We start from the raw sequence: 115,343 nt of genomic DNA on the forward strand, positions 1-115,343 counted from the left end.
TTTTCAGGCTGGGTTCAAAAAAGAGATAACCCAGAAAAATCTGGGTCATTGACGGCTAGCAAGCTATTTGTGGTTGATGAGGCTCTAAAGGGGGTAAACCATGAGCGGCACGTGCTCTATCGCAGGCCTCATTGTAAATACCATCCTGCCAAGATTGTTCGAACTCACGACACGGTGTGGGTCTTTGTGCATAAATCGAACAAGAGACACATTCACCTATCGTGCCTTCTAAGGCCTTACAGCGAGTATTTTGTTTTTGATTAGTCCCCTGCATACAACTCATAAAGGGGGTGACCTGCTCGGTTAAATGTTGGGGCACAATACCGCCTCCGCTCTCTGCTTCAGCCCAATAAAAAGAGACACGAAAATAGGCACAACACGCACCACAGCTGACACAAGGGTTATCTGAAGGATCAGTTTTTAGGATATGGACATTATTAGTCATATTAAAAAACCATAAATAATTGTTGATAAATCCCCATAGGAAATGGGGTGACGCAACACAAGCAGGAAGCTCAAGAAAACGTTGCTCAGGTTTTATTATCTTACGAAATTCCAGTTTATTGCAATGTTAATTAGCACAAAAAACTGGTTTTTTTGATATTCTCCAAGGTAAATAAAATCAGCATGTTTATAACAACGATAAAAAAAACCTGCCGAAGCAGGTTTCTAATATAGGTGACAGTTTAATTATTAAACATGTTTTAAATCTGCATCATCATTTTGATTGAATATTGCTTTATCTGTTTCACCCATCAACTGGCTGGTCACTGTACCTGCTGTCATTGAACCACTGACATTCAATGCAGTACGGCCCATATCAATTAACGGTTCAACTGAAATTAACAGGGCAACTAATGTGACAGGTAAACCCATCGCAGGCAGTACAATTAACGCTGCGAAAGTTGCACCGCCACCGACACCAGCAACACCCGCTGAACTGATAGTAACGATACCAACGAGTGTCGCTATCCATAGTGGGTCGAATGGATTAATACCCATTGTTGGCGCGACCATCACGGCTAACATTGCAGGATAGATACCCGCACAACCATTTTGACCAATTGTTGCACCAAAGGATGCAGAGAAACTAGCAATCGATTCAGGGATACCAAAACGACGTGTTTGTGTTTCAATATTCAGTGGAATACTTGCAGCACTTGAACGGCTAGTGAATGCAAAGGTTAAAACTGGGCCTGCTTTCTTAAAGAACTTAATCGGGTTCAAGCCTGTTGTCGCAACTAAAATGCCATGTACAACAAACATAATGCCTAATGCAACATAGGACGCAATAACAAAAGTTCCTAGGTTGATGATGTCATGTAAGTTTGAACTTGCTACGACTTTAATCATCAGCGCCATTACACCATACGGCGTTAAACGCATGACTAAGCGAACTAATTTCATTGCCCAAGCTTGCATAACATCAATCGCTGCTAAGGCTTTTTCACCACGTTCTTTATCGTCTTTAAACAATTGTAGTGCGGCAACACCCAGGAAGGCGGCAAAAATAACGACACTAATAATTGATGTTGGGTTTGCACCCGTTAAATCCGCAAATGGGTTTTTTGGAATAAACGATAAAATTAGTTGAGGTACGGTTAAGTCGGAAACTTTCCCAATATAGTTGCTTTCTATTGCAGATAAACGTGCTGTTTCGGATTGACCTTGAACTAAGCCTTCCGCAGTTAAGCCGAATAGATTGGCAATTAAAATACCCACTAACGCTGCAATAGCGGTGGTAAATAACAAGGTGCCAATTGTTAAAAAGCTTATTTTACCTAGCGAAGATGCTTTATGTAGCCTTGCCACCGCACTTAGTATTGAAGCAAATACCAATGGCATAATCACCATTTGTAATAGCTGCACATAACCATTTCCGACAATATTAAACCACAGAATGGAGTCTTTTACCGTTTGGTGGCCACTACCATACACGAGGTGCAGTACTACTCCATAGGCAACACCGAAAACCAGGCCAACTAACACTTTTTTAGATAGGCTCCAGCCTTTAGCCCCTAGTTTTGCTAACAGTATTAGTAGTGCTACGAAGCCGAGCACATTAATAATTAGAGGAATATTCATTCCGAACTCCAAATCATATTTTTATAAGGTATGTTACTTGCCCTTTAGTCCTTATTGGTTATAAGGATTTAGTTGCTTCAAACAACTGGTTATATGTTATCAGCTGATAAAACACATTTCTTATATCAAAAAGTAATAAGATAGTATTATTCATACTTACATTATATTACAAAACTATAATTTATGTGGGGAGATATGTATCTATTTGATTATGAATATATTTTATAATCACATCAATATGACTATAAAAATCGAATTGATAACCAGCAGGTAACAAGCAGGCACAAACAGTCAAAACAATGGCGACAAAGCGTTCTCCACGTTGGCTATTTTTACCGCGGATCATGGGAAAACAAAAACGCTGGGGGAGTGGCCATAGTAACGGTACTCCCGAAGGCGTGAGCATATCGGCGACGAGATGACTGATATAACCCAATAAAAAGGCTTGGATAATATCAGCTGGGATTGCCCATTCAGAAGGTAGCCATTGATAACAAGAAATCATCAAGAGAAACCATGCAACTAGGCTATGAGTAAACCCCCGGTGCCCACACAGTTTGGATATGGGTAATGAAAAAATCCGCAGTAGTCGACCAGGAATTGAAGAAGGGTGGTCAATATCGGGCAATAATGCGCCTAATAAGGCCCCTGGAACCATGTGCAGCCAATCACCATGAGCAATCTCTGGGGTGATTTGAAGTTTATGAGCCATTATCAAAGAGGCGACGGAAAAAAGCAGATGCCCTTCAGCTGTCATGGTGGATAAAATACCATCTGTTTATCTATACAGTTGATTGGCAGTATAAAGTGTTTGAAAAGAATATGATAGTAGTAGAAAGGTAAAAAAACTCTTATTTATTAGCAGATAAGGGAAGAGTTTTATAATCTGACACAATTCCCCTACCTAAGTTAGATAGGGGAGAACACTTATTAGGCACACAAAGTATTTTTAACGTAAATGTTCAGCTTTTAAGTCATTCAATGAGGCTAATTTGATATCCGCTAAACCAAAGCGCGGGTCATTAAAATGCTTGCTATCAGGTACCACAATTGAACGCATTCTGGCGGCTTTTGCAGAAATCATACCGTTAAATGAATCTTCTAATGAAACGCAATTGACTGGTTTAGTCGATAACTCAGCTGCTGCTTTAAGATAAACTTCAGGATGAGGTTTACTCAAAGGTAAGTCAGACGCAGAAATAACCGCAGAGAAATAGTCACGAATATCCAGAAGGTTTAATACTTTTTCCAACATATACAAAGGAGAGGCGGAAGCCAGTGCAATTTTTAAATCCATTGAACGGCAAAGTTCCATGGCATGCTGCACGCCAGGTAGAATAGGGCGAGTTTCTTCAACTAAGCCAACAACACGGTCAATGATACGTTGTGTGGCTTCTTCTTGGCTACATCCTTGCCAAGGGGAGGCGTGGTACCAAAGCTCCACCACATGGTCAATACGTAAACCTAAAGTATCAGGCAGGGTATCTGCAATTGAAACGTCGACACCCAATTGTGAAAAAATCTCAAGTTCAGCCTGTGCCCAAAACGGTTCCGAGTCGATCAGTAAACCATCCATATCAAAAATGACCGATTGGATGGGAAGATTATGGTACATGTCAAAACTCCATTCATGTCGTATCTATTAACGAAGGAGCAATGATATCAGTAAACTGACCTCAAGCGTATTACTTGAGTTAGTATTAAAACAATATTGAAGGATATTCGGACTGCATGAAGTAGAAATATCATGATAATGAATAACCACACTATTTTGATTAGTCTGAAAGTCTAAACATTGTTATCAATTATGAATTGAAATTTGGAGGCAATGAATATTTTCAGCTATGATTAGCCTTGAGAAATCATTGTAAAAACTTATCAAAAATAATAACGCTGAGGAAAAGCAGTAATGAATTACCATAATGCCAATTATGTCGCAGTCGGCAAACGTATTCTGGGTTGGGTTGTTTTTCTGTTAGCATTAATTTCGACATTGGTGTCTTTAATTAAATTGGCTGGCATGAAGGGGCTCGCAGGTGAAGGGGTCAATGCGGTCGCTAATGATTTTATTAAATTAATGGCGGAAATGACTCGTCAAACTACACCATTCCTAAATTTCTTTTGGAATAATTCACCAGTACCTCAAGTCGCTAATGGGTTTTCCGGCAGTAATATCAGTTTTATCATCATCTTTATTTTTATTTTTGTTGGGCTGGCGCTTAGTGCATCAGGTTTGCGCATGTACCGACAAATTAAGTTTATTCGTGAAAGTTTAGAAGATCACGTGATCATAGAAAAAGCAAAAGGCGTAGATATCTCGAAAGAAGAGCTTGAAGCTAAGGTGACTATTCCACGCCATACGATATTCACTCAATTTTTTCTTCTTTATTTTTGGCCAATTGTATTGGGGGTAGGGTTGTATTTTCTTCTGCGTTTCCTTAATTGGTAATTTTCGAATTTTCGTCATACTTCGAGCTGTAGCTGTGTTGGCTTCTTTCGGCTACTTGGGTCACATACTTGTGTATGCTCCCCAAGCTATCCTCAATCGCCGCCTTGCCACAGTTCGAATTATTTAGAAAATTAAATTTTTGTCGTACTCCGAGCTGTAGCTGTGTTGGCTTTTTTCGGCTACTTGGGTCACATATTTGTGTATGCTCCCAGAGATATCTTCATTTGCCGCCTACTCATAACGCAAATTATTTAGAAAATTAAATTTTCGTCGTACTTCGAGCTGTAGCTGTGTTAGCTTCTTTCGCTATTTGGGTCACATACTTGTGTATGCTCCCCAAGCTATCCTCAATCGCCGCTTTGCCACAGTTCGAATTGTTTAGAAAATTAATTATTTGTCGTGCTAAATGCTAAAAAACAGGAGCTTATTTTTCGTTGAGTAGATTATCAATAATCGAGCGTGCTTGGTGGTAGCTTTGTTCGTTACCAAAGATATGGGCTTGGTTGAGTAGGTAATAGAGCTGATATATTGGCTGTCTATCTAAAAAGCCATTGGGAAGCGGCCAAACGCTTTGGTAGCCATCAATAATTTGGATCGGAAGATCTCGATATAATGGCAGCATCGCAATATCACATTCCCTATCGCCCCAATAACATGCAGGGTCATATAGCACCCCTTCAAGATTTTGAGTAATAGCACAGTTAGCTGGCCATAAATCACCATGTAATAAAGAGGGTTGCGGTTGATGCCCAGCAAGTTTGTCCTTAACAATATCGACAATTTGCTGAATATCAGCAAATACCATTCCTTTTTCAGAGGCGAGTTGTAATTGTAAGCCAATACGCTTTTCTGCAAAGAATGAATTCCAGCGCTTTTCCCAACCATTAGGCTGCACAATTGTGCTTAGCATGGTATCAAAATCAAACCCGTAACTAGGCTGTTCTTCCCATTGATGTAAACGCGCTAATTGTTGGCCAAAATGCCATGCATTGGTGTTATCGAAAGGTTTGAGAGGGAAATATTCGAGCAGAAGAAAACTGTGGTGCTTATTGCTGCCAACACCATAAACCTTAGGAACGGTTATCGTTTGGCTTTTAGCGAGCATTTCAAGTTGTTCAGCCTCTTGTTTAAATAAAGGCAAAAACTCACGCCGATTTTGTTTAATGAACACGGTGTGTTCGCCATAGTCAATTCTTAATGTATGGTGAATATCACCACCAGACAGAATGACTTTGTTACGTAGCTCCGCCTCTCCTAAGTGTTCACTTAATAAACGACACATTGCTTGCCACATGACTCACCTCGCTCTGCTTTGGTCTTCATTAATACAATACTATAGCGACAGTTTAGGAATTAACAGTGATAATTGTTTAAAAAGAAGAGGCTATCACGAAATTATAGAACAATTATCAGGTGAATAAACATTAATCTAGCCTATATTCAGCCAAATGAGAATGTTCAGATAATTTAGTCGGAGTGCAAGATCTTGACGCCATCTGTGAGCAATTTCAGGTAAACTGCAAAAAATACTTTCATACTTAAGGGGTGCTATGAACATGGATTTTCAAAAACCGCGTTGGTTAAGAGACTTACTGCGATTTATTCCACTGAAAAGCCAGTTTGTCCTATTTGGTAATGTTCGTGACTTACAAGCCAGCGAAATTGCGCCGACGGTAGTGACACCGCTGCCATTTAACCAAGCACTCTTTAATAACTTATTTCAGGCTGGATATGCCTATGTGATCACCTACACACCACTTATTGGCTTCCAATGCGTGGCAAACTCCAAAGAAAACCCACAAGCGACTGCCACATTGATGCAAAACTTAGGTTTGCATATGGCTGATGATAAAGCCGCTGGTGGTATTGATATGCTAAATCATTTGCTGGAAAAATTTATTAACTACAAGCAGCAGCCAATTGCATTATGTATTGATTTCGCCTCTTGCTTGATTTCCCATCGCGATAATCTAACTCCGGCTGAGCACAGCTTATTTACTCGCGCTCTGGTGGTTTCTCATCAAGCCAAAGCGCGACCAACCGGGGAAAATAACCAGCCGTTCTACAATTCTATTTTTTGGATTGTGGAGAAAGAGACCGACCTGCCAGATTGGTTTTTAGTTAATAACCCACGAATAAGAGCCATTCCCGTGGCGAAGCCTGACAACCAAGTTCGTCGGGTCCTTACGCCAATGTTGCTTGCTTCCTTGGCGGATATTAATGGTATAGAACAGGCTGATAAAGATAGCTTATTTAATGATTTCATTGATGAAACAGAAGGTCTCTTATTATTAGACTTAACGGCAATAGTACAGCTTGCACGGATTGAAAATGTCCCTGTGACACGTATTAGTGATGCGGTACGGCGTTATAAAGTCGGCATAACGGAAGACCCATGGAAAAAAATTGATAAGCAGAAAATACATAACGCACCAGAGATTATTTCTCGCCGAGTTAAAGGCCAACAACACGCTGTCACCCATTTATTGGATATTATTAAACGTGCAATGACGGGAGTGGGGGGGCATAAAGGTGGTCGGCCTCGAGGCGTTTTGTTTCTAGCGGGGCCAACGGGGGTTGGGAAAACAGAGCTGGCGAAAACGGTCACTCAATTGCTATTTGGTGATGAAAGTGCCTACATCCGCTTTGATATGTCTGAATTTAGCGCTGAACATGCAGACCAACGCTTAATTGGTGCTCCTCCTGGCTATGTCGCTTATGACTCTGGTGGTGAATTGACAAATGCCATTCGTGAGAAGCCATTTAGCGTGGTACTGTTTGATGAGATAGAAAAAGCGCATCCGCATTTAATGGATAAGTTTCTACAAATTATTGATGATGGCGTATTGACCTCCGGCCGTGGAGATCGCGTCTATTTCTCGGAATCTTTAATTATTTTCACGTCAAATCTCGGTATTTATCGCTTGGATGCGAATGGTGAGCGAGTGGCGAATGTGCAACCCAGTGAGCCTTTTGAAACGGTGACACGCAATGTGAAAAGTGAGATCGAACGTCACTTTAAATTAGTACTAAATAGGCCTGAGTTACTCAATCGAATTGGGGAAAATATTATTGTTTTTGATTTTATTCGCCCCGATGTGGCACAGCAAATATTCGAACAAATGGTGGACAATATTCTTTCTGGTTTGGAAAAACAATCGCTGACGATTACCATTTCCTCACAAGCCAAAGAGACGTTAAAACAACATTGCTTAGCCGATTTATCTAATGGTGGTCGAGGTATACGTAACCAATTAGAAAGCTATTTAATTAACCCGTTATCTCGTGCTGTTTTCGACCAAGATTTGCAACCTAATTCAGCTTATCAAATTGTTGAAATTGCCACAGGCGAAACCACGCAAATCACGTTAGCTGTGATGAGTAATTGATGTGGTGAATATTAGTGTTTCACGGATCCATTTCCCAATTACGGCCTTAGGCCCCGGAAAACGTATTGGTATCTGGTTCCAAGGTTGTTCATTACGTTGTAAAGGCTGTCTTTCTCCTGATACATGGCAAGTGAAAGACAATAACATCACGGTAGAACAATTGTTGGAACAGATCACTGAGTGGCTACCGTTGGCAGATGGCATCACGATTTCTGGGGGAGAGCCATTTGAGCAACCTGAAGCCTTATTCGCATTAGTTAGTGGGATTAAACAGCTAACAGACGCGGATATTTTAGTCTATAGCGGTTATCAATGGGATGACATAGAAAAGCGTGTTTTACAAATGGCTCCCTGTATTGATGCCTTGATCAGTGAGCCATTCAAAGTGGATCTTCTGCAAACCCAAATGCTCAAGGGTAGTGATAATCAACAATTACATATGTTGACACCATTAGGAAAAGCACGATTTATGGCATACCAGCGTTCGACGACACCAGAAGATAAAGTACTGGATTTAGCGTTTGACGAAACCGGGCGGCTATTTTTGGCGGGTGTCCCTGAACGTAACGATATGTTGCGCCTACGTACCTTGATTGAGCAGCAAGACCAGTCTTTGCAACAACTAAAAAAATAATTAATTGGATGAATGGATGACCATGATACGTTTTTGCCCACATTGCCAAACAGAGAGACCATTAACTGAAATTTTTTGTGCGGGGCAAATTAAAACACCACAAGGAGATAATCAGTTTTGTGGTTGGGATTTAACCCTTGAAGCCATTCATGAATCTGGCTGGCGTCCTATTGATGAGCCCAATACATCGATTGAGCGTCCACAACTCAATATTGCTGAAAATAATCAAATTATTGAACAAAGAGTTTGTGTGAATGGGCATACCATGGATGAGGGGGATTTTATTTGCCTCGAATGTGGGGAAGATGCTGCGGTTGAGCCAAGCAATGCTGAGGAACAATCTCAACAACTGATAGGCAATTGGCGGCTTGAGCGACGTATAAATCAAAATGATAGTCTACGGGAGCGTTACTTAGTCACACATATTGAAAGTGAAAAAAGTGGCGTACTTACCTTATATCAAAAAGGTGAAGAACCTGATCCAACTATTTACCAAGTACTTCAATTGCTCCCAACAGACCACGTACCTGAATTTTATGAAACAGGCCGCTGGGAAAACCGTGCTTGGCATGTGACTGAATTACTGGAAGGTGGCTCACTCAGCCAATTTATTCAGCAAGGGGATTTTTGGCAACTTCATGAAATTCCGAAATTAGTTGAGGAAATGGGGAAAGCGATAGCGGCATTTACCGAACATGGTTTGCGCCATCGCAACCTATGTCCCGCTAATTTATTGATCCGCAGCCGTGAGCCTTTAGATATCGTTGTTATTGAATATGGCTCTGCGAGTTTGTCTGAGTTTGACCTTGATATCGTGACCCCTTTGGATATTTCCCGTTATAGCGCACCAGAAACTTTAGCAGGCGGTGTAAGCGCTGCATCAGACTGGTGGAGTCTCGGGGTTATTCTATTAGAACAGCTAACCCGAGGACAGTGTTTCGCTCAAGTTCATGATAATGCGTTCTTAATTCAAGTCATGACCAATGGCATTGATTTACCTGATGATTTAGACCCTAACTTACAATTATTATTACGTGGATTACTGTGTCGGGATCGTTTTTTACGTTGGCAATGGCCACAGGTGTCAGCATGGCTAGAAGGGAAAGCCGTCCAAGCCCCACAAACCGCGATAGCAGGCTCGCCAGCTCAATACCATCAAGTCCAGTTTACAGGTCAGCAATTTTCTCAGCCAGATACTTTTGCCATGGCTGCTGGTGAACAAGCTCATTGGGATGATGCTGTGCAATTTTTGTTACGCGGGGAGTTAACATCATGGCTCGCAAAATTTGATAATAGCCAGGAGCAGTTAAAGCAACTTCAGGGCTTTTTAGATAGTGAAAAATCGCTAGATGGATCCGTGCAAAGTGAAATTAATCAAGATATTAAGCTAACTTTAGCCTTAAAAATCCTCAACCCGAATATGCCATTTATTTATCGTGGCGAAATCATCACACCAGCGTGGTTATTAGAACAACCTATTCTTGCTTATACCCTCATTAGTGAACCATTAACTCAACATATTCAGAATATTGACCCACAACATTGGTTAGTGCAGCTCTACCACCGCCAGTGTTTAGTACGCCAACGCGCTGAACAATTGAATATATTACTCAATGAAGAAAGCTTGAAACTGTATTTGTTGATCACGTCAATAAGCCAGCTCGCTGCGCGTTGGGAATTGCTGCATAGCCAGTTTCCTGACTCTCATAACGAAAGCCTACAAGCCTTATTAGATAGACAAAATCGACAAGAAATTGATTATATTTTATTGCTAAGTGCCGATATTGGGCAATTTGTTTCACTGACCGCATTAGTCGAGCAATCTTTTGAATTAGCAAAACAAAATGATATCCACAGTTTTGATAGCGAAATAGCCAAAAACCAGCTTTTGTTACCAAGAGGGGAGCTATACCAGCTCATTAACCTCCGAGTCAGTGATTTTAAACGAATTGGGCTTCCTGAACTCGATAGTTGGGTGGATAACTTTTTATTAACGCGTCGCTTGCCATTAGAAAAAATACTCGTTTTGCTCGCTATTCCATTCGAACATTGGCAAGTCCCCGAGTCACAAAAATATGTTCTTGAAGTTCTAAGGTTTTTTACACAAAAGCTCACGTCAGTGACACAACGTGGAAACCTAGTGCGCATGCGTTTAACGCAAAATACTGGGCGAGTCGATTTAATGGAATGTGATAGCCCGGTTCGCCGTGCGAATATGCTACTCGAACACTTATTGAACCGTAAAAAAAGTGCGGTTAGCATTGATAGTGATTTATTATTGCAGCATCGGGGCGTCAATAGCCGATTACGGATCCTACAATCAGATACGCAGTTATATCAACGGGATACGGGTATTGATGGCATGTATCTTGGTTTCCCATTCTTATTATTGCACACACAGCCGAACCAAATTAAACCGCGAATAGCGCCTTTATTTTTATGGCCGGTTTCGTTGCGTACTTCTTTAGCTCAAAATAGCCCCATTCAGCTTAGTTTTGATCAGGAGCGGGGGGCAATACGCTTAAATCCAGCACTCGCAAGCTTTGCGGGTATACCTTCAGTGACTGAATGGCAAACAGTATTAGATAATTTATTATCTAAAGCGGGTTTAACCATTGAAGATATGATGGAAACACTTGCGCCTTTATTACCGATACAAGGTACGGAACTGACGCCACTTCCGTCGATCACGACCTCAATTGCAGAGAACAGTGCACAAATCTGTTGTTCAGCGGTACTCTTCCATACCTCGTTTATTGGCCAGGCGATGAGTAGCGATCTACAGCAAATTGCTGGGCTACCTATTTCCCAAACAGCCTTAGCGACAATGCTAAAAGTCTCACCGCTCAATAGCACGAGCGAAACGCAGCCAGATAATTTACTTAACCAGTATGCGTTGTCATTGGCCGATCCATCACAAGAACAAGTTGTTCAAGCTGCACAAGCGAACACGGGGCTGCTGATTGAAGGGCCGCCAGGGACAGGGAAAAGTCAAACCATCGTGAGTTTGATTGCGGATGCAATAGGATGTCAGCAAACCGTTTTAGTGGTATGTCAAAAACCTGCGGCATTAGAGGTGGTCTATAAGCGTTTGATTGCTAATGGATTAGGAGATAGAGCGCTATATATCAGCCAAGGCCAAAGAGGCCGTGACACTATTTTGGCAGTGAGGGAGCAAATTGAGCAACTTTGGGAACAAGAAAAAAGCCAGCTCAGTGAGCGTGATTGGTCAGGAGAAAGAATTCATCTTGTTAATCGCGTTCAGCTATTTGAACGAAAATTAGACAACTACTTTCACTCGATGAATAATATCGACGAAAAGTTTCAAGTTTCTTATAAACAAGTATTAACCCAGTTGATTGAACTTGAAAAGCTTCCTCATTTTGATATTGATGAACAGGAAATTAAGCCATTATTAGCGCAACTTGATAGCCATACGATTGAGCAACTAACGGATGACTTGAAGTTACATGCATATACTTGGTGGCAATTGGATTATGAAAATAATGCACTAAACGCCTTAGCACAGTTTACGGTAGAAGAGCCTCAATATTTATTGTTTAATCAATCTATTACAAGGTTGATTGATACTGAAAAACAGCGTGATGAAGCTTACCAAACACAATATCAGCAAATCACGTTGACTCAATTATCGACTCATGAGCAATGGCTAATACAGCATGAAGTACAATTTAACCAATTAACGGCTGAACAATGGCAGGAATTCTCCCGTTGGTTACCACTATTTCGCGGTGAAACGGGAAATTCCATTATTCAGCAACTTGAGCTGTTGTATCAGCGATTATTATCGATTAATGCAGAAAATATCGACCCGTTATTATTCCCTGTGTTTAGGGGGCTTGATAATCAGCATCTTGCCCAATTATCGCGAGCATTGATGGAAACAATGCAAGGGTCATGGTTACGTTTCTTGAACCCGTATTACTACCGTCGGCAAAACCAATTGCAGTCATTTATGGCAACGAGTGGCTTAGCGTCGACGACTGAAAAACAGACGTTAGTGCTTGACACCATTGGTGTTGAGCAACAATGGCGCTTACTTGAAAAAGAATTACAACCATTATATCAACAGCTTGGTCTTGAACTTCAGCCAAACCACCAGTGGCGTAGCACATTGCAACCGCTGGTCATGCAATTAAAACGAGTGGCAGATATGGCTGAGCTTCTCGCTCAGTATCCTGAACCTGTGCATTTTATAGACGCGATTATTCAGCAACAAAGAACGGGGTTTACTCATCAATGCTGTGAAATCAGGGCGGCAATAGCCAAATTACGCGCAAGAACGGAAAGCTTGAACCAACTGAGTGAGCTAGACAGTGTATTTTCACCAGAAACAGTTGAACGGTTTAAAGTGGCCGTGGCAAACGGCGAGTCATATACGGCTGAACTGGTGAAAATAGAGCAACAAAAAGAAAATTTATTGCGTTACCAATCATTTAGGTCGGATACGCAACACTTTTCACAACAGCATTGGGGGCTCCTTGTGCTATTAAAACCGGCAATCAAGCAGCTTATTGCCACTGACGGTTTCACAACGCAATGGCGAGAACAATTAGTCCAAACTGTTAACTATTACTTCTGTCTGTTCACTAAAGCGCAGTTAGTGGCAACATTGCCTGCATTAAGTACCAACCACGACCAGCTGATGTCGGATCTAGCCGAACTAGAGAATGCCCAAAGACAATTACAACAATTCAATAAATTGGCATTGACGGCGAATATAGATATCAAAATGTTAGGAAACCGCCGTGAATGGGAAGAAATTACTCGTTTAGCAGGGCCAAGAGCTCGACGTTTGAGGGAGTTTATACAAGAAGGTAGAGATATTGGGTTAATGCAACTACGGCCGGTTTGGTTAATGACACCCGATGTTGCGAGCCAAGTACTTCCACTTGAAAGCGCTATGTTTGACAGCGTAATCTACGACGAAGCCTCACAGATGCCAATTGAATTTGCATTATCGACCTTATTTAGAGCCAAGCAGGCTATTGTGAGTGGCGATGAAAAGCAAATGCCGCCATCAAAATTTTTCACAGGTAAGCTAATTGAAGACGACATTGATGACGAAGACGATGACCAACAAGAATTGGCGGGAGAGCAATGGGATTATCGGCAAATCAGTGATTGTCCTGATTTATTGCATTTAGCGCGAACTGTATTACCTATTCATACATTGGATATTCATTACCGTTCTGCCTATCGAGAACTAATCAATTTCTCCAATTTTGCTTTTTATGAAAATAGGCTCAACATCCCAGCACAATTTTCTGCCAAAATGGTCAGTGAAATTAAGCCATTACAGCTTATTCCAGTTAATGGTACCTATGTTAACCAAAGCAATGAAGCTGAAGCTAACGCCATCGTGGAACATTTGGCTTCAATGTGGCAACGGCCTTTCGAGCAGCGGCCTTCTGTGGGGGTCGTCACGTTTAACCAAAAACAAGCAACATTAATTAACCAAATAATTCAATTACGTGCAGCACAGGATGAAGGCTTTCTTCAGGCGTATACGCAGGAAAACCAACGCACTCATGATGACGAAGATATGTCATTTTTTGTGAAAAATGTGGAAAATGTACAAGGTGATGAAAGGGATGTGATTTTATTTTCTACCACATTTGGTCGTAATGCGCAGGGGACATTCAGGCGTAACTTCGGGGTACTAGGGCAAACTGGTGGAGAACGGCGTTTAAATGTCGCGATCACTCGTGCTCGCCAGCAAGTTGTGATTATGACATCGATGCCAATAGATGAAATTTCTGATTTATTAGCCACTTACCGCAAACCGGAAATCCCACGAGATTATTTACAAGGCTATCTGGCTTATGCATTAAATGCATGCAACCCATTGATGAAAAAAGAAAATGAAAAACTACTCCACCGCATGTGCCATACACAGTCTGCGGTTGGTAGCGAAGCACTCCCACAAAATGCGTTTGTCGATTCGGTCATGGGCTTTATTCGGCAAAGTGGCTGGCAGGTGACCACCTCAAGCCAAAATGGGGTATTCCATTTTGATGGTATTGTTGAGGAGCAAACCAGCGGCCGTTTGCTCATCGGCATTGAATGCGACATGCCATCACACCCACTATTGAAAACAGCCCGTTCTAGGGAACTGTGGCGTAGCACTGTTCTGACGCGTGTGGTACCCGCACGCTATCGAGTGTCTATTATCGAATGGTATCAAAATCGCGATTTGGCACAGCAACAACTGCATGATGCCATTTCACAGGCTTTATTAACTTCATCACTCTCTCAAATAGAGAGCCAAAATCCGCAAGAAGGTGCGTTATGAGTTCATCGGTTCATCGTATAACTGTTAGAGAAATGAATGAAATTCAGTGCCGGCGTCAGCTTGCGGTAGCTAAACGTCGATTTAAACAGTGGCAAGTATTGGCAAATAGTAGCCAATATCATCCGCCGCGTATTGCACAAATCACGCAAGCTTATCAGCAGCTAATGGAAAATTCTGCTCAGCTTGCCACATTGTCATCACGCAATTTAAGCTTGTTGAATAACCAATTAGTTGAGTTTACAGGGACACTGAATAACGAAGTACAGGAAGTTCGTGAGCAACAACTTGAAAAACAAGCGCTATTAGCCCGGACAAAAAAACACAGAGAACATAATTTGGCTGAGTTAATCACATTGGTTCGTGAAAAACTGCCAAATGAAGCCGAACTACTTGCACAATTAGTTTCGGCAAGTGAACAGGATGAAAGCCAATCTAATAAACTGATTTTTAAAGCATTAGCTACATTGAGCCAGCAATCAATGGTGCTAGCGCCAACAGCAGCTGCATTATTGGAACAGCTAAAAGCACAATCTGAAGGTGTAAAACAATTTTGGCAATCAGGCTTACCTCAAACACCGTTTGCCAAACAATGTGAACAGATCCTATTGATGATTGAAAAGCTGAAATTGATGACCTCAATTGATGATGCTCAACGTGCTGAGCAACAACTGGTTGAGCTTCGGGAGCTTAAAGAAGGCACACAGCGCCATTTACGTGCCGACTCATTGATCATGACATTGGCGGAGCAATTAAAGTTAAGCCAGCAACGCGTCGAGCTTATCGATAAAATTGAACAGCTTTGTGATGAATTGGCTATTTTTGCGAGTGACGAAAATGAAGCCATGATTTCGAGTGCGTTAGCGAGTATACCATCAAGCTCGATAGAAGCGTTAACCACATGGGTCGATAAGCTAGGCAGCGCAGTGAGTGTAGCCGAGCAACAAGTTGTTGCTGCTGCACAAAGGAAAACGGTCTTAGATGGGTTAGGGAAACTCGGTTATCAAGTTCAAGATACGGATGTTAAAGCATGGCTGGATGATGGCAAAGTGGTTGTCACACATTCTGCCACGCCGGGATATGGGCTTGAATTAGGCGGGAAACAAGCGCGTTTTCAAGCGCGTACAGTGGCTTTTTCTACAGGGCGAGATAATTCACGAGACCAGGATGTTGATGCAATTTGGTGCAATCAGCACCAACAATTACAAGATATTATTGCCCAAACAGATGCGGAACTTGTTGTTGAGCAGGCACTACCAGCAGGAAGTGGCGAAATGAAAGTGTATGAAACTCAATCTGAAGAGCAACGTCGCAATATAGCTGTAAACCACCCCAAAACACGCAGTAAGTAAATATGGCTAAAAAAGCTTTAGTCACATATTAGAAAATTATTTAAAATAAAAAAGCTGAATTCGTTAGGCGCGAATTCAGCTTTTTTGTTATGTCTGCCATTTATTATGCGGTATGCATACTTTGTGGGTTTGTTTGACTTCTTTTACGTGCCAGTACTAGCTTGCTATAGAGCAGGGCTATTACGAAATAAACCGCTTGAGTAACGACTATGGTTGGCCCGGTTGTCGCATTGATGTGAAAACTCAGGATAGTCCCAATAACACTCGATGTTACCGAAGCGATGATGGCGACGACGAGCATTTTTCCGAAGCTCCGACATAGAACAAATGCAATAATCCCCGGTGAGATCAGCATGGCAATAACTAAAATGATCCCAACCGCTTGCAGTGAAGCGACAATGGTTAATGCAAGTAAAGACAGTAAACCATAATGGATCAGCTTGACGGGTAGGCCAATCACACGGGCTTGGTTTGGGTCAAAACAATACAGCATAAAATCTTTACGTTTCAGTAAGATAATCGCAATGGTTACCCCTGCAAATAACAGGATTTGCTTAAACTCGCTATCCGTGATCCCTAAAATATCACCAAATAAAATATGCGTAAGGTGCTGTTCTGTATCTATTTTAGCAAACATCACCAAGCCAATAGCAAACATTCCTGAGAAGACGATACCCATTACGGTATCTTCTTTTATCCGACTATTTTCTTTTAAATACCCCGTTGCGACAGCGCAGAATAAGCCAGAGGCAAACGCACCAATAGCCAAGGGAATACCTAATAAAGAGGCAATGATAATCCCGGGTAACACTGCGTGGGAAATAGCATCCCCCATGAGTGACCACCCTTTTAATACTAAAAAGCACGATAAAATGGCACACACAGTCCCACTCACAATTGCGGTGATCAATGCTTTTTGCATAAAAGGAAATGCAAACGGAGCCATCAATAAGTCAATGAAATCACTCATGAGATGCTCCTTGTTGGTGTGATTGATGCAACCGAGCGACTTCCTTTTTTGCTTTACGCTTTGAGGCAAAAATACCGTGTTTAGGCGCAAAGAAAAATGCTAGCAGGAAAATAATGGTTTGTAGGGTGACAATTAACCCACCTGTAGCACCATTAAGGAAATAACTGATGTAAGCGCCAACAGCACTGGTTACGGTGCCAATCGTGACGGAGATAATAAGTAAGCGTTTAAATTGGTCAGTTAATAAATAGGCGGTTGCACCTGGCGTGACGACCATTGCGATAACAAGAATAGCGCCAACTGTTTGCAAGGCAGCAACGGTACAAGCACTTAATAATGTGAAGAAAATTATTTTTAGGCGTAATGGATTCAAGCCAATTGACCGTGCGTGACTTTCATCGAAAAAAACGGCTAATAAATCTTTCCATAAACACAACAGAATAATAAATGAAACGCCGATAATAATTTCTACTTGTAATACGTCAGAATCCGCAATACCTAAAATATTACCAAAAATAATACTTTGTACATTCACAGATGTTGGGTTCAATGAAACGATCAACAAACCTGCCGCAAAAAAAGTAGAAAATATAAAGCCAATAACAGCATCTTCACGCAAACGAGTTAGATGTTTTATTAATGTCATGGCAAGTGCTGCAAGGATCCCGGTAAAAAAGGCGCCTGCCGCATAGGGTAAACCTAAAGCATAAGCACCAGCCACCCCAGGGACAACGGAGTGGGAGAGCGCATCTCCCATTAATGACCAGCCTTTTAGCATCAAATACGCTGATAAAAATGCACAGACAGCACCAACAATGGCGCTGACCCAAATGGCTTTTATCATGAAATCGTATTCAAAGGGCTGTAATAACATCTCAATCATTCGGAACCCTTAGCTTGGTTTTTTCGAACGGGAGCATCATGGTCATGACCATAGAATACAGCCGCTCTTTCATCATCGGTAATGACGGTGACAGAGCGTGGGTCATCGTCGTCATGAAGCTCTTGACCTGACAGGTTAATATGACGCAATACACCACCAAACGCGTTTTGTAGATTACGCTGTGTAAACGTGGTTTCGGTTGGGCCACTGGCTAACACCGTGCGATTGATTAAGATAACATGGTCGCAAAACTCAGGCACACTACCCAAGTTATGAGTTGAAACGAGGATCAGATGGCCTTCGTCACGCAAACTACGCAGTAGGTCTATAATGGCATTTTCAGTTTTAACATCAACCCCAGTAAAGGGTTCATCAAGGAGTAAAACTTTACCTTCTTGTGCGAGCGCTCGAGCTAAAAAAACCCGTTTTTTCTGGCCACCTGAAAGCTCGCCTATTTGGCGATGTTCAAGCCCTGCAAGGTCAACCCGTTCTAATGCCATTTTGACCGCATCTTTATCGGCTTGTTTAGGGATGCGAAAAAAACCCATTTTGCCATAACGCCCCATCATCACAACATCAGAAACGAGAACGGGGAAGTTCCAGTCAACTTCTTCCGTTTGTGGGACGTATGCAATCACGTTTTCTTTCAGTGCCGTTTTTATTGGCTGATCATTTAATGTCACACTACCTGAAGATGGGGTGACAAGCCCCATAATGGTTTTAAATAGCGTTGATTTGCCACTGCCATTTACGCCAACTAAGGCACAAATAGAGCCACCAGAGATAGTAAAGCTTGCGTCGTAGATAGCGGTGTGACCATTATTATATGTTACAGTCGCATCATCGACGATAAGATTCGGGTGTTCGAATTGACTTGAATGATTCATATTACTGTGAAAATCCTTTCGCTATCGTGTCTACAGTCGTATTTAAAAGATCTATATAGGTTGGTACTGGGCCATCGGCAGTTGATAATGAGTCAACATATAATACGCCGCCGTATTTTGCCCCGGTTTCTTTACTGACTTGGCGAGCAGGCTTATCAGAAATTGTACTTTCACTGAATACCACAGGGATGTTGTATTTGCGGACAGTATCAATCACTTTTTTCACTTGTTGAGGAGAGCCTTGCTCTTCTGCATTGATTGGCCATAAATAGACTTCTTTAAAGCCGTAATCTTTCGTTAAATAGCTAAATGCGCCTTCACTTGAGACTAACCAACGTTCATTTTCTGGAATACGGTTTAAGCGTTCACGTAAAGGGGTATCAAGCTCTGCAATTTGCTGCGCATATTTTTTCGCATTGGCATTATATGTTTCTGCATTTTCAGGATCATATTTAACTAGAGCTTGGCGAATATTTTCAATATAAATTTTAGCATTAGCAGGAGACATCCAGGCATGTGGGTTCGGGTTGTCTTTATACTCACCTTCACGGATTGGCATTGGCTCAATACCTTCAGTGACTACGACAGCAGGGACATTCTTAAAGTTTTCAAAGAAACGTTGGAACCAAACTTCCAAATTCATCCCATTCCATAAGATTAAATCTGCGTCATAGGCTTTCATAATATCTTTAGGCGTCGGTTGATAACCGTGGATTTCTGCTCCAGGCTTCGTTATAGACTCGACAATTGCCGCATCTCCAGCTACATTTTGAGCGATATCTTGGATAATGGTAAAAGTGGTAACGACTTTAAATTTTTTAGCAAAAGCCGGCTGACTAAAAAAGATGACTGCTATCAAAGCAAACATACTGGTTAGTAAAGGTGCAGATAATCGAGATACGTTCTTCTTCATAAAAGTTGACCCTGACATTATTGGTTTAGCGTTTTTTAACATACAGTTGTTAAGGTTTATAACAATTATATTTTATATCTCAACTGATAATGATTATCAATATCAATTGAGAAAAATAAACATAAAAAATGTGGAATAGCATTATTCGTCATTATGGGCTTCTAAGTCCCATGGTTATTTGTATGACTAAAACACGTCCTGAAGTAAAAGTTAAGTAAAAATTATTTTATTTTTCTTAGGATTAGTTATTCTGCCATCGGCTTCCATCGTAGAGGATTCGACAGTGAAAAAAATAATTGGCGGCACTTTTGCGCTACTGCTACTTGCAGGTTGTTCAAGCGAGCCAGATAGGCCTGTAACAAAACAGCGGATGCTAGAGCCTACAGGGCCTGTAACAGCACAAAATACGACATTCCCAAGAACGCCTTTTGATGAGTTTATTCGTGAGTCTGCGGCTCGTTACAGTGTTGATGAAGCTTTAATTAGGGCCATTATTGAGGTCGAATCCAACTTTAGGCCTGAAGTTGTCAGTAAATCAAATGCAATAGGTTTGATGCAGATAAAAGCGTCGACAGCGGGACGTGACGCATATCGTTATCAGGGAAAGTCGGGGGAGCCGAGTTCTCGTGACTTAAAAGATCCACAAAAAAATATTGATATTGGAACAACTTATATTCGTATTTTAAAGGAGCAACATCTTGCTGGAATTAGCCACCCTCAGACATTATATTATGCAACGGTTGTCGCTTATGTGAACGGGGCGGGGGCATTATTAAGAACATTTGATAATGATAAAGGCCGGGCGATTGCAATGATTAACAGCTTATCGCCGGAAGAATTTTATCAACACGTGCAAACAAAGCATCCTGCACCGCAAGCCCCACGCTATTTGTGGAAAGTTAAAAATGCTTACAATGCATTAGCGATGTCTTATTGATATTCCTTCATTAAATATGGGAGCTGCGCGACAATTTCAACAATGCCGTTGATAACAAATTGCACTCCCATACAGATTAATAAGAACCCCATCACCCGAGCGATTGCATCAATACCGCTATTACCTAACCACCTCATAATCGAAGTTGCGCCTTTTAAACCAATCCAAACGATAAAGCTTGCAATAAAAAAGGTGATAACGGGGGCGACTTTTAAAACCCATGGAGCGAAACTAACATTACCTTGTAATGATGCAGTGGAGCTGATGATCATGGCGATAGTACCTGGGCCAGCAGTACTCGGCATCGCAAGGGGAACAAAAGCAATACTAGGGGATTCTTGGCGTTTTTTGGGAACATTCGGGTCATCAAGGGCATTGGTAGTCGGGTCTTCTCCAACATCACTGCTAGGAAACAGCATGCCAAAGCCAATAAATGCCACAATTAACCCACCTGCAATTCTAAGACCTGGTATTGATATTCCAAATGTATTCATAACTAACTGGCCTGCATAAAAAGCGATAGTCATAATTGCGAACACATAAATAGAAGCCAATAATGATTGATGGTCACGCTGCTCTTTTGTCATATTAGCAGAAATACTTAACATGACCGCAATAGCAGTTAAAGGGTTGGCAAGAGGAAGTAGTAGCACAAGACCAATACCAACGGCTTGAAATAGTTCAAAAAAATTTGTCATGGAAGTTTGATTCAAGCTCCTGATTAATGTAAATAAAACACCTTATCTCAAATGATAGCAAAATTTCTTATAGATCTGTAGGTTAGCATTTATAGCTAGAGGGATACTTTATGAAAGGGGACGATTACAGTACTGATGGGTAAGAATTAATATCAACTATCATTTATTAGCTTGAAGATAATTGGAGTTGTTCACATTAACTGTGGATAACAATGGCCTTCATCTGTGAATAACTTACTTTATTTATTAAATAACAATGGGATATTGAGTTGTGGTAAAAGTATTCAATTTTTACAGGCAAAAAAAAACCTTTTTATAGGGGGATAAAAAGGTTAAGGGCATTTCGTAACAGGTTGTCTTTAAGTTGATATGGAATGTAGTATATCTGCTGCAATGTTATTTACTGATAATTTATGTAAATTCATTAAAAGAATTCAATGTAATAGGCAACCAAAGAGTAAAAAAATATGTTAAACGGAATCAACCACTTAACGTTAGCTGTAACTGATTTGGATAAAAGTATTGGTTTTTATCAATCACTACTTGGTATGAAGTTACATGCGAGTTGGAAAAAGGGCGCCTATATATCCTGTGGCGATTTATGGTTATGTCTATCATTAGATACAACTCGCCAATTCTCGTCCCCAGAAAAAACGGATTACACACACTATGCCTTTAACGTTGATGCGAAAGACTTTCTTATCGTTGTTGATCGGCTAATGCAAGCGAATGTCATTGTCTGGAAAGAAAATAAAAGTGAAGGAGATTCTTTTTATTTTCTTGATCCAGATGGCCACAAATTAGAATTACATGTAGGCGGTTTATTACAACGCTTAAAGAGCTGCCAAGAAAAACCGTATGAAGAAATGAAATTTTATTAAAAAAGTCATGGATTTCTTTACAAAGGATTTTTAATTTTAAAAATAGCTTTACGCAGAGTTGTATATCCTATTTTCAGTTAATTTTGAGTAATAGGAAAAAGAATGAAAAAACTTATAGCGACATTAGCCGGGGCGTCTATGCTATTAGTTTTGGCAGCCGCCATGTTACTAATCGTTTTTCCTCAGCAGTGGAAGCAAAGTATTTATCCGAATATATCCCAAGCCTTACCAACATCGCTCAGTGCTATTTTACCGCAGGGTTTAGCCAGTAATGATATTTGTAATAGCTTAGAGGATAACCTGCAAAGTTTTACTGATTATCTTAAAGTGAATCAGGACATTGTTGATGTAAAGGGAATGAATAGCTTAGATGAACAACTTGCCAATATTCAAACCAGAATTGATTCTATGCCCAGTGATGTGCGAAATTTAGTTTGCCAGCAAGAATATAGTAAACTAGAAGGTTTAAAGAGTGTGTTTTCCTTAAGTCCCAATAACTAATTATTTTTGTCGTTAATATCACTCCTCTATATGTTCCTCCACTCAAATTTATATATTCATTTATGGTATGTTAATAGCATCATTTTGGCTTGTAGGTAACATGATGAATATATTTAAATTACCATTATTGAATTGGTTAGTCGCTAATGGGGTCGCTGTATATTTTCTTTCCAAGCAAGGTCTTTTAGACTGGACGTTTTCTGGTTGGATGGGGATCTTAGGTATCTTAGTGGCACTTGAAAGTGTCAGTTGGGTCGCGACAAGCCTTTATTATTTTTATAAACATAAAACATCACCAAATCCTACTGTAAAGGCAACGCATTTAGTGACTAACGGGCCTTACCGATTTTCACGTAATCCAATGTATTTAGCTTTCACATCAATGAGCTTGGCTTTAGCTTTCTTCTCGCACTCTTCTTATTTTTTGATAGCGGGTTTGGTCTTTTGGTTAATTACCGACTTGTACACTATTCCGCAAGAAGAGCGATTTTTAGCGGAAAAATTCAATGAAGAGTGGGAGCGTTATCGCAAGCAGACACGACGTTGGCTATAATGACTAAAGAATTAGTCGTATCCAGTGGATCGCATTGGTATCGGCTTTCTTTCGCAAAAAAAGAGAAACTATTTCCTGCATTAGATAGCCTATTCGCCATTTAATCGGGAAGGTGTTGATTTTTCAGATGAAGAATAACAATTAGCGGCATTACGCTATCGCCATAAAATAGGTCTGTGTTATCATTAGTAGTTGAGTTACTCACGATGTAACGAAATAGGGCGCTTAAGCTGCCCATATTTGTGTACATATCTTGCATAGTGAAGTGAGAAATCGTTAGTAACGTATTGATTTATAACTTTGGAATAATCAAGCAAGTGATCTTTCGTGTGGGTCACCACTGCTGATAAGGATTTTTTAATGCCTGTTATTACTCTTCCTGATGGAAGTCAGCGTCAGTTTGACCATCCCGTTTCAGTGATGGATGTTGCTCGTGACATCGGAGCGGGTTTAGCTAAAGCCTGTATCGCGGGTCGAATTAATGGTGAACGTGTTGATGCATGTGAAATAATTGAACATGATGCAAACGTGTCCATTATTACGAGCAAGGATGAAGACGGACTCGAAATTATTCGTCACTCTTGTGCTCACCTGTTAGGCCATGCCATCAAGCAATTATGGCCAAATACGAAAATGGCGATTGGTCCTACTATCGACAATGGTTTTTACTATGATGTCGATTTAGACCACATGCTGACGCAGGAAGACTTGGAAAAGCTTGAAAAGCGTATGCTTGAGCTTGCCAAAACAGATTATGAGGTGGTGAAAAAACGTGTTTCTTGGAGCGAAGCTCGTGAAACTTTCGTTGCCCGTGGCGAAGACTATAAAGTTGAAATTTTAGATCAAAATATTAGTCAAGATGACCGCCCAGGTTTATATCATCACGAAGAATATGTTGACATGTGTCGCGGTCCGCACGTACCAAACATGCGTTTTTGCCACCATTTTAAATTACAGAAAGTGGCTGGCGCATACTGGCGTGGTAACAGCGATAACAAAATGCTGCAACGTATTTACGGCACCGCATGGGCTGATAAAAAACAATTAGCAGCCTATTTATTACGTTTAGAAGAAGCAGCTAAGCGTGACCACCGTAAAATTGGTAAACAATTAGATTTATACCATATGCAAGAAGAAGCGCCGGGTATGGCTTTCTGGCATAATGACGGTTGGACAATTTTCCGTGAACTGGAAACCTTTGTACGCACTAAACTGAAGGCCTATAATTATCAGGAAGTGAAAGGGCCATTTATGATGGACCGCGTATTATGGGAAAAAACAGGTCACTGGGATAACTATAAAGATGCCATGTTCACGACTTCATCTGAAAACCGTGAATATTGTGTCAAACCAATGAACTGCCCGGGTCACGTACAGATTTTCAACCAAGGTTTGAAATCATATCGTGACTTACCATTGCGCATGGCAGAATTTGGTAGCTGTCACCGTAATGAGCCATCAGGTGCGTTGCACGGCTTAATGCGTGTGCGTGGCTTTACTCAGGATGATGCACATATCTTCTGTACTGAAGAGCAAATCTTAAGTGAAGTAACCAGCTGTATTGAAATGATTTATGATGTTTATGCAACTTTCGGTTTCGAAAAAATTGTTGTAAAACTATCAACTCGCCCTGAAAAACGTATCGGCACTGACGATATGTGGGACAGAGCGGAAGAAGATTTGGCTAATGCCCTGAAATCAAAAGGTATTGAATTTGAATACCAACCAGGTGAAGGTGCATTTTATGGTCCGAAAATCGAGTTTACGCTGTATGACTGCCTTGACCGTGCATGGCAATGTGGTACTGTCCAGTTAGACTTCTTCTTGCCGGGCCGTTTAACAGCTTCCTATGTAGGTGAAAATAACGAACGTATCGTTCCTGTGATGATCCACCGTGCAGTGTTAGGTTCACTAGAACGCTTCATTGGTATCTTAACAGAAGAGTATGCGGGCTTTTTCCCAACATGGTTAGCACCACAGCAAGTGGTCGTAATGAACATTACTGATAGTCAAGCAGACTATGTTCAAGAATTAGTTAGCAAGCTGCAAAGTGTTGGCATTCGTGCGAAAGCGGACTTACGTAACGAGAAAATCGGCTTTAAGATCCGTGAACACACGCTGCGTCGCGTCCCTTACATGTTAGTATGTGGTGATAAAGAAGTTGAATCAGGTAAAGTTGCTGTACGTACCCGTCGTGGTAAAGACTTAGGTAGCCTTGATGTCAACGAATTCATGACAAAACTGCTTGAAGAGATCCGCAGTCGTCAACTCAATCAGATGGAGGAATAAGGTATTAAAGGCGGAAAAAAACTCCCAACAGCGCGTCCAAATCGTATTAACGATGAAATTCGCGCAACAGAAATCCGTGTCACTGGTTTAGACGGTGAACAACTTGGCGTAATGAGTGTGCGTGAAGGCCTCTTTAAAGCAGAAGAAGCTGGTGTCGATTTAGTCGAAATCAGCCCAAATGCCGAGCCGCCAGTTTGTCGTATCATGGACTACGGTAAATATCTTTATGAGAAGAGTAAGTCTCAAAAAGAACAAAAGAAAAAACAAAAAGTTGTTCAAGTGAAGGAAATTAAATTTCGTCCAGGAACAGACGAAGGCGACTACCAAGTTAAACTACGTAGTTTAATTCGCTTTTTGGAAGATGGTGACAAAGCTAAAGTAACACTGCGTTTTCGTGGTCGCGAAATGGCTCACCAACAGATTGGCTTAGAAGTGCTTAACCGCATCAAAACCGATCTGGATGAACTGGCATCAGTTGAATCATTCCCATCAAGGATTGAAGGACGCCAGATGATCATGGTATTGGCACCAAAGAAAAAATAATTAAGCCAGTATGGTTATAGCGAAGTATTGCTAGAGTCTAGCAGCGCTCATTTGGGCGCTGCTTCTCTGTTTTATTCGTGATGAAAAATTTTATTATTGATGAAAGTAATGCCATACCAGCTAAGGTAATCGGTATATTTAACGTCTTGTTATTTTCTTCATTAATGAATCAAAGTAATTGTGTCAAAGCGATAATTGGCCTCAAAAGCCAAGTTTTCAAACAGTTCAGAATGATTTATTGCAAGAATTACTTGAGTAATCCAGCAAGAAGCATTAAAATCCGCGGTCGAATCACTTTGTCAGCGCATAGCGCATTAGGGCAAACTAAGAATATCGTACATGCGTCAAGTAGTAACTATTGAGTGACGGGTGTATTTGCTTGAGAGAAGCAAATCTCTTTATCCAATTGGAGGAATGAAGTATTAAAGGCGGAAAAAGAATCCCAACAACACGTCCAAATCGTATCAATGATGAAATTCGTGTTCCAGAGGTCCGTTTAACAGGTTTAGACGGTGAACAGTTAGGCATCATGAGCGCACGCGAAGCGCTTGAAAAAGCTGAAGAAGCAGGCGTAGACCTCGTTGAAATCAGCCCAAATGCTGAACCGCCAGTTTGTCGTATCATGGATTACGGCAAATTCCTTTATGAGAAGAGCAAATCTCAAAAAGAGCAAAAAAAGAAACAAAAAGTTGTTCAGGTGAAGGAAATTAAATTCCGCCCTGGTACAGATGAAGGTGATTATCAGGTCAAACTACGCAACCTGACTCGCTTTCTAGAAGATGGTGATAAAGCTAAAGTTACGCTGCGTTTTCGCGGTCGTGAAATGGCTCACCAGCAGATCGGTCTGGAAATGCTTAACCGCATCAAAGCTGATCTGGAAGAGCTGGCATCCGTGGAATCTTTCCCTTCAAGAATTGAAGGACGTCAGATGATCATGGTGCTGGCACCGAAGAAGAAATAATTAGGCCTGCAAGTAATATTCGTTTATAGCAATATAGATGTTATTCGCCTAATTAATTCGTAGTTAATCACAATGCGAAGTTGGAAATAAAAGAAATGCCAAAGATTAAAACTGTACGTGGCGCAGCAAAGCGCTTTAAAAAAACTGCAGGCGGTGGCTTTAAGCGTAAGCATGCAAACCTTCGTCATATCCTGACTAAAAAGTCAACTAAGCGTAAACGCCATTTACGTCCGAAAGGAATGGTATCTAAGGGCGACCTGGGTCTGGTAGTAGCCTGCCTGCCTTACGCATAAGTAAACAATTTAGTTAATTAAGATAAAAGACGATAGGAGATAGCTATGGCTCGCGCAAAACGTGGTGTAATCGCACGTGCACGTCACAAAAAAATTCTGAAGCAGGCGAAAGGTTACTATGGTGCACGTTCACGTGTTTACCGCGTAGCGTTTCAGGCGGTAATTAAAGCTGGTCAATACGCTTACCGTGACCGCCGTCAACGTAAACGTCAGTTCCGTCAACTGTGGATCGCACGTATCAACGCTGCGGCTCGTCAGAACGGTCTGTCTTACAGCCGTTTCATCAATGGCTTGAAAAAAGCTTCAATTGAAATCGACCGTAAGATCTTAGCAGACATCGCAGTTTTCGATAAAGCAGCATTCACTGCTTTAGTAGAAAAAGCGAAAGGCGCTTTAGCTTAATTGTTTGCTTGAAAAGAGGAGGGTAACTTCCTCTTTTCATTTATAGTTATTTGTGTTAATACTTTAGATACAGTCAGTTATTGAGAGTTAGTTCATGCATTCTGTTATTTTTCGTTTCTTTTTTTACTTTAGCACCTGAATATCGGGGGCTTTTGCGCGTAAATAGAAAGAAGAAATGAAAGATTACGCTAAAGCCTCCTTAGGGAGGCTTTTTTGTTTCTAGTTTTAGATTAAGTAAAGTAAAATCAGTTAAGTATTCATTCATTACCAAATGGAATGTGAAGCTTAATATATATAGTGAATAACTAGCAAAAAGACCAATTGGTCATAAAGGGGAAACAATGCCACATCTCGCTGAGTTGGTTGCACAGGCAAAAGCAGCCATTGAACAGGCCCAAGATGTTGCTACGTTGGAATCAGTGCGTGTTGAATATTTAGGCAAGAGCGGCCATTTCACACTACAGATGAAAACGTTGCGTGAACTGCCTGCTGAGGAACGTCCAGCAGCAGGGGCTGTGATAAATGAAGCTAAAGTACAGGTTCAAGATGCTCTGAACGCCCGTAAGGACGCGATGCAAGCTGAAATCCTTAATGCACGTCTGGTATCAGAAAAAATTGACGTGTCATTACCAGGGCGTCGAATGGAAAATGGTGGGTTACACCCAGTGACCCGCACAATTCAGCGAATTGAAGAATTTTTTGGCGAATTAGGTTTCTCTGTTGAAACAGGCCCAGAAATCGAAGATGACTACCATAACTTTGATGCGCTAAATATCCCTGCTCACCACCCTGCGCGTGCAGACCACGATACTTTTTGGTTTGATGCAAAACGCTTATTGCGTACGCAAACATCAGGTGTACAAATCCGTACAATGAATGGTCAACAACCACCGATTCGTATCATTGCCCCGGGTCGTGTATATCGTAATGATTACGACCAAACGCATACACCTATGTTCCATCAAACAGAAGGCCTGATTGTTGATAAAGATATCAGCTTTACCAATCTAAAAGGCACATTGCATGATTTCTTGAATAACTTCTTTGAAGAGGAAGTTCAAGTACGTTTTCGACCATCATATTTCCCATTCACCGAACCTTCAGCGGAAGTTGATGTTATGGGTAAAAATGGTAAATGGTTAGAAGTATTAGGCTGCGGAATGGTTCATCCAAATGTATTGCGTAATGTAGGTATTGACCCTGAAGTCTACTCTGGATTTGCCTTTGGTATGGGGATGGAGCGCTTAACAATGCTACGTTACGGTGTTTCTGACCTACGTGCATTCTTCGAAAATGATCTTCGTTTCCTCAAACAGTTTAAATAAGGCGGGTCTATCTCATGAAATTCAGTGAACTATGGTTACGCGAATGGGTAAACCCGGCGATCAGTAGTGAAGCATTATCTGACCAAATCACGATGGCGGGTTTGGAAGTTGATGGTGTAGATGCAGTTGCTGGCCAATTTCACGGCGTTGTTGTTGGTGAAGTGGTTGAGTGTGGTCAACACCCAAATGCAGACAAACTGCGCGTTACAAAAGTTAACGTAGGCGGTGAACGTTTATTAGATATCGTCTGTGGTGCACCAAACTGCCGTCAAGGCCTAAAAGTTGCTGTTGCAACGGTTGGTGCGGTATTACCGGGTGATTTTAAAATTAAAGCGGCAAAACTACGTGGCGAGCCTTCTGAAGGTATGCTGTGTTCTTATTCTGAGCTGGGTATTTCTGATGACCACAGCGGAATTATTGAATTGCCTCTAGATGCCACTATCGGTACCGATATTCGTGAATATCTAAAACTTGATGATAATGCGATTGAAATCAGCATTACACCTAACCGTGCAGATTGCTTAAGTATTCTTGGGGTTGCACGTGATGTCGCTGTTATTAATAAATTAGCGTTGAATGAGCCTGCTATTAATACAGTATCCGTGACCACAAAAGACACTTTCCCAATTCGAGTAGAAGCACCTAATGCGTGCCCACGTTTCTTAGGCCGTGTGATCAAAAATATTGATGTGTCAGCGCCAACGCCATTGTGGATGAAAGAAAAGTTGCGCCGTGGTGGCGTCCGTTCTATTGACGCGGTTGTGGATATTACCAACTACGTCTTATTAGAATTGGGTCAGCCTCAACACGCTTATGATCTAGACCGTTTAGATGGTGCTATTGTTGCTCGCATGGCAAAAGAAGGGGAGAAACTGGTTCTCCTTGATGGCAGTGAAGCAACGCTAAAATCAGACACATTAGTGATTGCTGATGAATCAAAAGCACTGGGGATTGCAGGTATTTTTGGCGGTGAACACTCAGGTGTTAATACGGAAACCAAAAATATTTTATTAGAGTGTGCATTCTTCGACCCATTATCGATCACAGGTCGTGCACGTAATTACGGTTTGCACACTGATGCATCTCACCGTTTTGAGCGTGGTGTTGACCCTCAATTACAGTTTAAAGCGATTGAACGTGCTACTGCGCTAATTGTTGAGATTTGTGGTGGTGAAGTCGGTGAAATTATTGATGTAACCAGTGAACAGCATTTACCAAAAGCCGCAAATATTAAACTGACGCGCAATAAATTAGACCGTTTGATTGGTCACTTTATTGAAGATGAGTTAGTTACTGATATTTTGACGCGTTTAGGGTGCAAAGTCACTGTTTCTGCTAATACATGGGATGTTGTCGCCCCAAGTTGGCGCTTCGATATGCAAATCGAAGAAGACTTAGTGGAAGAAGTCGCTCGTGTTTATGGTTATAACAGCATCCCTGATGTGCCATTACGTGCTGATTTGACCATGACTAATCACAAAGAAGCTAACCTACCTTTAAAACGTATTAAAGCAATGTTAGTTGACCGTGGTTATCAAGAAGCAATCACTTATAGTTTTGTTGACCCTAAAGTTCAAGCTTTACTGCATCCACAACAAGATGCGTTGCTTTTACCTAACCCGATTTCTGTTGATATGTCAGCGATGCGTTTATCGTTACTGACTGGTTTATTAGGAACCGTTGTCTATAATCAGAATCGTCAACAAAATAGAATTCGTTTATTTGAGACAGGTCTGCGCTTTATTCCTGATAATCAAGCAGAATATGGGATCCGTCAGGAACCAATGCTTGCAGGGGTGATTACAGGCAATAGATTTGAAGAACATTGGTCATTAGATAAACAAGTTGTTGACTTCTTTGACTTAAAAGGTGATCTTGAAGCTGTTTTTGAATTGACTGGGAAACTAAATCAAATTACATTTAAATCTGAGGCACATCCTGCATTGCATCCAGGTCAAAGTGCTGGGATTTATCTGGAAAATGAACATATTGGCTTTATTGGTGTGGTTCACCCAGAATTAGAACGCAAACTCGATTTAAATGGTCGTACGGTGGTGTTTGAGGTTCGTAGTGATGCGATAGCACAACGTGTTATTCCTGAAGCTAAGGCGATTTCGCGCTATCCATCGAACCGCCGTGACATCGCTGTTGTCGTGCCAGAAGATGTGGCTGCTGCTGAAGTTTTAGCAGAGTGTAAAAAAGTTGGCATAAATCATATAGTTGGCATAAACTTATTTGATGTGTACTGTGGTGAAGGAATAGCAGATGGCTATAAGAGCCTTGCTATCAGTCTTGTCTTCCAGGATACCCAGCGTACTATGGAAGAAGAAGAGATCACTGCTACCGTTGATCTGTGTATTGCTGCGTTAAAACAGCGATTCCAAGCCTCCTTGAGGGACTAAACCTATGGCGCTTACTAAAGCTGAAATGTCAGAAAATTTGTTTGAAAAACTGGGTGTTAGCAAACGTGATGCTAAAGACCTTGTCGAAACTTTCTTTGAAGAGGTTCGCCTTTCCTTAGAAAATGGTGAGCAAGTAAAATTATCTGGATTCGGTAACTTTGATTTACGTGATAAAAATCAACGTCCCGGACGTAACCCAAAAACTGGGGAAGATATTCCAATTACTGCACGCCGTGTTGTTACTTTCCGCCCAGGCCAAAAATTAAAAAGCCGTGTAGAAAAAGCAACGCCGAAAGAGTAATTATATCGTTTGATATGAAAAAAGACCGCCTAGGCGGTCATTGCCAGCCCCAGAACATCGGGGCTAGCAATATTTTTCAATAGCTTACGAATTTTGTGATACGTTAATTCGCATCATTACACCCCATATCGGTGGATGGAATGTGGATGCCTCCCCTTAAAGGGTTGCATGAAATGGCCTCATTTAAATAGTCAGGGGCAAAGTGTGCGTATGTCATTGTTTGCTGAATACTCGCATGACCCATGATTTTTTGAAGAGTAAGAATATTGCCACCGTTCATCATAAAGTGCGCTGCAAAAGAATGCCGTAAAACATGCACTGCCTGACCATGCGGCAAATCTGGTTTAACTTCTTTCAGTATTGATCTGTACGTGACGTAATCAACATCGAAAAGTAATCCAGAATCTTTTACTTTTACAGTTCTCATTACATCATCAGAAATGGGAACAGTTCTATGTCTACCATTTTTTGTTTTCATAAATGTAACTCGCCCATGTAATAAGTTTTCAGCCTTTAAACTAATGGCTTCTCCCCATCTTGCCCCCGTACTTAGACATAAAATAGTTATGCGTAAGTAATCATCGGTCATGACATTAAGTAATTTTTCAATATCACTTTTTGTCAAATAGGCCATTTCTGGTTTTTCTTCTTTCAACTTACCAAGAGACTTAATCGGGTTACTTTTAGAGCACTCGCCAATTTCGGCCAATGAAGTAAAAATGCTCATTAGCAAATTAAACTCTCTATTGATAGTTGATGCCTTCACGCCACTTTGTAATCTATCAGAGCAGTACCTAGCTAATAACTTAGGTGTAATCTGGTATACAGCAGGATTACCCATATCCTTAGTTATTCTTGTTAAAATAGCCTTGTATTTTTTTGAATACTTTAGGTTGCGACCAATAAAATTCCACCAAATATCACATATATCATTTAATGATCTGTAGTCTCTTGCTTCGCTGTTCCACTCTTCACTATTAGCCGTAAGCATGACGCTTCTTTCATAAGCTATTGCATCGGCTTTCTTTTTAAATATCCGCTGAACTCTCTTTCCTGATCTGCCCTGCGGTCTGATATCCACTTTGTAACGTCCACCTTCAAGCGCCTTAATAGTCATTGTTGCGCCCTCCGGTTAAACGAGGTAATTCTAGATTTTCATTACAAATATAATGTTGGTATATTTCCAACCAATTTTTGTACGTATAAACAACTAAATTATTAGAGTATGCCCACTGTGCGCGATAGCCGGTGATATTTGACCAGCCTCGGGGATAATTTTTCCAGTTGCCAACCAAACACTATATTTTTCTAACTTCGGGTGCTTCAAGAAATTTTCCACAGAAAGCCAGTTGATATTTTGCGGTACCGCCATTTTAATCTTTTCTACATGTAGCATTTCGTTAAGCTTCTCATTTAAGGTCATGCTTGTTTTTCCTCGTCTGTTTCATAATTTTTAGGGTCATAAAGTGCAGGTGCTATTTGTCCTACTTCTGGGGCAATTTTTCCTGTGACAAACCAAAGTGCATATTTTTCAAATTTTGGATTGCTAATAATTGAGGTAATTACATCAGCATTAGGCACTGTTTTCCCGTTTTCATAACGCCATAAAGCATCCCTACTTAAACCGAGCATTTGCGCGGTTTCGGGTAAACTTGTAAGCCGTTCACTTTCTCTCATGAGTTTTAATTTCTCAGAAACACTTAGACGCATGTTGCAATTCTCCTACATATGTATTAATGTTGTCTTGTTAAATGCCATAAGGGGTATTTTGTTAATGAAATACCCCAATAGGAGAGATTATCACATGAATGAGAAATTGTTAGAACTGTTGTTCAAAATCCCAGACCCGATCACCGCTGATGAATTTTGTCGCCGAACTGGCAAGTCAGAAAGCAGTGTTAGAAAGTTAATGGATCGCCGTCGTTTACCTATCCGTACAGAGCGCCAAATTCACGGAGAGGGTTTCAGTGATATGCGTTTAATGATTATGTATAACGAGTATTTAGAAATGTGTTGGGAAGTCGCTCGTAAGCTTCCTGCAGCAGAGCGAATGGGCTGGAAAGATAGCTGGTTTAAGCGAGCTAAAAAGCTTATGGAAGATTTAGATGTCGTTCCAGACAATTTAAAATCTGTAGAGAACGCTTTAAAGGGCTAGGTGAAAACATGAGAGCCTGCATAGAGCAAATATCAACCCATAGCTTTAAATATCGTAACTTTCTAATAGTTAAGCTACCGGCTAAAACGATGAATCCCGTAACCCGCTATCATGTCCAACGAAATGATGATTCTTACGGGTTATTTGATTCTATGACTCAAGCAACTAAATATATTGATTGTTTATATGGTGAAAAAAATGACCCAATTACATTTGCAACAGCATAAACATAAATTAACCGGTTCATCCGTTAATAAATTTAAAAGCAATAAAAAACGTCAATTATCTTTGATGGACAAAATATTATTAGTCGGTGGTATTTTATTTTTCTTGTACTTGTTCTCAGTTGCTATTAGATAAAAACAATGAGTAATTCAGCGGCTGTATTAGTGAAAACTAAACAGTTAATCCAGTTACTAGGTAACGTAAAGCAAGATGCAAGGCCGGCCGATATCATCGCGCATCAAGCAAATATCAAGCTTTATCAGAACCAAGGGGTAACCTTTGAAAGCCGAGTCAATGGACTAAATCAAGCCGCAAAGTTAAGAACATCAGTATTCCATTCTGATAAGGAAAATCCAGATAATAGAGAGCTAGCCGGATTTATTGAGTATTTGAGGTTAAGTGATGTACGGATGCTAAATATGATTTTTTATTTAGCAGAAATAAAAAACAATCAACATCATTTAGGTTTCGATGAATTTAATAAAGAGGAACAACAAGCAATTATTTCAGCAATAAATCAAATTAAAGCACTCGCGGCGCTATTACCTAAACATATCGCCATGCCTATTTAAGGTAAATAAACAAATTAATGACGTTAGCGCGTCAGGGATTCCTACATTCTAAATCTGAGGGTTGGATAATGAAAAATAAAGAGATAAAGCCAATTTTGATAGGTGTTGATACTGCAACCGGTAAGCGCGATTACTCCGTTGTCGCTATCAGTATTACAGCAATTCGCGAAGATGAACGCAAAACCATGTATGACAAATTTTCATCTCGCCTTGATGCCCTTGCATGCAAGTTAATTAACGAAAAGTTAAATGATGAGCAAATTCACCAGTTATTAGTTGGTGAGTCTGAGCATTACTCAAATCTAGCTGCGGAGCTGGATCATGTCTAAAGAAATTGACCGTGCTAGCGAGAACGAAATGCTTATGCGTGAACAGCAAATAAAAACCATTACTAATCGCCTAGTCAGTGTTTCAGCTTTCGAATGTGAAGATTGTGGCAAGCCGATTCCAGAAGAACGCCGCATCGCATCACAGGGCTGCATCCGCTGTATTGACTGCCAAACTATTTTTGAGCTTAAAAGTAAACATTATCGGAGCGTGTGACGATGAAAAGAAAACATGAGCTCAAGCTAGCCCCTCATTACTTTCAGCTCGTTCAAGATGGTTTGAAAACAGCAGAGTTTCGCCGTGCCGATAGGGATTTTCAGGTTGGTGATGAACTGTTTTTACGTGAATTCAATTCAATCAATAAGCCTTATGCCAGTTACACCGGTAATGCTATCTCATGCCTTATCACTGATATCACAAAAGTCAACGAGGTTTACCCAGAGCTAAGGGCATTACCTCCATTTGTAATGATTTCATTTTCAGTTATTCGAATTGAGGATAATTATCGTGGCTAAATCAAATAAAACCATCCTCAAATGGGCAGGTTCTAAAGTTCGAATTATGGACCAATTACGCCCACACTTACCAAAAGCAAAACGGTTAGTTGAGCCGTTTGCTGGTTCATGTGCTGTGATGATGAATACAGACTATGAGCAGTATTTAATTGCTGATGCTAACCCTGATTTAATTAACTTATATGAAACTCTTACTATCTTACCTGAGAGTATGTTAATAGAGGCTTTACCACTTTTTAGAAGGAATAATAGCGCTGATTATTATCTTGCTAGATCAGAGTTTAATGATAGTAAACAAGCATTATCACGGCTAAGACAAGCAAGTTTATTTCTATACTTAAACAGGCATTGCTTCAACGGGTTGTGCCGTTATAACCAACAAGGCAAGTTCAACGTCCCCTTTGGGCAATACAAAGCACCGTACTTTCCTAAAAATGAAATTGATAGTTTTTGTGATAAGGCTTACCTCGCCAAAACTAAAATTTTAAATCTTGAATGGCAAGATACCCTTTCATTAGTTGATTTCAGTGATGGTGTTTATTGTGATCCACCCTATATGGGGGGCCGCGATAGCTTCACTCAATATCACACCGCCGGCTTTTCTGATGCAGACCACGAAGCATTAGCAATTACTCTAAAAGATATTAATGATATCCAAGGTAATCCGATCACCGTTTCTAACTCACCAGAAGCAAAAGAGCTTTATGCTGACCTAGGCTTTACTATCCATGAAATCGAAGCCCCACGCAGCATCGCAGGAAAAGGAAAGCGTACACCAGCTAAAGAAATTATTGCTGTTTTAGCGGGGGTTAATTAATGATTTTCGACCCTAAAGACGGTGTATATATTAGCGGGACAGCCTTTGCTATTCAGCGCCATGTTGACGAAGATTCAAAAGCGGTTCAATGGCGACTATTGCAAATCAATAAAATGGCTCGTTGCTATGAGTTGGTTTGTTGCCATTCTGATCCGTGGATGCTGGCGATTGAATTAACCTCTTATCATGTTAATCGTGTTAGAGGTAAAGGCATCAAGACACTTGATGTTTATCGTGAAACCGTAGATATCATTTCACGCCGTTGTGAAACGGCAATTAACGCATTGCGGCCTGAAACACTGGGTGGTGCGTTAAATGTCTAAGATATTAGATTTTACCGTTCAGCCGATAACTTATACCGCGGATATGGTTTTTCCGTATCCGTGGAATAAGCCAACAGAAAACAACTATTACAAAGCTGATATTGATGCGCTTGAAAAATCCCTTACACATGAACAACAAATTCATGCGCAAGCGATTTTAGGTGAGATTGAATCATTACCGCGCATTTTGTGTTATCGTATTCAAAAGCATTATGAATACATCATTAAAGAGTCAGGCCACTATAAAGCTTATGAATTTTTACGCTCTGATTTTTATAAGCGGATATTTCCACGTATCACCGCGGTTAATTCACGATATGAATTAAAAACGAAAGCACTATTGACACTTTCAACTCGCTTTACACCTGAAATCAGTCAATTTAACCGGTTGTTTGACCTTTATGACAAACCAATCAAAAAGCTTGCTGAACACATTTCTAGTGGCTTTTTCACATTGTATGAAACCTATTGTGAGCAGTTAACAAAGCAAAACGACGGTGACCGCGAAATCATCTATGAAGATTCAGCACAAACTCAAATTTACGGGGCATTGGCAGAATTATCTCTAAATTTGCATGTCACACCGCTTTATCACCAAAGTTATCTCAAAGTTTTAAAAAACCGAAAGCGCCGCAGAGGGAAGCAAAACCTAACCACGCACCAAGTGATCGCAGCTATTTCTCGCCTTGTAAATGCAGATTACTGGCACCGAAAGCTAAAAGCCCATAGAACACAATGGATTGAGGCAATCATGATTGCCAATATGGATGTGTGCATTAATCGCCACCCATACGCCAGCAAACAAGCTATCCGCGCGGTTCAAGCACAGCGTTTATCCAACATGCAATATTTACAGGGTATGGATATTCAAGATGTTGAAACCGGTGAGCGTTTTGATCTGTTCGATAAAGTGATGGCCAGTGTGTCAAACCCTGAAATTCGCCGCATGGAATTAATGGCGCAAATGGCAGGGATTGAGCGCGTGGCAAAAGAACGCGGTGATATCGGGATGTTTATCACTTTGACGTGCCCGTCAAAGTACCACCCGACGAAGCAACGTAAAGAGAAAAATAAAGAAACCGGAAAAGATGATTATTACGCCGTACTAAACCATAAATGGAAAGATGAAGCCTACACACCAAAAGACGGACAGCGATATTTAGTCAAAGTGTGGTCACGCATTCGTTCTGCTTTTAATGATAACAATATCAATATTTATGGTGTTCGTGTTGTCGAGCCGCATCATGACGGCACCCCACACTGGCATATGCTGCTTTTTGTTGATAAGGCCAGCCGAGCAAAAGCCATTGATATTATGCGTAAACGTGCCCTGAAAGAGGATGGTAACGAAGCGGGCGCACAAAAATACCGATTTGAATGTAAGCATATGAACCGCGGCGGTGCCGTGGGTTACATAGCTAAATATATCGCTAAAAATATCGATGGGTATGCCCTTGATGGTGAAGTAGACCACGAAACGGGTAAAGATTTAAAAAGTATGGCGGCAGCCGTGACCGCGTGGGCTTCAACGTGGCGCATCCCACAGTTTCAATTCTATAAGCTTCCCTCTAAAGGCGCGTACCGTGAATGCCGCCGCTTACCTCGTGGTATTTCCATTGCTGACAAACTTGGTGATGTTGCCGAACGTGTCCGAGCTGCCGCCGATGAGGGTGATTTTTTTAATTACGTCATGTCACAAGGTGGCCCATGTATCCGCAGAAGTGAAGAGACAATACGTGTTGCCCGTGAAATCGGTGACGTCAATGTTTACGGCGAGGAAGTTCAAATGGTTGTGGGTGTTTACCATCAACTCAAAGCAGATACCCCTGTACTTAAAACCCGTGAAAGAAAATACCAAATCGTCAAGAAAAGCGCCGTTGACGTTGATTTTAATCTTTTAAAGAGCGACAGCGGAGCGACTCGGAGTCCTGTCAATAACTGTAGATCGCGGATCATATCCAATCTATCAGATGTGCAATTTTACGAGCCTGAGCACGGCTCAGGTGAAGTATGTAACATTAAGGAATATGGGTTTGCGTTTATAGAAACGGATGCTCAGAACGCGGTAGGGAGTGAAATATCGCAAGGTAAACAACAAAGACAGGTTTCAAACATTGAATTAAGTGAGGGTGATAAGGAAATACAGTCAAAAATTATCGCTTTTGCGAATGAAGTTGGTTTTGAATTTAACATTCCACACGTTGAAATCATGTTTACAAGAGGAATGGGGATAAGTGACAGTATTTATCACATGAAATTTGATGGAAAATGCTTGAGATTAGAGCTGACAGAAAATGGTAAAGAACAACAGAAACAAAAATTACTGGAAAGAAAAGATGCTATTAAAAATCAATATTATCAACGATGTATTAATGTTTTAGAAAGAGTTGCGGTGAGAAAAAAATAACAATGTAAATCAATTGATTTACATTGTTATAAGGCTATACCAGTATGATTTAAATGCGTAGTCAAAGAATTTATGTTCTATCAAATAGAGGATGAATAACAAATGTCCGTTTCATATCGGTTATATCTAAATTTGGTTTATCATATGATGAATATATGAACAATGATTGAGTTCTTTTTATCCCAATTACTCCAACAATAAACCAAACATTTACTAGCTCATCGAAATTCATGACTATTTTCGAATGCAGTTCATCGTCAGTTGAAGCAACTTTGTCAAGTATATAGGTTAAGATAAGATTTTTCTTAGATTCATCAATTAAATCAGTAGAGAACTCAGAAATAGGTAAAAGAGATAATGAATCGACATAGATTGATATATTTTTATAGATACTAACCCATTCAGAAACTAACGCTCTTTTTCTTGAAGAAAAGTATTTTTCTTCTGCTATCAAAACAATATCCTTATCAATGCTGACATTGCCATCGCATTCTTTGAGGCAATAGTTAACAAAGCTGATAGCATCTCGAGGACGTAACATAGTTCTATCTAATATATAATCGTCAGCGGATACTCCATCTATATCAAAATCAAAAATATCTTTCATCGAAATATTTTTAGCACTCTGATACTTGTTTTTAACTAAATGATTAATACGCTTATCAATAATTTCTCGTATTTCTGTTTTATTCCATGAAATTGCATATATTAGTGATTGGTCTTTTTCATCTTGTCTTAAGGTTTTATTGTAAATACCCATGAGAATATCTGTTCTTATCGAGATTAATATTTTTACAGATTTAATATTAAGTAACTCTCTAAATGCTTCAAGTAAAGCATTTATAAAATCATATCGTATGTCACTTGAGCTTAACCATGAACGATCTAGGTCATCAATACTTATTATGATTCTAAATTGACCAGCCTCTGAAAATTCTTCATTTAAAATCTTAATTAGTTCTTTTTGCTTCCTAATTAACTCTCTACTAACATAACTAGATGTTTCTGACTGTATTTTTTGAGTATCTTCCCGGCCAAGCTTACCGGCAATGTCTATTCCGCTCATAGCTATTTTACTTGAAAGCTCTTGTTGCATTTTATTACTGATCTCAACTAAAGCTTTATCATTAAAAAAAGTATCTTTAAATTGATCGATATATTCATTAGCCAGCTCAGGACTATAAGGTTTTTTCTTACCACCTATAAGCTCTTTAATATAGTTAAAAAAACTTTGGTAGCTTGACCTGTGTAGCGCAGGTATCACCTTGATAAGTAGAGCATGTAACCATAATGATTTGTAAAATACTCTTAAATCAATTCCTCTATCGCTGAGTGAAGAAATAAACACATTATTTTTTACATGTTCAAATATAGTGTTTTCTGCTTCAATTTTATCGTAAATTTTTATACTTCCTTCATCAAGTATTTTTCTTAGAAGTGCTGATTTACCACTTCCAGTTCTTCCAACGATAATTCTTTTAGTAAAATCAGGATTTTTTTCAGATGAATCAAAGTTCATTATTCCTTTAAAAATATTGGTTTCGTAGAAACAAGAATCTAAATATGAGTCAGATTCTGCTTCTAACTTACCAATCTCATCATTATTTCTAAATATATGCATATTCATGTTCATTAATCCACTTTTTTACCGACATATCATAAGTATTTTTCAGAATCATTTATAGCTATACTTGCATATCTATGATTTAACTAGATGATACTAAACTATTAAAATCATACTTACTAGTAAGTTCAGTTTTCTGCAATTTCCCGCCCAAATTCGCAAGACCAAAAAAGGATCGTTACCTGTGTGAAGCCCCACCACTGGCGCTGTTCAGACGATCTCTTGCGGGTGCATGAAAACCAACCTATTTAGTGGGCAGGCGTGGCGGGGCTACGATTGCGCGGCGAGGTGTTTATTGTTAAATATCCGTCCGCAAAATTTCCGAGCCGTCACGGCGTTAAATTCAATTTTCTATAAGTAGATAGTAATTATTTTTGCGTGCGTTGAGGTGGCGCGTGGTGCTGTTTAAATCGGTATTTGATGAGGATAATTTATTGCGGATTCGTCTTGGCGAACTAATACAAGTTAGGGCAGTCGAGTAAAACGAAGCCAATTTTTGGCACCGGATTAGTATTTTGCGACATTACTCACCTCTTTTATTGTTTTAAACAATGGGCGAAATTTCACCTGAAGAATTGCGGGAGTTGTATAAATTTTTGTCGATAAAAATAATTTTAATTAAACGATTTATGTCTTTCGATTTTTGCAGATATCAAGCCAAAACCCTGAGCACCTTTAGTCTTTATAGACAAAAAATTTAACTTATGTTAACGTTTAAAAGCACTGAAAAGAATTAATTACGACAACTTACCATTTAGAAAATGAAAAAAAACAAAAACAAAAACAAAAACAAACCTAGAAATAGAAACCACTATAACTACGATAAGACTATTTTTAGTACTGATAGCCTAAATGACAATAGTATTAGCAACAATAGCCGTCCTTATATCCATTTCGAAACAATTACTTATCCATTACCTGATGAATTAAAACTTCCTATAGAATCAATCATTGGACATGGTAATCAAACACCTACCTATTTTATATGGTTATTTTGTACTTTGATATGTGCATTTACTTCTCTTGTTCTATGGAATGTTATCTCTGGAAAGTTTCTTTTTGTCACTATTGAGATCATACTATTAGTTTCATTTTTTACTCTACTAAAACGATTTAATAAAACTGTTGGTTATTTATCTGTCGATAATGACGGATTTCGCTTTTCTTGTGCCACATATCCAAAAATGAACATTGAAATATCCTGGGAAAATATTTGTTCTGGGTATGTTGTTCATATCGAAACAGGCGGTAGATATAGGCCAGACTATCTTGTTTTTCAATATAAAAACGCCTTAAATGAAAGTGAAGAGTATAAATTACCCATCGAGAACTGGCTTAACTATTCTCCATTCTCTCCTGTAGAAAAAAGAAAATTAATGCTCAAAGCAATTCTTAAAGGACTTGCGAGAATTCCTGATATAAAAATCAATCAATGTGTATTTACTAAACTCGATATAGATCCAAAAACATTTGAATTTGCACCATCAAAGAGAAGGTCAGAAAATACATATAACACTATTTTAACAATCATCGTTTTAGGAATTTTATTTATGCTATGGCCATTTTGGGCCACAATTTTACCTCCTTCATGGGCTTTAGTTTTGTTAATAATTTCAACTATTGTTATCGCCATTGGGTTAGTTCTATTCTTTACTTGGCTTTATCCAGAATTTGGAGGCAACATCAGCTATACCGATGATATTAATAAATAACCATCTTAACTGTAGCAATTTCATCATTTGGGCATCCAAATCACCTACCTACAGGCAAAAAATACCGCCTCAGTGGGCGGTATCATTGAATTTACGCGTGATATTATTCGTCGTCTAAGTCCAGAGAATATTTTTCAAACTTTATAATTTCCCCACCAAACCAATCATTCAATTGCATCATCTTACTTTGTAACGGCATCAACTCATTACGCACAAACACCTTTGCCGCTTTCTCAACATCACCAAAGCCGCCCACATTTTCAGGAATGATACCCATGATTTGTGGGGGTACGCGGTGTGCCGCTAACATATCGTCGCGGCTCACATTCTTAATATTGAGAAATTCATCTTTTGCGGCGGCTTCGGAAAGTGGGATGGTTTGAATGCCGTCTTTCTTTCCCCCTGGTGCGTACAAAAATAAATTGCGAAAGTTCCCGGGTCCTTTACTGCTTTTGAGGGCTTCACGAATTTTATCAACATCATCGGTTTTTTGTGCTGCATCACTGATATACAAGATATAACCGGCATGCGAACCATTGAGATAATATTTACGGCGAAATAGTGTTGCCGACTCATTGAGCAGTACGGAGGGGATCGCCGCAAGATATTCAGGCAAGCCGTATAACTCTTGATTAATATCCGGCTCAATCAAATGAAACACTTTGCCCGTTTGAAATTCATACGGTTTAATATCGTAGCCATATTGCACAAACCAATAAGTTTCTAAGTCAACACCACGGCGGGTAAACTTAGCCGGCGAATGTTTAAAATTCAGTGATTGTCCTAACCGGTTATTTCGTTCTTCAAGATACCCATTACCAAACAGTAAAAAATCTAATGCCCAGCTATCAAACGTCTGACGACTTAAATATTTATTGGGTATAAATGTGCTGGTGAGAATATTACGTTTTACATAAATTGCGCTGCTATGGTGTGGGGCTGCACGGAACGTGCGTGCAAGGCCGTTAAAACTAATTGGCGGCTCATAGTAATTATCAATTTGCACACATTCCAAATAATCAAAAATTTCACGCTTATCGAGTACGGGGATTGGATCACCGAAAGTGAATGCTTCCATTGATGCGCTGTCGGTTTTTTGCGCCAGTGTTTGTGATTGGCGTTTTTTATTTTTACGGCTCATTAAAAGACCTCGACGATATTATGTTGATTGTGATTTTCACCGGTGATCGGTTCGTTATAAAGGGCGTGCATGGTTGCCCACGCTAAGTCAGCATGGCTGGCCTCTTCGCTGCGGTCTGCTTCATAGGTTGGTCGGTTGCCGCTGGCAGTGGTCGCACGGCGAATGGCCATAAAAGATTGAGTGATATCATTACTACCCGCGTCATATTCCAGTCGGTCATGACTAATCACGTCATAAGCTTTAAGCACTAACGCATTCTTTAACGCAGGGTTATAGACAAATTCTTTTGCAGCAGGGAAAAATTCTTGCACATTTTTCAGAACGCCATGGCCAATACCCGTAGAGTCAATCCCGATGTATTGCACGTTGTAGCGTTCGGTGAGTTCTTTTATCGCGTCCGATTGCGCGCGAAAGTCCATGCCGCGCCATTGGTGATGTTCAAGTATGCGAAACTTACCGCCTTTATGTAGCGGTGGCGCGATAACCACACAGCCTGCGCTGTCGCCATTTTGTGTGCCTTTCGCGGGGTCGTAACCAATCCAAACAGGATGGAAAGCATAGGGGCGTATCATTAACGGTTGAACGTCGTCCCATATTTCCCAACTGTCCACCATGCATTTTTGCATTAACTGCAAGTTGAAAATGGACGCGATATCGTCGACAAACTCACACATAAGTAAGTTTTCGAATTCATCAGGGCTATATTCTAAATAGAGTTGATCAATATCGAATAAATTACACCCGCCCCGCATGGCATCTTCAATCGTGACAATTTGCCGCCACTGGCCATCACCACACATCATGCCATTCACTAATGCTTGATGGCTGATATCGACCTCAACGTGATCGGCTTTACGACGACCACGATTAAAGAGCTTTCCAGACCAGAACGGATACGCGCTGTGTGTTAATGCGGATGGGGTCGAAAAGTAGGTTTGACGCCATTTTTTGTGCATGGCCATACCGGAGGCGACTTTGCGTAATTCTTGGAATTTGGGTATCCAGAAATACTCATCAAGATACAAATTACCGTGGTAACTCTGCGCGGTACGGGCATTGGTGCCAAGAAAATACAGTGTTGCGCCATTAGGCAAAACTATCGGATCACCTTTTAAGTCAACATCAACCTCTCGCGCCATATCAATAATGTAGCCTTTGAATACGTGCGCTTGGGCTTTACTCGCTGATAAAAATATTTGGTTTCGACCGGTAATGAGTGCATCCATAAAGGCTTCACGAGCGAAAAAGTAAGTTGCCCCGATTTGGCGTGATTTTAAGATGTTGCGAATTCGGTGCTTATGGCCGGCGCCGTACCATGCTTTCTGGTACTCAAACATATTTTCACGAAAGATTTCTTCCAGCTTTTCAATCTGCTCTTCGCTAAATAAATTCTTCTCAGGGGCGCGGCGTTCACCTTTATTGCGATTGGCCAGTTTCGGGTTCAAATCAACCTCATTGCCGCCGTTTTGGTACTTGTGAATTTTGGCATGCCGCTCTACTTGGCGATAAAGTAAGTCGATTTCTTTAAAGTCTTTCCCCTCTTTATTTTCTTTACTCAATAGCGTACAAAGTCGCATCTCCAGCGTCATTTCCACGCGCTCAACGGGGGTGATCTCATCCCATTTGTCGCGACGTTTCCAACTGTGGATAGTGGCAGTTTTTTCTTTGAGGATTTCAGCAATACGCGCAATTCGGTACCCGTTAAAATACAGGTGCATCGCGCGTTTTCTTGGGTCAAAATCGTGTAATGTTTTCATGTCGCCAGATTACTGGCTCACACGCCCAATCGCCCCGAGCTGTCGTTGTGCCATTTCCCACACAATGGCAAAGCATTGTTTCTTAGCCCCCATCCCTGAAAACATAGGCTCATCAATTTTTTATCTACGCATTAAATTTAATTGCCGGAGCCTGAGCAATGACAAAAAAATCTAAACCGGTGCGCCTTTGTGTTGAGGGAGCCACAACCGATGGGCGTAAAGTGCAGCGCCAATGGTTGACGGAAATCGCCAAAAATTACGATAAAAATGTTTATGGTGCCCGCATCAATATGGAGCATTGGAATTATTCTTTTATGCCGCGCTTCGGTGATGTTGAGTCGGTCTATACCGAGGAAATCAGCGAGGGAGCATTAGCAGGAAAGCTAGCACTATATGGCGTGTTAACACCAACACCTGAGTTGGTCGAAATGAATAAAAAACGCCAGAAAGTTTATACGTCTGTTGAAATCAATCCAAATTTCTCTGATATGAACGGTGCTTATTTGGTGGGCTTAGCTGTCACGGATAACCCTGCCAGCCTTGGCACGAGCATGTTGGAATTTAGCGCGGGTGCAGATAAAACCGCGACTTTCTCAGAACGCAAGCAAGATAAAGATAACGTCTTTACGGCGGCGGAAGAAACGGTGATTGAATTTACCGAAGAAGAAAACAAACCAGAAAAACCCAGCTTGAAAGATCGCATCATGGCGAAATTCAGTCGCGAACGTCAGCGCAATGATGTTGAACTCAATGACATTCACCAAGCGGTAGAGCTTTGCGCGGAAGAGCAAACCGAAACCGCACAAAAGCTGACTCGGCTTGAAACACAAGTTAAAGCGTTATCGGGTATCAAGCAAGAAAATGAAACCCTGCGCAGTGAGCTGGACCAACTCAAAAAAGATTTGAGCCAGCAAGATAATCAGCAACACCGCCCCACGTCTTTTGGCGGCAATACAACCAACACTGAAAACCTGACTGATTGCTAAACGGGAAAAACAATGAGAAAAGAAACAAAAGTTAAATTTAACGGTTACATGACCCGTCTAGGTGAAATTTACGGTGTTCAGCCACACGAATTCACAGATTCAAAAGTGGAAATTGAGCCTTCGGCAGCCCAAAAACTGGAAAGCAAAATTCAGTTAAGCGCCGTCTTTCTGACCAAAATTAATATTGTGCCTGTCAAAGACCAAGTGGGCGAAAAAATCGGCCTCGGCATTGGCTCAACGGTTGCCGGCACGACGGACACCACCAAACAAGACCGCGAACCGACTGACCCAACTCAATTGGCCAAACAAGGCTATCACTGCCGCCAAACGAATTTCGATACCGCTATTCGTTATGAAAAACTGGACATGTGGGCGATGTTTGAAGATTTCCAGCGCCGTATCCGCGATGCCATTATTCAGCGTCAAGCCCTTGATCGTATCATGATTGGCTTTAACGGTACGAGCCGCGCGGCAACTTCAAACCGTACAGTCAACAAAATGCTACAGGACGTCAACATCGGTTGGTTACATAAAATTCGCCTTGAAGCCCCTGAACATGTTTTAGGTTCTTCAACCGATAAAGACACCAACCAAATCACCCCTGAGCCTATCAAAGTGGGTAAAGGTGAAGAGTATGAAAACCTTGATGCACTGGTTATGCAAGCCGTTGACCACGCGATTTCAGAAGTGTACGCCGACGATACCGATTTAGTGGTTATCTGTGGCCGCTCACTTTTAGCCGATAAATATTTCCCAATCGTCAATCGTGATCAAGCCAATACCGAGGCGTTAGCTGCGGATGTGATTATCAGCCAAAAACGCCTCGGTGGATTGCCAGCGGTACGTGTTCCCTATTTCCCGAAAAATGGAATGCTTATCACACGGTTAGATAATTTATCTATTTACTGGCAAATCGAATCACGCCGCCGTCAAGTGGTGGACAATGCCAAACGTGACCGTATCGAAAACTACGAATCAGTAAATGAAGATTACATTGTTGAAGATTACGACTGTGTGGCGTTGATTGAAAACATTGAGCTGACGTCTGGAAAACCGGCGGAGCCTACTGAGCCGGACGAAGCAAAAGACGCGCCAACCGGAGAATAAGCTGTGAATCCGTGGGAACGCAAACGCATGCAGGTTGAAGCCAAGAACGTCAGCGCCTATGGCGTTCTTGCTGACCCCTCGGCAGCAACACAAGTCAAATTGATGTTGCGCCAACATATGCGGGATCTAGGTAAAACTCAATCATTTGAACGCAAAGCCGCGTACAAACGTAAAGCCTTACCGCTATACGAAACGTGGATCACGGAAACATTAAAAGGCAACTCAGGCGTTCAAGATGATGTGCTGATGTATCTCATGTTGTGGAGTTTTGACGCGGGTTTGTACGCGCAAGGGCTTGATATTGCGGAGTATGCATTAAAACACAAGCTCGCCATGCCGTCAGGCCAATCCCGCACAACCGGTTGTGCTATTGCCGAAGAAATGGGAGATAGAGCCAAAGAAGCCTATACCGCAAAAAATCCCATTCCATTGGATATCTTGCAGCGCACCATGACATTAATTGAGCATGAAGATATGCCCGACAAAGTCCGCGCCGAGCTACATAAATGGCTCGGTTACAGCTTGCGCGATAATGATTTTCCGCAACCGGCTTTATGTGAATTAATGCGTGCCCTTGAGCTCAATGAGCGCAGTGGGGTTAAGCAGGATATTAAGAATATTGAAAAGTTTTTGTCAGCAAAAAACAGGGCTGATGAATAAAGAACGTGCCAACGCGCAAGGCGGCGCGAGATAAGAAATTTATTTTTCGGACTCTCGCCCACCGCCTACCTATTTTTAAGGTGACCTTATGGATTTCGTTTCACCCGAACCCGCTAACGAAAAAGATGAAACAATCACCAGTGGTGATTTTTGGCCTGCGATTAATACCCGCGCATTTCGGGAATCAATGCGAGTTGACGGTACGGTCACCCAAAGTCGATTAATTGAAGCCTTAAAAAACGCCATCATCGAAACCAACCGTGAATTATCCCGCTTTCAACAGCAAGAAATCCACTTGGGCTATACAACATTAGGCGCGGTTCCGGCCAGCAAAATTACGTATGGGGAAATTGACGTATCGGAATTAGTGATCCTTTATCGCCGTGCCGTATTCAGCGCGGCAAAAGCAAACTTAATCGAACGTTACCGCGATATTGATACAACCCCAAACGGCAGCAAAAAAGCCGATGCCTTAGAGACGAATATTGATGATTTACAGCGTGATGCTATCTGGGCAATTCAGCGTATCAAGGGTACGACACACAATATTGTTGAATTGATATGAAAACCAGAACGATAAAAGGTGACACCGTAGACGGGATATGTTGGCGATTTTACGGCAGAACGACAGGCATGACCGAGGCTGTTTTGTTAGCGAATCCCAATCTAGCCGAACATGGCGCGGTGCTACCTGCAGGGCTATTGATTGAGTTACCTGAAATTACCGAAGAGCCGGTACAGCCACTTATACAGCTATGGGATTGATACATGTTTGATAAAGATCCGAACAGTTTCGGTATCGCACAGTGGTTATTAATGCTCTTCATTTCAATGTGGGGAGGTGTTGTGAGATACATCATTGACGTTAAAACGAATAATGTCCCGTGGAGCTGGTTTGCGGCTTTTATGCAAATGGTTGTTTCCGGCTTTGTCGGGTTGTTAGGCGGATTGCTCTGTATTGAGGGCAATCAAAGTATTTATATCACCCTATTCACCACCGGTGTATTTGGTGCGATGGGAAGTATCGGACTTTCCTATTTATGGTCACGCTTTACTGGAGGAAAACATGTCTAACGTACCACGCGGCATACGCAACAATAATCCGGGCAATATTGATTATAACCCGAGAAACCCATGGCGAGGGGAGCTGGCCTTTGACCCTAGCATTGAGCCCCGTCATAGCCGTTTTGAGAAACCTGAATACGGTATTCGCGCATTATTCAAGCTTTTGCGAACCTATTCAACCTATGCAGGAAAACAAGGGGTTGGTTGCGGCAAAATTGATACGGTGGAAGAAATTATTGAACGTTGGGCGCCTGCAAAAGACCGTAATAATACAGAGGGTTATATTAATCGTGTCTGTAAAGAAACGGGATTTGGCCGTCGTGATTGCCTTGATGTCTATGACAAAGAAACGGCATTCAAAATCGCTAAAGCGATTGTCCATGTTGAAAATGGTCAGCAGCCATACAGTGATGAGCTGTTTGAAAAAGCGTGGGCGATGTTGTGATGTTTGAACCCAATAATGCGAGACGAAAAGCTTATGTTTAATATGAAAAAGTGGGTAATCGCTTTCGCATTATTCCTTGTCGCCGGTGTCATATTCGCCGGCTGGCAAGGTCTCAAAAAAATAGATCGACTCAATGAACGAGTCGGCATACTCACGGCAGAAAACCAACAACTTTCGTTAGACGTTGATAAAAAATCCGCGCTGATCTCTGAGCAATCATTAAGTTTTCACCGTGCAAATCAAATCGCGGGTGATGCCTATCGTCGCGGTATTATTCAACGCGCCGCCGCCGAGGAAAGAAAAATTGAATATAAAACCATTCTTAAAAACGAGCCAACGTGTGATTTACCTGTGCCTAAGTATCTTGCTGATCGGGTGCTCGACAACGCCTACCGTATCCGTGCAAACGCAATGCGTTCCCATTCCGAAAACACTAACTCAGCAAGTACCACCGCCTCTACCGGACGGGTTCTAACTTATTGCGATTTGGCTTTGATGGTTGACCCTTTACTCGCAGCCTTAGAAACTGCCAATATTCAACTGAGTGCGATTGAGTTATTTGATGAGGAACGGAACCGTGAAAAAGCTCACTAACTTACGGGAATATTTAGATAGCAAAATTCCATTTCTCAAAGATAACCCCGAAAATTTATACTTGTTCGTTGAAAACGGGCGGATTATTTCCACGTTAGAAGAAACGCCCAGTTTTGAATATGAATACACCGCTAATATTATTATTGAGCGCTATAGTGGTGACCAAAATGTCTTAATTGCGGTAGTCAATGATTGGCTAAGAAAAAATCAATCCGATATTTCAGCGAACCCCGCAAAGCGGCAACAAGATTTTAGATTTGAGGCGGTGATTTTAGATAACAAAACCGCCCACATCAGTATTGATTTAAATCTCACCGAGCGTGTATTAGCGATTGATAAAGACGGTAAATATGTGATTGAGGCTACCCCTGAGCCGGCTAACCCGTTTAATGCATGGCCAACGACACGATGAATGATGATACTTTGCGTCAACTTGACAGTGAATTAACGCATTTATTAAATCGTATGTCGCAAGGCCAGCGCCGGCAGCTCGCCAAAGAAATCACTCGCGATTTACGCCGTTCTCAAATTAAGCGCATTTCACAACAAAAAAATCCGGATGGCAGCCCATACACCAAACGCAAAGCGAATTTCATCACGGTACAACGTGAAATCCAATTTATGTGGCACGGTCAAAAACGTACCTTACGGAACTGGCGAGGTAATAGCAAAACAATCACTGGCCAAGATGCGAATAAAAAAGCGCAGCGCTCATTTCGTAAATCAGATATTCAGCGCTATATCAGTATCAAGAAAGATAAAATCAGTACAGAGCGCAAAACCAAGCAAACCCGCATGTTTAAAAAACTGGCCACCGCACGTTTTTTACGCGCCTATAATAGCGATAAAGAAGCTGTCATTTATTTTTTACCTTCCGCAGCAAATATTGCCGGTGTACACCAGTTTGGTTTAACGGAGCGTATTGGCAATACAAAAATCACCTATCCCTCTCGCCAGTTATTAGGGCTCACACCGCAAGAAATCAGGCATATTGAAAGTCAGATTATTGATTTCCTCTCACGATAATGTGTATCACAGACTGCACAAAAGGCAGTAGCTGCAATCAATACACTATCAATGGCACGCTTAAGAAAATCATTTTTTTGAGGTTGCCATGCGCAAATACATTCCGCTAATTCCTACTCTATTTATCATTATTTACTCACTGGTTATCTTTTTTGATACGGGCGTAGGTAACTATATTTCTGTGGTGGTCATCAATACGTACATTTCACTTCACGGCTTTAAATTATTTTTTACTCTCACGCCTTTTTTATCCAATAAAGATTATGAATATACCTTTGAGGGCTTCGAAAAGCTTCTCATACCGCTTGATGAATGGATTTATCGAACGGTGATTTTATTGACAGCGATCGGTGTGATTATCCTATTCATAACAAGTCAGTGGGTTGTCGTGCCATTCTTTGTATTTTGGTGTTTTTGGCAGGGGTTGGCTCGCGGTGTGATTTTGTCAGCAGTCAAGGCAGCGAGTCAATAAACCATGTCTGCCGAAATTCGCCGCCTTATCAATAATCTTATCCGCGTGGGTGTTGTGATTGCCGTTGATGCCCAAAAAGGCTGTCGCGTACAAATTGGAAACCTAGAAACCGACTGGCTAAATTGGATCACCTTACGTGCTGGTAGTACTCGCACCATGAATGCACCTAGCGTGGGTGAGCAAGTCCTTATCCTTGCTTTAGGCGGCGAACTTACCACGGCATTTGTGCTAACCGGTATCTTTTCCAATGAACACTCAGAACCAACCGACTCCCTCACAGCGGACCATCGTACTTATTCAGATGGGGCAATCATTGAATATGAACCTGCCACTGGTGCATTAATTGCCACAGGTATTAAAACGGCCACAATTGACGCCAGCGAACAAATTAATGCCACAACAAATGTGGTTATCGTCAATGCAAGTAAACAAATTAATCTCACCACACCAACAGTGATTTGTTCGGAAAATCTGACTTGCGCCACGCTCAATGTGACTGAGGGCGGCGAAATGACCGGAGATATTGTTCATAAAAATGGGACGTTTTCATCAAATGGGGTTGTTCTGGATGATCACGATCATGGTGGTGTTGAGCGCGGCGGAAGTCGCACGGATGGTCCTCAATGAGATATTGCGGTATGAGTCGAGAAAATGGAAAGTGCCTTTCCGATATTGAACATATACGCCAATCCGTGCGTGATATCTTGATCACGCCTATTGGCTCACGCATCGCACGGCGAAATTATGGTTCGCTATTATCAGAACTTATCGACCAGCCACAAAATCCCGCGCTGAAATTGCAGTTAATGTCAGCGTGCTACACCGCATTGTTAAAATGGGAGCCCCGCATTTTATTAACTCGCATTAGCCTAAATAGCACCGAGGCTGCACAGATGATTGTGGATATTGAAGCCACAAACCAAGACACCAATCAGTCACTTAATTTTTCGGTCAATGTGAGGTAGCGATGGCAGCCAGTATTGATTTAAGTTTATTACCCGCACCGGATGTGGTTGAAACGTTAGATTATGAGGTGCTATTTGCCGAGCGTAAAGCCGCACTAATTGGTGCGATGCCAGCAGAACAACGGGAAGCCATCGCCCGTACATTGGAATTAGAATCTGAGCCGCTCACTAAATTATTACAAGAAAATTGCTACCGTGAATTAATTTTACGTCAGCGCGTCAATGAAGCGGCTCGCGCAAGCATGGTGGCCTTTGCCACTGGTGCCGACCTTGACCAACTCGCGGCCAATAACAACGTGAAACGCTTGATACTTTCGGAGGGTGATGAAAGCGCTATTCCACCCATTGCGCCGGTGTATGAGTCGGATTCTAATTTGCGTATGCGTATACCGGCCGCTTTCGAAGCGTTAAGCGTAGCAGGCCCAATTGGTAGCTATGAATATCACGCTCGCAGCGCTGATGGTCGGGTTTCTGACGCTTCTGTGATTAGCCCATTACCAGCTCACGTCACGGTTACGGTTTTATCCCGCGAGGGGAACGGCAGCGCACCGGCTGATTTAATCGAAAAAGTTGATATGGCGTTAAACGATGAGGACGTTAGGCCGGTAGCTGATCGTGTGACAGTGCAATCGGCAACCATCGTTAACTATGAAATCGACGCGGTGATTTACTGTTATCCCTCGCCTGAATATGAGCCGATTATGGCCGCAGCTGAGGAACAAGTGAAACGCTATGCCACACAGCAACACAGACTAGGCCGTGACATTGTCCTCAGTGCCATTTATGCCGCGCTACATGTGCAAGGCGTGCAACGTGTCGAACTGAAAAAGCCGGTTGCAGATATCAAACTGGATAAAACACAGGCTAGCTTCTGCACACAAATTAATGTGGTACTAGGGGGCTCAGATGAATAATCGTTTATTGCCTGTCGGTTCATCAGCGTTAGAGCTCGCGGCGGCTGAATCACTGGCGCAGATTGAACGTGTGCCTATTCCTATTCGCGTTCTATGGAACCCTGATTTATGCCCTGTGTATTTACTGCCGTATTTGGCGTGGGCGTTCAGTGTTGACCGGTGGGATAAAAACTGGACGGAAAAAGCCAAACGGGATGCGGTGAAAGCCGCCATGTTTATTCATAAACACAAGGGCACCATTGGTGCATTGCGCCGTGTGGTTGAGCCGTTGGGTTATTTAATCCGTGTGATTGAGTGGTGGAAAACCAACGAAACCGCCGGCACGTTTCGCCTTGATATTGGCGTACTTGAAACGGGTATCACCGAGGAAATGTATCAAGAGTTAGAAGCATTGATTTTTGATGCAAAACCGGCGAGCCGTCATTTAGTCGGTCTAACGATTCAACTTGAAACTCGCGGTGAATTTTATTGCGGGGCATCTAGCTACATCGGTGACTCATTGACAGTTTACGCTTATACCCCGCCTTTAATTTCTGTTTCTGGTCTTGATGTTCAAGGTGCGGCTATTCACTTAATTGATGAAATGAGGATTAATCCACAATGAAATACTTTGCCTTACTCACAAAATTAGGTGAGAACTTATTAGCCCAAGCGACAGCGCTAGGCACAAAACTTGAATTAACACACATGGCGGTTGGCGATGGTGGCGGGAGTTTGCCAACGCCGGATACCAATCAAACTAAATTAATTGCTGAAAAACGCAGAGCCGCCATTAACACACTGTTTATTGATGATAAAAATAAAAATCAAATCATTGCTGAACAAATTATTCCTGAACAGGATGGCGGTTGGTGGATACGTGAGATTGGCTTATTTGATAAAGCCGGTAATTTAATTGCGGTAGCAAACTGCCCCGAAACGTACAAGCCACAATTAGCGGAGGGGTCAGGCCGCACGCAGTCTATTCGTATAGTGTTAATTGTTAGCCACACTGAATCAGTAACGTTAAAAATTGACCCGTCAGTTGTTCTGGCAACTCGTGAATATGTGAATACTGAAATCACCGTGCTGGACAAAAAAATTGATGCACTATCAGCACAAACCAAACTGGATTTAAACAAAAAATTCGATAAAGCGAATATTTCAGGCCAGAAAGGTAACGATAACGACAAAGTCCCTAGCCTGAATTTGTTTACGACTGAGATTGGTAAACTTGCCGCACTTGGGTACAGCTATTCAAAAATTGAATCAGACGGCAGATATCAACCTAAAGGAAATTACGCACCTGCGGGAAATTATGCTGACGGAAATTTATATAGAATTGGTGATAATAAAAAAGAGTCATGGATTTATACACCTGATAAATCAAAAGTTTTCAATGTAAATGATTCAGGATTGTCCGGTGTTTATGATTGGAAGACCAGCCGTTATTTATGGGGATTTGATAAAGACGGTACGATGAGTGCAGGTTTAATCCCTATTGCATGTGGTGGGACTAGTGCACGAAATGCAACCGAAGCACGAAAGAATCTAAATGCCGTGGGTGTTGGCGATTTTGGCGTGGGGCACCCCATACGATTAACAGAAACTGACAATCTCAGTAAAGTTACAGCTCAAGGAGTTTACTTTCAGCCTTACAGTGCCCATGCAGCGCTGGACAAGGAATATCCTATCGGATTCGCAGGTACGCTGATAAATACAATAACAGCGGATAATAGAACCTTGCAAGAGTATAAAGCGTTTGGCTCTTCTGAGTACATTTTTTATCGTAGTATTAAGACTGACGGTTCAACGCAAAATGTTTCTTGGATAAAGCAATATAATACAGGAAACACACAAACAGACCACAATGGAAATGTAAAAATCCCCGGCTATCTTGAGCGTAGTGATTATCCTGTGGGGTGTCCAATCCCTTGGACTCAAGCAACAGCGCCCGCTGGTTATTTGGTCTGTAATGGTCAATCATTCAATAAAACAACATACCCACTTCTAGCAAAAGCATACCCGACAGGAGCTTTACCTGATTTACGTTCTGAATTCCTGCGTGGTCTTGATGCGGGTCGAGGGATTGATTTGGGTAGAGGTGTCTTATCAACACAAGGTGATGATAACAAAGAACATAGCCACAACATCATATTAAAAGCCGCGAACGGTAGTGGTAGTTCAAATGAAACTGCATTAAGGACACTAGCGATTAATGTTTATAACGGAACATATACAACAGAGAAATCAGGCGGCAAAGAAAGTCGACCTCGCAACATCGCATTTTTATATATCGTGAGAGCAGCATAATGAAAAACTATAATTTAGATATTGAACAAGCCGAAATTGGCGAAAATGGCTTAGCAACAAAAGCGGGTTGGATTAAAGTCTATATTGCAGCCCCACAAACCCGTGAATATTTAAACGCAAGCATGGAGAATATTTATTTTGATGTCAGCGTGTCGGCCGGCGCTTATATTGATGCACCAGAACTACCGACAAAAGCGGGCTTTGCGGTGGTGCGTAGTGAAGATGGCTCTAAGTGGGAAATCGTGACAGATAACAGAGGTAAAACAGCGTACAGCACAGAAACCCGCCAACCGATTGAAATTGATTTTATTGGCGATTTGCCCGATACGCTAACTCTCTTAGAGCCGAAAACAGAATTTGATAAGTGGGACGGCAAAAAATGGGTAACAGATACTGAAGCTCAAAAAGCGGTATTGGTTGCACAAGCAGAGCAGGAAAAGGCGCAGCGATTAGAGGAAGCGAATGCCACTATCACGTATTTACAAGATGCCATTGAAGTCGGTCTTGATGATGACGATTACCAAGCAAAATTAACAGCGTGGAAAACATACCGTGTTTTGTTAAACCGTGTTGATACTTCACTCGCACCAGATATTGATTGGCCTGAAAAACCCGAATAACATTAATCTATTCTGAGCCCCAATCAACGGGGCTTTGTTTCATCCCTGACACAACGCCCATTTCGTGCATTTGCGTTAACCCCAACCCAAAATTGAGCTATTGCAAAATAGAGGACGCTAGTAATGGCTCAAGATTATCACCACGGCGTGCGAGTGATTGAACTCAACGAAGGCACGCGACCTATTCGCACCATCAACACCGCCATTGTCGGAATGGTGTGTACTGCCGATGATGCAGACGAAAAAGCCTTTCCACTCAATACCCCTGTTTTAATTACTGATGTTAAAAATGCAGCGGGTAAAGCGGGCGAAACCGGCACACTGGCTCGTTCATTAGATTCCATTGGTAACCAATCAAAACCGGTCACCGTGGTTGTACGCGTTGAACAAGGCGAAAGCGAAGCAGAAACCACATCCAATATTATTGGTGGCACCACGCCCGATGGCCGCAAAACCGGCTTGCAGGCATTAACCGTGGCGCAAGGCCGCTTAGGTGTTAAACCTCGCATTCTAGCCGTACCGGCTCACGATACACAGGCGGTTTCATCAACGCTCGCCGGTATCGCGCAAAAAATGCGTGCCATGGCTTACATTTGCGCCTATGGCAGTAAAACCATTTCGGATGCGATTGATTACCGCAAGAACTTTAATCAACGTGAATTAATGTTGATCTGGCCTGAATTTCAAAGTTGGGACACTGTCGCGAACGCAGAAAGTAATATCTACGCCACCGCGTGTGCCTTGGGCTTACGTGCCAAAATAGATAATGAAATTGGCTGGCATAAAACCTTGTCTAACGTGGGCGTTAATGGTGTAACGGGCATTTCTGCCGATGTGTCATGGGATTTACAAGACCCTGCCACCGATGCCGGCTTACTTAACGAAAACGATATCACCACGCTAATTCGCAATAACGGCTTCAAGTTTTGGGGCTCCCGTACTTGCTCTGATGATCCGTTGTTTGCCTTTGAGTCCTACACCCGCACCGCACAGGTGTTATCCGACACCATCGCCGAGGGGCTAGACTGGTCCATTGACGGCACGCTCAATCCCTCACTGGCTCGTGACATTATCGAAAGTATCAATGCAAAACTGCGCAGCATGACAACGCAAGGCTATTTATTAGGCGGTGAATGTTGGTTCGATCCAGACGTTAACACAAAAGAAGAGCTGAAAAGCGGCAAGTTATACATTGATTATGACTATACAGCAGTACCCCCACTGGAAAACTTACTGTTACGTCAGCGTATCACTGACCGCTATTTATTAGATTTTGGCTCAAAAATTAAGGGGTAATCATGGCCTTACCACGCAAACTTAAAGATTTAAATTTATTCAATGAGGGTGAAAGTTATATGGGGCGTATTGAAGAAATCACGCTACCGAAAATCACCCGTAAATTTGAAACCTATCGCGGCGGCGGCATGAATGGCGGCGTCAAAATTGATATGGGCTTAGAAGATGATGCTCTATCAGCCGAATTAACATTCGGGGGCTTAGAAGCCCAGCTTTATAAGCAATGGGGGATCACTCAAATTGATGGCGTGATGTTGCGCCTCAATTGTGCCTATCAACGCCAAGATACCAAAGAATACACCGCCGTTGAGGTCGTGTTACGGGGTCGATTCAGTGAAATTGACTCCGGTAATGGCAAGGCCGGTGAAAACACCCAAGTCAAAGCGCCTTTTAATGCCACGTATTACAAACTCATTTGGGATGGTGAAACACTCATTGAGATTGATTTACTCAATATGATTGAAAAAGTTGATGGTGTTGACCGCCTAGAAGAACAACGCGCCGCATTAGGTTTATAGGAAAAGTAAATGACTGAACCCGTAGAAAAAAATCAAATCACCGTCACGCTAGATGAACCCATCACGCGTGGAACAACCACAGTAACAGAGATTGTGGTACGTAAACCCAATTCTGGCGCATTGCGTGGTGTTCGTTTAGCCGCACTGATGGAAATGGATGTGGATTCGGCGATGTTGGTATTACCCCGCGTCACCGCACCGGCATTGACGAAACCCGAATTAATCATGATGAACCCAGCCGATATGCTGAATTTAACCAAAGAGCTTGTGCTTTTTTTGTTACCGAAGTCGGTGACTATGGATTTCCAGAACGATTAACCGTCAATGATTTAGTGGCAGATATTGCCACTATTTTTCACTGGTCACCCGCTGTCACCGATGAATTTTCCCTGACTGAATTATTAGAATGGCGTTATCACGCCCTTAAACGTAGCGGTGTAGAAGATGAGTAAAGATTTACGTTTACAGGTGATTTTAAGCGCCGTCGATAAATTTACGAAACCGTTTAAGAGCGCTCAAACGTCGAATAAAAAATTGGCGGAAACCCTCCGCCAATCTAAACAACAACTCAAAGAGCTCAACAACCAAGCCAAGCAAATTGACGGGTTTAAGAAAACCAAGCAATCCCTTGATAGTGCTAGTCAAGCGTATCAACAGGCTACCGCCAAAGTTAGCCGGCTAGCACGTGAATTATCCACCGCTCAAAATCCCACAAGGGCCCAATCACGGGAGCTTGACCGCGCAAAAGCGGCGGCCGCAAAACTCAAAGCTGAAACCGGCACACTGAGTGCCTCATTGCAGCGCCAACGGGAAGCCCTAAAAGGCAGTGGGATTTCAACACGCCAGCTAAGCCAAGCCCAAATCAAATTAAATAGCGACATTGCCAGCACAAGCCGGCGATTACAGCAACAAGAGCAGCAACTAAAACGGGTAGCCAACCAAGAAAAGCGAATGTCTGCGGCAAAAAATAGCTATCAAAATGCCATGGGCGTGCGTAATAAAATGGCCGGTAGCGGCGCGGGTATGCTTGCATCCGGTGTGGGGTTAGGTTATGCGGCTAAAAAAGTCTTAGTACCCGGCTATGATTTTGAAATCGGCATGTCGAAAGTGCAAGCCTTAACCCGCCTTGATAAAAATTCCGACGACTACAAGATGTTAAGGGAACAAGCGCGAGACCTTGGGGCGACAACCGCATTCACCGCTAATGAAGTTGCACAAGGACAAGCGTTCTATGCCATGGCTGGTTTTAAGCCAGAACAAATTAAAAATGCCATGTCCGGTACTTTATCCATGTCATTGGCCGGTGATATTGACTTGGCCACCACGGCTGATATTGGTTCCAACATCTTGACCGGCTTTAAGATGAATTCTAATGAAATGAACCGTGTCAGTGATGCCCTTGTCGCCACGTTTACGCGGTCTAACACCAATCTCACTATGCTTGGTGACACGATGAAATATGTTGCGCCGGTTGCTTCGGGGCTCGGTGTCGATTTAGAAACCGCCGCCGTTGCCGCCGGTAAACTCGGTGATGCGGGTATTCAAGGCAGTATGGCCGGTACAGGCTTACGCTCTATTTTAGGGCGCTTGGCAGAGCCGCCGAAAATGGCTGGTGAAGCCCTTGATAAATTGAAAATTAAAACCCGTGATGCCAAAGGTAATTTGCGCCAATTTACCGACATACTCGCCGAACTAGACAAAAAAACTAAAAAAATGGGTACGGCAGAGCGTGCTGGACTGTTTAAACATATTGCCGGTGAAGAGGCATTTTCTGCCCTCTCTGTATTGGTTGACCAAGCTGGCTCCGGTCAGTTGCAGGCCATGATTGCTGAAATCAAAGCCGCTAAAGGGGAAGCAGAAAAAGTCGCCAAAACCATGACAGATAACCTTGATGGCGACTTAAAAAACTTAACCTCGGCTTATGAAGATGTGGGGATACAAGTTTTTGGTGGTGCGGATAGCCCTTTGCGGGATATCACTAAACGAGTCACTGATCTCATTTCGAAGTTTGGCCAATGGGCAAAGAAAAACCCTGAACTGGTCAAACAAATCACCATGATCACGTTGGGATTAGGTGCGGTGCTGGCCGTTGGTGGCGGTATCACATTGATGATTGCGGCATTAATTGGCCCACTCGCCATGGCGAAATTAAGTCTGTCCGTATTAGGTATCAAAGGCAGCGGCTTTCTCTCATTACTGATTAAGCCTATTAAGTTAATTGGAACGGCATTTATGATGCTAGGCCGTGCGCTATTAGCTAACCCGATTATCTTAATTATCACGGCTATCGCTGGCGCGGCTTACCTGATTTATAAATATTGGGATGATATCGTTCCGTACGCTAAAAAATTATGGAACAGAGTCACAGATATATTTTCCCAATTCTGGGAGGGGGTTAAATCCTATGTGCTGAATTGGGGGCTTGTCGGGCTGGTTTATCAGCACTGGGATGAGATTGTCGCTATCACTTCTCGTATGTGGGCATTAGTGAAGAAAGCCATTTCTGATAAGTGGGAGCAGATTGTCGCGGATGTTAAAGGTTTACCGGAACGCTTTAAACAAATTGGCGGTGAGATCATTGATAGCCTGAAAAACGGCATTCTGGAAAAGTGGGAATCACTGAAAGCCCAATTTGCCGAACTCAAGCAAATGGCCACAAACATATTGCCCGATTGGATGCTTTCGGATGAAACCAAAGCTGTGCGCGCCATGTCACAAGTGACCGTTATTCAAGCTGGCATGAAGAGTGTGGGCATGTTCGACAATGGCGGATTTATCCCACGTGGACAATTCGGCATTGCGGGGGAATATGGACCCGAGCTTGTTAATGGGCCAGCTCATATCACTAGCCGGAGAAAAACTGCTACACTGGCTGCGGCGGCATTAACCATCGGCTCTATGACCGCGACAGCAAAACCCATACATCCTTATGCTTTACCCGCAAATAACTATCAATCCACGCCAACAACCATAAACCAAAGCAATCATGCGGCAAATACTGCACCGGTCACTATCAATGTTTACCCATTACCGAATCAGTCAGCAAACGATATTGCAAGAGAAGTTGCTAGACAATTAGAGCAAAACCAACGGCGTGAACAGGCAAGACGACTGAGTCGGTATCAAGACAGCGAGGACGATTAATTATGGCAATGGCAGCACTAGGCTTGTTTGTCTTTCAATTAAATACAACGCCTTACCAGATGATGCAAATTAACCAAAAATACCGTTATGGCGTGAATAATCGTGTCGGCAAACGTCCCGCAGTTCAATTTATCGGCCTTGATAATGACGATATCACATTAAGTGGCTCATTATTTCCGTCACTGACTGGCGGCAGACTGTCATTGCTGGTATTGGAGCAAATGGCAGAAACGGGGAAAGCATGGTCGCTGATTGATGGCTCAGGCACCATTTACGGTATGTTTGTGATTGAAGAAATCACCCAATCGAAAAGTATTTTTTTTGATGATGGCTCGGCCAGAAAAATTGAATTTACGCTGAAATTAAAACGCACGGACGAATCGCTGTCTCAAATGTTTGGCGATCTAGGTCAGCAACTCAATGATATTCGCGGAGCCTTACCGCTATGAGTTTTTTAACCAAGGATGAACTAACCCCTGCATTTGTGCTTGCGGCCGGCGGTGAAAATATTAATAGTCTGATTCAGGGGCGTTTAATGTCATTAACTATGACGGATAACCGCGGTTTTGAAGCTGACCAATTAGATATTGAATTGGATGATAGCGACGGACAACTCGCCTTACCAAAGCGAGGTGAAACCCTGTCATTGCATCTTGGTTGGAAAAACGAACCGCTGATCTACAAGGGGACGTTTACGGTTGATGAGGTTGAACATAGCGGCGTGCCAGATAAGCTCACGATCCGCGGGCGTAGTGCGGACTTTCGCGACACTTTAAACGTCAAGCGTGAGCAGTCTTACCATCAAAAATCGTTGGGCGATATTGTACGCACCTTGGCGGAACGCAATAAGTTAAAGGCGGTTATTGATGAAAAATTAGATAAAATTAAACTCGCTCATATCGACCAAACCAACGAATCGGACGGCTCATTTTTAACGCGAGTAGCGAAATCCGAGGGGGCAATCGTCGCGGTTAAAAACGGGAATTTACTGTTTATGAAACAAGGCCAAGGCTTAACCGCCAGTGGTCAGCCCATTCAAACTATGCACATTACTCGCTCAGTCGGTGACGGTCACCGTTTTTCGCTGGCCGATCGTGGTGCATACACCGGTGTTATTGCTAACTGGCTTGACACACGTGAGCCGAAAAAGAAAAAAACAGTGACGGTAAAACGTAAGCGAAAAAGCAAACAACCGGCAAAACCCGCCAAACCGAAAGAAAAACAAGGGGAATATTTAGCAGGTGAGCAAGGGAATGTCCTGACACTTTCCCATACTTACGCGACTAAAGAAAATGCAGCTCGTGCAGCAAAAGCCAACTGGGAAAAAATCCAACGTGGTGTTGCGTCATTTTCGATTCAATTGGCAGTAGGCCGCGCAGAGCTTTACCCAGAAATGCCTATCACCGTGAGTGGATTTAAGCCCGAAATTGATAACGCGGATTGGATATTAACGCGAGTCGTTCATTCACTGAATGACAGTGGTTTTACAACCGCATTAGAGTTAGAGGTGAAAATTTCGGATTTAGATATAGCTGACGAATAATTTTTTAGACTGTATAAAAACACATGATATAATTCACATAACATCAACATCATGACAAAAGGTAATCTATCATGATGAATTGTCCAGAATGCGGTCATGCTGCACATACACGTAGCTCCTATCAAGTCTCATCCGAAACCAAAGAACGCTACAACCAATGCCAAAATATTAATTGTGGTTGCACATTTGTCAGTCACGAATCAGTGACAAAAATTGTTGTTAAACCCACGCGCGTTAATGTTGTTGAGCCGCATCCGAACAAATACCAACAACCGTCTTTAGCATTATAGAAATCAAAGCCCCTCAATTGAGGGGCTAAATATTACTTAGAAACACTAATCAATTCATTGAAAAAGGTATCAAAGCCTTTTTTACCGCTATCATCAAATCGTAATTCATTGAATTGCGAAGTAAAAGAGCAACTATCATCGGTTAGTTCACTCAAATTATTAACCGGAATATATTTTTTAATGATCTCTAATGCCTGTGGTTTAGTGATAGTTGTTGTATATTCTGGTGAATCTTCCAGCTTTTTACCGTCAAAATCTACCAAGTAGGATGTTACTGTAACTTTATCATTAGGTGTATTAATCAAAGCACGGTAAACACCATAGACAACAGCACGCTTAGTTAATAACTCTTTTACATCAACAATATCATTACTAACAGCTTGCGGAGATAATCTAATTTTTAGTGGTGACTCACTAATAATTTCGAGCGTGTTATTTTCAGGATAATAATCACTGAAATATTCCATTGCATCATTCATTGTTGCGTAAACTTCATTTTGCTTTGTGCAATCTTCACTTGATTTGAGGTACGGTGCAGCAGAAGCCGAACTGATACCAACCATCAATGCAAATACGGAAAACGCAGAGCAAATAAAAAGTTTTTTAACTTGGGTAAAAAAATTGGTACTCGTAGTGTGTTTTACATCACCAAAAAATATTCTAAGCATTATATTTCCCCTTATTGAATTGAGAATAAATTAAAGTCGGCTTTAAACGATAAGTAAAGCCCCTTATTGCAAGGGGCTAATGCTAAAAGTGGGTTACATGTGGATGTAATGTGGATGACGTTTTATAAATCCATCTATAAAACAATCAGTTATATAAAAACAAAAGACCGCCTAGGCGGTCTTTTGTTTTTGTGTATAGAAAACCCCCAGCTAGGCTGGGGGTTCCGTAAAGCTTTCAGCTTTGAATAAGATATTAAAACCCCTTTTGATTTGTTAAAACACCTTGCGGTCTGGCAACTGCAAGAGTCAAACAAAAAATCAAAAGGGGGTCCCAATGGGGGACGAAAAGAGCTTAGCGCATACACGATGGAATTGTAAATATCACATTGTTTTTGCCCCAAAGTATAGAAGGCAAGTTTTCTACGGTGAAAAACGTAGGGCGATAGGTAGTATTTTAAGGAAATTGTGTGAGTGGAAAAATGTCAGGATAGTGGAGGCAGAATGTTGTGTTGACCACATACACATGCTTCTAGAAATCCCACCCAAGATGAGTGTTTCGAGCTTTATGGGGTATTTAAAAGGAAAAAGCAGTCTAATGCTTTATGAGCAATTTGGGGATTTAAAGTTTAAATATCGAAATAGAGAGTTTTGGTGCAGAGGGTACTATGTTGATACGGTAGGAAAGAATACGAAACGAATACAAGAATATATAAAACATCAGTTAGAACAGGATAAATTGGGAGAGCAATTGTCGCTCCCCTATCCGGGCAGCCCGTTTACGGGCCGTAAGTAATCCATAGATGCAAATGTCAGAGCCGTTATGCGCCTGTTAGGGCGCGGCTGGTAACAAAGCCTTATAGGCGCATATTAAAAACCTCCGGCTATGCCGGAGGATATTTATTGGGTCACACAAATTGTTTTAGTTCTCTATCTATTAGCGTCGTAAGAAGTTTATTCGCGTAATCATGAAGAGCTTTTTCTTCCATCATGAATGTAGTTTGTTTCGCTTTACTTAATTTATTGAAATTATTTTCTTCATCAGCTGTTCTTTTATTTGATGACAACCCTCCGCCAATAGCTATGGAAATATTCTCTGGTTCCATTTTGTTTTCTTTTGAATGCATAGCAATTTTAACAAACAGTGGCATACAAATTTGTAGATGCAATGGTAGTTCTTGCAGCTCAGGTAATCTTTCATCCGCATTGTTTTTGGCTATCCGTAAAATTTTATCTCGCTTGTTCGGCGCCATATTTTTAACATGTTCTTTTGTTTCATTTTCTTGATGGATTGATTCCTTATATTTATTTATTAATTCTTTAAGTTTGTGTTCTTCATTTGGCTGCTTGATTAATATTTTGTTTCGTAATGCTTTAATCGCACCTGTAAGTTCATCTTGCGTCAAGTGATTATCTTCTAGTGCTTGTTGACTAAAGCTTGGGTTATTGGTGAGTTTCACTAAAAGATTAGATATCTTAGTACTAGCACCGCTCTTCCTGAAGATACCTTCTTGTTTAATATGTGTCGGGCTACTTAGTAAATCAAAAATCATCGTATTCATGGAATGAAATTCTGTTTTTTTATCCTCGGGTACGCCAGGATACTGGTTGATTAATTTCTGATTATTTAAGTAGATCCTTTCGGCATCACAAGCCTCTTTTTTAACTGGGCTATGGTTTGACAAATTACTTGTTTTAAGTTCGCTGTATTTCTGGGGCTGCTCAGTATGAATTGGGACAAGATGTTGATTTACAGAGTTGTCAGGGGGGGGATTATTGAGAGATAGTGGTAAGTTTGTAGTATTTTTAACGTATACTGGGTTATCTATAATCTCAATTTTGTCAAACATATGTCTTAGCATGAATGTGAATTTTTGATAAGTAGATATAAAAAAATTCATTCCTGTATTTTTAATGGCCTTTATCGAATGAGTAAAAGACGTATTTTTTCTTTGCTCAGACGATTGTGCTTTATTAGGGGGTATAGTATTTGCATCATTATTTATTTTAGAAAAAATCATATGTATTACTCCAAAGTAAAAAAAACAAAATGAGTTTAGATTCATTCATATGCTATCTCTTACATAAAAAGCTATAATTCCTTAACCTAATGAAAAAACATTTATTATCATGATAACTAACCAACTGGAGCGTTTGAAAAATATACAGAAGGTAACAGATTTACGCTTGATTATTATGGTGGTTATCAGTCTGTGTATCGTATCCGTTTTTTACCTTTGTGTTGGGGAAATATGGTATTGGCCAAACCAATTGGTAGGGGAAAGTGCCCAGCTTTTTGTTTGGCAAATTCGTTTTCCGCGCCTATTAGCCGTGATAATTGTCGGTGCTTCTCTTGCAGTCACAGGTGCTATCATGCAAGCCTTATTTGAGAACCCATTAGCCGAACCAGGATTATTGGGAGTAAGCAATGGTGCGGGTGTTGCTGTGGTATTTACGGTACTATTGTCTTCAGGCGTGACGCATTATTGGCTATTAAGTATTAGCTCAATTATGGGAGCACTATTTTTTACTTCCATATTGCTCTATTTTGCTCGTCGTAAGAACTTGAATAACTCCAGTTTATTGCTTGTCGGTGTTGCACTCGGTGTGATTAGTGGTGCCTGTATGACATGGATGGTGTATATGAGCAGTAATCTTGATTTGCGACAGTTATTGTATTGGATGATGGGAAGTTTTAGTGGGATTGGTTGGCATCAAATTGGCCTTGTTATTGGCTGTTTACCATTTTTAATTTGGGCACTTTTTCAAGGAAATATACTAAATTATCTTTCATTGGGAACGGTACAAGCCTATCAATTAGGTATCTCAATTCATAAATGGCGCGTTATATTAATTATTATTAGTGGTGTATTAATTGGTCTTAGTGTGGCGATAGCGGGGGCAATAAGTTTTATTGGTTTAGTTATTCCTCATATATTGAGATTAAGCGGTTTAACAGATAACCGCGTATTATTAATTGGTTCTGCTGTGGCGGGTGCGTTAGGGTTATTAACTGCAGATTTACTGTCTCGGTTATTAATTGCCAATGCTGAAGTTCCTATTGGTGTTATTACGGCAACGCTAGGGGCACCGATATTTATTTTCTTGTTAATTCGTCACCAACAATGGCGGTAAAAGTGATGGATAATAAACTGATTATTGATATTAAAAATATTACCATCGATACTCGACTAGTTAATGTTTCAACTCAAGTCCTGGCTGGACAACAAATTCATCTATTGGGTGCTAATGGTGCGGGGAAAAGTACATTGCTAGCTGCAATAAGTGGCTATTTACCTGTGGATGGCGATATTTTAATAGGTGGAAAAAGTATACGGCAGTATCGTATTGCTCAATTGAGCCAACAACGTGCTTATCTTTCACAGTTGGTTAACTCCCCCCCTATACTTAAAGTTTTTCAATATGTTGGCCTGTTTTCGCCTAACACAATATTTTCTACAGGTATTTTTGAACGATTATGTACAGACTTTCAACTCACATCACTATTAAGTAAGCCTATTAGCCAACTTTCTGGTGGAGAATGGCAGAGAGTTCGAATTATAGCTGCATTTTTGCAGGTCTGGGACAGCCAGCAATGCGAAGGAAAATTTATATTATTGGATGAGCCAACCAATAATTTAGACATTATTCAGCAATCAATGCTTGATAAATGGATTAAATATTTTTGTGATTGCTTAGGAACCGTTATAATGAGTGGTCATGACCTTAGTCATTCGTATAAAAATGCATCTTGTATTTGGATGATGAAACAAGGGCAGTTAGTTGCAATAGGGAAACCAGAGTGCGTCATGACAGAAAAAAAATTATCTGACATATTTATGTCTGAAATTAAGTTAGCGCACAGCACATCTCACCGAGTATGGCAGGTTATAAATTTAGTCGATGCGCAATGAGTTGTTTGTATCACACCTTTTTGCATGATAATACCGCAATGTTTGCAGGTGTTGAGGTTCGGTTAAAGTATAATTAACTAGAATATTCGATTCACAATGAAAACTAGGCTATAAACAATATGAGCAATTTCTTACCATTTTCAAAACCGGCAATTGGTGATGAAGAGGTCAAAGCAGTAGAAAACGTTCTGCGTTCAGGCTGGATAACAACGGGCCCACAGAATCATCAGCTAGAAGACGATTTTTGTAAGCGCTATGGCTGCAAACATGCAATTGCATTGTCATCAGCAACAGCAGGTATGCATGTTGTATTAATGGCATTGGGTATTGGTCCTGGTGATGAAGTTATTACACCTTCTCAAACTTGGGTGTCAACAATCAATATGATTGAGTTGCTTGGGGCAACACCTGTCATGATTGATGTTGATCGCGACACACTGATGATCCAACCTGAAGCGGTGGAAAATGCGTTAACGGAAAAAACCAAAGCAATTATTCCAGTACACTATGCTGGGGCACCTTGTGATTTAGACGCGTTACGCTTAATTGCTCAAAAAGCGGGTGTGGCTTTAATCGAAGACGCTGCGCATGCCGTTGGTACACGATATAAAAACGAGTGGATTGGTGAAAAGGGAACGTCTATTTTCTCATTTCACGCGATTAAAAACGTGACCTGTGCGGAAGGTGGGTTAGTTGCAACAGACGACGATGAGCTTGCTCAGCGTGTGCGCACACTTAAATTCCACGGCCTAGGCGTTGACGCATTTGATAGGCAAATGCAAGGCCGCAAACCACAAGCTGAAGTTGTTGAGCCCGGTTTTAAATATAATTTGTCTGATATCCATGCCGCAATAGCCGTAGTGCAGTTATCACGAGTAGAGCAATTGAATCAGCGTCGTGCTGAGCTTACGGCTCGTTATCGTGAGTTACTGAAAAACTCCCCTTTACAAATGTTGAGTGTCCCTAGTTACTCACATTTACATGCGAATCACTTATTTATGGTACGTGTTGATAAAGCCGAATGTGGCATTGATCGCGATACATTCATGGAAAAATTGAAAGAGCATGATATTGGAACAGGGTTGCATTTTCGCGCTGCACATACTCAAAAATATTATCGCGAAAAATATCCTGAATTAGTTTTACCAGAATCAACATGGAATAGCGCCACATTGTGTTCGTTACCTTTATTTCCCGATATGACTGATGCAGATGTTGAACGGGTTGTTAAAGCTGTAGAAGCAGTTCTTTTGGAGTCAAAATAGTGTCACACGCAGATGAATTTGATGAGATTAAAAAAGTCTCAGTAGTAATCCCTGTCTATAATGAAGAGCAGAGCTTACCACAGTTATTGGAACGTACTATTAAGTCATGTAAACAATTAACTCAATCCTATGAATTAATTCTAGTTGATGATGGTAGTAGCGATCGTTCAGCACAAATGCTTACAGAAGCAGCGGAAAATCCTGACAACCACGTCATTGCAATTATTTTAAACCGCAATTACGGTCAACATTCTGCTATTATGGCGGGCTTTAACCAAGCTGATGGCGACTTAGTGATTACTTTGGATGCAGACTTACAAAATCCACCAGAGGAAATCCCACGTTTAGTCCAAACTGCAATGCAAGGTTATGATGTAGTTGGTACGCGCCGTGCGAATCGCCAAGACTCTTGGTTTCGCAAAACAGCCTCTAAAATGATTAATGCGATGATCACGAAAGCAACTGGGCGTTCAATGGGCGATTACGGTTGTATGCTTCGTGCATACCGTCGTCATATCATTCAAGCGATGTTGCAGTGCCATGAAAGAAGTACATTTATTCCTATTTTAGCAAATACATTTGCACGTAGAACCATTGAAATTGATGTAGCGCATGCAGAACGTGAGTTTGGTGATTCTAAATACAGCTTTATGAAGCTGATTAATTTAATGTATGACTTATTAACTTGCCTAACTACGGCACCACTGCGTTTATTGAGTGTTGTCGGAAGTGTTATCGCGATTGGCGGTTTTTTATTAGCGGTATTGTTAATTGCATTGCGTTTAATTTTTGGCGCAGAGTGGGCTGCAGATGGCGTATTCACTCTGTTTGCAGTACTCTTTATGTTTATTGGTGCGCAATTTGTTGCCATGGGGCTACTGGGCGAATACATCGGTAGGATCTACAATGATGTGCGCGCGAGACCTCGTTATTTTATTCAAAAAGTCGTTGGAGCAGATGCGAAATCCGACAAAAATCAGGAAGAAGACTAATGAAAGCTATTGTTTTTGCCTATCATGATATTGGCTGCGTAGGGCTAAAAGCGCTTGAAAAAGCAGGTTTTGATATCCAAGCAGTGTTTACACACACTGATGACCCAAATGAAAACCACTTTTACTCCTCAGTTGCGCGTTTAAGTGCTGACATGGAACTTCCTGTTTTTGCGCCTGAAAACGTTAATCACCCATTGTGGATTGAACGTATTCGCGAAATGAAACCCGATGTCATTTTCTCTTTCTACTATCGTGATATGTTAAGTGAAGAGCTGTTAGCTATCGCGCCTAAAGGTGCGTTTAATCTACATGGCTCATTGCTACCTAAATATCGCGGCCGTGCACCTATTAATTGGGCATTATTAAAAGGTGAAAGCGAAACAGGTGTAACCTTACATAAAATGGTCGCTAAGGCAGATGCTGGCGATATCATTGCTCAAGAAAAAGTGGTTATTACCGATACAGACACTAGCCTGACTTTACATGCGAAAGTCCGTGAAGCAGCGGAAGTTTTATTGGATAAAACACTGCCATTAATCGAAGCAGGTAGTTACAAAGCCGTTGCGCAAGATGAAAGCCAAGCAACGTACTTTGGTCGTCGTACCGCTGAAGATGGCTTGATTAACTGGAACAACAGCGCAAAAGAAGTTAACTGCTTGATTCGTGCAGTGACTGAACCTTATCCAGGTGCGTTCACTTATTTAGGTGCACGTAAAATGGTTATTTGGCGCGCACGCGTTTTAGATGACAACCAAGGTAAACCAGCAGGTACGGTACTTTCGAGTGACCCACTGCGTATCGCTTGTGGCCAAGGTGCTATCGAAGTTGTTAGTGGTCAAAGTGAGACCGGTTTATATATGCAAGGTAACCGCCTTGCTAACGAAATGGGGATTGTGACTGATGTTCGCGTTGGTGCGAAACCAACAGCACAAGTTAAGCGTCGCACACGTGTTCTTATTTTAGGTGTGAATGGCTTTATTGGTAACCATTTAACAGAACGCCTGTTAAAAGATGGTAACTACGATATCTATGGTATGGATATCGGCTCTTCTGCAATTGAGCGTTTCATTGGTAACCCACGTTTCCACTTTATTGAAGGTGACGTTAGCATCCATACAGAATGGATTGAATACCACATCAAAAAATGTGATGTTATTCTCCCTCTGGTTGCGATTGCGACGCCAATTGAATATACCCGTAACCCACTACGCGTTTTCGAATTAGACTTTGAAGAAAACTTGAAAGTTGTACGTTACTGCGTGAAATATAACAAACGTATCATCTTCCCATCGACATCTGAAGTTTATGGTATGTGTGATGATAAAGAGTTTGATGAAGATGAGTCACGTTTAATTGTTGGTCCAATCAATAAACAACGTTGGATTTACTCAGTTTCTAAACAGTTACTTGACCGAGTGATTTGGGCATACGGTGCGAAAGAAGGTTTGAAATTCACCTTATTCCGTCCATTCAACTGGATGGGGCCTCGCTTAGATAGCTTGAATTCTGCACGTATTGGTAGCTCACGTGCTATTACTCAGTTAATTCTAAACTTAGTTGAAGGCTCGCCAATTAAACTGGTTGACGGCGGCGCACAAAAACGTTGTTTTACAGATATTAAAGACGGTATCGAAGCATTGTTCCGTATCATCGAAAATAAAGATGGTAAATGTGATGGCCAGATCATCAATATCGGTAATCCAACAAATGAAGCGAGTATTCGTGAATTAGCAGAAATGTTGTTGGAAAGCTTCGAAAAACACCCACAACGTGGAAAATTCCCTCCATTTGCGGGCTTCCGTGAAATCGAAAGCAGCAGCTATTATGGCCAAGGATATCAAGATGTTGAACACCGTAAACCAAGTGTTGAAAATGCACGTCGTTTACTTGATTGGGTTCCAACTATCGATATGAAAGATACCATTGAAGAAACATTAGATTTCTTCTTACAAGGTGCAGTTGAAGAGTTAGGTAATAAAGACTAATGAAAAAAGTTGGCTTGAGAATTGATGTGGACACCTACCAAGGTACTTTAAAAGGGGTTCCACAGTTACTCAAAGTGCTCAAAGAGCATAATATTCAGGCCAGCTTTTTCTTCAGTGTAGGACCCGATAATATGGGGCGCCATTTATGGCGCCTTTTGCGTCCTAAATTTCTGTGGAAAATGCTTAGGTCGAACGCAGCATCCCTTTATGGGTTAGATATCTTATTAGCGGGCACAGGATGGCCGGGTAAAAAAATTGCTAAGGATTTAGGCTACTTGATGAAACAAACTTTGGATGCTGGCCATGAAGTTGGCTTACATGCATGGGATCATCAAGGTTGGCAGGCTAAAGTTGCCAAATGGAGCAAATCACAGCTGACTGAGCAAGTTAAGTTAGGTGTTGATGCGTTAGAGCAAGCCATTGGGCATCGTGTGACTTGTTCGGCCGTTGCTGGTTGGCGAGGTGATGAGCGAGTGTTAGAAGTTAAACAAATGTTTAACTTTGACTACAATAGTGATTGTCGTGGTAAATATCCATTTAGGCCAATTTTAGCCGATGACTCACTTGGGACAGTTCAAATCCCTGTCACACTGCCGACTTACGATGAAGTTGTAGGAACAGTCGTGAGTGATGACGCATTTAATGATTTTATTCTTCAAGCAATTAAAGAAGATCAAGGCGTTCCAGTTTATACTATCCACACAGAAGTGGAAGGAATGTCCAAATCGGAACAATTTTCACAATTATTGGAACGAATTACTCAAGAAGAAATCCAATTCTGTACATTAAGTGAATTACTGCCAGATGATTTGAATTCATTGCCAAAAGGGCGTGTGGTGAGGGCACCATTCCCCGGACGTGAAGGCTGGTTAGGCTGCCAAGAAGAGGAATAAGCAACCTATGTTGAATAACCGAGCGAGCAAAGTAGGAGCCTCTCTGCTGGCTCTTTTTTTTATCTTAACCTATTTGTTGCCGTTAGATAGCCGTTTACTTTGGCAACCAGATGAAACACGATATGCAGAAATTAGCCGTGAAATGTTACAGCGTGGAGATTGGGTTGTTCCTTACATGCTGGATGTGCGTTATTTTGAAAAGCCAGTAGCAGGTTACTGGATAAACAATATTAGCCAAATGATCTTTGGTGAAACTAACTTTGCTGTTCGTTTTGGTTCGGTTTTTTGTATTCTTCTTAGTGCATTACTTATCTATCGTATGGCAAAAATGATGTGGCGTAATAACCACGTTGCTTATGTTGCAAGCCTCATTTATATCTCGATGTTCTTAGTATTCTCCATCGGGACCTACAGTGTGCTCGACCCAATGTTGTCCTTATGGATAGCAGCAAGTATGTTTTGTTGCTTATGGGCAATGAAGTCGAGGGAAGTCAAATCTAAATTAGCGGCATGGCTTTGCCTTGGGCTAGCATGTGGCATGGCATTTATGACTAAAGGCTTCTTAGCCCTCGCTATTCCAGTGATTGTCATGCTTCCTGTCACAATCTACCAAAAGCGGTTCCTTGAGTTACTTAAGTATGGGCCTCTCGCAATCATTTCTGCGGTTATTATCAGCTTGCCATGGGCCTTAGCAGTTGCAAAACAAGAGCCTGATTATTGGCATTATTTCTTTTGGATTGAGCACATTAAGCGTTTCACGGCAGATGACGCTCAGCATATAGCACCGTTTTGGTATTATATTCCAATTATTATTCTTGGTGCGATCCCATGGGCAGGCTTGCTACCGGGTGCGATCATGAAAGGCTGGAAAGAACGGAAATCTAGCCCCGATATGTTTTTCTTACTGTGCTGGTTTGTTGTCCCAGTTATCTTTTTCAGTATTTCCCGTGGTAAATTACCCACGTATATGTTGCCGTTTATGGCACCACTGGCATTGCTTATGGCGAAGTATGGGGTTGACTGCGTTCGTAATGGTAAAATGAACGCATTGAAAGCCAATGGGATCATTAATGTTGTATTAGGAATTGCAGCTGTTATAGCGGTAATTGTCGTGAGCACGGTGATCAAAAAGCCACTGTACGAACCTGATGAATGGTCAAAAATGGTATTGGGGGTTGTGGCATTTTCTATCTGGGCGATTATTGGTTACCTATGTACAGTATTAAATGCAAAGTACTGGCTATGGGCAGCATCATGTTCTTTAGCCGTAAGTTTGTGTATTGGTAGCGCTCTACCGAACAACACCATTGATTCTAAACTGCCTCAAAACTTTATTCATCAAAATCATGATCTACTGATGAATAGCAAATATTTGATGGCAAGTAATGTTGGGGTCGCAGCAGGCCTTGCGTGGGAAACGCAAAATTCCAATATCTATTTATACAATAGCAGTGGAGAGCTAAGTTATGGTTTGGAATACCCAGATAGCCAACATCGCTTAATTAAACCAGATCAATTTGCACAGTGGTTAGAAAAAGCACGCAAGGAAGGGCAGGTAACCGTTGTCTTTTTATTAGGCCGTAAAGAAGGGTTACCGGACATTCCTAAACCAGATGAAGTCATTAAAAATTCACGTATGGCGATTGTGGTATACCATCAACAATGATTGCACAACTATTGCTGTTATTGCTGGTTAGCGTTTTGACCTGTGTTGGGCAAGTTGCTCAAAAGCAAGCCGTCGTCAATTGGCAGAGTAATAAAACCAATAAAACAGCATCAGCCCTTCGGTGGCTGGTGCTGGCAGTTTTCATGCTAGGACTTGGCATGTTGTTTTGGCTGAAATTATTGGAAACCATGCCGTTGAGTATTGCTTATCCAATGCTAAGTATTAATTTTGTATTAATTACACTAATTGGCCAGTTTGTGTATAAAGAGCAAACAGGGCTTAACCACTGGTTAGGGGTTGTGGCCATTATGTTTGGTATTTTGCTAATGAGTATCAGCGTATGAATAAGGGGTATTTATGGGTGATTGGCAGTGCGTTATTAGTCACAGTCGCTCAACTGAGCTTAAAAGCAGGGGTAGTTGAACTACCCTCATTCACACTTGGCTGGCATTGGCTACAATTTGATTGGTTACTCGCTAATATTGCTAGTTTAGGAATTATCTTTTTAGGGTTAGTTTGTTATGCGTTATCGATGTTATGTTGGCTATTAGCATTAAAATACATAGCATTGAATAAAGCTTACCCGCTTATTAGCCTAAGCTATGTTTTTGTTTATTTATTAGCAGTTTTCTTACCTTGGTTTAATGAACCCGCTACAGGGTTAAAGGCCACTGGTATTGGCTTTATTTTATTAGGGGTATGGCTAATTAGCCGGCCCAATAAATCATCAAGTGATAGAACAGAATAATTTCTTAGTTGCTTATATTATCGTCATCACGCACTATAATATAAGCAAGTTATCGTAATGAGATAGATAAATAAGGTGCTTTATGGTTATTAAAATACAACACCTACCACTATTACTGTGTTTAGTTTTAATTGGTTGTTCATCAACGCCTGTTAAAAGAACGCCACCACCACCGTTAAAAACACAGTTATCAGATCCAATCATGACGATAGCACAATTAAAAGACCAGCTAGAGCAGTGGTATGGCACACCTTATCATTATGGTGGAATGAATCAAAACGGTGTCGATTGTTCCGGCTTTGTCTATCGCACATTTAATGATCGCTTCGCCATTCAACTACCTCGCACAACGGTGGATCAAACTCAATTAGGCACACGTATTGATAAATCTGATTTGATGCCAGGGGATTTAGTCTTCTTTAGGACGGGCTCAGGAGAGAATGGGCTGCATGTGGGTATTTACGATACCGATAATACATTCATTCATGCGTCAACGAGTAAAGGGGTGATCCGCTCATCAATGGATAACGTTTATTGGCGAAAAGTGTTTTGGCAGGCAAGGCGCATCTAAATTCACTATTTTATTCAGTGATTATGTTATCTTAAGAGCAAGTTTTGTTTTAAGGATAGCTTAATGTCAACAGTACGTTTACTCATCTCTGGATCCTACGACCCTTGGTTTAACCTTGCGGTTGAAGAAACTATTTTCCGACAAATGCCAACTGACCAACGTGTTATGTTTCTCTGGCGAAATGCTGACACGGTAGTTATAGGGCGTGCGCAGAATCCGTGGAAAGAGTGTAATACTCGAAGAATGGAAGAAGATAATGTCCGTTTAGCCCGGCGTAGCAGTGGTGGTGGCGCTGTTTTTCATGATTTAGGTAACACGTGTTTTACGTTTATGGCAGGAAAGCCGGAGTATGACAAAACGGTTTCTACACAAATTATTGTTGATGGGCTAGCACTTGTCGGTATTAACGCAGAAATATCAGGTCGTAATGATTTAGTCTTAGATACTGAAAGTGGCCCACGAAAAATTTCGGGTTCTGCATACCGAGAAACGAAAGATAGAGGTTTTCACCATGGAACCTTACTGATTAACGCAGATTTAGGTCGCTTAGCAAATTACCTGAATCCGGATCCTAAAAAATTACAGGCAAAAGGGATCACATCTGTACGTTCTCGAGTGGCTAATTTATCTGAGCTTGTCCCCCATATCTCTCATGAAATTGTTTGCGAAGGAATAATTAAGAGTTTTTTTAATTACTTCGGTGAAACGGTCGAAGCAGAGTATATCTCCCCTGAAAAATTACCTGACTTGCCAAATTTTGCAGAAACCTTCGCTAAACAAAGTAGTTGGGAGTGGAATTTTGGACAAGCACCCGCTTTCTCTCACTATTCTGATACCCGTTTTCCTTGGGGAGGAATTGAGTTTCATTTTGATATCGAAAAAGGTGTGATAAATCGCTGCCAGTTTTTTACAGATAGCTTAGACCCATCCCCTTTGGAGTGGTTAAGTGAGCAATTATCGGGTAAAGCCTATCAAACAGAAACGATACGCTCTTTGAGCAAAGAGATGGCCGTTAAATGGCCACAATTGCAGGAGCAGTTAGCTGATTTGGAAAACTGGCTAGTCCATGAGTTAAGTTAAAAAAAGAGCCGATATAATCGGCTCAGACTGGCGACAAACATTTATGTTTAGCGGCAGTCTAATAGGTTATTGAAAATAAAAGAGGAAAATCAATTTGTTGATTTTCGACTGATAACACAAAGCGGGAAAAATCACACTTTTATCTCGCTTTGTCAACAACCTTGAGCCGATATAATCGGCTCAGACATAGACTACAAAATTGCAAATAACTAATAGGAAGGGACGTTCTAAAATAATCAGTTATGACAGCTACAAGTCATAAAGTTTTTGCATTCAGGTAATTCACCCGATTGGCGAAATTTTGCAGGCGTTGTATCAAAGTGCTTTTTAAAGATACGGGTAAATGTTGCCTGTGAACTGAAGCCATATTGCAATGCGATATCAAGAATAGGTAAGTTGCCTTCACGTAATGATTTGGCCGCTTCTAATAAACGACGTTTACGGACGTATTCGCCAAGCGTGCAACCTTTCATTTCTTTGAAAACACGCTGTAAATGCCATTTTGAATAACCGCTTTTATCGGCAATTGTGTCGATTTTGATGCCTTCATTGCGCTGCAACTGGCTTTCAAGCCATTTAACAATATCGTTGACTACACTTTCTGACATATTTACCTCCTACTCAAGTAGGCTATTGTTCATTAATAACTAATAATAACTCACGAAATTAGGGTCTATTCTTCCTGTTTTTCCGATATATCGATAGGCTAAACGTGCGGTTTTTTAATGAGAATAACTATCAGTACAATAGATGTTGAAAAAATTAACATTTTAAACATTCATCATTGTATGTTTAAAGTTGTTTTAATTCAAGTGATTATATTATTTTGGTGTTTTGTTTAGGTGATGACAAGACAGACGTCTTATTACGTTCAAGAAAATTGATTAAGCCATTCGAAATTATTAACCAAGTAAATAATTGAAAAATTATTGTTTCATTTATAATCATTTTTCTATAACAATAAACAGGAAATTCCGAGGTAATTGTTTTGGTGGGAGAAGACCATAATTGTATTTCGGGGAGTAATAATCAATAGAATACGGTAAGTATGATGTACTATACTCGTCATATTTCAAGTTGCAGCGTTGTTGACCGCGCTCAGCTCGCCGGATCACATACTCATGTATGCTCATCGGTCTCTCTTCGCTTGTCGCCTAGCTGCAACTCGAATTATTTAGAGTATATACTCGTGATACTTCAAGCTGCAGCGTTGTTGACTGCGCTCAGCTCGCCGGATCACATACTCATGTATGCTCATCGGCCTCTCTTCACTTGTCGCCTAGCTGCTATTCGAATTATTTAGAGTATATGTGAGTAGTAGACAATGATGTTATTTCTATACCGCAAAAGCGGTTTATGTTGTTGCTATGAATAAATCAGGTAAAGGGTTCTATGGCAAATTTCATCTCTAGCTTAATCCACTATCTCTGATAGGAAAGGATCCTGAAAGTTACCATTAGAAGCCCATTTATCTTTTTATTATTCTTTTATCAAATACGTGATATTGAAAGAATTTGTTTGCTCCATTCTATTTGTTCTGGTGTGCCTTCTATGCGCTGACCATACATTTGAATAATTTGGTTACCTTGGGTATCAAAGACCTCAAGGCTTGTTACAAAGCCATCTTTAGTTGGCTTACGTGTGACCCAGCACTCAGAAATGCCGCTTTCAATGAGATGAAGTTTAAAGTTTGTACTTGAAATATTTAACCAATCAGTTTGAGAGCTTTCAACAGAGAGTGATGATAGTTCATTTATTTTTCCTGTAAATATTTGCACGCATCCACGGTTTCCTACAAAGAGCATCACTTCATTTTGTGCTTGGTATGCAAGGGAAAGCAGATCAGATAAGGCCGTTGAAGGTACTTGCCATGCTAATTCTTTGCTAACTACACGAAAAACTTGCTGACGACTTAAATTGTGTTTCTTTAATATGCCAAAAAACTGATGAACATTTGTTATCTCACGCCATTGTTGTTCTAATTGAGAGGCGAGTTCTTCGCTGATTCTCTGTTCTGAAAATGGCGAAATTGTTTTAGGTTCGATAGGCGGATTCTCTGATGTGCTGTAGCGTTCTATTATGGCTTGCCAAGCAGCTATATCCGTGTTGTCGGTGGAAAAGACTTTGTGTAAAGAATCACCATATTTATCGAAAAATTGAATACTGTGGCGAGTTCCCTCTGGCGTTTTTTCAGTGAGTGCAAAAATTGAACTCCACTGCGCAAAGAACATACGTAAGTCTAATGCTTTAGGGTTTAGAAATAGCCCACCATGGCTGCTAAATTTCGGGTTATTATATGCGCCCGTTTGAATACTAACAGCATACTGATTGCGAGTGATCCCTATAGCTTTCCCTATCGTGGTTAAACCTTGCAAGATATCAACGGGTTTGCTGACCAATCGTTGAACATTATCTTTACCGACACGACAATGAATTAACTGGGCTTCAGATACGCCAAGTAAGGCCGCTATTTCTTGGGAGTGCTTATGAGTGTACGTTTTTTTAGCTTGTAGGTAATCATGATAGAGGTTTGAATTCACAAATTTTTCCTTTTTTCCTTAATGAAATGACAAGACACAGTGAAGCGTTATCAACTGATTTATTTTTATACTGTTGATAAAATTAATAAAATCAGTTGATAACATGTTTTTTTACTACTTAACTACCAGTTGTAATTCATGTTGATATAAAAGTTTCGGCCTTCTTGAGGAACTCCCATTGAAGAAACATACGGCTTATCAAATGCATTTTTCATTGTGAGAGTTGAACTTAATCCTTTAATGAACTGATCTGCTTGGTAATTCACATAGAAATCATGAATGCTATAGCCAGCATGCTGAATGACTTCTTTATGATAACGATCTAAACCTTGGCCTGATTTGTGATGCCACTTTTTATATTTATCATTACCTTGAAGTTGCGTTCTTGCAGAGAATTCCCCTATCCAACCTAGAGTAAAGCCGGTACTAGCAACCGGTACATTGAATCGAGTCGTTAGTGTTTCAGGGCGTATAGACGAAAGAGAATAATGAGAGCCGTCTTCTCTACCTGTGGTTTTATTGTGATTGATATTTAATTCAAACCACGGTGTTCTGTAGCTTATAAAGCTATCGATGCCATAAATGGATGCACTGGGGATATTGATATAATAAAGTTCATCGGGGAACCATTGGCCATACCTTGGCGTATAGAGGCCTTCAAGGGCAATATGGTTTTTAGATTTGGTCTTAAAGTAGGTTGAACCAAATTGAAGGTCGCTATTATCAATAAGTACCCCATCAAAACTGAATTTTACGCCTGTTTCGAGGGTTTTATTCGTTTCTGGAAGTAAATCAGGCGATGGGCGAAAGTTCGAGGAAGTACCAAAAAAGGGTATAGTGAAATGGTTTGAATTGTTATAAAGCTCGGACATACGTGGGGTACGGTATGCTTCAGCGTATGATGAAAAAAGATTGAGCCAATGGGTGGGAGTAATACTAACAGCCATACGGGATGACAAGTTGGTATGTTTACTTTCAGGGAAATTATCCCTCGATGCACGGTATTGTGTAAAGCGCGTTCCAATTGATAAAGTTAACGGTAATTGATGCAATGTCATGTCATTGACCAACCAGCCTGACATGTTGTCGAGTTCTGCCGGTGGATAACTTATTGCATACTGATTCGACGTTTGCTTTTGCTGATAATATTCGAAACCACTTTGAATATGATGATTTACCCAGTTATACATAGGTAACGTGAAGCTATTAGTAAATTTAGTCCCATAGGTATATTGATTTCGCGCTTCAGAGCCATACTCTTTTGGTTTGCTCTTGACCTTAATTGTATCAGTTTGATCTAAATATAAATCTGTATAATAAACATCCCACTGAGCTTGCCAATTTATCTCATTTTTGGGTGTAAAAAATTGGCTAATGGCAATATCTCGCTGATGGCTTTGCCTTTCATGCGGTGTATTTGGATATCTATTTTTTTCTGAAGGTTTAGCGGGTTGTTTTACCCCTAAACTGTTGTTGCGGTATTCTTTTAATTGTAACGTCAAGTTATATGAAGGGTGGGCAAGCCAACTACTTTTGAGCATCCAGTTGCTTAGCTGTTCAGTATTATCAACCTCTTCAAATTCGGGTGAGCCGAGTAGGTACTTTTTACGTTGACTATAGCTGAATAGGGTATCCGTTGATTCAGTTCTGCCCAACAGCGTTGCACCTGCATAGTAACCGTGGTCATTACGGTTAATACCGCTGAATACCTGGCCACCGAGTTTTTGCCCTGGCTTTAATATGTCAGCTGCATTTATTGTTTTGAATGAGACAACTCCAGCTAATGCACCGCCGCCATGATGTACAGATGATGCGCCTTTATGGACGTAGACTTTTTTTATTAAGGTGGGGTCAATAAATGTGGCTTCATATAAGCCGGAATAAAAGTCTTGGGTGATATTATCAACAGTGACTTTAACACCTCGTGAATCATAACCTCGCATTTGAATGCCCTGGCCATAAGTGCTATTGGAACCAGAAACAAATATCCCAGCTTGGCCTTTTAGTAAATCTAAGGCGGATGTTGCAGATTGATATTCAGGTGCTTTTGCATCAATTACATCGACTTGTTCTGCTACAGCGATATTCTCTAAACTAAGAGGCGAGGTTGAAACGTGAATAATGTCGCGGGTATCCGTTTTTGACATTGCTTTTGGAGTCGATGAATTTTCAGCCAAGACTGTGTGGCTAAACCCGGTCATTACGACAGTAGCAGTAAGAGCTGAGAGTGATATTCTATGATTTTGATGGAGTGATGCAGGCATCGATTTAAACAGCATAGGAAATCCTTTCCTTTAGTTTCAGAATTTGCTGGCTGCCTGGATAAGTTATCTGGGTGGCATGCAATGAGTATTTGTACAGCGTATTTGTTTATTTGAACTAGATGGCTCTGTAATGTTGCAGCGAATAGCAAGGGCTAGGCTACGGGTTACCTGACGGATAAATTAGTTCGTAGTGAGAATTATTATCGTTAGTGAGAGGTGGGTCAAGAAGTTTTTAGATTAAAATACTGTTTTTGTTTGAATGATTAAATCATTATATCGTTTTGGTTATATTTAAATGATAATTATATTTATTATAAAATATAAAAGCCCTTTAGTTTTTACTTCACTAAAAGGCTTATTGTAAGAAATAGATTGGCGTTATTAAGCTTATTTGAAGCGTGACTCAACAGCTTGAGCAAGAATTTCAATAAGTTGTTCGGTATCTTCCCAACCAAGACATGGGTCGGTAATAGATTGGCCATAAACTAACGGTTGGTCAGAAACCACTTTTTGTGTGCCTTCAACTAAGAAGCTTTCTGCCATCACTCCACTGATAGCGGTCGAGCCATCTTTTATTTGCTCCGCAATATCTCGTGCAACTTCGAGTTGGCGACGATGAATTTTTTGACAATTACCATGGCTGAAATCGACCACTAAATGCTCTGGTAATTCAAATTTACGTAGTTTGTCGCAAGCTGCGGCTAAGTCACCGGCAGTGTAATTAGGCTGTTTACCGCCACGCATAATTATATGCCCATGCGGGTTACCACTGGTTTGGTAAATCGTCATTTGCCCGTTTTTATCTGGTGATAAAAACATATGCTGTGCTTTTGCCGCTCTTATCGCATCAATAGCAATATTTATATTACCGTCAGTCCCATTTTTGAAACCAACAGGGCAAGACAGTGCGGATGCCATTTCACGATGGATTTGGCTCTCTGTTGTACGGGCTCCAATAGCTCCCCAACTAATGAGGTCTGCAATATATTGTCCAGTAACCATATCAAGAAATTCGGTTGCTGTAGCTAGCCCTAATTGGTTAACTTCAATCAGTAACTTGCGTGCTAAGCGGATGCCTGTATTGACTTGGCAAGAATTGTCGAGGTTAGGGTCTGAAATTAACCCCTTCCAGCCAACGACAGTACGCGGTTTCTCAAAGTAAGTTCGCATGACAATTTCTAAACGGTCTTGATGACGTTCTCTTAATACATTTAATTTTTTCGCGTATTCAATAGCGGCATCGATGTCATGAATCGAACAAGGGCCGACAATGACAAGTAGACGAGGGTCTTCACCAGATAGAATCTGTTCAATTCGTTTACGTGACGTTGTCACGTTGTCAGCAACTTTTTGGGAAATAGGAAATTCATCAGCGAGAGTTTGTGGGGTAATTAAGCTATCCACTCTCGCAGTACGTAATTCATCAGTTTTGTGCATTTTCTTTCTCAAAAAACTTTAATAGGCATATGCCCTATAAGTGATTAAGATCACAATAAACGAATGTGGCTTAATTTCAACCTCCAACTTAGCAGGAATGAATATTTTTTTTATTAGTATTGATTAAAATATTCGTCTTTGTAAGCCCATGGTATCAATCACTTTTGCAGAAATCTCTTCAACAGAATAGTTCGTTGTATTTAAGTAATTGATTTTATTTTGTCTAAATAAAGCTTCCACTTCCGCTATCTCAATACGACATTGCCTGATGGATGCATAACGGCTATTTTCACGGCGCTCTTCACGAATGGCTGCTAACCGTTCAGGGCTGATAGTTAAGCCGAACAACTTATGAGTATATGGGCGCAACGCTACAGGTAACTGTAAGTTATCCATATCATCAGCCGTAAATGGGTAGTTTGCGGCTTGGATACCAAATTGCATCGCTAAATAGAGACTTGTTGGCGTTTTACCACAACGTGAAACACCAATAAGTATCACTTGGGCTTGGTCTAAATTACGTAAAGAAATCCCATCGTCATGAGCTAGAGTGTATTCAATGGCAGCTATACGTGCATCATATTGATTCATATTCTGCATAGACAAACCATGAGTTCGGTTGAGTTTCGGCTCGGGTTCTAGGCCAACTTCCTTTTGAATTGGGGCGACTAAACTTTGGACGATATCTTGGCAAAACCCGGCACTTTGGGTGATGATTTGCTTTACTTCAGGGGAGATAATCGAATAGAACACTAAAGGGCGCAACTGGGTTTCTTGGAAAATAATATCAATTTTTTGTTTAATTTCCTGGGCGCGGGCTTCGCTTGTCACAAACGGCAGAGTATAAGAAATAAATGACAGAGGAAATTGAGAAAGTACGGCGTGCCCCAAAGTTTCAGCGGTGATCGCTGTCCCATCAGAAATAAAAAAAACAGTGCGTTGAACTTGGCTTGCCATATTATTCATTGTTCCTAATTCGGTCATCATTATTCGTCTCTTATTGTATTTATCACTGGATATTGGGAGATATTATCTTTGTTTAAAGTTTAAAAATTAGTTTGTAGGGGGAACTATAGCCATTTTTTGAACGATTTTTAGAACAAAAAAGTTTTCTTCAGTGATGGAACGATTCACCAGTCCATCTTCTCTTATCGTCTGTGCTAGTCTATTTCACGAGGCGAATTTTCGCCAACGAGATTTTTTACGATTTGTACTCTGTCACTAAATTGCTATAAAAGGATCGCTTTCAATGTCCACAAATGGCCTCACTCCGTGTAATGTACTTTGGTATAACCAATTAGGGATGAATGATGTTGACCGTGTAGGAGGCAAAAATGCTTCTCTCGGTGAAATGATCACTAACTTATCTGATCTGGGAGTATCCGTACCTAACGGTTTCGCGACAACCGCACAGGCGTTTAATGATTTTCTGGAGCAGAGCGGTGTAAATCAGCGCATTTATAACCTGCTAGATGAAACGGATATTGATGATGTGAACCAACTGGCTGTAGCAGGTGCTCAGATCCGTCAATGGGTGATTGATACCCCACTGACGAAGGAGTTGGAACAAGATATTCGTGATGCATTCGCGCAATTGTCAGAAGGTGAAGCGGAAGCCTCATTTGCTGTCCGTTCATCGGCAACCGCTGAGGATATGCCTGACGCTTCGTTTGCAGGGCAACAGGAAACATTCCTTAACGTTCAAGGGATAGACGCAGTATTAGTTGCGATCAAACACGTTTTTGCTTCACTGTTTAATGACCGTGCGATTTCATATCGTGTTCACCAAGGTTATGACCACCGCGGTGTAGCGTTGTCCGCGGGCGTTCAACGTATGGTACGTTCAGATTTAGCCTCATCGGGTGTTATGTTTACGATTGATACTGAATCGGGTTTCGACCAAGTCGTATTTATCACCTCTGCGTATGGTTTAGGTGAGATGGTGGTGCAAGGCGCTGTGAACCCAGATGAATTTTATGTTCATAAGCCAACACTAACCAATAACCGTCCCGCGATTGTGCGTCGTACACTGGGCTCTAAAAAATTACAAATGGTGTATGCCAACAGTAAAGAGCACGGTAAACAAGTACAAATCGAAGATGTGCCAGAAGCGCTACGCAATCGTTTCTCTTTAACTGATCTCGAAGTGGAAGAGCTTGCACGCCAAGCTATACAGATTGAAAAGCACTACGGTCGCCCAATGGATATTGAGTGGGCAAAAGATGGTCATAATGGGCGTTTGTATATTGTCCAAGCAAGGCCAGAAACCGTTCGCTCTAATCAACAAGTGATGGAGCGTTATCAATTAAAACAACAAGGACAAGTTTTAGTTGAAGGACGTGCAATTGGTCATCGTATTGGTTCTGGGGTTGTTAAAGTCATTCATAACTTGAGTGAGATGGATAGAATTCAGGCTGGTGATGTACTCGTTACCGATATGACTGACCCTGATTGGGAACCTATCATGAAAAAAGCCGCTGCGATTGTCACGAATCGTGGTGGACGTACCTGCCATGCCGCAATTATTGCTCGCGAATTAGGTATTCCAGCTGTTGTAGGATGTGGTGATGCAACTGACCGTTTGCACGAAGGCCAAGAGGTGACCGTTTCTTGTTCAGAAGGTGATACGGGCTTTGTGTATGAAGGAAAACTGGCGTTTGAAATTCACAGCTCTGAAGTGAGTGATATGCCAAATCTAGATGTCAAAATCATGATGAACGTCGGCAACCCTGACCGTGCATTTGATTTTGCTTGCTTGCCTAATGAAGGCGTGGGTTTAGCGAGACTTGAGTTTATCATCAATCGTATGATTGGTGTTCACCCAAGAGCGCTGCTGGAGTTTGATAAGCAATCTCCTGAGCTACAAGCAGAAATTCGCCAAATGATGGCAGGTTATGATGACCCAATTGAGTTCTATATTGGCAAATTAACCGAAGGAATTTCGACTCTAGCCGCGGCTTTTTGGCCAAAACGCGTTATTGTTCGTCTATCTGACTTCAAGTCAAATGAATATGCCAACTTAGTCGGTGGGGATATTTATGAGCCTGAAGAAGAGAACCCAATGCTAGGTTTCCGTGGTGCTGGCCGTTATGTGTCTGACAGCTTCCGCGCCTGTTTTGCATTAGAGTGTGAAGCGGTTAAACGTGTTCGTAATACTATGGGCCTAACGAATGTTGAAGTCATGATCCCATTTGTGCGGACAGTTGCACAAGCGGAGTCAGTGATAGCAGAACTGGCGAAACATGATTTAAAACGTGGTGAAAACGGCCTAAAAGTCATTATGATGTGTGAAATACCATCAAATGCTTTACTGGCTGACCAATTCCTCGAACATTTTGACGGGTTCTCTATCGGTTCGAATGATATGACTCAGTTAACATTAGGCCTTGATAGGGATTCAGGTGTTGTTTCTGAATTATTCGATGAACGAAACGATGCAGTTAAAGCGATGTTATCCATGGCAATACAAGCTGCAAAACGCCAAAATAAGTATGTAGGTATTTGTGGTCAAGGGCCATCCGACCATCAAGACTTCGCCCAATGGCTGGTCGATGAAGGTATTGATAGCTTATCTTTAAACCCTGATACTGTCGTACAAACGTGGCTAACAATAGCTGAAAATCAATAGTTATCTCGTTTATTAATTATCAGGCTGAATGTGAATTACATTCAGCCTTTGCATTTACTTGATTAAAACTGCCGGTCGAGTATTCAATGAGTTGATAATGGGGTAAACTGAGCTTTTCTGTTGAGGTTTAGTATGGCTACCATTTCAGTAAAATGCCGATTCTGTGGGTTAACCGACCCTGTTAAAAAACATGGCACCGGCAATGGAGGTCATCCCCGTTATCGCTGTCAGGCCTGTTGCCGCACTTTTCAACTCGATTATACCTACAACGCTTGTCAGCCCGGCATCAAAGAGCAAGTGGTTGAGCTTGCCATGAATAATGCGGGTATTCGTGACACCGCTAGGGCATTACATATCAGTATCAATGCCGTCGTCCGCACTTTAAAAAACTCTCGCCACGGAATGTAACAACACTGCCCCTAGATAACCTACAAATTCAGCTCATTTGTGAGGTCGATGAGATGTGGTCATTTATCGGTAACAAAAAAAGTCAGCGTTGGTTGTGGTATGCATGGGAGCCTCGCTTAAAGCGGATTATCGCTCATGTATTTGGTTCCCGAAGCAAGAAAACACTGGGGAAATTGTTAAAACTGCTGTCTGGGTTCCGTATCGCTTTTTGGTGTACGGATGGTTACAGGGCGTACAAAGAGACACTCCCTAGCGAAAAACACATTTTAGGAAAGCTATATACACAGCGAATTGAGCGTGAAAATCTGACGTTGCGTAACCGATTGAAACGACTTAATCGCAAGACGTTAGGGTATTCAAAATCATCCGGCATGCATGACAAGATCATTGGGACTTTCATTGAGCGAGAGTATTACGTTTGAAATGCCATCAACCCTTTGGATACGTGACCCCATCCATGGTAGCAACAACAGCGGCCCATATCGCAAGAATAATTCCCCAGGTTGTATCACCCGTCCAAAACAGCCAAATGACAGATGGCACCATGATGAGTAGAGGCCCCAACTGTGCCACACAGCAAATAAACAATAAGACAGTCAAAATTGCCGCATAACCGATACCTGACAGGGCGAGGCCAATTCCACCGACTATGGCTTGAATTAGCGCAGTCACGACGACACCAAGGGCAACAGCTCGAATAGATTGTGCTGCTAATACGACGGCAGCATCCCCACGGATCCCTGCGAGACGAACAGCAAAGTGACGTATGCCAACCATGACAGATTCGCCTTTAAGGTAGAGCAAGCCACTAAATAGCAACATTAGCATCAAGTGAAAAATAAATCTTCCTGCGCTAATGGCCTGCGTGGCAAACCACCCCGCAGCTTGGCCAAAGTAGGGTTGAATTTTAGCCAGTAAAGCATTACCACCACTAGCGACTAAACTATGCCACGCATAGTAAATTTTCTCACCGACCATTGGGATGGTATTTAGCCATTCTAAATCAGGTAATGTTAGGCTTGACGGTGATTTGGCTAAATCAATGAGTGGGGTGCTATTTTCAATAATACTGCCGATTAGAATACCTAATGGGATAACGAATAGCAGTAATATAAGAAGAACCATCACTAATGCCGCTAGCCAGCGCTTGTGCCATAAGCGAGCTTCTAGTCTTAATAATAGTGGCCAAGTAGCAATGACCATCATTCCCGCCCATACAAAGCCAAGAATAAATGGATTAAGTACCCAAAAGCAGGCTGCTATCATTAAAACGATGGATAATAGGCCGAAAATAAGTTTGGGAAGATCCAAGCGTTTTTGCGATTTTTCCATTAATGATTGATCCTTTACAAATGAAAATTCTGCGTGTGTGGCAAATTTTTAGGTGAAAATAACGTAATTATTTTTCACGGTTAAAAAAAACAATATTGTGGTATGGTTCATGATGGCAATGTCATCAGCGGCTGTACTGTCTTTACAGGCTGTGAGGGTAATTCATCATAGACCTCAGACACTATTGTGCAACTTAAAATAAAGATAGTACATAACGAGTAATGCGAACACTAAACAACAAGAGTCATCGTTAATAATGATCCCGCGTATATCAGAAGCTCCTCATCTTAGTCATTTAGTCATTGAGTTCTTGCATGAGCTACAAGAACAGGGTTTTACTGGGGATAACGGCACCAGCTATGCTGAGCGTTTATCCATGGCGACAGACAATAGTATTTACCAATTATTACCTCAAGCGGTTGTGTTTCCACGTTCGAGTGCAGACGTACAAATTATCACTCGCCTTGCAGGGCAAGCAAAATTTCGTGAGCTTAGCTTTACACCTCGGGGAGGGGGAACGGGAACCAATGGGCAATCCTTAACCGAAGGGATTGTTGTGGATATGTCCCGTTATATGAACCGCATTCTAGAAATAAATCCAGAGCAAGGGTGGGTTAAAGTTGAGGCTGGGGTTATCAAAGACCAATTAAATCAATACCTCAAACCTTACGGTTATTTCTTTTCACCTGAATTATCCACTAGTAACCGAGCAACATTAGGTGGGATGATCAACACTGACGCATCAGGCCAAGGCTCATTAGTTTATGGAAAAACGTCTGATCACGTATTAGGCGTCAAAGCCATGGTGTTAGGTGGGGAATGCCTAGATACACGCGCTATGCCTATCGAACTCGCCCAAACGATTGCGTCAGAAGATTCTACGGTGGGACGCATTTATAAAACGGTGTTAGAACGCTGTTTAGAACAACGTTCATTAATTGAAGAAAAATTTCCTAAGTTAAACCGTTTCCTAACTGGTTATGATTTACGTCATGTATTTAATGATGCATTAACTGAATTTGACCTTACCCGTATTTTGACTGGGTCTGAAGGGTCTTTAGCTTTTATTACCGAGGCGACACTGGACATTACACCTTTGCCAAAAGTACGGCGCTTGGTAAATGTAAAATATGACTCTTTTGAGTCCGCATTGCGTAATGCACCTTTTATGGTTGAAGCGAAAGCATTGTCTGTTGAAACCGTGGATTCAAAAGTACTTAACTTGGCAAAAGAAGACATCGTTTGGCATTCCGTCAAAGCCTTAATTACGGATGTGCCAAATAAAGAGATGTTAGGGTTAAACATCGTTGAATTTAGTGGTGACGATGAAGATGAAATCAATCAATTGACTGAAAGCTTGTGCCAACGCTTAGACGAATTAATGGCGAATAATCAAGCCGGAGTGATTGGCTATCAAACTTGCCATGATCTTGAAGATATTACGCGTATTTATAACATGCGTAAAAAAGCGGTTGGGTTGTTGGGAAATAGTAAAGGCGCAGCGAAGCCAATCCCATTTGTTGAGGATACCTGCGTTCCCCCTGAGCATCTTGCTGACTATATAGTAGAATTTCGTGCATTATTAGACAGCCATAACTTGAATTATGGCATGTTTGGTCATGTAGATGCAGGTGTCTTACACGTTCGTCCTGCACTTGATATGTGTGATCCGCAACAAGAAGTATTGATGAAACAAATTTCTGATGAAATTGTGGCATTAACCGCGAAATACGGTGGACTACTGTGGGGGGAGCATGGGAAAGGTTTCCGTGCACAATATAGCCCTGAATTTTTTGGTGATGTGTTATACGCTGAACTGCGTAACATCAAAGCCGCTTTTGACCCCGATAACCGCTTGAATCCAGGTAAAATTTGTCCACCTGCGGGGCTGGATGCACCGATGAAGCAGGTTGATGATATCAAGCGAGGAACGTATGACCGGCAAATTCCAGTCCAAATGCGCCAAGAATTCCGTGGTGCAATGGAGTGTAATGGCAATGGGCTGTGTTTTAATTTTGATGTGAAAAGCCCGATGTGCCCGTCGATGAAGGTGAGTGGTCAACGAGTCCATTCCCCGAAAGGCCGCGCGACACTTGTTCGCGAATGGTTAAGGTTACTAGCGGAACAAGGCATTACACCAGAACACCTTGAAAAAGGTATAACACAAAGCCAACCATCATTGCGTGGTCTTATAGAGAAAACACGTAATACTTGGCGTGCGAAGCAAGGCGATTATGACTTCTCTCATGAAGTGAAAGCATCAATGGCAGGGTGCCTTGCCTGTAAAGCCTGCTCAACGCAATGCCCGATCAAAATTGATGTCCCTTCATTTAGAGCGAAATTTTTAGCGCTGTACCATGGGCGCTATTTACGTCCTATTCGGGACCATATTGTTGCAAACGTTGAAGCGAGTGCGCCATTACTTTCCAAAGTACCGGGGGTATTTAATTTCTTTTTACGTCAACCGATGGTGCAAAAATTGAGTCAACACACGATTGGCATGGTAGATTTGCCGTTGTTTTCTCAACCAACTTTGAAACAAGAACTTTCAGGACATGCCGCGGTTTCTGTCACGCTTGAGCAACTTGAAAGTATGACGAGTTCACAGCGTGAAAAGTATGTGCTGGTGGTTCAAGACCCTTTTACCAGTTATTACGATGCCAAAGTAGTGGCAGATTTTGTCCGCTTAATCGAAAAATTAGGCCTTAAACCTGTATTGTTACCGTTCTCACCGAATGGAAAAGCACAACACATCAAAGGTTTTTTAGCGAAATTTGCGAAAACAGCGCGTAAGACTGCGGACTTTTTAAATCGAGTGGCAAAGTTACAATTGCCAATGGTCGGTGTTGACCCTGCACTGGTACTTTGTTACCGCGATGAATATCATGAAATTTTAGGCAAAGAGCAGTGCCAATTTACGGTGATGTTGGCACATGAGTGGTTAATGACATTGCCTGAACCACACAATGTGCAAACGGCTTCGGCACAACCGTGGTATTTTTTCGGTCATTGTACGGAATCAACGGCTTTACCTAATAGTGCGAACCAATGGGCAGCGTTATTTGCTCGCTTTGGGCAAACATTGAATAATGTTAGTGTTGGCTGTTGTGGCATGGCAGGGACTTATGGACACGAAGTGGCCAATCTTCAAAATTCAAAAGGTATTTATGACTTATCGTGGAAAGGCGCGATGTCTTCTTTGCCCAAAGATCGCTGTTTAAGTTCAGGTTATTCTTGCCGTAGCCAAGTTAAGCGAATGGAAAATGTATCGATAAAACATCCGATTCAAGCCCTGTTGGAGATAGTTTAATGATTTGGAAACGTCAATTTAATTTGCAGCAACTCGCTGAAATGTCAAAAACCTGCATGTTAGGGCATCTCGGTATTGAAATCACGGCAATTGGAGATGATTATTTAGAGGGAATAATGCCTGTTGATCATCGTACCAAACAGCCTTTTGGGTTATTGCATGGCGGCGCTTCTGTTGTGTTAGCCGAATCTTTGGGTTCAATTGCGGGTTATATGTGCTCGGAAGGGGAACAAAAGGTGGTCGGGTTGGAAATCAATGCCAATCATGTTCGTGCTGCTCGCTCAGGGGTTGTGAGAGGTATTTGTAAACCGATTCATTTAGGACGTCGCCAGCAAGTGTGGAATATTGAAATTTTCAATGAACAAGGCAAATTGTGTTGTACTTCTCGCCTGACAACTGCGGTATTATTTGAATAATAACCATTCTAAATGTAGGGTTTTTTGGCTAATCAAAGGCTAAAATGCCCTATAAAACCCTTGTATTTATGTGGTTTTATGACCGTTCTTTCTATAAATTCATTTTTATCAAGTTAATTAAGTTGTATAATAAATGCACCTTTATTAATTTGTGTCATTTAAGTGTATTATTTAGTACAAATTTAAATAAAAAATACAACTCTATTTATTTATTGCTTATCAATGAGTTAGATTGGTTTTTCTAGGGAGCTGTTTGTTTTTTAATCTAGTAGTGAGCAAGAAAAGAGCTAAAATAGCTATAACCTCTTAAAACAAATGGTTGAAGTCAATTAGCTAATCATTACCATAGGGTAGGCAGAGTTAATCTCTTGATAACAGGCTGAAAAGCCATAAGAAATGTGGGGTCAATATGACTGACGGTGTAGAGACATTTTCATTTGATGAAAACAATTGGCAGGGAGTTAACCTGACACAAAGCGCTGCAAAACAAATCAAAAAATTGATGGTGCAAAACCCAAACACAAAAGGGCTTTCACTCGGCGTAAAACAGTCTGGCTGCGCAGGTTTCGGTTATGTGTTTGAGATGATCGAAAACCCAACAGACCAACACCTGTTATTTGAACTCGATGGCGCACACCTTTATGTGCCAAAAGAAGCAATGCCATTTATTGATGGCACAGTCGTTGATTTTGTCCAAGAAGGGCTGAATCAAATTTTCAAATTTAATAACCCGAAAGCCCAACATGCCTGTGGGTGTGGTGAAAGCTTCGGCGTTTAACATGTGAAGTCAGATTATGTCACAGAGCAATGTAGAAGTTGGCGATGATGTTCAAAGCTGGCTTGATGACCAGCGTTATAAAGAAGGCTTCTTTACTGAAGTCGCAACTGATGAAATGGCGAAAGGTATCAATGAAGATGTGATCCGTGCCATTTCAGCAAAACGTAATGAGCCTGAGTGGATGCTTCAATTCCGTCTTGATGCCTTTAATCACTGGAAAGGCATGGAAGAACCTCATTGGCTGAAAGCGAATTACCCAAATCTCGATTATCAGGACTACAGCTATTATTCTGCGCCATCTTGTGGCTCATGCGATGATACTTGTGGTTCGCAAACTGGTGCGACACAAGGCACTGGTGTGGCTGAAACCAATAACTATTTAACAGCTGAAGTTGAAGAAGCCTTTAACCAGTTGGGTGTTCCTGTCCGTGAAGGGAAGGCCGTTGCGGTTGACGCAATTTTTGATTCGGTCTCGGTATCAACAACTTACCGTGATGACCTCGCGAAACATGGGGTGATTTTCTGCTCATTCAGCGAAGCTATTCAAGAGTACCCTGAACTGGTACAGAAGTATCTAGGGTCAGTCGTTTCGAGCCATGATAACTTTTTTGCTGCATTGAATGCGGCAGTGGCTTCAGATGGCACATTTGTGTATATACCAAAAGGCGTACACTGCCCAATGGAGCTATCAACGTATTTTAGGATCAACGCAGCCAAAACAGGCCAATTTGAGCGTACGATTTTAATTGCCGATGAAGGTAGTTATGTCAGCTATATCGAAGGGTGTTCTGCACCTGTTCGTGATAGCTATCAGCTCCATGCAGCGGTTGTTGAAGTGATTATTCATAAAGATGCTGAAGTTAAATATTCAACTGTCCAGAACTGGTTCTCTGGTGGGGATAGCGAAGCGGGTGGGATCCTGAACTTTGTGACTAAACGCGCATTGTGTGAAGGTGAAAATTCAAAAATGTCATGGACACAGTCAGAAACTGGCTCTGCCATCACATGGAAATACCCAAGCGTCATCCTTAAAGGGGACAACTCAGTCGGTGAATTTTACTCCGTTGCATTAACAAACGGCAATCAGCAAGCGGATACCGGAACGAAAATGATCCATATCGGGAAAAACACCCGTTCCACGATCATTTCTAAAGGTATTTCTGCGGGTAAAAGCCAAAACAGCTATCGCGGTTTAGTGAAAATTTTACCGAGTGCACATAATGCTCGTAACTTTACCCAATGTGACTCTATGTTAATTGGTACACAGTGTGGTGCACATACTTTCCCATATGTGGAAGTGAAAAATAATACGGCACAGCTCGAACATGAAGCAACAACCTCACGTATTGGGGAAGACCAGTTATTTTACTGTTTACAACGTGGTATCAGCGAAGACGATGCAATTTCAATGATTGTAAATGGTTTCTGTAAGGATGTGTTCTCGGAGCTTCCATTAGAATTTGCCGTAGAAGCACAAAAATTACTGGCGATCAGCTTAGAGCACAGCGTTGGCTGATCCTAATCGAGTTTATTTGCGCTAAAGCGCTAAAGGCATGTAAATATGTTAAGTGTTAAAGATTTACACGTGAGTGTAGAAGGTAATGAGATTTTAAAAGGGTTATCTCTGGAAGTAAAACCAGGGGAAGTTCATGCCATCATGGGACCAAATGGTTCAGGTAAAAGTACATTATCAGCCACACTTGCTGGCCGCGAAGAGTATGAAATTGATAGCGGTGAAGTGACGTTTAAAGGTAAGGACCTGTTTGAATTAGATCCCGAAGAGCGTGCAGGGGAAGGTGTTTTCCTCGCATTTCAATACCCAGTCGAAATTCCAGGGGTCAGTAACCAATTTTTCTTGCAAACAGCCGTTAATGCGGTCAGAGAATATCGTCAGCAAGAAGCATTAGATCGTTTCGATTTCCAAGATTTTATTGAAGATAAAATTAAATTATTAGAAATGCCAGAAGATTTACTTGCTCGTTCTGTCAACGTAGGTTTCTCCGGTGGTGAGAAAAAACGCAATGATATCTTGCAGATGGCAGCTCTAGAACCTCAATTGTGTATCCTCGATGAAACTGACTCCGGTTTAGATATTGATGCACTGAAAATTGTGGCTAACGGGGTGAATTCATTACGCTCGCCAGAGCGTTCATTCATCATCGTCACTCACTATCAGCGTATTTTGGATTATGTAAAACCTGACTTTGTCCATGTGTTATATCAAGGGAAAATCATCAAATCAGGTGATTTCAGTTTAGCGAAAAAACTGGAGGAGCAGGGTTATGGCTGGCTTATTGACCAACAGTGAAAGAGCACAAAAACGTGCAGAAGTTGCGAAGCTTAATGAGCAAGCAATGTCACGTTTTTCTGAATTATTTGAACAACGACACGGTGCGAACTCCCAACATGCTAAAACGCATTGGGAAATGGCAAAACAAGTTGGCTTACCTGCGTTCCGCCATGAAGATTGGCACTATACACCACTAAATACGGTACTTGAGGCTCAGTATCGTTTTAGCGATAGTGATATTGAAGCAAAAGAGTGTGAAGCATTGGCTCTGCCAATTGACGCATATCGCCTTGTTTTAATTGATGGGCGTTATAGTTCAGCACTAAGCTCCATTGATATGGGGCCATTCCAAGTGTCTTTGCTTGATAACCAAGACTTGCTGCCTTCGCCTGTAAATAGTGAGATTTTCTTGCATTTAACAGAAAGCTTGGCGGTACAACCGTTAGTTGTTTATCTTGCAGCAAATAAAATAGCAGAGAAACCATTGTATTTGCTGAATATCTCCACGGGTAGCAACGATAAGCAGGCCACGAATATTAGCCAGTATCGCTACCATTTAACGTTAGATGCAAATAGCAAAGCCCAAGTCATTGAGCATTATGTTAGTTTGAATGACCAAATGCACATGACTGGCAGCCGTTTAACAGTTGAAGTCGGTGATAACGCAGACTTTAGTCACTTTAAGTTAAATGTTGAAAATGGTCAGTCTCAGCATTTTGCTCACAATGATATTGTTATTGGTCGCGATAGCCGTGTGAAAAGTACGAGTTTTTTACTTGGCGCATTATTAACGCGTAACCATACAAGTGCTCGCCTTGATGGTGAAAATACTGAGTTTGAACTTAACAGTATATTGCTGCCTAAAGGCAATGAAATTGCAGATACGCGTACGTATTTAGAGCACAATAATAGCTACTGCAATAGTCGCCAATTACATAAAGTCATTGCAATGGATAGCAGTAAAGCTGTCTTTAATGGCATGATTAAAGTGGCACCGAACGCATTAAAAACGGATGGCCAAATGACTAACAACACATTGTTGTTAGGTGAAAAAGCAGAAATTGATACCAAGCCTCAGCTTGAGATTTATGCTGATGACGTAAAGTGTGGTCACGGTGCAACAGTCGGTCGTATTGATGACGAACAGTTGTTCTATCTGCGTTCAAGAGGAATTGAGGGGAAAGCAGCAAAACATATGATTATTATTGCATTTGCTGCAGAACTTACAGAATCTATTGAATCGGAAGAATTAAAACACGCTGTGATGGCAAACATCCGCCAGCGCTTAGCGGAGGTTTAATATCCATGCCATTCAATGTCGCATCAGTCAGGCAGGATTTTCCTGCCTTATTTCAGTCAGTCAATAATCATCCGCTGGTCTATTTAGATAGCGCAGCAAGTGCGCAAAAGCCTTTGCAAGTTATTGAAAAAGAAAGTGAGTTTACACTACATCAATATGCCGCGGTTCACCGCGGTATACATACTCTTAGTGCAAACGCGACGACAATGATGGAAGAAGTTCGTCAAAAAGCAGCGGCTTTTATTCATGCCGCTTCAAATGAAGAAATCGTGTTTGTCAAAGGTACGACGGAAGGCATTAACCTTGTTGCAAACAGTTTTGGCCGGAAGTATTTCCATGAAGGGGACAATATTGTCATCACTGAAATGGAACACCATGCGAATATTGTACCTTGGTATATGTTAGCTGAGGAAATTGGCTTTGAAATCCGTGTTATCCCAATTTCCGATGATGGTAGGCTGCAATTAGATATATTAAATGATGTCATTGATTCACGTACGCGATTGCTGAGTTTTACACATATCTCTAATGTATTGGGAACAGTTAATCCCGTACAGGAGATAATCAAGCAGGCACGAGCAATTGCTGCCTCAAAAGGCAGTGAAATCACGGTATTGGTCGATGGTGCGCAAGGTGCAATGCATCAGCAGGTTGATGTGCAAGCCTTAGACTGTGATTTCTATGTGTTTTCAGGTCACAAGTTATATGGCCCGACAGGTATTGGTATCCTTTACGGTAAAAAAGCTATTTTGGATATGATGCCACCATGGGAAGGCGGTGGGGCGATGATCCGCCAAGTTAGCCTGACCAAAGGGATCACTTTTGCTGATGCACCATGGCGCTTTGAAGCAGGAACACCGAATGTAAGCGCAATTATTGGTTTAGGGGCGGCATTCGATTATTTAAATGCACTAAATTTATCTGATGTATTTGCTCATGAAGCTGAAGTGATGGCTTATGCGTCTAAGAAATTACAAGAAATACCTTCAATTATATTATATGGCAATGACCAACGGGAAGGTGTTCTGGCCTTCAATCTAGGCCAGCACCATGCTTATGATGTGGGGTCTTTTCTTGATAGGTATGGCATTGCAATCCGTACTGGGCATCACTGTGCTTTACCATTAATGGAACATTACCAAGTGCCCGCTATGTGCCGTGCTTCTGTGGGGATATACACGACTAAGGAAGAAGTTGATTCCTTATTCAATGCGTTACAGCGCATCAAAAAATTGTTAGGCTAAGCACATAAGAAACACATAGTAAAGGAAATGAGCATGCCCGCATTACCCGATGAAAATAAGTTATTACGTAATTTCTCTCGCTGCCAAGACTGGGAAGAACGCTATCTTTATATGATAGAACTAGGAGGGCGTTTACCTGAACTCTCTGCGGTGCAAAGAAGCGATAATAATTTAATCGCCGGTTGCCAAAGCCAAGTGTGGATTGATATGCAAAAACAAGCAGACGGTACCGTTACGTTTGCCGGTGACAGCGACGCTGCGATCGTTAAAGGGTTAGTTGCTATTGTGATCATTCTTTTTCAAGGTAAAACTGCCCAACAAATATTAGCACTGGATGTTAAGTCATTTTTTGAGCAATTAGCATTGGAGCAGCATTTAACACCTTCACGTACTCAAGGCTTAAATGCAATGATCCGTACGATTTTATCGCGCGCGGCACAGTTCGTGTGATCCTACCGAGGGAGCGTTATGCTCCCTTACCTATATTTTACTTCTTGAGTATTATTCTTTATCTGAGTAATCCATTAAAGCCATCGTGTTTAACTATATCTAACTATATCTAACTATATTTAACCATCATAAAAAGACTGACTTCATATTAATACTTAATAAAAATATTTATTTAGTATTAAAGATATGAAAGATAGTTGCTATTATGAACAATAATTATTGAATTATTGTAAGAACATTATTTTCCTTGGAGTAGATATGAAAAGAGTTTTGACGGTGGCAAGTTTGTTTGTCATGAGCGCCTTATTAGCGCCAGCTCAAGCAAAAGAATACCCATTACCTGACAGTAACACTCGTCTTATCGGGGAAAATTACACGTATATCGTCCCCAATGATGGGCGGCCGTTGGAGGCCATTGCCAGTGATCACCAAATTGGCCTACTTGGTATGCTTGAGGCAAATCCAGGAACAGACCCGTATCTTCCCGAAGCGGGTAAAGAACTTATCATTCCAGCACAAATGCTATTACCGTCGACACCAAGAACGGGAATTGTGATTAATCTGGCTGAGCTACGTTTATATTACTACCCAGCGAACAGTGAAGAAGTGATTGTATATCCTATTGGTATTGGCCAATTAGGTCGCGATACACCTGAAATGGTGACCTCAGTAAGCCAGTCAATAAAAGACCCTACATGGACACCCACGGCAAATATTCGTAAAAATTATGCGAAAGAAGGTATAACGCTTCCTGCTGTCGTTCCCGCTGGCCCTGAAAACCCAATGGGCTTATATGCATTACGTCTAGCACATGGGCGTGGTGAATATCTGATCCATGGTACTAATGCGGATTTTGGGATTGGTATGCGAGTGAGCTCTGGTTGCATTCGTTTGCGTCCTGATGATATTGAAGCCTTATTTAAGACGGTACCAAAAGGAACTCGTGTTCAAGTTATTGATCAGCCCATAAAATACTCCAAAGAAACGGATGGTAGTTATTACATTGAAGTACATCAGCCATTGTCACGGACAAACAGTGATGATCCTCAAACCATGCCAATCAAGCTATCTGACGATTTCAAGCGTTTTCTAGAGAATGAAGGGGTTGATAAGGCATTAGTAGAAAAAGAGCTAGCAAGGCGTTCTGGTATGCCTGTGCGTGTGAATAATGATCAGGGCAACAGTATTCCTGAAAGTGAAACACAACATCAAGGTTTAGTGCCTATTGAGCCGTTCTCTATTTCACAGCCTGAACCTATCTATGATGGTAAAGTTGGTGCTTTGTTACCTGCGAAATACCGTTCTTCTGTTGTAACTCAATAATCCTGACAAATAATAAGGGCCTATTTTCATAGGCCCTCATAAATACTATTAGCTTCAAAGAAGCGTCGTATCAGCTAGATAACGACCAAATTGAACTTATTTTTTGTAAGTACGAACTTGGTTATCTAAACGCTGGTTAGCGCGCGCTGCTTCTTCTTGAGCTGTCTGTACGTCAGAACGCAGAGACTGAACGTCGTTGCTCAGTTGATCAACTTTACCATTCAGAGTTTGCACGTCTGAAGAGAGTTTTTGCACTTCAGTGCTGTTAGAACAACCCGCTAGTAATGCTGAAGCTAATACGATAGAGCCCAGTACAATTTTAGTACGAATCATTATTTTACCCTCTAGATTGATTTATCTTGAAAATATAAAAAAGCAAGTCACCAAACAATAGAGCTAAGCTTGTTATCTTAAAGCTTGCTATATCCCTTTAAAACAACCTAATGAAAATTAGGGTATGGCACTTACTATGTCTTATGCTAGTACTAAATATAAAGTTTTGCTAGAAATACTTTATATTTAGTACTAGGAAAAAGGAGAAAAATTTAAATTAAGATTAATAAAGGTTGTTATTTGACCAATCTGAGCGTGTTTTATGATATTACTCTTAAATCGCGATAAGATATTTACTAGAGAAAAGGAAATAAAGGAATAGTTACATCAAGGCAGCACTTAATGTTAAATCTAAATAAAAAGGCCGATAGCTAAAATAGTCACTATCGGCCTCTAGAAGACAATTAAAAATTAAAGTACATGAACTGAAGATGTGTTGGTTGTACCGCTTTGTACTAATGCACCAGAAACCATCACAACAGCATCACCAGAAACCGCTAAACCACTTTCTAGCGCTGCGCGTTTACCTTCACGGTAAAAATCATCTGTGGATGTAAAACCACCGACAATCATTGGGATCACACCTTTGACTAACAGTAACTGGCGTGCAGTTTCTTTATTGGTAGTCAATGCTAGGATTGGTGCTGTAGGGAAATATTTACGTACAGATTTAGCCGATTTACCACCGTAGGTTGCAACAACGATCAATGGAACATCTAATTTTTCAGACATTTCCACAGCACCACGACATACAGCTTCAGTGACACGTAAGCGTTGGCTTGGTTTTTGGTTATCAATGCGAGTTTGCATGACACGGTCTGTACGCTCACAGATAGTTGCCATAATGGTAACGGCTTCTACTGGATATTTACCTTTAGCACTTTCACCAGACAGCATAACTGCGTCTGTGCCGTCTAAAATAGCGTTGGCAACGTCGCCTGCTTCTGCGCGGGTAGGGCGTGGGTTTTTGATCATTGAATCTAACATTTGCGTTGCAGTGATCACGACTTTGCGTGCTGCGACACATTTTTCAATCATCATTTTTTGTGCAAAAATAACTTCATCAACCGGGATCTCAACGCCTAAATCACCACGAGCAACCATGATGCCGTCTGAAGCTTCTAAAATCTCATCAAAATTATTTAAACCTTCTTGGTTTTCAATCTTAGAAATAATTTGGATGTTCTCGCCACCATGTTTTTTCAGGTGAGCACGAATTTCTTCAACATCAGAGCGCTTACGGATAAAAGAAGCAGCAACAAAATCAACACCTTGTTCGCAACCAAAGACTAAGTCTTCTTTATCTTTTTCAGCTAACGCTGGAAGGCCAATTGAAACGCCTGGCAGATTAACCCCTTTTTTCTCACCGAGGTCACCGTTATTTAAAACTTCACAAACGACTTCAGTAGCAGTGACATTAGTCACTTTCATGCCAATTAAGCCATCATCAACTAATACAGTATTACCAACTTTTAAATCTGAAGTTAAGCCTGCATAGGTCACTGCAACTTTATCTTTGTTACCTACAACTGAAGTGTCGGTAGTGAATGTAAAAGTTTGACCCGCAACGAGAGAAACGTCGTTACCACCTTCCAATTTCATGGTGCGGATTTCAGGACCTTTAGTATCTAACAGAATAGCTGCTTGTTTACCCGTTTTTGCACAAACAGAGCGAAGGTTTTTGATACGTTGACCATGTTCTTCATAGTCACCGTGAGAAAAATTGAGGCGCATGACGTTCATGCCAGCATCAAGAAGTTGAGTCAGTTTTTCTTCTGATTCGGTTTTTGGACCGATAGTACAAACAATTTTGGTTTTTTTCATGGCAGTCTATCTAATGTTATAAAGGAAATCGGAATTGCCGCCGATGCTTAGTACATTTAATAAATCGTGCGCATGAAAAATTTTGTTGCGCAACTCATTTATAAGAATAGGCGACAGTCTGGTGTTTAATGCATTTTTACACTTAAATTTGTCACATTTTGATTCTTATTATAGTGTAGATGACAAATTGAATTAAAGCTAACGTATTGATTTGCTACTGTTGAAACCTTTCAGCCAGCGCGAGTATTATAGACAACAAAAAACTGTGAGACAAATCAAATTTTATAAAATTAAAAGAAGAGACCGTTCAGATCAAAAATTCAGTTAATATTAAGTCATTTAATTTGTTGCGCAACAAGGTAAGGGAATAATAATAGACAATCAAGAGAAATTTTAGCGGGTGGGAAGATAAATAAAATGGTGCGTCCGAGTAGACTCGAACTACCGACCCCCACCATGTCAAGGTGGTGCTCTAACCAACTGAGCTACGGACGCACTGAGAAACTTGGCTTGTGTTAATTTGAAATGGTGCGTCCGAGTAGACTCGAACTACCGACCCCCACCATGTCAAGGTGGTGCTCTAACCAACTGAGCTACGGACGCGCTGAAAATTAACATTGTGTTCACTAGAAATGGTGCGTCCGAGTAGACTCGAACTACCGACCCCCACCATGTCAAGGTGGTGCTCTAACCAACTGAGCTACGGACGCATTTAAAAGTTATCTAGGTGACAACGGGGATGAATATTAACGTTATGAGGTTCATCTGGCAAGGGGAAAATGTATTTTCGTGATAGTTTGCTCGTATTTAAAACTATCTGGTGCGAAATACATCTTCCCCCATAATAAAAAGCTTAAAAAACCGTCAATTAGCGGGCAGAGCGAAGTAGAATAACATCCTCTGTTTGCTTATGGATCCACATAATCCGTGTCGCCATTCCTACTGCTGCTGCGCTTAAACCAATAATAAAGCCAATCCAAAAGCCTTTAGGTCCCATGGCCGGTGCGATAATATCAGTTAATGCTAAGATATAACCGGAAGGTAAGCCAAGTAACCAATATGCCGTGAAGGTAATAAAGAAAATAGAACGTGTATCTTTATAGCCACGTAAAATTCCCGCACCAATAACTTGCACAGAGTCTGAAAGCTGATAAATAGCGGCATATAGCATTAAACTACTCGCTAAAACAACCACCTCTGGGTTTTTGTTATACATCATCGCAATTGGCTCACGGAAGACCGCGGTGAGAACTGCGGTAAAACAAGCGACCATTAAGCCAACAGCAATACCAGTATAAGATGAAACTTTAGCGGCTTCAGTTGAGTTCTGCCCTAAGTTATAACCTACGCGAATGGTTGCTGCTATTCCTAATGATAATGGGAACATAAACATCACAGAACTGAAATTCAACGCAACTTGGTGACCAGCTACTGCGACAACACCTAATGGGGCGACTAGCAGTGCAACGACAGCAAATAAAGTGACCTCAAAGAAAAGTGCCAGACCAATAGGGGTACCTAATACGATAATTCGCTTTAAGATTAATGGATTTGGCGATGTGAAAGAGAGTGTAGGGCGAATATCGCGCTGCGCAGTAGCACGTTTCACATACCATCTCATCATCAGACACATAGCCCAATACACTGATGCAGTGGCGACACCACAACCCACACCACCTAAAGCAGGTGCACCAAAGTGACCATAAATAAAGATATAGTTAATAGGAATATTAATCATTAGGCCAAGAAAACCAATCACCATCCCCGGTTTGGTTTTTGAAAGCCCTTCACATTGGCTACGATACACTTGATAAAATAAGTAGCCCGGTGCTCCCCACATAATGGCATGTAAAAAACGGACAGACTTATCCGCCAATTCTTTATCAATATGGGGCATATTGCTAATAATAAGCTGGCTATTATAAAGAAGGCACATAATGCCTAAGGCTAAAAGTAGCGCTAACCATAGCCCTTGTTGAATTTGGTCGCCAATTAAGTTACGACGGCCTGACCCATTCATTTGTGCAACGATTGGGGTTAACGCCATCAAAATGCCTTGGCCAAAAAGAATAGCTGGCAGCCAGATGGAAAAACCAACTGCAACTGCGGACATCTCAATTTCACTAACACTTCCAGCCATAACGGTATCCACAAACCCCATTGCAGTTTGTGAAAATTGAGCTAAAACGATAGGAATACCAAGTGCCAACAAGCTACGCGCTTCTGTAAAATATTTCTGCACGCATACACCTTTGTAATAAAAGCAAGTAAGAGGAAAAAAATTAGAAAAATAAATGAGTTACTAAAATCTCATTGATTATTAAAAACCGCTCATTCTATCCCTTTTCTATATGGATTCCAATAATGATATGGTAACAAACTATAAAAGAGCATTTTAGAACCTAAAATACTGCTAAATACTAGGTTTATTATCGCTTTGTTTACCACTCAAATAGGATAGATCTCTAAAAATTCTGATGTAAACTGAGTCTATTAATCCACTACACTGAGAATCATTATGTTTACAGGCATTGTTCAAGCGACTGCTCCTATTATTGAAATTACAGAAAGAGCCAACTTTCGAACTCATGTAATGAAATTTACCCCAGAATTACTTAAAGGTTTAGAAACAGGGGCTTCCGTTGCACATAATGGTTGTTGTTTGACGGTAACAAACATTGATGGTGAAAGAGTCAGTTTTGATCTAATCAAAGAAACTCTAAGATTAACTAACTTAGGGGAATTACAAGAAGGTGATGTTGTTAATATCGAACGCGCCGCAAAATATGGTGACGAAATTGGTGGCCATGTTGTTTCTGGGCATATTATGACAACAGCTGAAATTAGTAAAATCTTTACATCTGAAGATAACCACCAAATTTGGTTGTCAATTCATGATAAGGCTTTGATGAAATATATTTTGCATAAAGGCTTTGTGGCGATTGATGGTATCAGTTTAACGGTGGGTGATGTAATCAATAATCGGTTTTGTGTCCATCTTATCCCAGAAACATTAGAAAGAACAACACTAGGTAAAAAACGTTTGGGTGATAAAATAAATATTGAGATAGACCCTCAAACGCAGGCAATTGTTGATACGGTTGAACGCGTTTTAAATCAAAAAGAACAAGAAAAGTTATTACAGCAAGCAGAAGAGTTGGCTAATGTAGCGAAAACAGAGTGAATAGGCATAAAAGCTAGCAATTGCGTTATTTATGTTAAAGATAAATAGCGATATAAGCAATCAGGTAGGCTATAGCAATGGTAGTTTATGCTATAGCCTGAATAAAGCATGGTTGGATTTTGTTTATTGGATGTAGGTTATGGAGTTCTATTAAATAAAGAAGGTTAAAATTGCTTAAAAAATACAATGAGCTCTAGTTTTCATTATTAATAGATCATTTTTCACTAAAATTGACAGAAAAGCTAGCGTTATCACGTTCAATTGCTTCAACTAATCGCTTGAAATGTGGGCTGTTTTTATGCATCTCTAATGCCTGAGTGTCTTCCCATTCCTCGAAAACAATGTAACCATTTTCTTTAGCCATAAGATCATATTGAATGCATCCTTTCTCTCGGCGGCTTAGTTTTGCTAAGTCACGAACGATTTCTTTCGTTAAATACCCATCCGTCCTTTCTGTTGTAATTTGGGCATACACAACAATACTCATTCCGTTCTCCTTATGTATTAAGAACTATCTTAATGGGTACTTAGTTTTTGTATTGTAAAAAAGCGAATAACTCGATTTTAAAAATGCCGACGGCGTCATAGTAAAGTATCTTTTAAAATCACGGTAAAAGTGGGATTGATCATAATAGCCTGTTTCAAACCAACGGTAGGTATCTGGTTCTACTACCATACTTTTTAAAACGTGCTCTAAGCGGCAATTGATCTGGTATCTTTTTGGCGTAATACCGTATTCTTTTAAAAACTCTTTTTGAATGACTCGGAGGTGTAAACCTGTCTCTTCGGCAATTTCAGTGATTTTTTTAGTTGGGTTACGATATAGCAACTCTAAAATTTCATCTGTGAAATGAGACTTTTTCTTGGCTTTTGTCCTATTAAAGCAATCCAACAACTCTTGAATGAAGAATTAGCTAAAGCTTCAAACCAACGGTCTTTCCATATGTCATTCAGAGCGATGGGGTCATCAGTATAATTTAGTGTTCTTTGAGGCAGAAGAAAACGCAATGCATCATGACGAATACGTAATACCATGACTTTTGAATCATTAGGGCTAGCGGTAAATGTATTGACTCTAGGAATAATGAGTTGATAAGGGTCTACGACTGAGTTGCTTTCAGTTGTCATCTGAAATGTATCTGATGAAACCCAGATTTCAGCACCCGTTCCAGGAAAAATTTTAATTGCCTCTGTAAACTCTTTGATTATTAAAATAGAGCTAACAAAGGATTTTAATTCATCTGGTGGATAATACTGTTTTAACATCATTCTTGAGCACTCATTATTTAATGTCGCAATGATAACGTTTTTTAACAAAAAAATTAACCATGAAATATCTATATCTTAGTAGATAACAAAATAAAAGCCTTATTTATTAGTGAAATCCGCTTTGAATAAAGAAACGTGATAAGAAAGTTCAGGTTTTGTGAGCTAAGAATAATGGGCGATATAGAAAAATACTTAATAAGTATTACGGTATAGTCACAAGTGCTATACACTGGAAGACGTTTTTCTTGAATTTATTAAATAACAATCATGCCGATAAAATACGGCATGATTGATTCGATAAACTACATTTTATGAATTCGCCTGGCAGTCGACCTGCTCAAGAGTTTGACTGTTTTTTTTGTCACAGCGTTGCATAAAATAACCAATAGCCATTGGGATAATTGTAACTGCCATTACACCAGTTGTGGCTAACAATGGGTCGAAGGGCAGGGCAGAAACAAGCAGGCTTGCTAAAAAACATAGGCCTAACTGTAAAGCATTTTGCAACGCAGCTGCTTTACCACTCGCACTAGGAAATGTATTTAGTGCTTTGGATACTGCAATAGGGTAAGAGGCCCCGTTCATTGCCGCCATAAAGCAGAATGGGATCAATATCATGGTTAATGATGGCGTGGTATAGATGGCCATGATGAATAAAATAGACATGCTTACCGCGTAACCAATCAGTAACAATGGAAATAACGCTTCTGCACGAATTTTTGCTAATAAAATACGGCAGCCATATCCACCAACAATAAAGGCTAAAGTTTGTGGAATATAACTCAGACCAATATCAGCAGGGTTGAACCCCATGTTACGTAAGATAAAAGGTGACCCTGTTAACCAAGCGAAGAAACCCGCACTACAGGATGCATAAACCAGCACGTTACCGCTGAAAACAGGGGAACTGAGTAAGTTTGAGAAAGAAATCTTAGCCTGCGGTTGGCTGTCATCAGTGATTGTTTTAACTGAGACATTTTTCAAAAAGAGTGTTGGTAATAAAAGTAATATGCCCACAGCCATTAGGATCAGGAAAATTGCTTCCCATGTTTGGTGCTCTAGAACCCATGCACCTAATAATGGCGCTAAAGCAGGGGATAGCGCGACTAGCGGCATAATAGAAGCAAAGACTTTTTGGGTATTTGCTTCATCATAGCGGTCGATAACAAGCGCTTGCCATAAAACCGCAGCGGAGCAGACACCAACAGCCTGTAAAAAACGTAGAGTTAACAGCTGTGTTGCGGTTTCTACCCAATAAATGGCTAAGCTACTTATAATGAAAATAGTTAAGCCCACAATGAGCACAGGCTTACGGCCAAGTTTGTCTGATAATGGCCCCCACAACAGTTGAGCGAAGGCAAAACCAGCTAAAAATATACTGAGAGAAGCACTGATAGCGCCTTCAGATGTATGCAAGGTGTTTTGCATAGCACCAAATGCAGGTAAATACATATCAATGGCTAAAAACCCTAGCATGCTAAGTCCTGCAAGGTAAACCATAAAACCAGGGGAATTTTTTTTCACAGTATTCGACATAATTATTACTTATCTGATATTTAAAAAAATGTTAATGATGGCTCCATTGTATAGGCTATTTTTTTAGGTTGTGAAACGGTAATATTTGGATCTTGCTATCAAAATTTTTGAAAGGAGAAGTTATGTGGTCTGCACATGCACTCGAAGTGATTGATGCAGTTGCTCGAACTGGGAGCTTTAGTGGTGCTGCTGAAGAATTGCACCGTGTACCTTCTGCAATCAGTTATACCGTAAAGCAAGTTGAAGAATGGCTTGCGGTTCCTCTATTTGAACGCCGACATCGTGATGTTGTTCTGACAGAAGCAGGAGCGATATTTATTAAGGAAAGCCGTTCTGTTATCAAAAAAATGACAGATACCCGGCATCAGTGCCAGCAAGTTGCAAATGGCTGGCGCGGGCAATTTAGTATTGCCGTTGATTGCATTGTTAAACCTCAAAGGACGGAACAGTTAATTATTGATTTTTATCGTCATTTTCCTGATATTGAACTTTTTATTCATCCAGAAGTGTTTAATGGAGTGTGGGATGCACTGGCTGACGGGCGCGTAGATGTTGCGATTGGTGCGACTCGAGCGTCCCCGATAGGTGAAAGATACAGTTTCCGTGATATGGGGTTTATGCCGTGGATGTGTGTCGCAAGCCCGGAACATCCATTAGCAAAAATAGGTGAAAAACTGACTGATGACCAAATGAGAGAGTATCCGAGCTTGTGCCTTGAAGATACCTCTCGTAACCTTCCCAAGCGTGATACTTGGGCACTTGATAACCAACGTCGGCTTGTCGTGCCTTACTGGGAAAATGGTCTAGCTTGTTTAGTTAACGGGTTATGCGTTGGAATGGTACCTGAGCATCGAGCAGCTCCGCTTTGTGAAAAAGGCCAATTAGTTGAGCTAGCATTAGCCCAGCCATTTCCACCCAGTCCTTGCTGTTTAACTTGGGTGGAAAATAACACATCACCCGCGCTCCGTTGGTTATTAGATTACCTTGGCGATAACGAAACGCTCAACGCAGAGTGGCTTTCAACTTAACTATTTGTCTTATCGACGGTAATCGATAAATGGACCGTCAGCGACAGAACGACGTTCTACAAGGCGAGGGTGGACTTCAATTGTTTGAGCATCTTCGCGCTTATTTACGATACGATCGAGCAGCATAGTGAAGGCCATTTGGCCTAAACGCTCTTTTGGTTGGTGGATAGTGGTCAATGCTGGGGTAAAATAGCGCGCATTTCGTACATTATCATAACCAATGATTGAAATGTCTTGTGGAACACGTAGCCCCATTTCATCAGCCGCACAAATGGCCCCCATCGCCATGATATCGCCGCCACAAAATACCGCGGTAGGGCGTTGTTTATGGCTTAAAATTTGCATCATTGCTTTATAACCAGACTCAGGTTCGAAATCACCTTGCACTATCCACTGGTCTCTCAGTGTGATCTTTGCCTCTTCCATTGCTTTTTGGAAGCCTGTTAAGCGGCCGATACCGGTGTTTCTTTCGAGCGAACCTGGGATCACACCAATATCACGGTGCCCACGATCAATTAAATAGCGGCCTGCAAGGTACCCACCATGGAATGAATTATCAATAATACTGTCTGTAAAATCACCTCGGGAGGTTCCCCAATCCATCACCACCATTGGGATATTGCGATAATCTTCAAGCATACTAATTAACGTATCTGGATATTCAGAACACATCACGAGTAGGCCATCAACGCGCTTTTGCGCTAACATTTGCAAATACGCTTTTTGTTTTCCCAAATTATTATGGGAATTACAAAGTATAAGCGTGTAACCTTTTTCATAACAACTATTTTCAACTGATTCAATGACTTCCGCAAAGTAAGGTGCTTCACTTGAGGTTGCGAGTAAACCAATCGACTTTGTATGATTAACTTTTAAACTACGGGCAACTGCACTCGGTGAATAATTGAGCTCTTTAATCGCAGCCCAGACCGCTGTCTTAGTATCATCGGCCACAAAGCGCGTTTTATTAATAACATGGGATACAGTCGTGGTAGATACGCCAGCGCGTTTCGCCACATCTTTAATCGTTGCCATGGGGAAAAAAAACTCCTGACCAATAACCGGTCTCAATAAGAATTCTTGTTAAAAAATTACCTGCATATTGATGCATTGATCCTTTGCTGGCAATAATTTAGCGATTTGTTGTCGATTTTGTCTGATCTAGCGCAAAAACGAAAGAAATAATTGATGTTATAACATGTGATATAGACACTAGTTTTACTTTTTTGGATATGTATACTTAATAACCTTAATTATTGCATGGTTATTTGTTAATTCAATTACATTAGAATGAGAGGAACTCATGGATACAGATGTTAAATATGGATTGCTTGCTGCATTGGGCTCATTAGCAATGATTATCTTTCTTGCTGCACATATTTTCTGATTTTATTTCAGCCTCAAGTAGGGTGAAATAAAAGGGCGAGTGTATCTCGCCCTTGTCTATTTATGCTTTGTTTCAATACTTGCTAGGTGACTATGCTAAGTTTTCTTCCACAAATTTCCAGTTAACCAGTGCCCAGAAGTTTTCTAAGTATTTAGGGCGGGCGTTGCGGTAATCGATATAGTAAGCATGCTCCCAAATATCAACGGTTAACACGGGTTTATCATCACCAGAAATTGGGGTCGCAGCATTCGATGTATTTACGATTGCAAGGCTACCATCTGCTTTTTTCACTAACCAAGTCCATCCAGCACCGAAGTTTTTGGTTGCTGCATCAGTAAACTGAGCTTTAAATTCAGCAAAAGAACCGAATGCTTTATTAATAGCTTCCGCAACTTTTCCTGTCGGCTCGCCACCAGCGTTTGGCGCTAAGCAATTCCAATAGAAAGTGTGGTTCCAAACTTGTGCCGCGTTGTTAAAAACCCCTGCTTCAGAAGTTTTGATTATTTCTTCTAAAGATTTTCCTTCAAAGTTAGTACCTTTGATGAGGTTATTTAAGTTAACAACGTATGTGTTGTGGTGTTTACCATAGTGATATTCTAAGGTTTCTGCAGAGATATAAGGTTCTAAAGCATCTTTTGCATACGGTAAAGCGGGTAGTTCAAATGACATTGCGTACTCCTTGATTGCTTTTATATCAAAATACTCAGGGTGTTTGCTCTTAAAGTGAGCGAAATAATATGTCACAGCTTATCATTAGAGTTTCGCCTATTGGCGATATGATACTTAATATATTAATGATAGCACGATCAACCTTACAAAGGTAAGGTAATGAGACGACTAAGATGCTAACAGATAAATAGAGAAATTACAGATAAAAATCATATAGATATTGTAGGTGAGGAACCTAAGCACATTAAATTTCAGTTCTTACTTAGAAATAGCTACTTGTTTGACTTAGGTAAAGAGAAGATAGAAAAGGTGCCTTTTTACTTTTTGGGATGCTATAGTAATGCCCCTATAAAACTGGCATATTGTATGAAACAATTCAGTTTCTTATTATATCAGTCAATCAGTCAATGTATTTTGTTAAGTTGCGGTAGACTCTCAGTTACCGGCTGACTGCAAAACCTGCATCTTTGTTTTAAGGAAGTTAAAAAATGACAACTATTGAAAGAATTGAGCGCCAAATTAAAGAAAACCCAATTTTATTATATATGAAAGGCTCTCCTAAACTTCCGAGCTGTGGTTTTTCTGCTCAGGCAGTACAAGCTCTGTCTTCTTGTGGTGAACGTTTTGCCTATGTTGATATCTTACAAAATCCAGATATTCGTGCGGAATTACCAAAATATGCAAATTGGCCAACTTTCCCTCAACTGTGGGTTGATGGTGAGCTGGTCGGTGGCTGTGATATCATCATGGAAATGTTCCAGCGTGGTGAGCTTCAATCTCTAATTAAAGAAACGGCTGATAAATACCGTTCAGCAGATGAAGCTAGTGCAGACTGAATTAAGCCATAATTAAAAGACTGAAAAACCGTATTTGGTGAAAGCATTGATGACTTTCTACTAAACACGGTTTTTTTTATGTCATGACTATTGATAAAAAGATTATTGAGAGTCTTCAATAATTGGCCAACCACCCAATTTCTTCCACTTATTAACAATTTCGCAAAATAGCAGAGCCGTTCGATTCGTATCATACAACGCGCCATGAGCTTGTTTGCCATCAAATGGGATACCTGCGGAAACACACGCTTTTGCCAAAATGGTTTGACCAAATACTAAGCCACTTAATGCCGCTGTATCAAAGGTTGCAAATGGATGGAAAGGATTACGTTTTAAACCTGCTCGTTCGGCAGCATTCATGACAAAGCTGTGATCAAAATTTGCGTTATGAGCGACAATAATTGCGCGATTACAATCTGTATTTTTCATGCCCTTGCGGATGACTTTGAATATCGCATGAAGAGCCTCATATTCGCTAACAGCACCGCGTAGAGGGTTAGTTGGATCAATTCCTGTGAAGGCAAGAGCGGATGGCTCAAGATTTGCGCCTTCAAAAGGTTCTACATGAAAATGTAATGTTTCATCCATGGAGAGCCAGCCGTCTTTGTCCATTTTTAAGGTGATGGCAGCAATTTCTAACAGGCCGTCAGTTTTTGCATTAAACCCACCTGTTTCAACATCAATAACGACAGGATAGTATCCCCTGAAGCGGTTCACTAGGGCATTTGGATTGTTTTTTTCAGACATTAGGACTTTCAGTTTTAGTTTTCTGGTTGGGTGACATTATGCCAAAACCAGTAAAAATTTGCAGGTAAACGGTGATAAAAGTTTAGGCGATGAGTTAGGCGCCTAAACTTTTAAATTATATCGCTAATTAATGGCCTAGGCCTTTACTTGCGCTTTTGTTTTCGATCAGCTCAATTTTATAGCCATCTGGATCTTCGACAAATGCAATCACAGTTGTTCCACCCTTAACAGGGCCCGCTTCACGAGTTACGTTACCACCCGCACTACGGATATCATCGCACGTTTTTGCAACATCATCGACGCCTAAGGCGATATGACCATATGCGTTACCCATGTCATATTGGTCAACACCCCAGTTATAGGTTAACTCTATGACAGCGCCTTCACTTTCATCGCTGTAGCCAACAAATGCGAGAGAGTATTTATACTCTGTGTTTTCACTGGTTCTTAATAAGCGCATGCCTAACACTTTTGTGTAAAAGTCGATAGAACGCTGCATATCAGTAACACGTAACATAGTATGGAGTAAGCGCATTTTTAAACCTCTTGGAATCAGCCTGAATCGATTTACCTATTAATATAACGTGCTTAAATTAATAAATACAATGATTACAGTTTGTTTTTTGAACAAATAATGGTAATACTCATTTCTAGGAGTATATCATACATTTATGGTGATTTTTTCTTTTGAAGGGGAAAGTTATGGCTGAACAACTTGAATTTTTTGAGATCCCCAGCCCTTGTCGTGGTATTTGCCAAAGTAATGAACAAGGCTATTGTCGAGGTTGTTACCGCACTCGTGATGAACGCTTTAACTGGTTAAAATTTTCGGATAGTGAAAAACGAAATGTCCTTCGTTTATGTCACCAACGTTATTTAAGAATATTAAATAAAAAAATAGCTCAAGAGAAAACCATCGATACACAACAACAACTTTTCTAGTCTCCTGTTTAAAAATAATGATAAAAAAATCAAATGTTTTATTTTTAATGAAAATTAATTCATAATAAATTATTAGCATGCTATTTATTTCCGAGTTTATATTTCAATGAAATTTTATTTATTCAAAATTATTATAGATTAAATTTAAATGACTGTAATTAACATGATTTTAAGATTAACTATATTTGTTTGTTTTTTAAAGGTTTATGTGACATTGTTTTTTTTATTGTTATTCATGACTGCTATAAGAGCTAAAATAGATAGATCAAAAAGGAGAGTGCGGCTATTCTTATTAATAAGATAATTGATAGGTTATCTTATTAAGCTTAGGTTGAGAAAATGTATGAATCAACGACATATTAATTAGAGTTATATCGCATAATAAATCAGCTGTTGTAACTAGATATAGGTATTTAATAGCTAATATATAAATAAAAAGTTGTAAGTATAAAGGGAAATTAATATATAATTCAAAAAATAATATGAAGATGGTATATTTTTTTGACATTATAATTATATAAAGGAGGGTAAATTGGAATCACAAATTGGGACAGAGTTATCACGTGTTGTTCGCATGTGGAGAGCATTAATCGACTATCGTTTGAAGCCTCTTAAACTTACACAAACACATTGGGTTACATTGCATAATATAAGTCAACTACCGCCTGAGCAATCTCAAATACAGTTAGCAAAAGCGATTGGTATTGAACAGCCTTCACTAGTAAGGACTCTAGATCAGTTAGAGGAAAAAAAGCTTATTTCCAGACATACTTGTACAAATGATAGGAGAGCTAAAAGGATAAAGTTAACGGAAGAATCTGAACCCTTTATTAAAACGGTAGATCAAGTCATAAACAATACGCGTATAGAGATATTGAACAATATTAGTAAAGATGAACTTTATCAATTATCACAGTTACTTATGAAACTTGAAAAAAATATTTTAAGATTACAAAATGATTCTTGATATGAAAATAATATACCTAACTAATAAATGGTGTGCTAATCATTAAACTAGCAATTAAGTAATCGGGCTATGTAATTTGTATGATGGTGATATAGGAATAGGTCAATGGAAATAATAATTACACCCAGTTATGATTCTTGATAAGTCATTACCTTTAAATATAATTAATACTGTTAATTATATTTACCTACGGTATTTCTAATTGTTAGCTGGCTAATTTATTAGTGCGTATTAATTAATAATAAACGATTTATTAAAGGGGGAAAGTTAAGTGCCTTTTTGAGCTCGAAAGCAAGGCATTTATTTGTAAGCAAGAAACTGTATTACCTAAAAGCTATGTATGATAAATATAAAATATAATTATATATCATAAAGTAACTATATTATTCAGCAATATTATTTTAAGGCATACTCACCGGCATTGGCCAGTGAGTATGCCTAATTTCGTATCGTAAGATTACCGAGGAGACACAGTCACTGTATTTCCGCTATTTGCAATCATAACACGTTGGCCATTACGGAAGGTGCTAGGGTCTTGTTTTTGAACAACAACAATGTTTTTGCCGCTATCGAGGCGGATCTCTAATTGAACACCTTGGCTTCTATTTAATGCGCCTTGAGCTTCCTGACCGGCTAAACCACCGGCAAT

116 protein-coding genes, 3 tRNA genes, 1 pseudogene and 1 other annotated feature (1 of these 121 cut by a window edge) are annotated in these 115,343 nt (G+C 40.9%); of the genes and pseudogenes, 81 read left to right on the top strand and 39 right to left on the bottom strand.

Annotated elements, in window-relative coordinates; translation table 11 throughout:
- Positions 1–55: 55 nt before the first annotated feature.
- From CYG50_RS06180 to hxpB, 4 genes are all read right to left on the bottom strand, one after another.
- Positions 56–445 carry a YkgJ family cysteine cluster protein gene (locus tag CYG50_RS06180; RefSeq protein WP_102139226.1) on the bottom strand — a complete coding sequence of 130 codons (390 nt, stop codon included), beginning with the start codon at positions 443–445 and terminating at the stop codon, positions 56–58.
- Between the two features lie 248 nt (positions 446–693).
- Positions 694–2,085, bottom strand: coding sequence for an L-cystine transporter (locus CYG50_RS06185; protein ID WP_004263624.1), 1,392 nt, complete (start codon positions 2,083–2,085; stop codon positions 694–696).
- A gap of 181 nt (positions 2,086–2,266) precedes the next feature.
- Complete coding sequence (locus tag CYG50_RS06190; protein WP_102139225.1) at positions 2,267–2,842, bottom strand: metal-dependent hydrolase; 576 nt, start codon at positions 2,840–2,842, stop codon at positions 2,267–2,269.
- A 192-nt stretch (positions 2,843–3,034) separates the two neighbouring features.
- Entirely contained in the window at positions 3,035–3,700 is a 666-nt protein-coding gene (gene hxpB / locus CYG50_RS06195; RefSeq protein ID WP_004263628.1) for a hexitol phosphatase HxpB, read from the bottom strand.
- Positions 3,701–3,994: 294 nt separating this feature from the next.
- Here hxpB and CYG50_RS06200 point away from each other — a divergent pair, with 294 nt between their 5' ends.
- Positions 3,995–4,534, top strand: coding sequence for a YniB family protein (locus CYG50_RS06200; protein ID WP_102139224.1), 540 nt, complete (start codon positions 3,995–3,997; stop codon positions 4,532–4,534).
- 424 nt (positions 4,535–4,958) lie between these two features.
- Here the strand turns inward: CYG50_RS06200 and CYG50_RS06205 are convergent, their stop codons facing one another.
- Complete coding sequence (locus CYG50_RS06205; protein ID WP_102139223.1) at positions 4,959–5,828, bottom strand: fructosamine kinase family protein; 870 nt, start codon at positions 5,826–5,828, stop codon at positions 4,959–4,961.
- A 262-nt stretch (positions 5,829–6,090) separates the two neighbouring features.
- On the opposite strand from CYG50_RS06205, the gene CYG50_RS23420 reads away from it, so the two are divergent.
- The 4 genes from CYG50_RS23420 to CYG50_RS06225 are packed head-to-tail and all read left to right on the top strand — an operon-like array spanning position 6,091 to position 16,222.
- Positions 6,091–7,923: an AAA family ATPase gene (locus tag CYG50_RS23420; RefSeq protein WP_232368191.1), complete on the top strand. Its 1,833-nt coding sequence runs from the start codon at positions 6,091–6,093 to the stop codon at positions 7,921–7,923.
- 1 nt (position 7,924) lies between these two features.
- Positions 7,925–8,557 (top strand): 4Fe-4S single cluster domain-containing protein, encoded by a 633-nt coding sequence (locus CYG50_RS06215; protein WP_202981450.1) that lies wholly within the window; start codon positions 7,925–7,927, stop codon positions 8,555–8,557.
- 16 nt (positions 8,558–8,573) lie between these two features.
- Positions 8,574–14,873 carry an AAA domain-containing protein gene (locus tag CYG50_RS06220; protein WP_102139221.1) on the top strand — a complete coding sequence of 2,100 codons (6,300 nt, stop codon included), beginning with the start codon at positions 8,574–8,576 and terminating at the stop codon, positions 14,871–14,873.
- Complete coding sequence (locus CYG50_RS06225; RefSeq protein ID WP_102139220.1) at positions 14,870–16,222, top strand: hypothetical protein; 1,353 nt, start codon at positions 14,870–14,872, stop codon at positions 16,220–16,222. The genes CYG50_RS06220 and CYG50_RS06225 overlap by 4 nt, the downstream gene beginning before the upstream one ends.
- A 103-nt stretch (positions 16,223–16,325) precedes the next feature.
- On the opposite strand, the gene CYG50_RS06230 is transcribed toward CYG50_RS06225, so the two are convergent.
- From CYG50_RS06230 to CYG50_RS06245, 4 genes are read right to left on the bottom strand one after another with little or no spacing between them, the layout of a single operon-like run.
- On the bottom strand, positions 16,326–17,192 hold the full coding sequence (locus tag CYG50_RS06230; RefSeq protein ID WP_096863947.1) for a metal ABC transporter permease: 867 nt from the start codon (positions 17,190–17,192) through the stop codon (positions 16,326–16,328).
- Positions 17,185–18,075: a metal ABC transporter permease gene (locus CYG50_RS06235; protein WP_102139219.1), complete on the bottom strand. Its 891-nt coding sequence runs from the start codon at positions 18,073–18,075 to the stop codon at positions 17,185–17,187. Before CYG50_RS06235 ends, CYG50_RS06230 begins: the two co-directional genes overlap by 8 nt.
- Positions 18,072–18,962: a manganese/iron ABC transporter ATP-binding protein gene (locus CYG50_RS06240; RefSeq protein ID WP_102139218.1), complete on the bottom strand. Its 891-nt coding sequence runs from the start codon at positions 18,960–18,962 to the stop codon at positions 18,072–18,074. The genes CYG50_RS06235 and CYG50_RS06240 overlap by 4 nt, the downstream gene beginning before the upstream one ends.
- 1 nt (position 18,963) lies before the next feature.
- Entirely contained in the window at positions 18,964–19,875 is a 912-nt protein-coding gene (locus CYG50_RS06245; RefSeq protein ID WP_102139217.1) for a metal ABC transporter substrate-binding protein, read from the bottom strand.
- Positions 19,876–20,158: 283 nt separating this feature from the next.
- Between CYG50_RS06245 and CYG50_RS06250 the strand changes: the two genes are divergently transcribed.
- Entirely contained in the window at positions 20,159–20,812 is a 654-nt protein-coding gene (locus CYG50_RS06250; RefSeq protein ID WP_102139216.1) for a transglycosylase SLT domain-containing protein, read from the top strand.
- On the opposite strand, the gene CYG50_RS06255 is transcribed toward CYG50_RS06250, so the two are convergent.
- On the bottom strand, positions 20,806–21,510 hold the full coding sequence (locus tag CYG50_RS06255; protein ID WP_102139215.1) for a MarC family NAAT transporter: 705 nt from the start codon (positions 21,508–21,510) through the stop codon (positions 20,806–20,808). The two genes, CYG50_RS06250 and CYG50_RS06255, sit on opposite strands and share 7 nt — an antisense overlap.
- A 467-nt stretch (positions 21,511–21,977) precedes the next feature.
- Here CYG50_RS06255 and fos point away from each other — a divergent pair, with 467 nt between their 5' ends.
- From fos to ihfA, 12 genes are all read left to right on the top strand, one after another.
- On the top strand, positions 21,978–22,391 hold the full coding sequence (gene fos, locus CYG50_RS06260; protein ID WP_102139214.1) for a fosfomycin resistance glutathione transferase: 414 nt from the start codon (positions 21,978–21,980) through the stop codon (positions 22,389–22,391).
- A 102-nt stretch (positions 22,392–22,493) separates the two neighbouring features.
- Positions 22,494–22,892, top strand: coding sequence for a hypothetical protein (locus CYG50_RS06265; RefSeq protein ID WP_102139213.1), 399 nt, complete (start codon positions 22,494–22,496; stop codon positions 22,890–22,892).
- 103 nt (positions 22,893–22,995) lie between these two features.
- Positions 22,996–23,445, top strand: a complete 450-nt coding sequence (locus CYG50_RS06270; protein WP_102139212.1) for a methyltransferase family protein — start codon at positions 22,996–22,998, stop codon at positions 23,443–23,445.
- Positions 23,446–23,805: 360 nt separating this feature from the next.
- Positions 23,806–25,734 carry a threonine--tRNA ligase gene (gene thrS / locus CYG50_RS06275; RefSeq protein ID WP_102139211.1) on the top strand — a complete coding sequence of 643 codons (1,929 nt, stop codon included), beginning with the start codon at positions 23,806–23,808 and terminating at the stop codon, positions 25,732–25,734.
- A gap of 3 nt (positions 25,735–25,737) precedes the next feature.
- On the top strand, positions 25,738–26,277 hold the full coding sequence (gene infC, locus CYG50_RS06280; RefSeq protein WP_102139210.1) for a translation initiation factor IF-3: 540 nt from the start codon (positions 25,738–25,740) through the stop codon (positions 26,275–26,277).
- Positions 26,278–26,698: 421 nt separating this feature from the next.
- The gene (infC, locus tag CYG50_RS06285; RefSeq protein ID WP_071524539.1) at positions 26,699–27,238 is read left to right on the top strand and encodes a translation initiation factor IF-3; all 540 of its coding nucleotides are present in this window, start codon (positions 26,699–26,701) and stop codon (positions 27,236–27,238) included.
- A gap of 95 nt (positions 27,239–27,333) precedes the next feature.
- The gene (gene rpmI, locus CYG50_RS06290; protein ID WP_004263702.1) at positions 27,334–27,531 is read left to right on the top strand and encodes a 50S ribosomal protein L35; all 198 of its coding nucleotides are present in this window, start codon (positions 27,334–27,336) and stop codon (positions 27,529–27,531) included.
- A 45-nt stretch (positions 27,532–27,576) separates the two neighbouring features.
- Positions 27,577–27,933 carry a 50S ribosomal protein L20 gene (gene rplT / locus CYG50_RS06295; RefSeq protein WP_004263714.1) on the top strand — a complete coding sequence of 119 codons (357 nt, stop codon included), beginning with the start codon at positions 27,577–27,579 and terminating at the stop codon, positions 27,931–27,933.
- Positions 27,934–28,021: 88 nt separating this feature from the next.
- Positions 28,022–28,151, top strand: a sequence feature (Phe leader region).
- Positions 28,028–28,072, top strand: coding sequence for a pheST operon leader peptide PheM (gene pheM, locus CYG50_RS23625; protein ID WP_136134757.1), 45 nt, complete (start codon positions 28,028–28,030; stop codon positions 28,070–28,072). Its footprint overlaps the feature before it by 45 nt.
- A 123-nt stretch (positions 28,152–28,274) precedes the next feature.
- Positions 28,275–29,258 carry a phenylalanine--tRNA ligase subunit alpha gene (gene pheS, locus CYG50_RS06305; RefSeq protein ID WP_102139209.1) on the top strand — a complete coding sequence of 328 codons (984 nt, stop codon included), beginning with the start codon at positions 28,275–28,277 and terminating at the stop codon, positions 29,256–29,258.
- Positions 29,259–29,272: 14 nt separating this feature from the next.
- Positions 29,273–31,660: a phenylalanine--tRNA ligase subunit beta gene (gene pheT, locus CYG50_RS06310; RefSeq protein ID WP_102139208.1), complete on the top strand. Its 2,388-nt coding sequence runs from the start codon at positions 29,273–29,275 to the stop codon at positions 31,658–31,660.
- 4 nt (positions 31,661–31,664) lie between these two features.
- Positions 31,665–31,961 (top strand): integration host factor subunit alpha, encoded by a 297-nt coding sequence (gene ihfA, locus CYG50_RS06315; RefSeq protein ID WP_004263721.1) that lies wholly within the window; start codon positions 31,665–31,667, stop codon positions 31,959–31,961.
- 103 nt (positions 31,962–32,064) lie between these two features.
- On the opposite strand, the gene CYG50_RS06320 is transcribed toward ihfA, so the two are convergent.
- From CYG50_RS06320 to CYG50_RS06330, 3 genes are all read right to left on the bottom strand, one after another.
- The gene (locus CYG50_RS06320) at positions 32,065–33,078 is read right to left on the bottom strand and encodes a phage integrase (RefSeq protein ID WP_102139207.1); all 1,014 of its coding nucleotides are present in this window, start codon (positions 33,076–33,078) and stop codon (positions 32,065–32,067) included.
- A gap of 93 nt (positions 33,079–33,171) precedes the next feature.
- Positions 33,172–33,384, bottom strand: a complete 213-nt coding sequence (locus CYG50_RS06325; RefSeq protein WP_102139206.1) for a hypothetical protein — start codon at positions 33,382–33,384, stop codon at positions 33,172–33,174.
- Positions 33,381–33,671, bottom strand: a complete 291-nt coding sequence (locus CYG50_RS06330) for a helix-turn-helix domain-containing protein (protein ID WP_036962131.1) — start codon at positions 33,669–33,671, stop codon at positions 33,381–33,383. The genes CYG50_RS06325 and CYG50_RS06330 overlap by 4 nt, the downstream gene beginning before the upstream one ends.
- 94 nt (positions 33,672–33,765) lie before the next feature.
- On the opposite strand from CYG50_RS06330, the gene CYG50_RS06335 reads away from it, so the two are divergent.
- The 9 genes from CYG50_RS06335 (at position 33,766) to CYG50_RS06380 (ending at position 39,302) form a co-directional block, all read left to right on the top strand.
- A complete protein-coding gene (locus tag CYG50_RS06335) occupies positions 33,766–34,116 on the top strand; it encodes a hypothetical protein (RefSeq protein WP_036962129.1) in 351 nt (116 codons plus the stop codon).
- 198 nt (positions 34,117–34,314) lie between these two features.
- Positions 34,315–34,476, top strand: coding sequence for a TetR family transcriptional regulator (locus CYG50_RS06345; protein ID WP_102139204.1), 162 nt, complete (start codon positions 34,315–34,317; stop codon positions 34,474–34,476).
- A gap of 5 nt (positions 34,477–34,481) precedes the next feature.
- Complete coding sequence (locus tag CYG50_RS06350; RefSeq protein WP_102139203.1) at positions 34,482–34,913, top strand: DUF5347 family protein; 432 nt, start codon at positions 34,482–34,484, stop codon at positions 34,911–34,913.
- 68 nt (positions 34,914–34,981) lie between these two features.
- Positions 34,982–35,242, top strand: a complete 261-nt coding sequence (locus CYG50_RS06355) for a DUF2732 family protein (RefSeq protein WP_238706823.1) — start codon at positions 34,982–34,984, stop codon at positions 35,240–35,242.
- On the top strand, positions 35,235–35,456 hold the full coding sequence (locus tag CYG50_RS06360; protein ID WP_071548753.1) for a TraR/DksA family transcriptional regulator: 222 nt from the start codon (positions 35,235–35,237) through the stop codon (positions 35,454–35,456). The genes CYG50_RS06355 and CYG50_RS06360 overlap by 8 nt, the downstream gene beginning before the upstream one ends.
- A 2-nt stretch (positions 35,457–35,458) precedes the next feature.
- The gene (locus tag CYG50_RS06365) at positions 35,459–35,755 is read left to right on the top strand and encodes a DUF3850 domain-containing protein (protein WP_154629812.1); all 297 of its coding nucleotides are present in this window, start codon (positions 35,459–35,461) and stop codon (positions 35,753–35,755) included.
- Entirely contained in the window at positions 35,748–36,572 is an 825-nt protein-coding gene (locus CYG50_RS06370; RefSeq protein ID WP_102139200.1) for a DNA adenine methylase, read from the top strand. Before CYG50_RS06365 ends, CYG50_RS06370 begins: the two co-directional genes overlap by 8 nt.
- A complete protein-coding gene (locus CYG50_RS06375) occupies positions 36,572–36,895 on the top strand; it encodes a DUF5405 family protein (protein WP_102139199.1) in 324 nt (107 codons plus the stop codon). The genes CYG50_RS06370 and CYG50_RS06375 overlap by 1 nt, the downstream gene beginning before the upstream one ends.
- Positions 36,888–39,302: a replication endonuclease gene (locus CYG50_RS06380; protein WP_102139198.1), complete on the top strand. Its 2,415-nt coding sequence runs from the start codon at positions 36,888–36,890 to the stop codon at positions 39,300–39,302. Before CYG50_RS06375 ends, CYG50_RS06380 begins: the two co-directional genes overlap by 8 nt.
- A gap of 70 nt (positions 39,303–39,372) precedes the next feature.
- On the opposite strand, the gene CYG50_RS06385 is transcribed toward CYG50_RS06380, so the two are convergent.
- Positions 39,373–40,929: a P-loop ATPase, Sll1717 family gene (locus CYG50_RS06385; RefSeq protein WP_102139323.1), complete on the bottom strand. Its 1,557-nt coding sequence runs from the start codon at positions 40,927–40,929 to the stop codon at positions 39,373–39,375.
- Between the two features lie 758 nt (positions 40,930–41,687).
- On the opposite strand from CYG50_RS06385, the gene CYG50_RS06390 reads away from it, so the two are divergent.
- Positions 41,688–42,638 (top strand): hypothetical protein, encoded by a 951-nt coding sequence (locus tag CYG50_RS06390; protein ID WP_102139197.1) that lies wholly within the window; start codon positions 41,688–41,690, stop codon positions 42,636–42,638.
- A 103-nt stretch (positions 42,639–42,741) separates the two neighbouring features.
- On the opposite strand, the gene CYG50_RS06395 is transcribed toward CYG50_RS06390, so the two are convergent.
- Both CYG50_RS06395 and CYG50_RS06400 read right to left on the bottom strand, forming a co-directional pair.
- On the bottom strand, positions 42,742–43,779 hold the full coding sequence (locus tag CYG50_RS06395; protein WP_071548745.1) for a phage portal protein: 1,038 nt from the start codon (positions 43,777–43,779) through the stop codon (positions 42,742–42,744).
- A complete protein-coding gene (locus CYG50_RS06400) occupies positions 43,779–45,536 on the bottom strand; it encodes a terminase ATPase subunit family protein (RefSeq protein ID WP_116068763.1) in 1,758 nt (585 codons plus the stop codon). The genes CYG50_RS06395 and CYG50_RS06400 overlap by 1 nt, the downstream gene beginning before the upstream one ends.
- A gap of 158 nt (positions 45,537–45,694) precedes the next feature.
- Between CYG50_RS06400 and CYG50_RS06405 the strand changes: the two genes are divergently transcribed.
- The 25 genes from CYG50_RS06405 (at position 45,695) to CYG50_RS06525 (ending at position 63,473) form a co-directional block, all read left to right on the top strand.
- Complete coding sequence (locus tag CYG50_RS06405; protein ID WP_116068760.1) at positions 45,695–46,522, top strand: GPO family capsid scaffolding protein; 828 nt, start codon at positions 45,695–45,697, stop codon at positions 46,520–46,522.
- 12 nt (positions 46,523–46,534) lie between these two features.
- Positions 46,535–47,629, top strand: coding sequence for a phage major capsid protein, P2 family (locus CYG50_RS06410; RefSeq protein WP_116068757.1), 1,095 nt, complete (start codon positions 46,535–46,537; stop codon positions 47,627–47,629).
- Between the two features lie 3 nt (positions 47,630–47,632).
- Positions 47,633–48,289, top strand: coding sequence for a phage terminase small subunit (gene gpM, locus CYG50_RS06415; RefSeq protein ID WP_238706824.1), 657 nt, complete (start codon positions 47,633–47,635; stop codon positions 48,287–48,289).
- Positions 48,290–48,377: 88 nt separating this feature from the next.
- A complete protein-coding gene (locus tag CYG50_RS06420) occupies positions 48,378–48,854 on the top strand; it encodes a head completion/stabilization protein (protein ID WP_116068755.1) in 477 nt (158 codons plus the stop codon).
- Positions 48,851–49,054, top strand: a complete 204-nt coding sequence (locus tag CYG50_RS06425) for a tail protein X (RefSeq protein WP_110591553.1) — start codon at positions 48,851–48,853, stop codon at positions 49,052–49,054. The genes CYG50_RS06420 and CYG50_RS06425 overlap by 4 nt, the downstream gene beginning before the upstream one ends.
- Positions 49,055–49,057: 3 nt before the next feature.
- Positions 49,058–49,363, top strand: coding sequence for a phage holin family protein (locus CYG50_RS06430; RefSeq protein ID WP_116068753.1), 306 nt, complete (start codon positions 49,058–49,060; stop codon positions 49,361–49,363).
- On the top strand, positions 49,356–49,799 hold the full coding sequence (locus CYG50_RS06435) for a structural protein (RefSeq protein WP_036962066.1): 444 nt from the start codon (positions 49,356–49,358) through the stop codon (positions 49,797–49,799). The genes CYG50_RS06430 and CYG50_RS06435 overlap by 8 nt, the downstream gene beginning before the upstream one ends.
- Before the next feature lie 33 nt (positions 49,800–49,832).
- Positions 49,833–50,393 carry a DUF2570 domain-containing protein gene (locus tag CYG50_RS23425; protein WP_238706825.1) on the top strand — a complete coding sequence of 187 codons (561 nt, stop codon included), beginning with the start codon at positions 49,833–49,835 and terminating at the stop codon, positions 50,391–50,393.
- Positions 50,377–50,805: a phage tail protein gene (locus CYG50_RS06445; RefSeq protein ID WP_102140829.1), complete on the top strand. Its 429-nt coding sequence runs from the start codon at positions 50,377–50,379 to the stop codon at positions 50,803–50,805. Before CYG50_RS23425 ends, CYG50_RS06445 begins: the two co-directional genes overlap by 17 nt.
- A complete protein-coding gene (locus tag CYG50_RS06450) occupies positions 50,802–51,419 on the top strand; it encodes a phage virion morphogenesis protein (protein ID WP_102140828.1) in 618 nt (205 codons plus the stop codon). Before CYG50_RS06445 ends, CYG50_RS06450 begins: the two co-directional genes overlap by 4 nt.
- 88 nt (positions 51,420–51,507) lie before the next feature.
- Positions 51,508–51,891: a hypothetical protein gene (locus CYG50_RS06455; protein WP_116068751.1), complete on the top strand. Its 384-nt coding sequence runs from the start codon at positions 51,508–51,510 to the stop codon at positions 51,889–51,891.
- A gap of 3 nt (positions 51,892–51,894) precedes the next feature.
- Positions 51,895–52,518, top strand: a complete 624-nt coding sequence (locus CYG50_RS06460) for a phage baseplate assembly protein V (RefSeq protein ID WP_102140745.1) — start codon at positions 51,895–51,897, stop codon at positions 52,516–52,518.
- The gene (locus CYG50_RS06465) at positions 52,515–52,856 is read left to right on the top strand and encodes a GPW/gp25 family protein (RefSeq protein ID WP_036962053.1); all 342 of its coding nucleotides are present in this window, start codon (positions 52,515–52,517) and stop codon (positions 52,854–52,856) included. The genes CYG50_RS06460 and CYG50_RS06465 overlap by 4 nt, the downstream gene beginning before the upstream one ends.
- A 2-nt stretch (positions 52,857–52,858) precedes the next feature.
- Positions 52,859–53,770: a baseplate assembly protein gene (locus CYG50_RS06470; protein ID WP_102140744.1), complete on the top strand. Its 912-nt coding sequence runs from the start codon at positions 52,859–52,861 to the stop codon at positions 53,768–53,770.
- Positions 53,763–54,374 carry a phage tail protein I gene (locus tag CYG50_RS06475; protein WP_102140743.1) on the top strand — a complete coding sequence of 204 codons (612 nt, stop codon included), beginning with the start codon at positions 53,763–53,765 and terminating at the stop codon, positions 54,372–54,374. The genes CYG50_RS06470 and CYG50_RS06475 overlap by 8 nt, the downstream gene beginning before the upstream one ends.
- Positions 54,371–56,062 (top strand): phage tail-collar fiber domain-containing protein, encoded by a 1,692-nt coding sequence (locus CYG50_RS06480; RefSeq protein ID WP_102140742.1) that lies wholly within the window; start codon positions 54,371–54,373, stop codon positions 56,060–56,062. Before CYG50_RS06475 ends, CYG50_RS06480 begins: the two co-directional genes overlap by 4 nt.
- A complete protein-coding gene (locus tag CYG50_RS06485) occupies positions 56,062–56,682 on the top strand; it encodes a tail fiber assembly protein (protein WP_116068749.1) in 621 nt (206 codons plus the stop codon). The genes CYG50_RS06480 and CYG50_RS06485 overlap by 1 nt, the downstream gene beginning before the upstream one ends.
- A gap of 123 nt (positions 56,683–56,805) precedes the next feature.
- Positions 56,806–57,978 (top strand): phage tail sheath protein, encoded by a 1,173-nt coding sequence (locus tag CYG50_RS06490; protein ID WP_116068747.1) that lies wholly within the window; start codon positions 56,806–56,808, stop codon positions 57,976–57,978.
- Between the two features lie 2 nt (positions 57,979–57,980).
- Positions 57,981–58,496: a phage major tail tube protein gene (locus CYG50_RS06495; RefSeq protein WP_036962042.1), complete on the top strand. Its 516-nt coding sequence runs from the start codon at positions 57,981–57,983 to the stop codon at positions 58,494–58,496.
- Between the two features lie 9 nt (positions 58,497–58,505).
- Positions 58,506–58,814, top strand: a complete 309-nt coding sequence (locus tag CYG50_RS06500; protein ID WP_036962040.1) for a phage tail assembly protein — start codon at positions 58,506–58,508, stop codon at positions 58,812–58,814.
- Between the two features lie 14 nt (positions 58,815–58,828).
- Positions 58,829–58,948: a GpE family phage tail protein gene (locus CYG50_RS06505; RefSeq protein WP_036962273.1), complete on the top strand. Its 120-nt coding sequence runs from the start codon at positions 58,829–58,831 to the stop codon at positions 58,946–58,948.
- Positions 58,941–61,640, top strand: coding sequence for a phage tail tape measure protein (locus CYG50_RS06510; RefSeq protein ID WP_116068745.1), 2,700 nt, complete (start codon positions 58,941–58,943; stop codon positions 61,638–61,640). Before CYG50_RS06505 ends, CYG50_RS06510 begins: the two co-directional genes overlap by 8 nt.
- Positions 61,641–61,642: 2 nt before the next feature.
- Positions 61,643–62,089: a phage tail protein gene (locus CYG50_RS06515; RefSeq protein ID WP_102140782.1), complete on the top strand. Its 447-nt coding sequence runs from the start codon at positions 61,643–61,645 to the stop codon at positions 62,087–62,089.
- A complete protein-coding gene (locus CYG50_RS06520; protein ID WP_102140783.1) occupies positions 62,086–63,183 on the top strand; it encodes a phage late control D family tail protein in 1,098 nt (365 codons plus the stop codon). The genes CYG50_RS06515 and CYG50_RS06520 overlap by 4 nt, the downstream gene beginning before the upstream one ends.
- 71 nt (positions 63,184–63,254) lie before the next feature.
- A complete protein-coding gene (locus tag CYG50_RS06525) occupies positions 63,255–63,473 on the top strand; it encodes an ogr/Delta-like zinc finger family protein (RefSeq protein WP_102140784.1) in 219 nt (72 codons plus the stop codon).
- A gap of 32 nt (positions 63,474–63,505) precedes the next feature.
- On the opposite strand, the gene CYG50_RS06530 is transcribed toward CYG50_RS06525, so the two are convergent.
- A complete protein-coding gene (locus CYG50_RS06530; protein WP_102140785.1) occupies positions 63,506–64,141 on the bottom strand; it encodes a hypothetical protein in 636 nt (211 codons plus the stop codon).
- Between the two features lie 334 nt (positions 64,142–64,475).
- On the opposite strand from CYG50_RS06530, the gene tnpA reads away from it, so the two are divergent.
- Positions 64,476–64,934, top strand: a complete 459-nt coding sequence (gene tnpA, locus CYG50_RS06535) for an IS200/IS605 family transposase (RefSeq protein WP_114365413.1) — start codon at positions 64,476–64,478, stop codon at positions 64,932–64,934.
- Positions 64,935–65,046: 112 nt separating this feature from the next.
- Here the strand turns inward: tnpA and CYG50_RS06540 are convergent, their stop codons facing one another.
- Entirely contained in the window at positions 65,047–66,159 is a 1,113-nt protein-coding gene (locus CYG50_RS06540; protein WP_168222831.1) for a RhoGAP domain-containing protein, read from the bottom strand.
- Between the two features lie 112 nt (positions 66,160–66,271).
- On the opposite strand from CYG50_RS06540, the gene btuC reads away from it, so the two are divergent.
- The 11 genes from btuC to lplA all read left to right on the top strand — a co-directional run bounded on the left by btuC (position 66,272) and on the right by lplA (position 77,252).
- Complete coding sequence (gene btuC, locus CYG50_RS06545; protein WP_102140649.1) at positions 66,272–67,273, top strand: vitamin B12 ABC transporter permease BtuC; 1,002 nt, start codon at positions 66,272–66,274, stop codon at positions 67,271–67,273.
- Between the two features lie 5 nt (positions 67,274–67,278).
- Positions 67,279–68,052, top strand: a complete 774-nt coding sequence (locus CYG50_RS06550) for a vitamin B12 ABC transporter ATP-binding protein BtuD (protein ID WP_229597570.1) — start codon at positions 67,279–67,281, stop codon at positions 68,050–68,052.
- A 119-nt stretch (positions 68,053–68,171) separates the two neighbouring features.
- Positions 68,172–69,317: a UDP-4-amino-4-deoxy-L-arabinose aminotransferase gene (arnB, locus tag CYG50_RS06555; protein WP_102140635.1), complete on the top strand. Its 1,146-nt coding sequence runs from the start codon at positions 68,172–68,174 to the stop codon at positions 69,315–69,317.
- Complete coding sequence (gene arnC, locus CYG50_RS06560) at positions 69,317–70,309, top strand: undecaprenyl-phosphate 4-deoxy-4-formamido-L-arabinose transferase (RefSeq protein ID WP_102140636.1); 993 nt, start codon at positions 69,317–69,319, stop codon at positions 70,307–70,309. Before arnB ends, arnC begins: the two co-directional genes overlap by 1 nt.
- On the top strand, positions 70,309–72,294 hold the full coding sequence (gene arnA / locus CYG50_RS06565; protein ID WP_102140637.1) for a bifunctional UDP-4-amino-4-deoxy-L-arabinose formyltransferase/UDP-glucuronic acid oxidase ArnA: 1,986 nt from the start codon (positions 70,309–70,311) through the stop codon (positions 72,292–72,294). The genes arnC and arnA overlap by 1 nt, the downstream gene beginning before the upstream one ends.
- On the top strand, positions 72,294–73,187 hold the full coding sequence (gene arnD / locus CYG50_RS06570) for a 4-deoxy-4-formamido-L-arabinose-phosphoundecaprenol deformylase (protein WP_102140638.1): 894 nt from the start codon (positions 72,294–72,296) through the stop codon (positions 73,185–73,187). Before arnA ends, arnD begins: the two co-directional genes overlap by 1 nt.
- 7 nt (positions 73,188–73,194) lie before the next feature.
- The gene (gene arnT, locus CYG50_RS06575) at positions 73,195–74,853 is read left to right on the top strand and encodes a lipid IV(A) 4-amino-4-deoxy-L-arabinosyltransferase (protein ID WP_102140639.1); all 1,659 of its coding nucleotides are present in this window, start codon (positions 73,195–73,197) and stop codon (positions 74,851–74,853) included.
- Positions 74,850–75,197: a 4-amino-4-deoxy-L-arabinose-phosphoundecaprenol flippase subunit ArnE gene (arnE, locus tag CYG50_RS06580; RefSeq protein WP_102140640.1), complete on the top strand. Its 348-nt coding sequence runs from the start codon at positions 74,850–74,852 to the stop codon at positions 75,195–75,197. Before arnT ends, arnE begins: the two co-directional genes overlap by 4 nt.
- Complete coding sequence (gene arnF / locus CYG50_RS06585; RefSeq protein WP_102140641.1) at positions 75,194–75,601, top strand: 4-amino-4-deoxy-L-arabinose-phosphoundecaprenol flippase subunit ArnF; 408 nt, start codon at positions 75,194–75,196, stop codon at positions 75,599–75,601. Before arnE ends, arnF begins: the two co-directional genes overlap by 4 nt.
- 82 nt (positions 75,602–75,683) lie before the next feature.
- Positions 75,684–76,172, top strand: coding sequence for a C40 family peptidase (locus CYG50_RS06590; protein ID WP_102140642.1), 489 nt, complete (start codon positions 75,684–75,686; stop codon positions 76,170–76,172).
- 63 nt (positions 76,173–76,235) lie between these two features.
- Complete coding sequence (gene lplA, locus CYG50_RS06595) at positions 76,236–77,252, top strand: lipoate--protein ligase (protein WP_102140643.1); 1,017 nt, start codon at positions 76,236–76,238, stop codon at positions 77,250–77,252.
- Positions 77,253–77,488: 236 nt separating this feature from the next.
- On the opposite strand, the gene CYG50_RS06600 is transcribed toward lplA, so the two are convergent.
- From CYG50_RS06600 to ppsR, 5 genes are all read right to left on the bottom strand, one after another.
- Complete coding sequence (locus CYG50_RS06600; RefSeq protein ID WP_004910390.1) at positions 77,489–77,860, bottom strand: helix-turn-helix domain-containing protein; 372 nt, start codon at positions 77,858–77,860, stop codon at positions 77,489–77,491.
- Positions 77,861–78,742: 882 nt separating this feature from the next.
- Complete coding sequence (locus CYG50_RS06605; RefSeq protein ID WP_102140644.1) at positions 78,743–79,792, bottom strand: hemin-degrading factor; 1,050 nt, start codon at positions 79,790–79,792, stop codon at positions 78,743–78,745.
- Positions 79,793–79,914: 122 nt separating this feature from the next.
- Positions 79,915–82,071 (bottom strand): TonB-dependent receptor domain-containing protein, encoded by a 2,157-nt coding sequence (locus CYG50_RS06610; RefSeq protein ID WP_102140645.1) that lies wholly within the window; start codon positions 82,069–82,071, stop codon positions 79,915–79,917.
- 372 nt (positions 82,072–82,443) lie between these two features.
- Positions 82,444–83,493 carry a 3-deoxy-7-phosphoheptulonate synthase gene (locus CYG50_RS06615; RefSeq protein ID WP_102140646.1) on the bottom strand — a complete coding sequence of 350 codons (1,050 nt, stop codon included), beginning with the start codon at positions 83,491–83,493 and terminating at the stop codon, positions 82,444–82,446.
- A gap of 123 nt (positions 83,494–83,616) precedes the next feature.
- Positions 83,617–84,480, bottom strand: coding sequence for a posphoenolpyruvate synthetase regulatory kinase/phosphorylase PpsR (gene ppsR / locus CYG50_RS06620; protein WP_102140647.1), 864 nt, complete (start codon positions 84,478–84,480; stop codon positions 83,617–83,619).
- Positions 84,481–84,742: 262 nt separating this feature from the next.
- Here ppsR and ppsA point away from each other — a divergent pair, with 262 nt between their 5' ends.
- On the top strand, positions 84,743–87,121 hold the full coding sequence (gene ppsA, locus CYG50_RS06625; RefSeq protein WP_102140648.1) for a phosphoenolpyruvate synthase: 2,379 nt from the start codon (positions 84,743–84,745) through the stop codon (positions 87,119–87,121).
- A 132-nt stretch (positions 87,122–87,253) separates the two neighbouring features.
- Positions 87,254–87,951, top strand: a protein-coding gene (locus CYG50_RS06630) for an IS1 family transposase (protein ID WP_102140845.1) whose coding sequence is annotated in 2 segments (ribosomal slippage) — positions 87,254–87,503 and positions 87,503–87,951 — 699 coding nt in all. Because the reading frame shifts where the segments join, the coding sequence is not laid out codon by codon here.
- A 16-nt stretch (positions 87,952–87,967) separates the two neighbouring features.
- Here the strand turns inward: CYG50_RS06630 and ydiK are convergent.
- Positions 87,968–88,861 (bottom strand): annotated as a pseudogene (gene ydiK / locus CYG50_RS06635) (AI-2E family transporter YdiK); the annotation flags it as partial.
- Between the two features lie 256 nt (positions 88,862–89,117).
- Here ydiK and ydiJ point away from each other — a divergent pair.
- From ydiJ to CYG50_RS06680, 9 genes are all read left to right on the top strand, one after another.
- The gene (ydiJ, locus tag CYG50_RS06640; protein WP_102139711.1) at positions 89,118–92,171 is read left to right on the top strand and encodes a D-2-hydroxyglutarate dehydrogenase YdiJ; all 3,054 of its coding nucleotides are present in this window, start codon (positions 89,118–89,120) and stop codon (positions 92,169–92,171) included.
- A complete protein-coding gene (menI, locus tag CYG50_RS06645; protein WP_102139710.1) occupies positions 92,171–92,587 on the top strand; it encodes a 1,4-dihydroxy-2-naphthoyl-CoA hydrolase in 417 nt (138 codons plus the stop codon). Before ydiJ ends, menI begins: the two co-directional genes overlap by 1 nt.
- Positions 92,588–92,996: 409 nt before the next feature.
- Positions 92,997–93,365: a Fe-S cluster assembly scaffold SufA gene (sufA, locus tag CYG50_RS06650; RefSeq protein WP_102139709.1), complete on the top strand. Its 369-nt coding sequence runs from the start codon at positions 92,997–92,999 to the stop codon at positions 93,363–93,365.
- 16 nt (positions 93,366–93,381) lie between these two features.
- The gene (gene sufB, locus CYG50_RS06655) at positions 93,382–94,881 is read left to right on the top strand and encodes a Fe-S cluster assembly protein SufB (RefSeq protein WP_102139708.1); all 1,500 of its coding nucleotides are present in this window, start codon (positions 93,382–93,384) and stop codon (positions 94,879–94,881) included.
- A 45-nt stretch (positions 94,882–94,926) separates the two neighbouring features.
- Positions 94,927–95,673, top strand: a complete 747-nt coding sequence (gene sufC / locus CYG50_RS06660; RefSeq protein WP_004263776.1) for a Fe-S cluster assembly ATPase SufC — start codon at positions 94,927–94,929, stop codon at positions 95,671–95,673.
- Positions 95,648–96,955 (top strand): Fe-S cluster assembly protein SufD, encoded by a 1,308-nt coding sequence (sufD, locus tag CYG50_RS06665; protein ID WP_102139707.1) that lies wholly within the window; start codon positions 95,648–95,650, stop codon positions 96,953–96,955. The genes sufC and sufD overlap by 26 nt, the downstream gene beginning before the upstream one ends.
- Before the next feature lie 5 nt (positions 96,956–96,960).
- A complete protein-coding gene (gene sufS / locus CYG50_RS06670; RefSeq protein WP_102139706.1) occupies positions 96,961–98,199 on the top strand; it encodes a cysteine desulfurase SufS in 1,239 nt (412 codons plus the stop codon).
- 33 nt (positions 98,200–98,232) lie between these two features.
- Positions 98,233–98,649, top strand: coding sequence for a cysteine desulfuration protein SufE (gene sufE / locus CYG50_RS06675; protein WP_102139705.1), 417 nt, complete (start codon positions 98,233–98,235; stop codon positions 98,647–98,649).
- A gap of 258 nt (positions 98,650–98,907) precedes the next feature.
- Positions 98,908–99,972 carry a L,D-transpeptidase family protein gene (locus CYG50_RS06680; protein WP_102139704.1) on the top strand — a complete coding sequence of 355 codons (1,065 nt, stop codon included), beginning with the start codon at positions 98,908–98,910 and terminating at the stop codon, positions 99,970–99,972.
- A gap of 96 nt (positions 99,973–100,068) precedes the next feature.
- Here the strand turns inward: CYG50_RS06680 and CYG50_RS06685 are convergent, their stop codons facing one another.
- From CYG50_RS06685 to CYG50_RS06710, 6 genes are all read right to left on the bottom strand, one after another.
- Positions 100,069–100,305: a major outer membrane lipoprotein gene (locus CYG50_RS06685; protein ID WP_004263789.1), complete on the bottom strand. Its 237-nt coding sequence runs from the start codon at positions 100,303–100,305 to the stop codon at positions 100,069–100,071.
- A 411-nt stretch (positions 100,306–100,716) separates the two neighbouring features.
- Positions 100,717–102,129 carry a pyruvate kinase PykF gene (gene pykF / locus CYG50_RS06690; RefSeq protein WP_102139703.1) on the bottom strand — a complete coding sequence of 471 codons (1,413 nt, stop codon included), beginning with the start codon at positions 102,127–102,129 and terminating at the stop codon, positions 100,717–100,719.
- Positions 102,130–102,547: 418 nt separating this feature from the next.
- Positions 102,548–102,624: transfer RNA gene (locus tag CYG50_RS06695), tRNA-Val, on the bottom strand.
- Positions 102,625–102,655: 31 nt separating this feature from the next.
- A tRNA-Val gene (locus CYG50_RS06700) sits at positions 102,656–102,732 on the bottom strand.
- Positions 102,733–102,762: 30 nt separating this feature from the next.
- Positions 102,763–102,839, bottom strand: a tRNA-Val gene (locus CYG50_RS06705).
- Between the two features lie 158 nt (positions 102,840–102,997).
- The gene (locus tag CYG50_RS06710; RefSeq protein WP_102139702.1) at positions 102,998–104,371 is read right to left on the bottom strand and encodes an MATE family efflux transporter; all 1,374 of its coding nucleotides are present in this window, start codon (positions 104,369–104,371) and stop codon (positions 102,998–103,000) included.
- 276 nt (positions 104,372–104,647) lie between these two features.
- Here CYG50_RS06710 and CYG50_RS06715 point away from each other — a divergent pair, with 276 nt between their 5' ends.
- The gene (locus CYG50_RS06715; RefSeq protein WP_102139701.1) at positions 104,648–105,313 is read left to right on the top strand and encodes a riboflavin synthase subunit alpha; all 666 of its coding nucleotides are present in this window, start codon (positions 104,648–104,650) and stop codon (positions 105,311–105,313) included.
- A gap of 214 nt (positions 105,314–105,527) precedes the next feature.
- Here CYG50_RS06715 and CYG50_RS06720 read toward each other — a convergent pair whose 3' ends face one another.
- The 4 genes from CYG50_RS06720 to punC all read right to left on the bottom strand — a co-directional run bounded on the left by CYG50_RS06720 (position 105,528) and on the right by punC (position 108,118).
- Positions 105,528–105,800, bottom strand: coding sequence for a putative quinol monooxygenase (locus CYG50_RS06720; protein ID WP_102139700.1), 273 nt, complete (start codon positions 105,798–105,800; stop codon positions 105,528–105,530).
- 24 nt (positions 105,801–105,824) lie between these two features.
- Entirely contained in the window at positions 105,825–106,208 is a 384-nt protein-coding gene (locus CYG50_RS23005; protein WP_311136307.1) for a helix-turn-helix transcriptional regulator, read from the bottom strand.
- Entirely contained in the window at positions 106,145–106,630 is a 486-nt protein-coding gene (locus CYG50_RS23010; protein WP_238706826.1) for a hypothetical protein, read from the bottom strand. The genes CYG50_RS23005 and CYG50_RS23010 overlap by 64 nt, the downstream gene beginning before the upstream one ends.
- A gap of 261 nt (positions 106,631–106,891) precedes the next feature.
- Positions 106,892–108,118, bottom strand: a complete 1,227-nt coding sequence (punC, locus tag CYG50_RS06730) for a purine nucleoside transporter PunC (RefSeq protein ID WP_102139699.1) — start codon at positions 108,116–108,118, stop codon at positions 106,892–106,894.
- 122 nt (positions 108,119–108,240) lie between these two features.
- Between punC and punR the strand changes: the two genes are divergently transcribed.
- Positions 108,241–109,146, top strand: coding sequence for a DNA-binding transcriptional activator PunR (gene punR / locus CYG50_RS06735; protein WP_102139698.1), 906 nt, complete (start codon positions 108,241–108,243; stop codon positions 109,144–109,146).
- A 9-nt stretch (positions 109,147–109,155) separates the two neighbouring features.
- Here the strand turns inward: punR and purR are convergent, their stop codons facing one another.
- Both purR and sodB read right to left on the bottom strand, forming a co-directional pair.
- Positions 109,156–110,181: an HTH-type transcriptional repressor PurR gene (purR, locus tag CYG50_RS06740; RefSeq protein ID WP_102139697.1), complete on the bottom strand. Its 1,026-nt coding sequence runs from the start codon at positions 110,179–110,181 to the stop codon at positions 109,156–109,158.
- A gap of 442 nt (positions 110,182–110,623) precedes the next feature.
- Complete coding sequence (sodB, locus tag CYG50_RS06745) at positions 110,624–111,202, bottom strand: superoxide dismutase [Fe] (protein WP_102139696.1); 579 nt, start codon at positions 111,200–111,202, stop codon at positions 110,624–110,626.
- Between the two features lie 488 nt (positions 111,203–111,690).
- On the opposite strand from sodB, the gene CYG50_RS06750 reads away from it, so the two are divergent.
- Positions 111,691–112,038 (top strand): Grx4 family monothiol glutaredoxin, encoded by a 348-nt coding sequence (locus CYG50_RS06750; protein ID WP_102139695.1) that lies wholly within the window; start codon positions 111,691–111,693, stop codon positions 112,036–112,038.
- A 102-nt stretch (positions 112,039–112,140) separates the two neighbouring features.
- Here the strand turns inward: CYG50_RS06750 and rnt are convergent, their stop codons facing one another.
- The gene (gene rnt / locus CYG50_RS06755; protein WP_102139694.1) at positions 112,141–112,785 is read right to left on the bottom strand and encodes a ribonuclease T; all 645 of its coding nucleotides are present in this window, start codon (positions 112,783–112,785) and stop codon (positions 112,141–112,143) included.
- Between the two features lie 127 nt (positions 112,786–112,912).
- Positions 112,913–113,320 (bottom strand): lactoylglutathione lyase, encoded by a 408-nt coding sequence (gloA, locus tag CYG50_RS06760; protein WP_036958666.1) that lies wholly within the window; start codon positions 113,318–113,320, stop codon positions 112,913–112,915.
- Between the two features lie 167 nt (positions 113,321–113,487).
- On the opposite strand from gloA, the gene CYG50_RS06765 reads away from it, so the two are divergent.
- Entirely contained in the window at positions 113,488–113,727 is a 240-nt protein-coding gene (locus CYG50_RS06765; RefSeq protein ID WP_102139693.1) for a DUF1289 domain-containing protein, read from the top strand.
- 532 nt (positions 113,728–114,259) lie between these two features.
- Positions 114,260–114,694, top strand: a complete 435-nt coding sequence (slyA, locus tag CYG50_RS06770; protein ID WP_094961765.1) for a transcriptional regulator SlyA — start codon at positions 114,260–114,262, stop codon at positions 114,692–114,694.
- A 457-nt stretch (positions 114,695–115,151) separates the two neighbouring features.
- Here the strand turns inward: slyA and CYG50_RS06775 are convergent, their stop codons facing one another.
- Positions 115,152–115,343, bottom strand: partial view of an outer membrane lipoprotein gene (locus tag CYG50_RS06775; RefSeq protein WP_036958672.1) — the final stretch only. 276 nt of this gene lie beyond the right edge of the window; the window shows 192 of its 468 coding nt (coding positions 277–468); its start codon lies off the right edge, out of view — the gene reads right to left on this strand; its stop codon occupies positions 115,152–115,154.

Source organism: Providencia huaxiensis, assembly GCF_002843235.3.
In the GTDB taxonomy this organism is placed as follows: Bacteria; Pseudomonadota; Gammaproteobacteria; order Enterobacterales; family Enterobacteriaceae; genus Providencia; species Providencia huaxiensis.

Coding starts and splice junctions, on each gene's coding strand:
- CYG50_RS06180 (WP_102139226.1), bottom strand. CDS start 445: ATGACTAATAATGTCCATATCCTAAAAACTGATCCTTCAGATAACCCT.
- CYG50_RS06185 (WP_004263624.1), bottom strand. CDS start 2,085: ATGAATATTCCTCTAATTATTAATGTGCTCGGCTTCGTAGCACTACTA.
- CYG50_RS06190 (WP_102139225.1), bottom strand. CDS start 2,842: ATGACAGCTGAAGGGCATCTGCTTTTTTCCGTCGCCTCTTTGATAATG.
- hxpB (WP_004263628.1), bottom strand. CDS start 3,700: ATGTACCATAATCTTCCCATCCAATCGGTCATTTTTGATATGGATGGT.
- CYG50_RS06200 (WP_102139224.1), top strand. CDS start 3,995: ATGAATTACCATAATGCCAATTATGTCGCAGTCGGCAAACGTATTCTG.
- CYG50_RS06205 (WP_102139223.1), bottom strand. CDS start 5,828: ATGTGGCAAGCAATGTGTCGTTTATTAAGTGAACACTTAGGAGAGGCG.
- CYG50_RS23420 (WP_232368191.1), top strand. CDS start 6,091: ATGGATTTTCAAAAACCGCGTTGGTTAAGAGACTTACTGCGATTTATT.
- CYG50_RS06220 (WP_102139221.1), top strand. CDS start 8,574: ATGACCATGATACGTTTTTGCCCACATTGCCAAACAGAGAGACCATTA.
- CYG50_RS06225 (WP_102139220.1), top strand. CDS start 14,870: ATGAGTTCATCGGTTCATCGTATAACTGTTAGAGAAATGAATGAAATT.
- CYG50_RS06230 (WP_096863947.1), bottom strand. CDS start 17,192: ATGAGTGATTTCATTGACTTATTGATGGCTCCGTTTGCATTTCCTTTT.
- CYG50_RS06235 (WP_102139219.1), bottom strand. CDS start 18,075: ATGATTGAGATGTTATTACAGCCCTTTGAATACGATTTCATGATAAAA.
- CYG50_RS06240 (WP_102139218.1), bottom strand. CDS start 18,962: ATGAATCATTCAAGTCAATTCGAACACCCGAATCTTATCGTCGATGAT.
- CYG50_RS06245 (WP_102139217.1), bottom strand. CDS start 19,875: ATGAAGAAGAACGTATCTCGATTATCTGCACCTTTACTAACCAGTATG.
- CYG50_RS06255 (WP_102139215.1), bottom strand. CDS start 21,510: ATGACAAATTTTTTTGAACTATTTCAAGCCGTTGGTATTGGTCTTGTG.
- fos (WP_102139214.1), top strand. CDS start 21,978: ATGTTAAACGGAATCAACCACTTAACGTTAGCTGTAACTGATTTGGAT.
- CYG50_RS06265 (WP_102139213.1), top strand. CDS start 22,494: ATGAAAAAACTTATAGCGACATTAGCCGGGGCGTCTATGCTATTAGTT.
- CYG50_RS06270 (WP_102139212.1), top strand. CDS start 22,996: ATGAATATATTTAAATTACCATTATTGAATTGGTTAGTCGCTAATGGG.
- thrS (WP_102139211.1), top strand. CDS start 23,806: ATGCCTGTTATTACTCTTCCTGATGGAAGTCAGCGTCAGTTTGACCAT.
- rpmI (WP_004263702.1), top strand. CDS start 27,334: ATGCCAAAGATTAAAACTGTACGTGGCGCAGCAAAGCGCTTTAAAAAA.
- rplT (WP_004263714.1), top strand. CDS start 27,577: ATGGCTCGCGCAAAACGTGGTGTAATCGCACGTGCACGTCACAAAAAA.
- pheS (WP_102139209.1), top strand. CDS start 28,275: ATGCCACATCTCGCTGAGTTGGTTGCACAGGCAAAAGCAGCCATTGAA.
- pheT (WP_102139208.1), top strand. CDS start 29,273: ATGAAATTCAGTGAACTATGGTTACGCGAATGGGTAAACCCGGCGATC.
- ihfA (WP_004263721.1), top strand. CDS start 31,665: ATGGCGCTTACTAAAGCTGAAATGTCAGAAAATTTGTTTGAAAAACTG.
- CYG50_RS06320 (WP_102139207.1), bottom strand. CDS start 33,078: ATGACTATTAAGGCGCTTGAAGGTGGACGTTACAAAGTGGATATCAGA.
- CYG50_RS06325 (WP_102139206.1), bottom strand. CDS start 33,384: ATGACCTTAAATGAGAAGCTTAACGAAATGCTACATGTAGAAAAGATT.
- CYG50_RS06330 (WP_036962131.1), bottom strand. CDS start 33,671: ATGCGTCTAAGTGTTTCTGAGAAATTAAAACTCATGAGAGAAAGTGAA.
- CYG50_RS06335 (WP_036962129.1), top strand. CDS start 33,766: ATGAATGAGAAATTGTTAGAACTGTTGTTCAAAATCCCAGACCCGATC.
- CYG50_RS06345 (WP_102139204.1), top strand. CDS start 34,315: ATGACCCAATTACATTTGCAACAGCATAAACATAAATTAACCGGTTCA.
- CYG50_RS06350 (WP_102139203.1), top strand. CDS start 34,482: ATGAGTAATTCAGCGGCTGTATTAGTGAAAACTAAACAGTTAATCCAG.
- CYG50_RS06355 (WP_238706823.1), top strand. CDS start 34,982: ATGAAAAATAAAGAGATAAAGCCAATTTTGATAGGTGTTGATACTGCA.
- CYG50_RS06360 (WP_071548753.1), top strand. CDS start 35,235: ATGTCTAAAGAAATTGACCGTGCTAGCGAGAACGAAATGCTTATGCGT.
- CYG50_RS06365 (WP_154629812.1), top strand. CDS start 35,459: ATGAAAAGAAAACATGAGCTCAAGCTAGCCCCTCATTACTTTCAGCTC.
- CYG50_RS06375 (WP_102139199.1), top strand. CDS start 36,572: ATGATTTTCGACCCTAAAGACGGTGTATATATTAGCGGGACAGCCTTT.
- CYG50_RS06380 (WP_102139198.1), top strand. CDS start 36,888: ATGTCTAAGATATTAGATTTTACCGTTCAGCCGATAACTTATACCGCG.
- CYG50_RS06385 (WP_102139323.1), bottom strand. CDS start 40,929: ATGAATATGCATATATTTAGAAATAATGATGAGATTGGTAAGTTAGAA.
- CYG50_RS06390 (WP_102139197.1), top strand. CDS start 41,688: ATGAAAAAAAACAAAAACAAAAACAAAAACAAACCTAGAAATAGAAAC.
- CYG50_RS06395 (WP_071548745.1), bottom strand. CDS start 43,779: ATGAGCCGTAAAAATAAAAAACGCCAATCACAAACACTGGCGCAAAAA.
- CYG50_RS06400 (WP_116068763.1), bottom strand. CDS start 45,536: ATGAAAACATTACACGATTTTGACCCAAGAAAACGCGCGATGCACCTG.
- CYG50_RS06405 (WP_116068760.1), top strand. CDS start 45,695: ATGACAAAAAAATCTAAACCGGTGCGCCTTTGTGTTGAGGGAGCCACA.
- CYG50_RS06410 (WP_116068757.1), top strand. CDS start 46,535: ATGAGAAAAGAAACAAAAGTTAAATTTAACGGTTACATGACCCGTCTA.
- CYG50_RS06420 (WP_116068755.1), top strand. CDS start 48,378: ATGGATTTCGTTTCACCCGAACCCGCTAACGAAAAAGATGAAACAATC.
- CYG50_RS06425 (WP_110591553.1), top strand. CDS start 48,851: ATGAAAACCAGAACGATAAAAGGTGACACCGTAGACGGGATATGTTGG.
- CYG50_RS06430 (WP_116068753.1), top strand. CDS start 49,058: ATGTTTGATAAAGATCCGAACAGTTTCGGTATCGCACAGTGGTTATTA.
- CYG50_RS06435 (WP_036962066.1), top strand. CDS start 49,356: ATGTCTAACGTACCACGCGGCATACGCAACAATAATCCGGGCAATATT.
- CYG50_RS23425 (WP_238706825.1), top strand. CDS start 49,833: ATGTTTAATATGAAAAAGTGGGTAATCGCTTTCGCATTATTCCTTGTC.
- CYG50_RS06450 (WP_102140828.1), top strand. CDS start 50,802: ATGAATGATGATACTTTGCGTCAACTTGACAGTGAATTAACGCATTTA.
- CYG50_RS06455 (WP_116068751.1), top strand. CDS start 51,508: ATGCGCAAATACATTCCGCTAATTCCTACTCTATTTATCATTATTTAC.
- CYG50_RS06460 (WP_102140745.1), top strand. CDS start 51,895: ATGTCTGCCGAAATTCGCCGCCTTATCAATAATCTTATCCGCGTGGGT.
- CYG50_RS06465 (WP_036962053.1), top strand. CDS start 52,515: ATGAGATATTGCGGTATGAGTCGAGAAAATGGAAAGTGCCTTTCCGAT.
- CYG50_RS06470 (WP_102140744.1), top strand. CDS start 52,859: ATGGCAGCCAGTATTGATTTAAGTTTATTACCCGCACCGGATGTGGTT.
- CYG50_RS06475 (WP_102140743.1), top strand. CDS start 53,763: ATGAATAATCGTTTATTGCCTGTCGGTTCATCAGCGTTAGAGCTCGCG.
- CYG50_RS06480 (WP_102140742.1), top strand. CDS start 54,371: ATGAAATACTTTGCCTTACTCACAAAATTAGGTGAGAACTTATTAGCC.
- CYG50_RS06485 (WP_116068749.1), top strand. CDS start 56,062: ATGAAAAACTATAATTTAGATATTGAACAAGCCGAAATTGGCGAAAAT.
- CYG50_RS06490 (WP_116068747.1), top strand. CDS start 56,806: ATGGCTCAAGATTATCACCACGGCGTGCGAGTGATTGAACTCAACGAA.
- CYG50_RS06495 (WP_036962042.1), top strand. CDS start 57,981: ATGGCCTTACCACGCAAACTTAAAGATTTAAATTTATTCAATGAGGGT.
- CYG50_RS06500 (WP_036962040.1), top strand. CDS start 58,506: ATGACTGAACCCGTAGAAAAAAATCAAATCACCGTCACGCTAGATGAA.
- CYG50_RS06510 (WP_116068745.1), top strand. CDS start 58,941: ATGAGTAAAGATTTACGTTTACAGGTGATTTTAAGCGCCGTCGATAAA.
- CYG50_RS06515 (WP_102140782.1), top strand. CDS start 61,643: ATGGCAATGGCAGCACTAGGCTTGTTTGTCTTTCAATTAAATACAACG.
- CYG50_RS06520 (WP_102140783.1), top strand. CDS start 62,086: ATGAGTTTTTTAACCAAGGATGAACTAACCCCTGCATTTGTGCTTGCG.
- CYG50_RS06525 (WP_102140784.1), top strand. CDS start 63,255: ATGATGAATTGTCCAGAATGCGGTCATGCTGCACATACACGTAGCTCC.
- CYG50_RS06530 (WP_102140785.1), bottom strand. CDS start 64,141: ATGCTTAGAATATTTTTTGGTGATGTAAAACACACTACGAGTACCAAT.
- tnpA (WP_114365413.1), top strand. CDS start 64,476: ATGGGGGACGAAAAGAGCTTAGCGCATACACGATGGAATTGTAAATAT.
- CYG50_RS06540 (WP_168222831.1), bottom strand. CDS start 66,159: ATGATTTTTTCTAAAATAAATAATGATGCAAATACTATACCCCCTAAT.
- CYG50_RS06550 (WP_229597570.1), top strand. CDS start 67,279: ATGGATAATAAACTGATTATTGATATTAAAAATATTACCATCGATACT.
- arnB (WP_102140635.1), top strand. CDS start 68,172: ATGAGCAATTTCTTACCATTTTCAAAACCGGCAATTGGTGATGAAGAG.
- arnA (WP_102140637.1), top strand. CDS start 70,309: ATGAAAGCTATTGTTTTTGCCTATCATGATATTGGCTGCGTAGGGCTA.
- arnD (WP_102140638.1), top strand. CDS start 72,294: ATGAAAAAAGTTGGCTTGAGAATTGATGTGGACACCTACCAAGGTACT.
- arnT (WP_102140639.1), top strand. CDS start 73,195: ATGTTGAATAACCGAGCGAGCAAAGTAGGAGCCTCTCTGCTGGCTCTT.
- arnE (WP_102140640.1), top strand. CDS start 74,850: ATGATTGCACAACTATTGCTGTTATTGCTGGTTAGCGTTTTGACCTGT.
- arnF (WP_102140641.1), top strand. CDS start 75,194: ATGAATAAGGGGTATTTATGGGTGATTGGCAGTGCGTTATTAGTCACA.
- CYG50_RS06590 (WP_102140642.1), top strand. CDS start 75,684: ATGGTTATTAAAATACAACACCTACCACTATTACTGTGTTTAGTTTTA.
- lplA (WP_102140643.1), top strand. CDS start 76,236: ATGTCAACAGTACGTTTACTCATCTCTGGATCCTACGACCCTTGGTTT.
- CYG50_RS06600 (WP_004910390.1), bottom strand. CDS start 77,860: ATGTCAGAAAGTGTAGTCAACGATATTGTTAAATGGCTTGAAAGCCAG.
- CYG50_RS06610 (WP_102140645.1), bottom strand. CDS start 82,071: ATGCTGTTTAAATCGATGCCTGCATCACTCCATCAAAATCATAGAATA.
- CYG50_RS06615 (WP_102140646.1), bottom strand. CDS start 83,493: ATGCACAAAACTGATGAATTACGTACTGCGAGAGTGGATAGCTTAATT.
- ppsR (WP_102140647.1), bottom strand. CDS start 84,480: ATGATGACCGAATTAGGAACAATGAATAATATGGCAAGCCAAGTTCAA.
- ppsA (WP_102140648.1), top strand. CDS start 84,743: ATGTCCACAAATGGCCTCACTCCGTGTAATGTACTTTGGTATAACCAA.
- ydiJ (WP_102139711.1), top strand. CDS start 89,118: ATGATCCCGCGTATATCAGAAGCTCCTCATCTTAGTCATTTAGTCATT.
- menI (WP_102139710.1), top strand. CDS start 92,171: ATGATTTGGAAACGTCAATTTAATTTGCAGCAACTCGCTGAAATGTCA.
- sufA (WP_102139709.1), top strand. CDS start 92,997: ATGACTGACGGTGTAGAGACATTTTCATTTGATGAAAACAATTGGCAG.
- sufB (WP_102139708.1), top strand. CDS start 93,382: ATGTCACAGAGCAATGTAGAAGTTGGCGATGATGTTCAAAGCTGGCTT.
- sufC (WP_004263776.1), top strand. CDS start 94,927: ATGTTAAGTGTTAAAGATTTACACGTGAGTGTAGAAGGTAATGAGATT.
- sufD (WP_102139707.1), top strand. CDS start 95,648: ATGGCTGGCTTATTGACCAACAGTGAAAGAGCACAAAAACGTGCAGAA.
- sufS (WP_102139706.1), top strand. CDS start 96,961: ATGCCATTCAATGTCGCATCAGTCAGGCAGGATTTTCCTGCCTTATTT.
- sufE (WP_102139705.1), top strand. CDS start 98,233: ATGCCCGCATTACCCGATGAAAATAAGTTATTACGTAATTTCTCTCGC.
- CYG50_RS06680 (WP_102139704.1), top strand. CDS start 98,908: ATGAAAAGAGTTTTGACGGTGGCAAGTTTGTTTGTCATGAGCGCCTTA.
- CYG50_RS06685 (WP_004263789.1), bottom strand. CDS start 100,305: ATGATTCGTACTAAAATTGTACTGGGCTCTATCGTATTAGCTTCAGCA.
- pykF (WP_102139703.1), bottom strand. CDS start 102,129: ATGAAAAAAACCAAAATTGTTTGTACTATCGGTCCAAAAACCGAATCA.
- CYG50_RS06715 (WP_102139701.1), top strand. CDS start 104,648: ATGTTTACAGGCATTGTTCAAGCGACTGCTCCTATTATTGAAATTACA.
- CYG50_RS06720 (WP_102139700.1), bottom strand. CDS start 105,800: ATGAGTATTGTTGTGTATGCCCAAATTACAACAGAAAGGACGGATGGG.
- punC (WP_102139699.1), bottom strand. CDS start 108,118: ATGTCGAATACTGTGAAAAAAAATTCCCCTGGTTTTATGGTTTACCTT.
- punR (WP_102139698.1), top strand. CDS start 108,241: ATGTGGTCTGCACATGCACTCGAAGTGATTGATGCAGTTGCTCGAACT.
- purR (WP_102139697.1), bottom strand. CDS start 110,181: ATGGCAACGATTAAAGATGTGGCGAAACGCGCTGGCGTATCTACCACG.
- sodB (WP_102139696.1), bottom strand. CDS start 111,202: ATGTCATTTGAACTACCCGCTTTACCGTATGCAAAAGATGCTTTAGAA.
- CYG50_RS06750 (WP_102139695.1), top strand. CDS start 111,691: ATGACAACTATTGAAAGAATTGAGCGCCAAATTAAAGAAAACCCAATT.
- rnt (WP_102139694.1), bottom strand. CDS start 112,785: ATGTCTGAAAAAAACAATCCAAATGCCCTAGTGAACCGCTTCAGGGGA.
- gloA (WP_036958666.1), bottom strand. CDS start 113,320: ATGCGCTTACTCCATACTATGTTACGTGTTACTGATATGCAGCGTTCT.
- CYG50_RS06765 (WP_102139693.1), top strand. CDS start 113,488: ATGGCTGAACAACTTGAATTTTTTGAGATCCCCAGCCCTTGTCGTGGT.